General features: G+C 73.8%; 33 protein-coding genes (2 of these 33 running past the window's edge). 14 read left to right on the forward strand and 19 right to left on the reverse strand.

Annotated elements, in window-relative coordinates:
* Nucleotides 1–59: the final stretch of a hypothetical protein gene (locus VA596_RS31535; protein WP_323331844.1), read on the forward strand. The gene continues 199 nt to the left of window position 1, outside the view; 59 of the gene's 258 nt are visible here — the last part of the coding sequence; its start codon lies beyond the left edge, outside the window; the stop codon is at nucleotides 57–59.
* 61 nt (nucleotides 60–120) lie between these two features.
* Nucleotides 121–699 (forward strand): hypothetical protein, encoded by a 579-nt coding sequence (locus tag VA596_RS31540; RefSeq protein WP_323331845.1) that lies wholly within the window; start codon nucleotides 121–123, stop codon nucleotides 697–699.
* Between the two features lie 194 nt (nucleotides 700–893).
* On the opposite strand, the gene VA596_RS31545 is transcribed toward VA596_RS31540, so the two are convergent.
* A complete protein-coding gene (locus VA596_RS31545) occupies nucleotides 894–1427 on the reverse strand; it encodes a hypothetical protein (protein ID WP_323331846.1) in 534 nt (177 codons plus the stop codon).
* A gap of 7 nt (nucleotides 1428–1434) precedes the next feature.
* Complete coding sequence (locus tag VA596_RS31550) at nucleotides 1435–3420, reverse strand: glycoside hydrolase family 3 C-terminal domain-containing protein (protein WP_323331847.1); 1986 nt, start codon at nucleotides 3418–3420, stop codon at nucleotides 1435–1437.
* Between the two features lie 232 nt (nucleotides 3421–3652).
* Between VA596_RS31550 and VA596_RS31555 the strand changes: the two genes are divergently transcribed.
* On the forward strand, nucleotides 3653–4150 hold the full coding sequence (locus VA596_RS31555) for a hypothetical protein (protein ID WP_323331848.1): 498 nt from the start codon (nucleotides 3653–3655) through the stop codon (nucleotides 4148–4150).
* A 59-nt stretch (nucleotides 4151–4209) separates the two neighbouring features.
* Here VA596_RS31555 and VA596_RS31560 read toward each other — a convergent pair whose 3' ends face one another.
* From VA596_RS31560 to VA596_RS31575, 4 genes are read right to left on the reverse strand one after another with little or no spacing between them, the layout of a single operon-like run.
* Nucleotides 4210–5190 carry a hypothetical protein gene (locus VA596_RS31560; protein WP_323331849.1) on the reverse strand — a complete coding sequence of 327 codons (981 nt, stop codon included), beginning with the start codon at nucleotides 5188–5190 and terminating at the stop codon, nucleotides 4210–4212.
* The gene (locus VA596_RS31565; protein WP_323331850.1) at nucleotides 5187–8588 is read right to left on the reverse strand and encodes an SMC family ATPase; all 3402 of its coding nucleotides are present in this window, start codon (nucleotides 8586–8588) and stop codon (nucleotides 5187–5189) included. The genes VA596_RS31560 and VA596_RS31565 overlap by 4 nt, the downstream gene beginning before the upstream one ends.
* A gap of 1 nt (nucleotide 8589) precedes the next feature.
* Nucleotides 8590–9750 carry an exonuclease SbcCD subunit D gene (locus VA596_RS31570; RefSeq protein WP_323331851.1) on the reverse strand — a complete coding sequence of 387 codons (1161 nt, stop codon included), beginning with the start codon at nucleotides 9748–9750 and terminating at the stop codon, nucleotides 8590–8592.
* 37 nt (nucleotides 9751–9787) lie between these two features.
* Nucleotides 9788–11533: an ATP-binding protein gene (locus tag VA596_RS31575; protein ID WP_323331852.1), complete on the reverse strand. Its 1746-nt coding sequence runs from the start codon at nucleotides 11531–11533 to the stop codon at nucleotides 9788–9790.
* A 676-nt stretch (nucleotides 11534–12209) separates the two neighbouring features.
* Between VA596_RS31575 and VA596_RS31580 the strand changes: the two genes are divergently transcribed.
* Nucleotides 12210–12896, forward strand: coding sequence for an HU family DNA-binding protein (locus tag VA596_RS31580; protein WP_323331853.1), 687 nt, complete (start codon nucleotides 12210–12212; stop codon nucleotides 12894–12896).
* A gap of 1353 nt (nucleotides 12897–14249) precedes the next feature.
* Here the strand turns inward: VA596_RS31580 and VA596_RS31585 are convergent.
* Nucleotides 14250–14543 (reverse strand): putative quinol monooxygenase, encoded by a 294-nt coding sequence (locus VA596_RS31585; RefSeq protein WP_323331854.1) that lies wholly within the window; start codon nucleotides 14541–14543, stop codon nucleotides 14250–14252.
* Nucleotides 14544–14625: 82 nt separating this feature from the next.
* Nucleotides 14626–15138, reverse strand: coding sequence for a hypothetical protein (locus tag VA596_RS31590; protein WP_323331855.1), 513 nt, complete (start codon nucleotides 15136–15138; stop codon nucleotides 14626–14628).
* A gap of 209 nt (nucleotides 15139–15347) precedes the next feature.
* Here VA596_RS31590 and VA596_RS31595 point away from each other — a divergent pair, with 209 nt between their 5' ends.
* From VA596_RS31595 to VA596_RS31620, 6 genes are all read left to right on the forward strand, one after another.
* The gene (locus VA596_RS31595; RefSeq protein ID WP_323331856.1) at nucleotides 15348–16298 is read left to right on the forward strand and encodes a heme/hemin ABC transporter substrate-binding protein; all 951 of its coding nucleotides are present in this window, start codon (nucleotides 15348–15350) and stop codon (nucleotides 16296–16298) included.
* On the forward strand, nucleotides 16295–17329 hold the full coding sequence (locus VA596_RS31600; protein ID WP_323331857.1) for a FecCD family ABC transporter permease: 1035 nt from the start codon (nucleotides 16295–16297) through the stop codon (nucleotides 17327–17329). Before VA596_RS31595 ends, VA596_RS31600 begins: the two co-directional genes overlap by 4 nt.
* Nucleotides 17326–18111 carry a heme ABC transporter ATP-binding protein gene (locus VA596_RS31605; protein ID WP_323331858.1) on the forward strand — a complete coding sequence of 262 codons (786 nt, stop codon included), beginning with the start codon at nucleotides 17326–17328 and terminating at the stop codon, nucleotides 18109–18111. Before VA596_RS31600 ends, VA596_RS31605 begins: the two co-directional genes overlap by 4 nt.
* Nucleotides 18111–18932, forward strand: coding sequence for a hypothetical protein (locus VA596_RS31610; RefSeq protein WP_323331859.1), 822 nt, complete (start codon nucleotides 18111–18113; stop codon nucleotides 18930–18932). Before VA596_RS31605 ends, VA596_RS31610 begins: the two co-directional genes overlap by 1 nt.
* Nucleotides 18929–20731, forward strand: coding sequence for an HtaA domain-containing protein (locus VA596_RS31615; protein WP_323331860.1), 1803 nt, complete (start codon nucleotides 18929–18931; stop codon nucleotides 20729–20731). The genes VA596_RS31610 and VA596_RS31615 overlap by 4 nt, the downstream gene beginning before the upstream one ends.
* Nucleotides 20732–20886: 155 nt before the next feature.
* Entirely contained in the window at nucleotides 20887–21939 is a 1053-nt protein-coding gene (locus VA596_RS31620; protein ID WP_323331861.1) for a glycoside hydrolase family 43 protein, read from the forward strand.
* Between the two features lie 62 nt (nucleotides 21940–22001).
* On the opposite strand, the gene VA596_RS31625 is transcribed toward VA596_RS31620, so the two are convergent.
* Complete coding sequence (locus VA596_RS31625) at nucleotides 22002–22742, reverse strand: thioesterase II family protein (protein WP_323331862.1); 741 nt, start codon at nucleotides 22740–22742, stop codon at nucleotides 22002–22004.
* A 217-nt stretch (nucleotides 22743–22959) separates the two neighbouring features.
* Between VA596_RS31625 and VA596_RS31630 the strand changes: the two genes are divergently transcribed.
* From VA596_RS31630 to VA596_RS31640, 3 genes are read left to right on the forward strand one after another with little or no spacing between them, the layout of a single operon-like run.
* Nucleotides 22960–24549 (forward strand): acyl-CoA carboxylase subunit beta, encoded by a 1590-nt coding sequence (locus VA596_RS31630; RefSeq protein WP_323331863.1) that lies wholly within the window; start codon nucleotides 22960–22962, stop codon nucleotides 24547–24549.
* A complete protein-coding gene (locus tag VA596_RS31635) occupies nucleotides 24546–24734 on the forward strand; it encodes an acyl-CoA carboxylase subunit epsilon (RefSeq protein WP_323331864.1) in 189 nt (62 codons plus the stop codon). The genes VA596_RS31630 and VA596_RS31635 overlap by 4 nt, the downstream gene beginning before the upstream one ends.
* A 42-nt stretch (nucleotides 24735–24776) precedes the next feature.
* The gene (locus VA596_RS31640) at nucleotides 24777–25328 is read left to right on the forward strand and encodes a DUF1707 domain-containing protein (RefSeq protein ID WP_323331865.1); all 552 of its coding nucleotides are present in this window, start codon (nucleotides 24777–24779) and stop codon (nucleotides 25326–25328) included.
* A 48-nt stretch (nucleotides 25329–25376) separates the two neighbouring features.
* On the opposite strand, the gene VA596_RS31645 is transcribed toward VA596_RS31640, so the two are convergent.
* Nucleotides 25377–27341, reverse strand: a complete 1965-nt coding sequence (locus VA596_RS31645) for a hypothetical protein (protein ID WP_323331866.1) — start codon at nucleotides 27339–27341, stop codon at nucleotides 25377–25379.
* Nucleotides 27326–28099 carry an ABC transporter ATP-binding protein gene (locus VA596_RS31650; RefSeq protein ID WP_323331867.1) on the reverse strand — a complete coding sequence of 258 codons (774 nt, stop codon included), beginning with the start codon at nucleotides 28097–28099 and terminating at the stop codon, nucleotides 27326–27328. The genes VA596_RS31645 and VA596_RS31650 overlap by 16 nt, the downstream gene beginning before the upstream one ends.
* 249 nt (nucleotides 28100–28348) lie before the next feature.
* On the opposite strand from VA596_RS31650, the gene VA596_RS31655 reads away from it, so the two are divergent.
* Nucleotides 28349–29584 (forward strand): cytochrome P450, encoded by a 1236-nt coding sequence (locus VA596_RS31655; RefSeq protein WP_323331868.1) that lies wholly within the window; start codon nucleotides 28349–28351, stop codon nucleotides 29582–29584.
* 318 nt (nucleotides 29585–29902) lie between these two features.
* On the opposite strand, the gene VA596_RS31660 is transcribed toward VA596_RS31655, so the two are convergent.
* From VA596_RS31660 to VA596_RS31695, 8 genes are all read right to left on the reverse strand, one after another.
* Complete coding sequence (locus VA596_RS31660; protein WP_323331869.1) at nucleotides 29903–33031, reverse strand: non-ribosomal peptide synthetase; 3129 nt, start codon at nucleotides 33029–33031, stop codon at nucleotides 29903–29905.
* Nucleotides 33032–33042: 11 nt separating this feature from the next.
* A complete protein-coding gene (locus VA596_RS31665) occupies nucleotides 33043–33825 on the reverse strand; it encodes a hypothetical protein (RefSeq protein ID WP_323331870.1) in 783 nt (260 codons plus the stop codon).
* A 111-nt stretch (nucleotides 33826–33936) separates the two neighbouring features.
* Nucleotides 33937–48705 carry a type I polyketide synthase gene (locus VA596_RS31670; RefSeq protein WP_323331871.1) on the reverse strand — a complete coding sequence of 4923 codons (14769 nt, stop codon included), beginning with the start codon at nucleotides 48703–48705 and terminating at the stop codon, nucleotides 33937–33939.
* A gap of 73 nt (nucleotides 48706–48778) precedes the next feature.
* Nucleotides 48779–59119, reverse strand: a complete 10341-nt coding sequence (locus tag VA596_RS31675; protein WP_323331979.1) for a type I polyketide synthase — start codon at nucleotides 59117–59119, stop codon at nucleotides 48779–48781.
* Between the two features lie 16 nt (nucleotides 59120–59135).
* Nucleotides 59136–74486 (reverse strand): SDR family NAD(P)-dependent oxidoreductase, encoded by a 15351-nt coding sequence (locus tag VA596_RS31680; protein ID WP_410171943.1) that lies wholly within the window; start codon nucleotides 74484–74486, stop codon nucleotides 59136–59138.
* 63 nt (nucleotides 74487–74549) lie between these two features.
* Entirely contained in the window at nucleotides 74550–97106 is a 22557-nt protein-coding gene (locus VA596_RS31685) for a type I polyketide synthase (protein WP_323331873.1), read from the reverse strand.
* Between the two features lie 48 nt (nucleotides 97107–97154).
* Nucleotides 97155–113168, reverse strand: a complete 16014-nt coding sequence (locus VA596_RS31690) for a type I polyketide synthase (protein ID WP_323331874.1) — start codon at nucleotides 113166–113168, stop codon at nucleotides 97155–97157.
* 247 nt (nucleotides 113169–113415) lie between these two features.
* Nucleotides 113416–115343: the 3' end of a type I polyketide synthase gene (locus VA596_RS31695; RefSeq protein WP_323331875.1), read on the reverse strand. Its footprint extends 45526 nt past the window's final position; only the last 1928 of its 47454 coding nucleotides appear in the window; its start codon lies beyond the right edge, outside the window; its stop codon occupies nucleotides 113416–113418.

Genomic DNA, 115343 nt, shown 5'->3' on the forward strand with positions numbered 1-115343 from the left:
CGCCGGCGGAGCTGACCGACGGCGGCCGGCTCGCCCTGGGTGAACCGCTCGCCGCCTGAGATGCAACCGTTCGGCCCCTTCGCGCGTGTACGCGGCAAAGATCGCCGCGAGGGGGCAATCATGAAGTTCGCCGCAGGCCTGCTGGCCGCCGGCCTGGTCTTGACCGCGTGTACCGGTCCCGGGACGGCCGCGCCGTCACCGGTGACGGTGACCGCGCCCGCTTCGTTCCCGGCGTCCCCGACGGCGGATCCGGCCGTGGTGAGCTGGGTGGACGGGTTCTGCGCCGCGGTCAACGGTTACCGCAAGCGCACCAACGCCGAGGCCGAGCCGGCCCGGACCGAACCGAAGACGGTCGCCGAAGCGCAGAAGGCGCTCAGCGCCGAGCTGGGCGCCCTCGCCGCGCGCACGGGCGAAGTGGTCGACAAGCTGACGGCCCTCCCGGCGGCGCCGGTCCCGCTGGCCGAGACGGTCCGGACGGGGTTCCTCGAGAAGTTCACGACGTCCCGCGACCGCGCGGCCGGCGCCAAGACCGCCCTGGACGGCGCCAAGCCGGGCGACGAGGCCTCCCAGACCCCGGCGGGCGAAGCCGTCGAGCAGGCCCAGCGGGACCTCGACGGCACCTACGACCCGGTGGCCCCACTGGCGGGATCGCAGGACCTGCTCATCGCCAGCGCAACGGCCCCCGGCTGCAAGATGTAGCGCGGCCTCGGTCGTGAGTGTTTGGGAGGGTTAGAACCCTTCTCAACACTCACGACCGGTGCTGCTGTGGCACGTGTGTCTCTTGTTGCGGCGGGCGGGGGACTCTCCGCGGTGCATTCGCTGCGACGCGCCCGGCTGTGAGGGGCGCGCCTGGGGCAGCCGAGCGGAAGCCGGGTAGCCGAGGGGGGAGCGGCTCAGGTTGGCGGCAGTGGGTGGCTTCGGTAGGCGGGGTCCGGGTCGCCGAACTCCAGGGTGTTCTCGTCCAAAGCGTTGGCCACCACGACCGCGCCGCCGTCGAAGGCGAAGCGGACCGCCGTCATTCCATCGCCCAAGTCCGCGCCCTTTCCTGCCCATTCCACCAGCTCCACCGAGCGCAGCTCGCGGCCTCGCAACGCGGCCAGGTCCGGGTCGGCGTCGTCACGCCAGGCGAGGCGGAACGGCGGTTCTCCTTCGGATTCCCAGCTGGGCCGGCCGATCGGGTCGACCGTGTTCCAGGTGATCGAGAAGTCCGTGAACTTCTGGTGGTTCAGCTCGACCTGCTCGCCCTCGAAGTCGAACAGCACCGGGCAGCCCGTGAACCACTCGTCGTCGTCGAGGTCCCAGGCGAGCCACGCGTGGTCGAGCCGTCGGCCCCGCAAGGACGCGAGCCGCGTGCCGTGGGCCGCCGTGATCGCGCGGCGGCCGTCGAGCCAGCGCGGCTCGTGACCTTCGATCCCGAAGTACGTCACCCGGCCATCATCGGCGCAGCGATGCCTGCAGCGGCAGTGATCGTGACGAGTCGCCCACCTGGATCGTGAAGCCGCCGTGCACCGGGGTCCACGCCTTGTCCCAGATCGAGAAGTCGCGCTGGTCCAGGTGGATCGTCACGCGCTGGGCCTGCCCCGGCGCCAGCTGCACCCGCTCGAACCCCTTGAGCTGACGCGGCGGCTCGCCCGCCGCCGCCGGGAAGCCCAGGTACAGCTGCGCGACCTCGGCGCCCGCTCGGCGGCCGGTGTTGCGGACCGTGAACGTCGCCGTCGCGCCGTCACCCGTGTTGCGGACCGACAGGCCCGAGAAGGCGAACGTCGTGTACGACAGACCGTAGCCGAACGGGAACAGCGGGGTCTTGCCCTGCGCGTCGAACCAGCGGTAGCCGATCTGCAGGCCCTCCGAATACGTGGCCACGCCGTTGACCCCCGGGAACTGCTCGGGCGTGTTGGCCGGGGTGTCGGCGTCGGCCGCGGGGAACGTGATCGGCAGCTTCGCCGACGGGTTGCTGTCACCGAACAACACTCCGGCCACGGCCGCGCCGTCCTGCTGGCCGGGGTACCACGCCTGCAGGATCGCGGGCACCGAAGACGCCCACGGCATGAGCACCGGGCCGCCGCTCTTCACGACGACCACCGTGTGCGGGTTGGCCGCGGCGACCGCCGCGACGAGCGCGTCCTGGGTGCCGTCCAGCGCCAGGCTCGTCCGGTCCTTGCCCTCCGCCTCGTTGTCGCCGACCATCACGATCGCGACGTCGGACGCACCGGCCAGCGTGGCCGCCCGTGCGGGGTCACTGCCGTCGTCGAGGGTCACCCGAGCGCCGGGAACCCGCTGCTGGAGCCCGGCCAGCGGGTCCACTGTGGACGTCGGGATGACCGCGGAGCTACCCCCGCCGCCGGTCTTGGCCTGGGTCGCGAACGGCCCCACCAGCGCGATCGAGCGCACCGAAGAGGAGTCGAGCGGCAACTGCGCGTGTTCGTTGCGCAGCAGCACCATGCCGCGCTCGGCGAACTGCTTCGCGGCCGCGTCGTGCTCGGCGGTCGGCAGCGGCGCGAGCACCGGCGGGTGGTCGAACTGGCCGAAGGCGAACATCGTCCGGAACCGCGGCAGCAGCAGCTCATTGACGCGCTGTTCGGTGACCTGCCCGGCGAGCACGGCCTGCTTCAGCTTGTCGCCGTACCAGGTGCCGTCGATCATCTCGAGGTTCATGCCCGCGTTCGCCGAGCCGACGGTGCTGTGCGCGGCACCCCAGTCGGACTGCACGAACCCCTTGAAGCCCCAGTCGTCCCGCAGCTTTCCCTGCAGCAGCGCGGGGTTCTCGCACGTGAACACCCCGTTGATCTTCGGGTAGGCGCACATCACCGACCCGGCCTTGCCTTCGGTGACAGCCTGCTCGAAATGCGGCAGGTAGATCTCGTTGAGCGTGCGCTCGTCGATGCGCTCGTCGACGCTCTGCCGCTGCGTCTCCTGGTTGTTCGCCGCGTAGTGCTTGACCTCGGCGATGGTGCCGTTCTCCTGGATGCCGCGGATGTCGGCGGTGGCGATCGCCCCGGCGAGCACCGGGTCCTCCCCCATGCCCTCGAACGTCCGGCCGTTGCGCGGGACGCGGGCCATGTTGATGTCGGGCGCCTCCGACACGTTGTGCGCCAGCGCGCGGGTCTCGCTGCCGATCAGCCGGCCGTAGCGGCGCGCGACGTCGGTGTCGAACGTCGACGCCAGCGCCATCGTGGCGGGCAGCGCGGTCGCCGGTTTCTGCGGTTTGTCGTCGGCCGGGCCCATGCCGGCCGGGCCGTTGGCGATCCGGAAACCGGGAACGCCGAGACGCGGGATCGGCGGCACGAACCGCTGGTGCTCGGTGTCGGGCTGCAGGTGCAGCTGGGAGATCTTCTCGTCCAGCGTCATCGCCGCGACCAGTTCCGCGGCACGGCGATCGGGCGACTGGCGGCCGTCGCGCCACGGTTGTGCGGCGGCCATCCCGGTGAGCGGGACCGTCAGTGAAATCCCCAGTAGGGAGGCAAGAACCATTCGGCCGTAACGCATCGAGTCTCCCTCGCCACTGAACGGGACCAAAGCCGGGTGAGAAAGTAACCCATACGTGGCACCAAAACATAGACTCGATGGTCGTTCATGTACATGAACATCCCGGGGACTCAACCGTTTCCGCGGCTCAAGCGTGGAGGAGGCGAGGAACGAGGGAGGACGAGGGATGTTCAAGAAAACACTGATCGGCGTAATGGCCGTGGGCGCGGCGATGCTGACCGTGGCGGCCCCGGCGAGCGCGGCCGGCGAAGTCACGTGGGGCATGACGACCGAGGTGGAGCCGGGCGGGCAGATCTACGCGCAGGTGCTCTCCGGGGTGGGCTACGGCTGCACCCCGACCGGCCCGGTCACCTCCAAGGGGTTCGCCGCCCCGCTGAGCTGGAGCGAGGGTGGCAACTGGGGCAAGCACGCCGGCTACACGACGGCGATCAAGACGCCGGGCAGGTACACCGCGTCGTTCCCCTGCACGGATGGCCGGACGGCGACGCAGGGCTTCACCATCCTGGGCACGCCGCCGCCCACCACGACGACCAAGCCGAAGCCGCCGACCACGAAGCCGAAGCCGCCGTCGACCAAGACGTCCAAGCCCGCCAAGCCGGCGAAGCCGCAGGTCGCGGTCAAGCCGGCCGGCGCGCCGCAGACCGGGGACGGGTCACTGAGCTGACCCTCCACAAAGGACACCCCGGGGCGGTGGTTTCCCAGGCCACCGCTCCGGGGCCCGGCTCAGCGTGACGCGGCCAGCCGCAGCGCCCGGTAGACGAACTGCTGGTCGCCCAGCCGGTGCCGCAGGTCGCGCTCCAGCCCGGCGATCGGGTACAGGTTCTGCGGCGCCCGCGAGTCCTTGTACGGGACCGACGCGAACCGCCCGAGCACCGACTGCGTGACGTTCGCCAGGTCCGTCACCTCTTCGCGCGCGAGGTGCGGCGCCGCCTCGACGCGCACCACCCCCGACCACGGCGGGCCGCCGGCCGAGGGCAGGCGCAGGTACCACGAGTGCCGGACCCACGTCGTGCCCATCAGGAACACCGGCGTGCGCTGGTGCGGGCCGAGCTCGCCGACCATCGCGTTGAGCTCGCCCGGCAGGTACGTCGTCTGGTGGCTCTTGATGAACCCGACGGCCCGGGGCAGGTGCGTGCGGCCGCTCAGCGGCCCGTCGACGACGAGCAGGTCGTGGCCGACGTGCCCGGCGATCGCCCGGCGCGCCTCCTCGGCCGTCTCCAGCTCGACGTCGGCCAGCTCGCTCTGCAGCGCCGACGACAGCACCACGGCGAGGGGCTTGTCGTCCTTGGCCGTCGCGCGGAACGCCTCGTACCGCCCGGCCGACGTCTCGATACCGGCGGCTTCCGGGGCCACGGTGAACAGCCCGCGCCGGACGTTGGCGCCGACGACGTGCGCCCGGCCCGCGCAGCAGCACACCACGCCGGCCGCGTAGGACGCGCAGATCCCGATGGACGCGGAGTTCGCGCCCTCCGGGTCGTCGATCCAGACGCGGGCGTCGATGCGGCGGACGCCGTCCACGAACAGCACCGCGTCCGGCGGCGACGGCACCGGCGACGGGTCGATCGGCGCCCACTCCGCGGCCGGGACCTCGACGTCGAGCTCGACCTCGGCCTGCGACCGGGCGAGCTCCTCGGCCTCCATCGAGCTGCCGTAACCGGGGTCCCAGGCGTCGATGTTGAAGCTCATCCCCGCCACCGCGGTCATGCGCCCTCCCTGCTGATGTGCGAGCCGCTGCCGTCCCGGGTGACCAGGAACCGCACCGGCACGCGCTCGGCCAGCGCCGGCACGTGCGTGATCACGCCGACCATCCGGGTGCCGGACGCGGACAGGTTCTCCAATGTGGACGCTACGACGTCGAGGGTGGCCTCGTCGAGCGTCCCGAACCCCTCGTCGAGGAAGATCGACTCCAGCTTGGTCGCGCCGGCCGCGGCCATCGCGCCGAGCTGCGACGACAGCGCGAGCGCCAGGGCCAGCGACGCCTGGAACGTCTCCCCGCCCGACAGGGTCTTCACCGGGCGGCGGGCGTCGGCCTCGTTGTGGTCCACCACCAGGAAGTCGCCCTTGTCGTGGGTCAGCTCGAACTGCCCGCCGGACAGCTCCAGCAGCGACGCGGACGCCTCGGCGACCAGCGTGTCGAGCGCCCCGGCGATCAGCCAGCGCGGGAACTTGTCCGAGCGCAGGAGATCCGCGAGCAGCTTCGCGACCTGCGACTCCGACTCGGCGCCCGCGATGTCGCCGCGCAGGCCTTCGACGTGGGCCACCCGCCGCCGCATCTCCGTGTGGTCGGCTTCGGCGCGGGCGCGCGCGGTGGCCAGCGCCACCGGCACCCGGTCGCGCACCGGACCCGCGGGCAGCGCGACCCCGAGCGCGGTGACGTCGTCGGCGACCTGCTGTTCCGCCTCCCGCAACGCTTCCGCGGCCGCACCCTCGGCGGTCTCCGCCCCCGCCAGCCGGTCCCGGCGATCTTTCGCCTGCCCAGCCGCCCAGTTCGTCAACGACGTCCAGGCGTCCAGCAGGCTCTCGCCGTCGATTGGCGGGGCGCCGAAACCGACGAGGGGATCGCGGGCGCGGGACAGGTTCTGCCGCTCGGCCTCGACTTCCTTGACGACGCTCGCCTGGCCGTCGGCCGCCTGCTTCGCCGCGGCACGCGCCTTGCGCAGGTCCGCGTCGGCGGCGCGCGCGGCTTGTTCGAGGGAAGCGACCTGCGCCAGCTGTGAGGTGACGACGTCGGCGGACGGCGCTTCGGCGAGCGTCACGACCAGTTCGTCCCGCCGCTGAGTGGTCGTTTCCTGCCGGGACCGCGCCGACTGCTCGGCCAGGCCCGCGTCGTTCGCCTGCGTACGGCGGGTTTCCGCGGCTCGCTCGGCCGACGCGAGGTCGTCGGCCGCGACGACGGCCTCTTTACCCGCGGCTTCGGCGGCCGCTTCGAGCGCGCCCAACGCGGTACGCCGGTCCTCGAGCGCCGAAGCCGCCCACGCGGTGAGACGCTGCCAGCCCGCCGCGACGTCGTCGGCGTCGACCGCGGGCACCCCCAGCTCCACCAGGGGATCCCGCGCCGCGCGCAGCGCTTCCCGCGCCGCCACGGCCGACTTCTCCACCACATCGGCGTCGCGCTGCGCCTGCGTGCGCTCGGCGCGGGCCGCCGCCAGTTCCGCGTCGGCGGCGCGCGCGGCCTCGATGACCCGGGCGCGCGCGTCGAGCGTCGCGGACAGCCACTCCCCCCGCTCGCGCACGGCGGTGATGAGATCGGTGAAGTCCTGCTCGGAAAACCCGGCCTCGACCGGGCGTCGCAGCAAAGCTGATTCCGGCGGCCCTTCGACGTCCGCGAGGGCCGCGCGCAGCTCTTCCGCCTGCGCGGCCGCCGAAACGGACTGGTCGGCGTCGCGGTCCACGGCCCGTTCCACCTGGCGGACGGTGGTTTCGGCCGCCGCGCGCCGCTTCTCCGCCTTGTCCTGGCGCTCGCGGGCTTCGGCGAGGTGCGCGTGGCCGTCGTGCGCCGGCACGACCGAAACCTCCTGCTCGCACACCGGGCACGCGTGCCCGACGGCGAGCCCGGCGCGCAGGACCAGCGCCTGCCCGGCGCGTTCGGCGTCGGACACCGCGGTCCGGGCCGCGGCGAGTTCCGCGTCGGCCTCGGTGAAAGCCGCCCGTGCCGCTTCGAGTTCGGTCCGGCGGGCCGCCTGCTCCGGCAGGGCCTTCCGCTGGGTTTCGCACACCGTATAAAGGGTGCGGGCGTCGGTACGGGCCGCGGTGAGCGCGGCGCCGTCCGGCTGGGCGGTGAGCGCGGCGCGCGCGTCGGCGTCGGCGGTCTCGGCCGCGGTCAGCCGGGACGCCGCGTCCGTCACGCGCTTCGCGACGCGCGCGGACTCCGCGGACAGGTCACCGAGGTCCGCCGGCGGCCGCACCCCGGCCAGCCGGTCCCGTTCCCCGCGGACGCGCGCGGCTTCGGCCGCGGCGTTCTCGGCCGCGCGGGCCGTCGTGTCGCGGGTCCGGCGCGCGGTGTCGACGAGGGACACGGCTTCGGCCACGGTGACAGCCGCAGCCTCCTTCGCCTGCAATGCCGTCTTCGCGGCTTTCTCCAGGCCGGGGAGGGCGGCCTCGGCGTCGGCGAGTTCCGTGCGGGCGGCGCGGATCCGCTCCAGCTCACCGCGGTCGGGCGCGGCGGCCAGCGCGGCGCGGGCCGCCTCGTCCGCCGTTTCGGCGGTGTCCAGGGTGGTTCGCGCGGCCGTGGCCGCCTCCGCCGCGGTCCGGCGGCGGGACTCGAGATCCTCGACGCCGCCGGGACGTTCCAGCGCGTCGAGGACGGCCAGTTCCCGTGCCAGCGTGGTGACGAGCTGCCGTGCGTCGTCGTGCGCGCGGGTCGCGTCGGTCAGTCCCGGCAGCGCCGCCTCGACCCGCGCGTCCAGCTCGGCCAGCGCGGTCATGCGCGCGGCCAGTGCTTCGACGGCTTCCTCGGTGGCGTCGGCGTAACTGCCGAGCTGCTCCTCCAGCACCTTCGCGCGCTGGGCCTGCTGCTCCGCGGTCACGTTGGCGCGGCGGCCGATCCGCTCGTAGACCTCCAGGCCCAGCAGCTTGATGAGGATCTTCTGCCGGTCGGCGGCCTTGGCGTGCAGGAACTCCGCGAAGTCGCCCTGCGGCAGCGCCACGCAGGTGCAGAAGTGCTTGAACGTCAACCCGAGCAGGCGTTCGATCGCCGGGGTCACTTCGGAGTCGGCGGCGATCGCGTCGGCCTCGTCGTCCGGGCCGCCGAGCGCGGCGTTGTCCGCGAGCCGTTCCAGGCGGACGTTCTTCACGCTGACCGTGGGTTTCTTGCCGCCGCTGCGCCGGACTTCCCGCACCACGTGGTAGCGGATGCCGCCCGCGTCGAAGACCAGCCGCACGGTGGCGCGGTTCGCCGTCGGGGCCAGCGCCGGGGCGACGAGCCCTTCGTGGTCCCAGCGGGCCACGGAACCGTAGAGGGCGAAGGTGAGCGCGTCGATGACCGTGCTCTTGCCGGCGCCGGTCGGCCCCACGAGCGCGAAGTAGTCCGTGTCCTCGAAACTGACTTCGGTCTTCTCGCGGAACGACGCGAAGCCGGTCATCTCCAGCAGTACCGGTCGCATGTCACACCCCGCTCGTCTCGTCGTCGTGCAGCCGCGCGAAGAGCGCTTGCACCCTCTTGTCGTCCACCGTGCGTTCCTCGCAGTAGGAGGCGAACAGCTCACCCGGTGACCGGTCCGCCACCGCGCGTTCGCTCCCCGACGCCGTGATCGGCGCCGCGAACTCCGGGTCGATGCGGATCTCCAGCGCGTTCGGCAGGGCTTCCTGGATCTCCTCGCGCAGCCCGGCCCTGGTCGCTTCCCGGACGTAGACCCGCAGGTAGTCCTCGCCGAACTCCTCGGCGCGGCCGACGAGTTCGGCCACCGTGCCGTGGACGGTCCGCAGCTTCCGCCCCGACGTCAGCGGGATTTCGGTGATCTTGGCCGGTGTGGTCGGTGTCACTTCCACCGACAGCACAACGCTCGTGTTGTCCTGCTCGCCGAAGTCGACGGGCATCGGCGCGCCGCTGTAGTGCACCGGGCAGGCCGCCGGCAGCGACTGGCGCCGATGCAGGTGGCCGAGGGCGACGTAGTGCGGGTCGGCGCCGAACGCCGTCGCCGGCACGTGGTACTCGAAGATGGACTGCGCCGCGCGTTCCCCGCCGCCCATCGCGCCGCCCGTCACCGTCAGGTGCGCCATGACGAGATGGACGGCGCCGTCGGTGAAACCGGACTTGAGGTGCTCCAGGATGTCGCGCACGCGCTGGTCGTAGTGGCCGACGTTGTCCGCCGGTGTCCCGGTGAGCAGCTCGGCGGCGCGCACCGCGTAGCGCTGGGAAAGGAAGGGCAGCACGGCGACGTCGACGCGCTCACCCGTCGAACGCGCGTCGAACGAGACGACCCCGCCGTCCGCGGCCGGGCGCGGGTCGCCGGAGAGCTGGATGCCCGCCGCGCGCAGCAGCGGCCGGTACGCCTCGAACGTCGCGGCGTGGTCGTGGTTCCCGGCGATCGCCAGGACCTCGGCACCGGTTTCGCGCAGCGCCATCAGGGCCCGCACCACGAGTTCCTGCGCGGCGGCCGACGGCGCCGACGTCTCGTAGAGGTCACCCGCGACCAGGATCGCGTCGAAGGCCTCCTTCCGCGCGATCCGGACGATCTCGCCGAGCACGGCGCGCTGTTCGTCCAGGCGGCTGCGGCCCTTGAGCGTCTTGCCGATGTGCCAGTCGGAGGTGTGCAGGAACTTCACGCGACGTCCTTCCGTTCTTCCGTTCGGCCGGTGGGGCTCAGAAAGGTGGTGGGTCGTCGCCGAACGGATCGTCGCCGCCGCGCGTCGGCAGGCCCGCGAAGGGATCGGCGTTCTTCGACCCGGCCGTCGCCGACGGTATTTTTCCCGCCTCGGAAAGCCGCGTGGCCCAGGCCGGGAACGGGAAGCCGACCGCGATCGGCACCGGGATCTCCGGCTGGCTCACGAACATCGTGCCGGGCGTCGCGAGCGTCGCGCGGACCCGCTGGCTGGCCGGGAGGAAGCCGTACTCGGGGCGCGAAGCCTCCGCGGCGTCGAGGCGCCCGACGATCCGGATCGAGCTGTTGCTGACGATCCGGCGCTCGACCTCGGACGCGGTCTGCTGCGCGCCGATCAGGATCACGCCGAGGGACCGGCCGCGTTCGGCGATGTCCAGCAGGACTTCCTTGATCGGGCTGCTGCCTTCGCGCGGCGCGTACTTGTTGAGCTCGTCCAGCATCGTGAACAGGAGCCCGCCGGGGCCGGCCGCTTCCTTGCGCGCGGTCTCCGCCGCGAGCGTCACGCCGACGACGAACCGCTGCGCGCGCTCGACGAGGTTGTGGATGTCCACCACGGTCACCTGCTGGTTCTCCGTGGACAGCTTGCGGGCGCCGTGATCGGTGAGGTCGCCGCGGATCAGGCCGCTGAGCGCGCGCTGGCTGGAGCGCAGGCGGCGGATGAACGCGTTGACGGTGCCCGCGCCGGTGACCGCACCCGCCCAGCTCGCGCGGGTTTCCTCGTCGGTGACGCGGTCGCAGACGACGTCGATCAGCTCGGCGTAGGTGCGGCACAGCACGCCGTCGACGTTGGCGGCGCCGTCCTTCCCGGCCGGGGTGCTGTCCAGCCGCAACCGGTTCGCGACCTGGTGGATGACCATCGTGTACTGGTTGCGCTCGTCCTCGGCGTCGGCGAAGACGTAGGGCAGCAGGTCGCCGGCGCAGAACTCCGCGATGGTCCACCAGAAGGCGCCGACGCCGGAGGTCCGCCCGGTGACGTAAGGCTTCCCCGTGGTGTCCGACGGCGTCGGCGGCGCGTAGAACCCGACCGAGGCGAAGGGCTCCGCGGGCAGGCCCAGCTTGGCGTACTCCTCCTGGAGCTTCGCGTCGAGGTGGATGTTGGGGGTGTCGAGGAACAGCAGGTCCTCGCCCTTGACCGAGAACACCAGGGCCTTGGCGTTGTGGGCGTTGGAGAGGGCGCCGCCGCGGAAGATCGAGTGCAGCAGGAACAACGCGAACGACGTCTTCGTGGCGACGCCGGAGACACCGCTGATGCTGACGTGCGCACCCCGCGTCCCGTCGAGGAAGTCCAGGTTGAGGTACACGGGTTCGCCGTCACGGCCCAGGCCGACGGGCACCTGCCGCGTCATGTTGTCGAAGTACAGCGCCTGCGCGCGATCCTCCCCCACGGCACGGGAGACCTCGGCGCCGGGCCGCGGCGGCACGTAGCACTCGGGCTCCACGCGGGTGGTGGCGATCTCGGCGATCTCCTGCACCTGCGCGGGCAGGACCCCGTCCGAGATCAGGAAGACGTCGCTGCCGAAGCTGGCGCCTTCGTGCCGCGCGCTCACCTGCGTGACCACGCCGTAGGAGACGACTTCGCCGCGCCCCGGCAGGTCCCGCCGTGTCACGACGACGTCGTCGAGCTGCAGATAGGCATCCGGATCGATGGCCACGCAGAACTGCAGCGGCGTCGAATCCTCGGTGCCCGCCACCCGTCCGACCACGGTGGTGAGAGTCTCCTGGTCCACGGTTCTCCCTGTCCGCCCGGCGCTTCCTCCGGCCGCAGACTAGCCCGCCGGAACTCCGTGGCCACGGCCAACACGGCGTTGCGGCTCCCGCGGTACCGGGACGTCACCGCACGCCACGGCTGGGCCGAACGAGTGAGTTCACCCTTCGGAGAAGATCTTTTAGTCACCACAGGCATTTCGGGCGGTGCCCCGTTCGCCGGGAAGGTCGTCCGGGCGGGGCTCGGTGTTACCGGCTTTCGCCTCGCTCCAGGGCGAAGCGGCGTCCCGAGGGCCGTCGCGGGGGTGCTTCGGGGGCCCACGCGGGGCTGTGCGGAGGCCTCCGGAGGGCCCGCGATCCCCGATCGCAGCGCGGGATCGGGGCCGGCGTGGCATCCGACACACGCCGGACGCGCCCTCTTCGGCGTGTCGGCCAAAAAGTCTTCGAAGACCCCGCCGGTCCTATATGGACGACCACTGTGGACGACACCGGAACCGGGTTTTGCCTGCTCAGGGCCATGGTCGGCATCCCAGGCCCGTTCCGGCCCGGGTCGGGAGCGGGCCTCTCCGGGGGCGGAACCCGCCCCCGTACAAGGAAATATTTCGACCCCCAGTTGGATTTTGTGCGGTATTGGTAATACCGTGTGCAGTGTCGGCCGAGATGGGCCGTGTACGAGTAGTTCCACTATGGAGGACTGGAATGACGAACAAGGCCCAGCTGATCGAGGCGCTGTCGGAGCGTCTGGGCGACAAGAAGGTGGCTTCGCAGGCCGTTGACGGTCTGGTGGACATCATCATCCGGACGGTCAACAAGGGCGAGAAGGTGAACATCACCGGCTTCGGCGTGTTCGAGAAGCGTGCCCGCGCGGCCCGCACCGCTCGCAACCCGCGCACCGGCGAGGCCGTCCGCGTCAAGAAGACCAACGTGCCCGCCTTCCGCGCCGGTACCACCTTCAAGGACGTCATCTCCGGCACGAAGAAGCTGCCCAAGGCCACGCCGGTCAAGCGCGCCACCGCGGCCAGCACGACCACTCGTGCGGCCACCGCCAAGGCGTCGGCCCCGGCCAAGACCACCAGCACGCGGGCCACCACCCCGCGCGCGGCCGCCGCCAAGCCGGCCACCGCCCGCGCGACGGCCACGCGGACCCGCGCCACCGCGGCGAAGCCGGCCGCCAAGGCCACCGCGACCAAGGCGACCGCCACCAAGGCGGCCCCGAAGACCGCGGCCGCCAAGGCCCCGGCCAAGGCCACCGCCGCCAAGGCGACCACCACGCGGGCGAAGGCCGCGGCCAAGCCGGCCGCCGCCGCCACGAAGACCGCCGCCGCCAAGAAGCCGGCCGCTGCCAAGGCCCCGGCCAAGCGCACGTCGGCTGCCAAGAAGAAGTGAAGTAGCTTCTACGCCGGAAGGGCCCCGCACCCAGTGGTGCGGGGCCCTTCCGCATTCCCGGGGCCGGCCCGTTCGACATTCGCACAGGCCCAATAACGGACTCGTTCCAAAACGGACGCAGAACCCGGAATCGGATCGGGCCACACAGCCACCACACGGTCAGCCAACAATTGGCAGCCCGGCAATCCCGGCGGGACCACGTTGCAGGTAGGGCTGGTCCGGGCGCTGTTCCCCTGGCCAGGACCCGAAGCCGGGTCCGTGGCTACAGCAGCTGAGGCGGGACACCAGGCCCAGACACTGCCCCTTCATCCAGAACCCCAAGCCGGTGAGGACTGCTCGCAGCCAGTCGCACCGCGCCGCGCGCAAACCACATCACGTGCGAAGCGGACCCTGGCCCAGCCTGCCTCACGGCCAGAACACGAAGCCGGTGAACGACTGCTCGGCCCCAGCCACGCCGGCCCTGTCGCTACAACCGGAATCACATCGCACGCGAAGCCGACCCCCTGGCCTGAGCCCGTGCACCACGACGAGCCGCACCAGCCACCCCGCCCCAGCCGCGCCGCTTACACAGCCTCACGTACCAGCGGGACGACATCGCGGCGAACCGGACCACCTGGCCCAGACCCTGCACCTCGGGCCAGACCCTGCACCTCGGGCCAGAATACGAGGCTCACCAGCAACTCCGCACTGCCGCTACACCAGCGGAGCCCCATCACCCGCGAAGCGAACCACCTGGCCCACACTCTGCACCTCCGGCCAGAACACGAAGCCGGTGAGCCACTTACCCGGCCGCAAGTCAGTCAGCCAGCCCGCCCCCGCCACCAGCGGAACCACATCGCGCGCGAAGCGGACCCCCTAGCCCAGCCTCTGCCTCCCAGCCAGAACAGGAGCCACACCAGCCAACCCAGCCCAGGCCGCGCCCTACACCGCCGCACGCACCAGCAGAACCACATCGCGGGCGAAGCGGACCCCCTGGCCCAGCCTCTGCCTCCCAGCCAGAACACGAGCCGCACCAGCCAACCCGCGCCGTCTGCACCGGCGGAACCACATTGCGCGCAAAGCGGGCCCCCTGATCCACACTCTGCACGTCCGGCCAGAACACGGAGCTGCTGAACCGCAAGCCCCACCAGCCAGTCCGCCCGCTGTTCCGCCGTTCCTCGCGCCGGGGCCGGGCCGTGGTCGACTCGCAGCTCTCCCACGGTGCCGGTGATCACGCCGACCAGCTGGGCGATACGGCGCCCATCCACAGCTCGGTTGGCACCGGGCCGCGCGCAGGATCGCGAACGACGTTCAACACCCAGGCGGGTTATGGCCCCAGCAACCGCGGGCGTCGGCACTAGCGAGAACCGGAGGTCAGTCCGCGACCTCGTAGGTCTCGACGACCCGGTGCGCGAGCCGCGGGACGATCTCGCCCAGGACCAGCTCCTTGAAGTGGCTGGTCTCCCGGTGGTCGTCGAAGGCTTCGCGTGAGGCATAACGCTCGAGCAGGACGACTTCCCGTTCGTCGTCCAACCGGTGGTAGGCCTCGAAGGCGAGGCAGCCGGGTTCCGTCAGCGCGGCTTCCACCAGCCTCGGGTAGAAGACGCGGATGGCTTCTTCCTGGCCCGGCGCGATCGTGTGCCGGGCGATCACCTGCAGTTCGGTCATGCAGCCGACGGTACTGCCGCGCCACTTCGGCGGACACCGAAGCGGCGCCGAAGCGGCACCGAAGCGGCGCGGCAGCGGTGGATCAGGAGAACGTCACCGGGATGAAGACGTCGGCCGTGCGGTCGCCGGCCGACAGGTGATCACGGCGCGAGACGATCGCGCACGTCACCGACGGGTCGCCGCAGTCCAAGCCGGTTCCGGCCCGCACAACACGGATCTGCGTGGTGAACGTGCCGTTCGCCGCGATCGGCGAGGTGCCGCCCGGTGAGTTCGTCACCCACGCCGACGGGCCGACGCCGGTGCCGCCCTGGCCGTCGCCGCCCGCGCAGGGGCTGGGCTTCGTGCCGTAGCTGTAGTCCTCGGGCACCCCGCACAGCGCGACGTAGTAGCCGTTCAACGCGCTGAAGCCGCTGCCCGTCACCGTGACCGTCTCGCCCGCGGCGGCGAGGCCGGTGGCGTTGGACGCGGTGAGCGTGAAGCCGTTGTGGGTGGCCGAGCCGCCGGCGGCGGACGCGGGTGCGGCGAGCGCGGTGACGGCCGCCGCGGCGGTGGCGGTGACCAGAGCGGCGCGGAGCACGGTGGATCTCTTCGACATGCGGGGATCGTCCCTTCGATCACGACGGGGTAACAGGATTAGGTAAGCCTTACCTATCCCGTTGGTAATATGGTTAGGCTTACCTAATGTTGTCAAGGGGGTTGCTCCTCGCTGCCGTCGTGCTCACCGTGGTGACCGGATGTTCCGTCCTGCCAACGACTTCCGCCCCGGCGGGCGGGCCCGTCGCACCACTCGCCGCACTGACGCCGTTGCCGGATCCGAAGGCGCGGACCGGTCCCGGCACCGCCGTGCTCGCCCAGCCGGACATCACCGCCGCGCCGCCCGCGCAGCACCTGCCGGTCACCGTCACCGATCACCAGGGCACGAAGGTGACCGTCACGGACGCCGGCCGCATCCTCGCCTTCGACATGGCCGGCACGCTCGCCGCGACGGTTTTCGGCCTGGGCCTGGGTGATCACGTCGTCGGCCGCGACGTCTCGACCGGTTTCCCCGCCGCGCGCAAGCTTCCGCTGGTCACGCGCAACGGCCACCAGCTCAACGCCGAAGCGATCCTCGCGCTGCGCCCGTCCGTGGTCCTGACCGACACCACCCTCGGCCCGTGGGACGCGGTGCTGCAGCTGCGCGACTCCGGGATCCCCGTGGTCGTCCTGGATTCCCGGCGCTCCATGGACAACGTCGGCGCGCTCGTCCACGACACCGCCGCCGCGCTCGGCGTCCCCGAAGCCGGGCAACGCCTTGCTGACCGGCTGACCGGCGAAATCACCGCCAAGCGCACCGAGATCACCCGGCTGGCCCCGTCCGACCCGGCGCGAAAGCTACGCACAGTCTTTCTTTACCTGCGCGGCCAGGCCGGCGTGTACTACCTGTTCGGCCGCGGGTCCGGCGCCGACTCGCTGATCACCGCACTCGGCGCGGTCGACGTCGCGAGCGAGGCCGGCGTCGAGGGAATGCGCCCGGTGAACCCGGAAGCGCTCGTCAAAGCCCGGCCGGAAGTGATCCTCGTCATGACCAAGGGCCTCGAATCGGTCGGCGGACCCGAAGGCCTGCTGCAGGTTCCGGGTGTCGCGCAGACGCCCGCCGGGCTGCACCGCCGGTTCGTCGACATGGCCGACAGCCAGATCCTCGGCTTCGGGCCGCAGACGCCGGGGGTGCTCGACGCGCTCGCCCGCGCCCTCTACGCGCCGGGGGCGGCCGGATGAGCCGTCCGGTCCGCGTCACCGCCTTGTTCGCCGGGCTCGGGATCGCCACCGTGGTCGTGGCGTGCGTGTCCGCCGGCGTCGGCCAGTTCGGCATCCCGCTCTCCGACGTCGTCGCGTCGCTGCTGCACCGGATCGGGCTCGGGCCCGGCCTGGCCGACCCGTTCGCCGAAGGGACGCTCTGGCAGGTCCGGTTTCCCCGCGTGGTGCTCGCTTTGCTCGTCGGTGGTGTGCTCGGCGTGTCAGGGGCCCTGATGCAGGGCCTGTTCGGCAACCCGCTGGCCGAGCCCGCGGTCGTCGGTGTTTCGGCCGGGGCCGCGGTCGGCGCCAGTCTGTCCATTGTGGCCGGCTGGGCGTTCCTCGGCGCCTTCACGACCCCCGCTCTGGGGTTCGCCGGCGGGCTGCTGACGACGCTGGCCGTCTACGGCCTTTCACGCTCCCGTGGCCGGTCCGAGGTGGTCACGCTCATCCTCACCGGCGTCGCGGTCAACGCCGTGGCGAGCGCGGTGATCGCCTTCCTGATGTTCTCCGGCGACCAGGCCGCGCGGGAGCAGATCGTGTTCTGGCAGCTGGGTTCGCTGGCCTCGGCGCGCTGGCCGTACGTCTGGTCGGTGCTGCCGCTGATGGCCGTCGGCGTCGTCGTGTCCCTGATGCTCGCGCGGCGGCTCGACCTGCTCGCGCTCGGCGAGCGCCCGGCTCGGCACCTCGGCGTGAACGTCGAAGCGCTGCGCACGACCGGGATCGTCGTGGTGGCGCTGATGGTGTCGGCCGCCGTGTCCTACTCCGGGATCATCGGGTTCGTCGGGCTGATCGTGCCGCACGGCGTGCGGATGGTCACCGGGCCCGGGCACCGGGTGCTGGTCCCGGCGTCACTGCTGGCCGGCGCGTTCCTGCTCGGTGTCGCCGATCTCGCCGCGCGCACCCTGTTCGACTACGCCGACCTGCCGATCGGCATCCTCACCGCGCTGGTCGGCGGGCCGTTCTTCTTCTGGCTCCTGCTGCGCACCCGGCGCCGGTCGGGCGGCTGGGCGTGACCGCCGCGGCCGAACTCGTCGGCGTCACCTACACGATCGACGGCAGACCCCTGGTGCGGGACGTCTCCCTCGACGTCCGGCCGGGCGAGGTCCTGGCGCTGGCCGGGCCGAACGGCGCGGGCAAGTCGACGGCGTTGTCCCTGCTCGCCGGGGACCTGACGCCGGACGCCGGGACCGTCCGGATCGCCGGCGCCGACCTGACGTCCTGGTCGCTCGCGGAACTGGCGCGCCGCCGGGCGGTGCTGCCGCAGCAGCACACCGTGACGTTCCCCTTCACCGTCGCCGAGGTGGTGCGGATGGGCCGGGCGCCGTGGCGGCGCACCCCGGCCGAGGCCGACGACGACACCGCCGTCGACGCCGCGCTCGCGGCGACCGACCTCACCGGCTTCGCCGAACGCCGGTTCACGACGTTGTCCGGCGGTGAGCAGGCGCGCGCGGCGCTTTCCCGCGTCCTCGCGCAGCACGCCGGGCTGCTGCTGCTCGACGAGCCGATCGCGGCCCTCGACCTGCGCCACACCGAACAGGTGCTGACGCTGGCCGCGCGGCGCGCCGGGCAGGGGGACGCCGTGCTCGTCGTGCTGCACGACCTCGGGCTCGCCGCCGCGCACGCCGACCGCGTCGCCCTGCTGCGGGACGGCTCGCTCGCCGCGCTCGGGCCGCCGGCCGACGTGCTCACCGAGACCGTGCTGAGCGACGTCTACGGCCACCCGGTCGAGGTGTTCCCGCACCCCAGGACCGGACGTCCCGTTGTCCTGCCTTACCGATCGGCGAAGGAGAGTTGATGCGCAGATCCGCTGCGAGTGCGCTGGTGGCCGGGCTGCTGCTGGCGAACGCGTCCCCGGCGCAGGCCGCCGGGGCGCGCGTCCAGGTTTCGCCGGCCACCGCCGACCCCGACTACGCGACGACGCTGACCCTGCGCGGCAGCGGGTTCCAGTCCGTCCCGAAGGGGTACGGCGGGATCTACGTGCTGTTCGGCTGGGTCGCCGACGGCCCTTGGCCGCCCAGCAAGGGCGGTGCCGCGGGCGCGACCTACCGGTACGTGCCGGACAAGGAGAGCAAGGACAACCGCGGCTTCCAGCGGTTCGTCGCGTTCCCGGGCAGCGACACGGCGTCGTCGGCCAACGGCGGGCAACTGTCGGCCGACGGCGCGTGGAGCACTCAGCTCGTGGTGCCCGGCGCCCGGTTCCGTTCGACCGACCGCGACGGCAAGGTCGTCGACGTCGACTGCCTCACTGTCCGCTGTGGACTGATCACGGTCGGCGCGCACGGTGTGGTCAACGCGAACAACGAGACGTTCACCCCGGTCGGCTTCGCCGTCCCCACAAAGACTGCGGCACCACCTCCGGCTTCACCCTCCACAAGCGACAGTCCAACACCGACAGTCGCGTCCCCGATGGTCACGACGCCGACGATCGCTTCACAGAGTCCGGTGTCGACCCCGACTCCGCAGCCCGCGGCCGCCGAGGCCCCGGCGTCACGCGGCGCGCTGTGGTGGGTGGTGGCCGCCGTCGCCCTGCTGGTGACGGTGGCCGCGCTCACCGTCCCGCCCCTCCTGCGGCGCCGCCGCCGGAGCTCCCCCGATCAGGAAGGAACCGGCTCGTGAACCTGCGAAGATGGGCCGCCGTGACGTTGGCCACTGCGGTACTGGGCTCTCTCGGCGCACCACCGGCCTCGGCCGCGACCACCCCCGCCGTCACCGTCACGCCCGCCACCGGGCTCGACCCGGCGGGCACGTCGATCACCGTCAAGGGCACCGGGTTCGCCCCGGACGCCAACGACGGCAAGGGGTTCGGCGTCCGCGTCGGCCCGGCCAAGGACGACGTCCGCACCCGCACCGCGACCGGCTTCCAGGTCAGCAAGCTGGTGAAGAGGGACGCCGTCGGCGTCCAGATCCCGCTGAACGCCGACGGCAGCTGGGAACTGACCGTCCCGGTCAAGGCCGAGTACACCTCGGCCGGCACCACTTACAACGCCGCGACGCAGCCGTTCAGCGTGTACGTGTTCGGCTGGGACACCCCGGACCTGACCTGGGACAGCACGACCGCGCTGAAGTTCACCGGCGCCGGTAACCCGCCGCCCGCGTCCACGACCGGCCTGGACTGGGGTCTCAAGCAGACCTGGCGCTCCTACGTCGAGCGGTTCGGCGGCACGGCGACGGCCGACCGGGGCGCCGCGGCCACGCCGTCCCCGTACCGCTGGCCGGCCGGAACGTCCACTTGGGACGGCAAGACCGGCAAGGGTTCGGTCGCCTTCGGCGGCCGGGTCACGTTCACCCTGGAACCGCACCTGATCTGGAACTTCGAGCTGTCCAACCCGAAGGTCACCTTCGCCGGTGACGGCACCGGGAAGCTGAGCGCGACCGTCGGCTACTCCTTCTACGGCACCAAGACCGCGCCCGAGCAGGTGCGCACTCCGTCCGAAGTGGACTTCGCGAGCCTGAAGTTCAAGGGAGCGCCGCGGCAGGACGGCGACAACGTCGTCGCCGACATCGAGACGGCCACGCTCACCGAGGCGGGCGCCGCCGCGTTCGCCGGGTTCTACCCGGCCGCGACGGACCTCGACCCGGGCAAGCTCGTGTTCCCCGGCGAGATCGGCGGCACCGAACCGCCGACGTCGACGACACCCACCACGCCCTCGGCTTGTGTCCTCTCCCCCGGCGCGCTCACGCAGGGAAACCTGGTGTGGGGCTTCAAGAAGAGCTTCCGCGGTTACGTCGGCGGCGGCACCGGCAACACGATCACCGCGTCCGGCGGCGCGGAGGTCACGAACCTGGACGAGGTGGCCGGGAAGCCGATCCCGACCGGCGCGTACCGCTTCCCGCTCGGCAGCGGGCAGTACACGGCGGCGGGCGAGTTCACCGCGCAGTTCGGCGGCCAGGTCGCGTTCAGCTACCCCGCGCACTTCTTCACCCTGGTGCTGGCCAACCCGAAGCTCACCATCGCCCAGGGCAAGGGCACGCTCTCCGCGGACGTCGAGCTGAAGACGACCGCCGGGGCACCGTCGCCGCCGGTGAGCAAACCGGGCGTGGCGCTGGCGAACCTCGACCTGGCCACGGCCACCACGACCCCGGGCGCGGGCACGCTCACGGTGTCGGCGATCAAGGCGGCCCTGACCAGCTCGGACGCCTTCGCGGGCTTCTACCAGGCCGGCGACGCACTCGACGAGCCGACCGTCACGCTCGCCGCGAGCTGCGCGACCCTCCCGCCCGCCGGCAACCCGGGCGGCCCGGGCGCTTCCGGCGGCGCGGGCCCGGACCTGGTCCCGGACGTCGCGTTCCGGCCGGGCGACCTGGCCTCGACCGGCGTGAGCCTGACCGGCGTCTACTGGGGCCTCGCACTCCTGGCCGCGGGCGGTTCCCTGCTGCTGTGGACGCGACGGCGCGCCATCCGCTCCACTCGGTGAAGTGGTCTGCCGCGGCCGGGTCACGACCGGCCGCGGCAGTCACTGGAACAGACCAATTTCGTCCCAGCTGAACCGAGCAAGATCTCCCGGCCCTACCGGCGGGTGCTAGCGGCACGCGATCCTCGGCCTCTCCGTCTTGACCCAGGGATGTGGCCATGAAACGGATCCTCCTCCGCGCCGCCGTCGTCCTCCTCGCGGCCGCCGCGTGCCTGCTCCCGCCGGCCGCCGCCGAAGCCGGGCAGACGAGCCTGCGGGCCGCCGATCCGAGCGTGCTGCGCGTCGGCTCCACCTACTTCGCCGCGCAGTCCACCGGTGGCGGGATCGCCGTCCGGGCCGGCTCCTCCCCCGACGCCGCGGCGAGCGCGGCCGCCCGGCAGGTCTGGTCCGACACCCGCGGCCGCGGCGAGGTGTGGGCGCCGGAGATCGTCGTCGACGGCGGCCGGTACTACATCTACTTCTCGGCCGGGACCGGGAACGCGCACCGGATGTACGTGATCAGCTCCGCCACCGCCGACAGCGGGTACACCGCAGAGACGCAGCTCGCGCTGCCCGACGGCAAGTGGGCCATCGACGGCACGATGTTCACCTTCGGCGGGCAGCGCTGGTTCGTCTGGTCGGGCTGGGCGGGCGACACGAACGTCGAGCAGAACCTCTACATCGCCCGGATGAGCAGCCCGACGACGCCGACCGGCGCGCGGTACGTCATCTCGCAGCCGCGCGAGAGCTGGGAACGGCTGGTGGGCACCCCGTTCATCAACGAGGCGCCCGCGCCGCTCAAGGACCCCAACGGGCAGCTGCACATCACCTACTCGGCCAACGGCAGCTGGAGCGACCAGTACTGCATCTCCGAGATCCGGCTGCGCGCCGGCGGCGACCCGACGTACGTCTGGGACTGGTACAAGGCGAACGGCTGCCTGTTCGGCTCCCACCGCGAGACGATGATGGCCGGCTGGGACCCGACCCTCTACGTCGACGGCCCGGGCAGCCACAGCTTCGTGCTGCTGAACGGCGACATCGCGACGAGCCCGCCGGCCGGGCCGAGGTTCCCGCTGGCGTTCCACGCCGTGCCCAAGGGAACGCCGTACTCGTGGGGGAACCGCTACTGGTACAGCGGCACGTTCTGCTGGTGGGGCTCGACGACCTACCGCCGGGCCAACGTCCCGGGCGCGACCACCGACACCGGCTGGAGCCTCAAGTTCTTCGAATGACCGTCCACGACTGGGGCGAGGGCTGTGAATGGTCCACTTTCCGACGTCCGCCTTGGACCGGTTCAGGCCAGCCGAGCGGCGATCAGGCGGTTGACGGAAGCGTGGTGCTCGTTCAGGTAGAAGTGCGCCCCCGGGTAAGTCCGCAGCTCGAACGCGCCCGACGTGTGGGTCGCCCATTGGCGGGCCTCATCTGACGTCACCTTCGGGTCTTGGTCGCCGATCAGGGCCAGGATCGGGCAGCTGACGTCCGGGCCCGGGCGGTAGCGGTAGGTCTCCGCGGCCTTGTAGTCGTTGCGCAGGGCCGGCAGGACCATGCGGATGATCTCGTCGTCCTCCAGGACCTTGGCGTCCGTGCCGCTCAGGCGCTTGACCTCGGCGAGCAGGCCGTCGTCGCTTTCCAGGTGGTAGCGCTCGTCGCGAAACGCCGAGGGGGCGCGGCGGCCCGAGACGTACAGGCCCAGCAACTGCGTGCCGCGGGCTTCCAGGCGGCGGGCGACCTCGAAGGCGAGGCTGGCGCCCATGCTGTGGCCGAAGAACGCCAGCGGGCCCGGCTCGGCGCCGAGGATCTCGGTCAGCTGGTCGGCGAGCACGAACAGGTCGTCCACCAGCGGGTCGTTACGGCGGTCCTGGCGGCCCGGGTACTGGACGGCGAGCACCTCGACCGACGGCGAAAGCGCCGACGACACCGGGTGGAAGTAGCTCGCCGAGCCCCCGGCGTGCGGGAAGCAGACCAGGCGGGCCTTCGCGGCCGGGGCCGGGTGGAACCGCCGGATCCACAGCTGGCTGTCCAGGGAGAGCGTCATGGCCGGTCCTTCCAGATGTCGGCTTACGAGCCGAATCTGTCAAACGGGCGAGCGTGGGTCGACCCCTAGGTTCCGGATCAGGGGTTCTGGGGGCCGGAAGGGCCAGTCAGGGGGCCGACGTGCTGGTTTGGACGTCGGCCGCCGGTTTGAATGACTTACCGGGAACCGGCATCCGGCCGCGAGGGGAACCCGCCGAAATAACACGATGGGGTGAGTCATGACCGCCACCGAAGATTTCGTTGTCGGTGACCTGCCGTCGCTCGACATCGAGGCGAAGGTCGCCGAGCTGGCCGAGCTGCGGGCGCACGCCGTGTCACCGTCCCAGCGCGCGACCGACCAGCAGCACGCCAAGGGCAAGCTCACCGTGCGGGAACGGATCGGCCTGCTCTTCGACGAGGGCACGTTCCACGAGATCGAGCAGCTGCGGCGCCACCGCGCCACCGGCTTCGGCCTCGAGGACCGGCGGCCCTACTCCGACGGCGTGGTCACCGGGTGGGGCAAGGTCTTCGGACGGCGCGTGTTCGTCTACGCGCACGACTTCCGGATCTTCGGCGGCTCGCTCGGCGAGGCGCACGCGGAGAAGATCCACAAGCTGATGGACCTGGCCGAGTCCGCCGGCGCGCCGCTGGTGTCCCTTTCGGACGGTGCGGGCGCGCGGATCCAGGAGGGCGTAACGGCTCTGGCCGGGTACGGCGGGATCTTCCGCCGCAACGTCAAGGCGTCCGGGGTGATCCCGCAGATCAGCGTGATGCTCGGCCCGTGCGCCGGCGGCGCGACCTACTCCCCCGCGCTGACCGACTTCGTGTTCATGGTCCGCGACATCGCGCAGATGTACATCACCGGGCCGGACGTCGTCCGCTCGGTCACCGGCGAGGACATCACCCACGAGCAGCTCGGCGGCGCCGACGTGCACGCCGGGGTGTCCGGCGCGGCCGGGTTCGTCTACGACACCGAGGAAGAGTGCCTCGAAGAGGTCCGGCACCTGATCTCGATGCTGCCGTCGAACAACCGCGAGCTGCCGCCGTCGCTGCCGCCCGGTGAGCCGGTGGACCGGCCGAACCCGGCGCTGCTGGAGCTGGTGCCGGTCGACGCGAACCGCGTCTACGACATGCGCGAGGTCATCGAGGAGATCGTCGACTACGGGCATTTCTTCGAGGTGCACGCGAGCTGGGCGCCGAACGTGCTGTGCGGGCTCGCGCGGCTCGGCGGCGAGGTCGTCGGGATCGTGGCGAACCAGCCGTCGTCCTTCGCCGGGGTGCTCGACATCCACGCGTCGGAGAAGGCCGCGCGGTTTGTCCAGACGTGTGACGCCTTCAGCATCCCGCTCGTGACGCTCGTGGACGTGCCGGGGTTCCTGCCCGGCCGCGAGCAGGAGCACGGCGGGATCATCCGGCACGGCGCGAAGCTGCTCTACGCCTACTGCAACGCCACCGTGCCGCGGGTGCAGGTCATCCTGCGCAAGGCCTACGGCGGCGCGTACATCGTGATGGACTCCCGCTCGATCGGCTGCGACCTGTCGTTCGCCTGGCCCACCAACGAAATCGCGGTGATGGGTGCCGAGGGCGCCGCGAACGTCGTGTTCCGGCGCGAGATCGCCGCGGCCGACGACCCGGAAGAGGCGCGCCGCCAGCGCATCAAGGAGTACCGGACCGAGCTGATGCACCCCTACTACGCGGCCGAGCGCGGCCTGGTCGACGACGTGATCGACCCCGCGGAGACCCGGCCAGTCCTGATCGAGGCGCTCGCGGTGCTGCGGGCGAAGTACTCGGCGCAGCCCGCACGCAAGCACGGGAACCCGCCGGTATGAGCGACCACTTTCTGAGTGTGTCGAGCGGTTTCCCGGACGACGAAGAGCTGGCCGCGGTGCTCGCCGTGTTCGGCGCGCTGGGCAGCGTGAAACGCCCGAAGCGGGACCTTCCGCCCGCCCCCGCACCGTGGCGCCGCGCCGCGGGGTACACCCCGCCGGGTTCCTGGATGAGCCGTACCCGATAAGTAGGGGTGCCCTCGCTCTTCCCCGCTGGTTAGCGTGGAAACATGAGCGACCAAGACGTACTCCGTGTGTCCAATCTGGACAGAGAACGCGCCGCGCGCCTGCTGCAGGACGCGCTCGGCCAAGGCATGCTGGAACTCGAAGAGTTCGCCCAGCGCTCGGCCGCGGCGGCGGCCGCGCGCACCCGCGGGGACTTGGCTCCCCTACTCGCCGACCTGCCCGCCGCCCACGAAGCACCGCTCGCCGCGATCGAAACGCCGCCGCTGGTGCTCAAGGCGGGCATGGGCGACGTCAAGCGCACCGGCCCGTGGGACGTGCCGAGCCGCATCGACGCCAAGTGCTCCTCCGGCGACGTCCGGATCGACTTCAGCGAAGCGACCTGCCCGCACCGGGAAGTCACGCTGAACCTGGACTGCGGCTGGGGCACCATCCTCGTCATCGTCCCGCGCGGCTGGACCCTGGTGTTCGAAGCCATGGAGACCGGCGCCGGCGACATCACGAACAAGGTCACCGCACCGCCCGAGCCCGGCCTGCCGGTGCTGCGCGCGCACTGCAAGGTGACCGCGGGCAACATCCGGTTCCGCCACCCGCGCTGAACCGCGAAAGGCCCGGCTCACCGAGTGAGCCGGGCCTTTGTCATGCGCTCAACGGGCCGCCGCGTGCTCGCGGCCGTTTTCCTTCTCCTCTTCCGGTTCTTCGGCTTCCTCCTCCGCCGCCAGGGCTTCCGCCTTGCGCTTGGCGACGCGGTGCATCAGCACGACCATGCCGAACGAGCAGGCGCCTAGGACGATCGAGCCGATGGCCACCAGCACCCGCAGCCCGGACGGCACGTGGGCGACCAGGAACCAGCCCGGCAGCGTCGCCCCGAACAGGCTCAGCCCCAGCGACACGAACCCCTGCGGGATCACCAGCAGGACGCCGAGCAGGACGAACAGCGCGACCGCGGCGTTCTGCGGGCCGCTGAGGTCGTCCTTCTTCTCCGGCGCTTCCTGCTCGCCCTCTTCCAGCTCGTCGGCGGAGACCTTGACCTCGGCCCGGACGCCCTTGCGCATCAGGTCGAGGATCTCCGGGCCCGCCTTCTCCAGGCGGCGGTAGGCGAGCCGGCCGAACAGCCAGTAGTAGAACGCGCCGGTGACCAAACCCGCCGCGACCCCCGCCCAGCCGAGCAGCGTGTTGCCCGTGCGGAACCCGATCAGCACGACGACCGCGGCCGGCACGGCCAGCAGGATCTGGCCGAACAGCATGCCGAAGATCTTCAGCCGGACCTGGTCACCGCTTTCGTCGGTGAAGCCGTCCATCGGGTTGCCGCCGGGGCGGTCCTGGAACGGCGCGACGCCGACCAGCGAGACCAGCGGCACCAGGCCCGCCGCCCCGCCGAGCATCGCCGGCAGCACGGCCAGCACCCACGGCCACGCCCAGCCCTGCCCGCTGACCAGGGTCAGCAGCGCGGTCAGCACGAGCACCGGGACGGCGACCAGCAGCAGCCACGCGACCTGCCGGGCGCGGACGTCGACGCGTTCGGACGCCGGAGCGACCAGGGTCAGCCACAGCGCGCCGGCGTCGAGGCCGTAGACGTTCGCCGACAGCGCGCCGGCGAACAGCGCGGTGATCACACCCGCGAAGGGCAGCATCACGGTGTTGCCGTCGAGCAGCGGGAACAGCCCGCTGAACAGGCCCGCCCAGAGCGCGATGCTCAGGAACCGGGCGCGACGCAGGTCACGGACCCACAGCCGCAGTTCCTTGCCCAGCACCCCGCCGAACGGCCCGCCGGGCAGGATCCGCTTACTGGCCAGGCTGTCGCCGCCGGTCTGCGTCGTGCCGCCGTCGGAGAGGCCCCGGACCAGCTGACGCGAAAGCAGCGCCGAGAACACGAAGAACAGCACCGCGCCCAGGACGGCGAGGCCGCCCAGCGAAAGCGCGACCGTGCCCCAGTTCCCCTGGCCCGCGGCGTCCACCGCGACGACCGCCCAGCTGGACGGGAGGATCCGCAGCACGATGCCGCCGCCGTCGGCCCAGCCGCCGCTGAACGTGCGGATCGCCAGGCCGATGTCCATCCAGCCGGTGTTCTGCAGGCCCAGCACGAACCCGACGACCAGCGACGAGAGCTCCCAGCCGAAGCGCGAGCGGACCAGCCGCCCCAGCGCCTGCATGCCGACCTTCGACAGCACGACGACGAACCACAGCTGCAGCAGCACGGCGGGGATCGCGACCAGCGCCGCGACCAGGCCGAGGTGCGCGCCGTAGACGATCAGCACGGCGAACGCGACCAGCGCGACCACCGGCGTGATGCCGACGAACCCGGCGCCGACCATGCCGATGGCCAGGGTGCGCGGGCGGATCGGCAGCAGGGTGAAGTACTCCAGCCGCAGCACCGCGTCGCCGCCGGTGAGCATCGGGCCGAACAGCCAGCCCAGCGTCCACACCATGAGCAGCAGCGACAGCACCGCGACCGCGGTTTCGGGTGAGCCGAAGTGCGAGAACCCGACCACGAGCGTGCCGATCGCGAGGACCAGGCCGATCGACCCGCCCGCGAGCATGCTGGCCGCGCGCTGCCCGCTCATCGAGCGCCGCAGCACCGCCAGCTTCATCCGGATCAGGACGCCAACCACGCCAGCCCCTCCATCCCCCCGGTGCGGGCGCCGACGAGCTCGACGAAGACGTCTTCGAGGCCGCGGCCGGCGCGGACCTCGTCCACCGGGCCGGACGCGGCGACCTGGCCGCGGGCGATCACCGCGACGTGGTCGCAGAGCTGCTCGACCAGCGCCATCACGTGACTGGAGAACACGACCGAGCCGCCGGAGGCGACGAAGCGCTGCAGGATCGTGCGGATGGTGGCCGCGGAGACCGGGTCGACCGCTTCGAACGGCTCGTCCAGCACCAGCAGCTTGGGCGCGTGCAGCAGCGCCGTCGCGAGGCCGATCTTCTTCCGCATGCCGGTGGAGTAGTCGATCACCAGGGTGCGGTTGGCCTCGGTCAGCTCGAGGACCTCCAGCAGCTCGCTCGCGCGTTCGTCGATCTGCGCTTCGGGCAGCCCGCGCAGCAGGCCCTGGTAGGTCAGCAGCTCACGGCCGGTGAGGCGCTCGGGCAGCGACATGCCGTCGGGCAGCACGCCGACGAGGGCCTTGGCGTGCACCGGGTCGGCCCAGACGTCCACACCGAAGATGTGCGACGCACCGGCGTCCGGGCGCAGCAGGCCCACGGCCATCGAGAGCGACGTCGTCTTGCCCGCCCCGTTGGGCCCGACCAGGCCGTAGAACGAACCCTTCGGCACGGCGAGGTCGACCCCGTCCACCGCGACCTTCCGGCCGAATCTCTTGCGCAACCCCGTCAGCCGGAGCGCGGGTGCACTTTCGTCGATCGTAGGCACGTGGATCATCCCCATGGTTCGGGCGGCCCGCCGGCCGCGCTTTACCGGGCACAGCGTAGCGGCCGCGCGGGGAAAAGAGAACGCGGCACAACTGAACAGTTCGTGTCCCCGGATAAGGGTGGGCATAGGGGTTACGAATCGGCGTGTCGCGCAAATAAGGTGGCAGCCAACTGCCAAGTCGACCAAACCGGCCGAATCAGACTAACCACCCCGGGCAGCAAAAGCAATTCCGAGCCGAGGGAAGAGCCGATGACGACATCGACCGACAGCGACCTGGAGGCCCAGCTCCGCACCGCGCGGGCCGGGCTGACCTCGCTCGGCGCGCTGGGCGACCGGATCGCCACGCTGATGCTCGGCCCGGAGGACCCGTACGCGGTGTATGCGCAGATGCGGGCCCGCGGGCCGGTGCAGAAGAGCCGGATCGGGATCTACGCGGTGCTCGGCCGCGACATCGCCGACAGCGTGCTGCGCGACCGCCGGTTCGGCCGCCGCACGCTCGGCGGTTACTGGCCGCAGGGCACGTCGACGTTCGACAATTCCTTCCTCGCGATGGACCCGCCGGAACACACCCGGCTGCGGAAACTCGCGATGCCGGCATTCAGCCCGAAGACCATCGGGGCGCTGCGCCCGGATATCGAACGGGCGTGCCGTGAACTGCTCGACGACGTCGATTCCAGCAAACCGTTCGACCTGATGGAGAAATACGCGAAACGCGTTCCGTGCGCGGTGATCGCGACGTTGTTCGGAATTCCGGAATCGCGCCAGGCGGAGTTCGACGAGCTCGCCGCCGGGCTCAGCCTGGTGCTCGACGGCGTCGTCTCGCTCGAGGAGGCCAAGCGGCTGCAGGACGCCGTCGACGGCATGACGGCGCTGTTCACCGAGCTACTCGCGATGCGCGTCGTCGAGCCGGGAGACGACCTGGTCAGCCGCCTGCTGCGGTCGGTGGACGGCGACAAGCTGACCGCGGGCGAGCTGGTCGCGATGTGCGGGATGCTCTCGCTGGCCGGCACCGAGACCACGGTCAACCTGATCGGCAACGGCACCCTTGCCCTGCTGGAGCACCCCGAGCAGTGGGACCTGCTGCGCGCCGAACCGGACCTCGCGCCGAAGGCCGTCGAGGAGGCGCTGCGCTACGACACGTCGGTGCTGATGCAGGCCCGGTTCGCGCACGAGGAGGTCGAGCTGGGCGGCAAGCGGATCCCGGTCGACAGCCAGGTGACCATCCTGACGGGCGCGTGCAACCGCGACCCGGAGGCCTTCGACCGCCCGGACGTCTTCGACCTGCGACGCGAGTCGGGCCCGGACCACATCTCGTTCTCGAGCGGCATCCACTACTGCGTCGGCGCACCCCTGGCCCGCCTCGAAGGCGACGTCGCGTTCCGCGTGCTGCAGGAGCGTTTCCCGACCTTGCGGCGGGCGGGCGAGCTGACGCGCCGGACATCGCCGTTCATCCGCGGTCTGCACGCTTTCCCGGTCACCGCCTGACCCTGCTTCCCCGAAGTCCGTGAAGGCCACATTGAGGGACTCTGAGTCCCTCGATGTGGCCTTCACGGCTTTCCGGCGTGCGCGGGAGCGTCTGGTGGGGGGGTGCTGGAACGGGCCTGCCCGCCGGTAGCCGGAATGCCCGATGTGGCCTTGGGTGCGCCCGGCGGCACACGCCGCTCCGCGCGGAATCGTTCGGCAGGGGGGGCATGGCCGCGAAGAGTCGATGGAGGCCTCTGCCGGAGCGCCGCGCGGTCCCCCCGGCGGAAAGGGAGGGACCCCGGCGCGGAGGGGCGCGCCGGGGTCCGAGGGGGAGGGTGGTCAGGGGGTGCGGAGCAGGTCCCGGACGTGGTCCGCGAGCTGGCCCGGCGTCGGCATCGAGAAGACGTCCGTGAGCTTCAACCCCACGCCCGTCAGGTCCTCGACGTGCTGCACCAGCTGGACGCCCAGCAGGGAATGCCCGCCGACGACGAAGAAGTTCGTGTCCGCCGCGACGTCCTGGCGGCCCAGCAGCCCGGCCCACAGGCCGATCAGCGTGTCCAGCAGGTCGCCGTCGGCGGCCGGGGAGCCCGGTTCCTGCCCCGCTTCGGTGCGCCGGTCGGCGGCCAGGCGGGTCAGGGCCGGGTAGTCGATCTTCTCCGTCACCGTGGTCGGCAGCCGGTCGATGGTGACGAACTCGTGCGGGACGGCGGCCCGGGGCAGCTCCGCCCGGGCGTGCTGCCACAGCCGATCGGCCAGTCCCGGCGAGTCCGGGCCTTCGACGAACGCCACCAGGATGCCGCCCGCGCTCGGCTCGCCGACCAGGACGACCGCGACGCCGGACACCTCCGGGTGCTCGGCCAGCACGGCCTCGACCTCGCCGAGCTCGATCCGGTTGCCGCGCAGCTTGATCTGCCGGTCGACCCGGCCGACCAGCTCCAGGCTGCCGTCGTGGCGCCAGCGGCCCTGGTCGCCTGTGCGGTAGAAGCGCCCGTGCACCGGGTGCTCGCGGAACTTGTCCGCGGTCAGCTCGGGCCGGTTGTGGTAGCCGATCGCGACCCCGCCGCCGGCGATGCACAGCTCACCGTGCACCCCCGGCGGGAGCTCGCGCCCGGCGTCGTCGGCGATGAACACCGTGGTGTTGCGGATCGGCCTGCCGACGACGACGGCGTCGTCCGGTGACGTCAGCCGCGCCGCGGTGGACCAGACGCACGTCTCGGTCGGGCCGTAGAGGTTGCGCAGCTCGCACCCGGTGGCGACGAGCCGCCGGAACAGCGCGGGCGGCATCGGCTCGCCACCGCAGACCACCTTGACCCCGGCCAGCAGGTCGGCGACGTCGTCCAGGACGAGCCGCCACGTCGTGGGCGTCGCCTGCAGGAAGTCGACGCGGTGCTCGGAAAGCACGGCACGCAGCGACTTGCCGTCGGTGCGGGCCTCGTCCGGCGCGACGACGAGCGTCGCCCCGGCGTACAGCGGCAGGAACAGGTCCATCACCGACATGTCGAACGCGAACGTCGTCATCCACAGCCCGCCGTCGCCCGGGCCCAGCCCGGTCTCGGCCTGGAAGTGCGTGACCAGGTTGGCGAGGTTGCGGTGCGCGAGGACCGTGCCCTTGGGCTTGCCGGTCGAGCCCGAGGTGTAGATCAGGTACGCGGGCGCGTTGTCCGCCTCGTCGCCCTCCACGACGAGGGTGTCCGGAATGGACGGTCCGTCGGCCGTGATGCCCGGCAGCGCCAGCACGGTCCGGCCCGCGAGATCGAGGGAGACGCCCTCGCCGGCCAGCAGCACCCGAGCGCCCGAGTCGGTGAGCTGGTGCTCGACGCGGTGCGCCGGGTGGTCGGGGTCGATCGGCAGGTAGGCCGCGCCGATCAGCCAGCAGCCGAACACCGCCGCGACGAGCTCGGCGCCGCGACGGCCGACGAGCCCGACGACCTCGCCGGGGCCGACGCCCTGACCGCGCAGCCGGTCGGCGGTGGCCTGCGCGGTGAGCCACAGCTCGCGGTAGGTCACCGCGCGGTCGCCGTCGCGCACGGCGACCGCGCCCGGCTGGGTGGCGGCGTGGTCGGCGACCGCCTCGAGGACCGTGCGCGCCCGAGTCGGCCGCCGGGTCTTGTTGGCCGCGTCGACCACGGCCCGGTCGGCGGGGCTGAACAACGGCAGCTCGCCCACCGACCGCCGCGCGTCGGCGCCGGCGGCGACGAGCAGCGCGTCGTAGCGCCGCAGCAACGCTTCGACGTCGGCGCGGGTGTGCGAGCCGGTCGCGTACCGTCCTTTGAGGACGGTCGCGTCGGCGTCTGCCTGCACCACCAGTTCCAGGTCGAACTTGCTGGTGCCGTTCTCGACGCTGACCGGCCGGGTGTGCACCCCGCCGATGCCGAAGCGGGGCAGCCCGCCGCCCGGCTGGTAGTTGAACAGGTGCCGGAAGATCGTGCTGCGCCAGTCGGAGCTCGCCCGCGGCAGCTCCGGGAGCAGCAGGTCGACCGGGACGTCGGCGTGCGCCAGCGCGTCGAAGTACACCGAGCGGGTGCTAGCGACGAGGTCGGCGAAGCCGGCGCCGAACTCGACGCCGACCCGCAGCGGGAGCACGTTCACGTGGTAGCCGATGGCGGACTGGGCGTGCGGCGGCCGGGTGTTGACCGGCGTGCCGACGACCAGGTCCGGCCCGGCGCCGTGCCGGGCCAGCAGCAGGTAGTAGGCGGCCATGTGGACGACCGCGTCGGGGGCTCGCAGCTCGCGCCGCAGGCGGTCGAGCGCGGCGAGGGCGTCGCGGGAGAGCCGGTGCTCGGCGAAGTAACCGTCCAAAACGGACCCGGACGGCTCGGGCGTGCCGACCGAGAGCTCGAGCGCGGTGGCGTCGAACCCGGTGAGGTGTTCGCGCCAGTAGGCGATCCCGGTCTCGGTCGGCACGACGTCGGGAGTGGCGCGGACCTCGCCGGCCAGCACGGCCGGGCACGAGCGCCCGACGGCCAGCGCCTCGTAGGCCTTCGCCAGTTCGGTGAAGAAGACGGCGGCGGAAATGGTGTCGAAGACGAGGTGGTGCGCGGACACGACCACCACGTCGCCGTCCGGGCAGCGGAAGTGCGCCAGCCGGATCGGCGGCGTCCCGCCGATCTCGAGCGGCGCGGCCGCGAACCCGGCGACCTGCGCGTCCACCAGCTCCCGGCTCGTGTCCACAGTGGACACGTCGAGCGTGACCGCGGACGCGGGCAGCACCTCGGCGGTGAGGCGGGTGCCCTCGTCGTGGAAGATCCGGCGCAGCCCGTGGTGCCGCCGCTGGACCAGCCGCGCCGCTTCCGCGAGCACCGCCGGGTCCAGCGCGACCGGCACCTCGAACCGCACCGCGACCGTGTTGACGCCGCTGCCGGGGACCAGGCGGTCCAGCAGCCACAGCGCCTCTTCCTTGGGCGTGACGCCGGCTCTCGCCGGCACTTCGACGTCCTCGCCCGGGCCCTTGCCGGTGAACGTGCGCATCGTGGGTTCTCCTACTTCAGCAGGCCCGACACGGCTTCGGCCACCGCGGAGCGGCGAAGCAGGTCGTGGCGGTCGAGGTCGAAGGAAAGCTCGGCGCCGGCCAGGTGGCGGCCGTCCGCGGGGGCGTCGGAGTTGATCACGGTGCAGGTGCTCAGGTCGGCAGCCGTCTCGACCTGGGTCGCGCCGACGAGGTAGTGCACGTAGGCGTCGAACCAGCTCATCATCTCGTTGCGGCGCGACTCGTTGAGGCCGAGCCGGCCGAGGCCGACGTGGCCGACCTCGCGGTAGAGCTTGATCAGCGAGTCGCCGAGGACCACGAGGTCGTCGGCGCCGTCGGCCTCGGCGTAGCCCTTGGCCTTGGACTCCTCGATCTCCTGCGGGGTCAGCACGCCGACGAGCTTGTCCAGCAGCTTGTGGAACTGCCAGTACAGCACGATCGAGCTGACCGGCTCCGGGTCGAACATGACGACCGCGGGCTGCTTGCCCCGGCGTTCGCCGATCCGGCGGGCCAGCGCCGAGGCGTAGACGCCGCCGACGCAGAACCCGAGCACCCCGCGGATCTCGCCGCCGGGCAGCGCGTCGAGCCACCGGTTCAGGTAGTCGTCACCGGTCATGTTCTCCTCGGTGCCCGGCTCCGGCTGCATCGTCTCCCAGACCGTGCTGGGCACGCTCAGCGCGGGCGCCAGGTCGGAGAACGTCGCTTCGGAGCGGCCGGGGGAATAGAAGTCGACCGCGAGCACGAAGTCGTTCTTCGCGCCGTTCTTCAGGATTCGCCATTCGGTGAAGTCATTCATTGCAGCTCCCCAGTAATCAGGAATTCGCGTCAAGCCTAAGTGGACGACCCCCAGGTCATTAACCCCTACCGGAGACCCTAGGGGTGCGAGATCTCCGGCAGGGCAGGGTGTTCAGGACAGCTGGACCAGCCAGTCGTTGACGTGCTTGGCGACGACCTCGGCGTGCTCTTCCAGCATCGTGTAGTGGTTGCCTTCGGCCTCCGCCTCGGTGGTGACGGAAACCCACTTCGACCGCCAGCCTTCGGCGGGCCATTCCGGCATCGGCTCGGCGGCGGTGACGAGCAGAACGGGAATGGTGACTTCGGGGGCGCGCCATTGTTCGAAAAGCCGGAAATAGGCGCCCATCGCGGTGAGCCGGTCGTCGTCGACCGGGGCGTACCGGCCGTCGCGGTCGGCCATGCCGCCCATCAGCCCGGGCAGCAGTGCGTCGATTCCTTCGCCGCCCGGCGCGTAACCGTCGAGGACGACCAGGGCCGCCGGGCGCAGCCCGCGCTGTTCGAGCCGCGCGGTGACGGCGTGGGCGAGGACCGCCCCCGACGAGTGCCCGGCCAGCACGAACGGACCGTCGCCGGCCCGCTCGGCGACCGCGTCGGCGAGCAGGTCGGCCACGGCGTCCGCCGAGTCTGGAAGGGCTTCCCCGGTCCCGAATCCGGGCACGGTCAGCGCCGACACCCCGCGCACGCCGCGCAGCGCGGCGCCGATCCCGGCGTACTGGTGCGGGCCGGAGATGGCGGTCATCGACGGGACGCAGATCAGGCTCGGCTCGGCGGTCTCCGGCGCCAGCCGCACCAGCGACGCGGCGGGCGCGCCGGTCGGCCGGAACTGCGACGCCGTCATCAGCATGCTGACGAAGTCACCGGCCTGGCCCTGTGCGCAGGCTTGCCGGAACAACGCGCCGAGCGTGCTTTCGACCGGAACGCTCGTGTTCGTGCCCGCGAGCCGCTCCGCCAGGTACCCGGCCAGCGCGGCCGGGGTGCCGAACTCGTAGACCAGCGCCGGCGGCAGGTCGAGGCCGGTCAGCTCGGTGAGCCGGTTGCGCAGCTCGACCGCGGTGAGCGAGGCGAACCCGAGTTCGAGGAACTCGCGGTCGCCCTCGACGGCGTCCGCCGAACGGTGGCCGAGCACGAACGCGGCCTGTTCGCGGACGACGCCGAGCAGGATCCCGGCGCGCTCGGCGGCGGTCGCCGAGCCGAGTCCCTCCAGCGCACCGAGGCGCGCCGGTTCCGGCTTGGCCTCGACGACTGGGGCCAGCACGTCCAGGAACGCGGCCGGCCGGCTGGCGCGCAGCCCGGGAGCCACGGCCACCCAGTCGACGTCGGCCAGCACGAGCCCACGCTCGCCCCGGCCCGCCGCGGCGCGCACCGCGGCCAGCAGGAGCCGCGGGTCGAGCGGAGCGACGCCCGGCGTGGTCGGCGTGCCCTCCCACGGCCCGGTGGCGACGCACAGGGTTCCGGCGCCCCGCTGCTGGGCGAGCGCGGTGAGCCGAGCGCCGGCCGCGGCGTCGACCGCCGCCCCCGCCCCGCCCCAGACGCACGCGCCCGGCACGAGCACCAGGAACGCCTCGACGCCCTCACCGACTTCGAGCGCTTCGGCGACCTGCTCCTGCACGGCCGCTTCGAACGCGCTCGGCGTAAGCGTGTCCAGCGGCGCGGGCGAGGACGGCGTCACGAGGTGGACGACCGTGCGAGCGCCCGCGGTGACGTCCCGGGTCGGCTCGGCGCCCAGGCTGGTGAGCCAGGCTTCGACCGACTCCGACACGGCCCCGGTGAGCAGCACCGGGCCTTCCGGTGTCCACGGAGTACCCGCGTCGCCGATCGGGGCGCGGACCAGCCGCCGGGCAAGCACACCCGCCGGGCGCACCGCTACCTCGTCCTCGCGGCCGCCGCCGGTGAGCACCGCGCCTGCGCGGCGCCAGTCGCCGGCCGTCGGCGCGGCCGGCAGGTCGAGCAGGCCACCCCAGCGGTGCGGGTACTCCTGCGCGGCCACCTGGCCGAGCGCCCAGACCTGGGCCGCACCGGGCGCGGGCACCGCGTCGGACGTCCCGGTCCGGACGCCTCCGCTGGTCAGGCACCACAGCGGTGCCTCGACACCGGCGTCGCCGAGGGCCTGGATCAGCGCGGTGCTCAGCGCGAGCCCGTGGGTCTCGTCGAGCGACAGCAGCGAAAGGACGCCGCCGACCGGGCCGTCGAGCACCGTGCGCAGGCCGCCCGCGAGCAGGTCGCGGTCGGCGTCGGTGTCGTCCAGCGCCACCCCGGCCGCCGTCGCGCCGAGGCTTTCGAGCAGCCGGACGGCCCCGGCGACGCGCTCGTCCTCGGCGTGCGCGGCGGGCGCCACGACGAGCCAGGTGCCGGACGTCATGCCACCGGCCGGTTCGGGGATCGAGTGCCATTCGGTGCGGTACCGCCAGCTGTCCACAGTGGACTCGGTGCGCCGGCGGCGGTGCCACGCGGACAGCGCCGGCAGCACGGTGTCGAGCGCGGCCCGGCCGTCCTCACCGACGTTCAGCGCTTCGGCCAGCGCACCGGCGTCGGCACGTTCGACCGAAGCCCAGAACGCCGAGTCCGGCGCCGCGGTGACGGCGGCGGGCGCCTCCGCCCGCAGCCAGTAGTGCTCCCGCTGGAACGCGTAGGTGGGCAGGTCCGCCCGGCCCGCGCCCCAGCCCGCGGCCCGCGCCGTCCAGTCGAGCCGGACGCCGCGGACGTGCAGCGCGGCCAGCACCGCGGCGAACGCGGCCGGTTCCGGCCGGTCGCCCCGCAGGGCCGGGACGGCCAGCACCGCCGGGTCGTGGTCGAGCGACTCGCGGGTGAGGCCGGACAGCGGCGCGTCCGGTCCCAGCTCGACGAACGTCCGGGCGCCCAGGTCGTGCAGCGCGGCGACGCCGTCGGCGAACCGGACCGCGGCCCGGACGTGCCGGACCCAGTAGCCCGCGTCGACCTCGGTGAGCAGCTCGCCGGTGACGTTCGAGACGATCGGCACCACCGGCGGGCCGTAGGACAGGCGTTCCGCGACCGCGCGGAACTCCTCGAGCATCGGCTGCATCCGCGCGGAGTGGAACGCGTGGCTCACGCTGAGCCGCTTGGTCTTGCGGCCCAGGTCACGGAAGTGCCCGGCCACCGCGAGCACGGCGTCCTCGTCGCCGGAGACCACAGTGGACTCCGGGCCGTTGAGCGCGGCGATCGCGACGCCGTCACCCAGGTGCGGGTGAACCTCGTCTTCCGTGGCCTGCAGCGCGACCATCGCGCCGCCCGCGGGCAGCGCCTCCATCAGCCGGGCGCGCGCGGTGATCAGCTCGGCGGCGTCGGCCAGCGACAGCACCCCGCCGACGTGCGCGGCCGTGATCTCGCCGACCGAGTGCCCGAGCAGGTACGCCGGGCGCAGCCCCGCGTGCTCGGCCAGCCGGTACAGCGCGACCTCGATCGCGAACAGCGCCGGCTGCGTGTAGCCGGTGCGGTCGAGCAGGTCGGGCTCCTCGATGATCGTCTTCAGTGGACGGTCCAGGTGCCGGTCCAGCGCCGCGCAGGCGTCGTCGAACGCGGCGGCGAACACCGGCTCGGTTTCATACAGCTCGCGGCCCATGCCGGCCCGCTGGCTGCCCTGCCCGGAGAACAGCACGGCCACCGCCCCGGCGTGCCCCGCCGTCCCGCGCAGGACGCCCGGGCCGTCGACACCCTCGGCCACGGCGCGGACGCCGTCGAGCAGCTCCTCGCGGCTCGTGCCGAGCACGACGGCCCGGTGCTCCCAGGTCGCGCGGTGCGCGGCCAGGGTGCGGGCCACCGCCGCGGCGGACAGCTCCGGTTCCCCGGCGACGCGGGCGGCCAGCCGGTCCGCCTGCTCGCGCAGCGCCGCCTCGCTCCGCCCGGAGATCAGCCACGGCAGCACCCGGGCGTCCTCAGTGGACTCTTCAGACACCGCAATGGCAGGCGCCTGCTCGATGATCGCGTGGGCGTTGGTACCGCTCACGCCGAACGACGAGACACCGGCCCGGCGCGGACGGCCGGTCTCCGGCCACGCGCGCTCCTCGGTCAGCAGCTCGACCGACCCCGCCGTCCAGTCCACTTGGGACGACGGCGCGTCGACGTGCAGCGTCTTCGGCAGCACGCCGTGACGCAGCGCCTCGACCATCTTGATGATGCCGCCGACGCCCGCCGCGGCCTGGGTGTGGCCGATGTTGGACTTCAGCGACCCCAGCAGCAGCGGCTCGCCGGAGCGGTCCTGGCCGTAGGTCTCCAGCAGTGCCTGGGCCTCGATCGGGTCACCCAGCTTCGTGCCGGTGCCGTGCGCCTCGACCGCGTCGACGTCCGATGTGGACAGACCGGCGGTCTCCAGCGCCTGGCGGATGACCCGCTGCTGCGCCGGGCCGTTCGGCGCGGTGAGGCCGTTGGACGCGCCGTCCTGGTTCACCGCCGTGCCGCGGACGACCGCGAGCACCTCGTGGCCGTTGCGCCGCGCGTCGGAAAGCCGCTCCAGCAGCAGCATGCCGGCGCCCTCGCCCCAACCTGTGCCGTCGGCCGCGTCGGCGAACGACTTGCACCGGCCGTCCGAGGACAGCCCGCGCTGGCGGGAGAACTCGATGAACACGTTCGGCGTGGCCAGCACGGTCACGCCGCCGGCCAGCGCGAGCTCGCACTCGCCGGACCGCAGGGCCTGCGCCGCGAGGTGCAGCGCGACCAGCGAAGACGAGCACGCCGTGTCGACGGTGACCGCCGGGCCCTCGAGCCCGAAGGTGTACGACAGCCGCCCGGACGCGACGCTGCCCGAGGTGCCGGTGCCGAGGTACCCCTCGACGCCCTCCGGCACGGACGCCAGCGAAGTCGCGTAGTCGTGGTACATCACGCCGGCGAAGACGCCGGTCCGGCTGCCGCGCAGCGTGCCCGGGTCGATCCCGGCGCGCTCGAAGGCCTCCCACGACGTCTCCAGCAGCAGCCGCTGCTGCGGGTCCATCGCGATCGCCTCACGCGGCGAGATGCCGAAGAAGGCCGCGTCGAACTCGCCCGCGTCGTACAGGAAAGCGCCTTCACGGGCGTAGGAGGTGCCCTGGTTGTCCGGGTCGTCGTCGAACAGCCCGGCGACGTCCCAGCCGCGGTCGGCCGGGAACACCGAAATCGCGTCGGTGCCTTCGGAAACCAGCCGCCACAGGTCCTGCGGGCCGCGCACGCCGCCCGGGTACCGGCAGCCCATGCCGACGATCACGACCGGGTCGTCGGCCGTGGTCGCCTTCCGGGCCACCGGCCCGGTCCGGACCACCCCGGCCAGCCGGCGGTCGAGCTCGGCGGCCAGCGCCGCGGGCGCCGGGTAGTCGAAGACCATCGTCGCGGGCAGCCGCAGCCCGGTGGCCGCGCCGAGCCGGTTGCGCAGCTCGACCGCGGTCAGCGAGTCGAAGCCCAGCTCGCGGAACGCGCGGTCCGGGTCGACCGCCTCGGCCGAGGCGTGCCCGGCGACCGCGGCGGCCTGGCCGCGGACCAGGTCCAGCAGGAACGCTGCGCGCTCGGCGGCGGGCAGGCCCGCCAGCCGCGCCTCGACCGAGTCGACCGCCGCCGCGCCCGCGAGCGCCGCCGTCCGCCGGCCCGGCGCGCGGACCAGGCCGCGCATGACCGGCGGGATCATCCCGGCCGCGGCCTGCTTGCGCAGCGCCGGGACGTCGAGCCGCATCGGCACGACCAGCGCGTCCGGCGAACCGATCGCCGCGTCGAACAACGCCATGCCCTGCGCCGACGACAGCGGGGCGACCCCGCCGCGGCTCATCCGGCGGACGTCGACGTCGTCGAGTTCGCCGGTCAGCGCGCTGCGTTCCTCCCAGAAGCCCCAGGCCAGCGAGACCGCCGGCTTGCCCTCGGCACGCCGGCGCTGGGCCAGCGCGTCGACCACGGCGTTGGCCGCGGCGTAGTTGGCCTGCCCGGCGCTGCCGAGCAGCCCGGCGGCCGAGGAGAACAGCACGAACGCGCGCAGGTCGCGGTCCGCGGTCAGCTCGTCCAGGTGCAGCGCCGCGTCCGCCTTGGGCCGCAGCACGGTGTCGAGACGCTCTTCGGTCTGCGCCTCGACAACGCCGTCGTCGAGCACCGCCGCCGCGTGGATCACCGCGGTCAGGTCGGGCACTCCGGCGAGCAGCTCGGCCAGCGCGTCGCGGTGGGCGACGTCACAGGCCGCGATGGTCACCTCGGCGCCCAGCTCGGTCAGCTCGGCGGCCAGCTCCGGCGCGCCCGGTGCCGCCCAGCCCTGACGGCCGGTCAGCAGCAGGCGGCGGACGCCGTGCCCGGTCACCAGGTGCCGGGCCAGCAGCGAGCCGATCGTGCCGGTGGCGCCGGTGACCAGCACCGTGCCCTCGTCACCCAGGACGTCCACAGTGGACTCCGCCGGTGCGAGGCGCGGCACCAGGACCTGGCCGCCGCGGAGGGCCCGCTGCGGCTCGTCGCCGGTCAGCGCCCCCTCCGGGAGGCCGCCGGCCGGGTCGAGGTCGAGCAGCAGGAACCGGCCCGGGTGCTCGGACTGCGTCGAGCGGAGCAGGCCCCAGACGGCGGCGGTGGCGACGTCGGGCGACTCGCCGTCGATCGCCACGGCGCCGCGCGTGACCAGCACCAGCCGTCCGGTGAAGCGCTCGTCGGCCAGCCAGCCGCGCACCAGTTTCAGCGCGCGCCCGGCGTTGGCGCGGACGTCGTCCGCCGCGAAGCTGACCAGCACCAGTTCGGGCTGGTCGGCCTCGGCGAGGGCGTTCGGAGTGTCGTGGCAGACCGCGCCGAACGCGCCGGCCAGGCCGAACGGGTCCTCGCCGAGCACCGCGACCGACGGCCTCTCTTCGGTGACCGGGACCTCGGTCCAGGTGACGCAGAAGAGCGAGTCCGCGGCGGACGAGCGGGCCGGGGCCGACATCGGCCGCAGCACCAGCGACTCCACCGTCACCACCGGCCGCCCGGCCGGGTCGGACGCCGACAGCGCGAGGCCGTCGCCGGACGGTGCGAGCCGGACCCGCAGCGAAGCGGCGCCGGAGGCGTGCAGGGTGACGCCGGTCCAGGCGAACGGCAGGTGCCCGCCCTCCACCAGCCCCAGCCCGGCGGCCTGGACGGCGGCGTCGAGCAGGGCCGGGTGCAGGCCGAACGCGGCCGCGTCGGCGCCGTCGGGCAGCGTGACCTCGGCGAACACCTCGCCGTCGCGCCGCCAGGCGGCGGTCAGGCCCTGGAACGCCGGGCCGTAGGCGAACCCGTGGTCGGCCATGACGTCGTAGTAGCCGTCCAGCGACACCGCTTCGGCACCGGCGGGCGGCCACTCGGTGTCCACGTCGAACTCCGTGACGCCGGACCCGAGCAGGCCGGACGCGTGCCGCGTCCACCCCTGCTCGTCCAGCGCGTGCTCATCGCGCGAGTACACCGTGAGCGGGCGCAGGCCGTTTGGGTCCGGCTCGCCGACGACGATCTGGAGCAGCACGTGGCCGGTCTCGGGCAGCACCAGCGGCGCGTGCAGGGTCAGCTCGTCCAGCCGGCCGCAGCCGGACTGGTCGCCGGCCCGGATGGCCAGCTCGACGAACGCGGTCCCGGGCAGCAGCACCGTGTCGCCGACGACGTGGTCGGCCAGCCACGGGTGCGTCTGCCGCGAGATCCGGCCGGTGCAGAGGTACCCGGCGTTCTCGGCGAGCCCGACCGCCGCACCCAGCAGCGGGTGCGCGACGGCGCCCAGCCCGGCCGACGACACGTCCGCGAACGCGGGCGCGGCCGGCTCCGGCCAGTAGTGCTCGTGCTGGAAGGCGTAGGTCGGCAGGTCGGCGCGGCGGGCGCCGGAGCCGTCGAACACCGCGGCCCAGTCGACGGTGACGCCGTGCGCGAACGCCTCGGCCAGCGCGAGCAGCAGCCGGTCGCGGCCACCCTCGTCGCGGCGCAGGGTGCCGCTGACGGTGGCCGTCGAGCCGGCGTCGTCGATGGTCTGCTGGATCCCGACGGTCAGCACCGGGTGGGCGCTGACCTCGACGAACGACTCGTGGCCCAGGGCCAGCAGCGCGCGGGTGACCTCCTCGAACCGGACCTGCTGGCGCAGGTTGCGGTACCAGTACGCGGCGTCCAAAGTGGACGTCTCGACCGGACCGCCGGTGACGGTGGAGTGGAACACCGTTTCGGTGTCCTTCGGCCGGATCGGGGCGAGCAGCCGCAGCAGCTCGTCCTCGATGGCCTCGACGTGCGCGCAGTGCGACGCGTAGTCGACCGCGATCCGGCGGGCGCGAATGTGGTGGCCGCGGCAGTGCTCGACCAGCTCGTCGAGCGCGTCGCCGTCGCCGGACACCACGGTCGCTTCGGGGCCGTTGACCGCGGCGACCGAGATCCGCCCGGTCCAGCCGGTCAGGAGTTCTTCCGCACCGGCGCGGGAAAGCGCGAGCGAGACCATCCCGCCGCGGCCGGACAGCGCCAGGATCGCCTGGCTGCGCAACGCGACGACCCGGGCGGCGTCCGAAAGGGACAGTGCCCCGGCGACGGCGGCCGCCGCGATCTCGCCCTGCGAGTGCCCGATCACCGCGGCCGGGCGGACGCCGTAGGCGCGCCAGACCTCGGCCAGCGAGACGTTGATCGCCCACAGCACCGGCTGCACGACGTCCACCCGCTCGAGCGGCTCGGCCGCGCGGACGACGTCCAGGAGCTGGAAGTCGACGAACGGGGCCAGCGCGGCGGCGCACTCGGCCATCCGCGCGGCGAACGCCGGCTCGGTCTCCAGCAGCTCGACGGCCATGCCCGGCCACTGCGAACCCTGGCCGGGGAACACGAACACCGGCCGCTCGCCGCGGGCGAAGCCCTGTGCGACGCCGTGCCCGGCGATGCCACCGGCCAGCGCGGTGAGCCGCTCCTTCAGCTCACCGGCGTCGCGGCCCACCACGACCGCGCGGTGCTCGAACACCGACCGCGTGGTGGCCAGCGCGTGGCCGACGTCGACCGGGTGGGCGTCCACAGTGGCCAGCCGGGCGGCCTGGGCCCGCAGCGCGCCTTCCGTGCGCGCGGTAAGGACCCAGGGAACAGCGCCCTGATAGGACGGCTCCGCCGTCTCGACGTCCACTTCGGACGGCGCCTCGATGATCGCGTGCGCGTTGGTGCCGCTGACGCCGAACGCCGAGACGGCCGCGCGACGCGGGCGGCCGGTCTCCGGCCAGGCCCGTTCCTCGGCGAGCAGCTCGACCGCGCCCGAGGCCCAGTCGACGTGCGGGGTCGGCTCGTCGATGTGCAGCGAGCGCGGCAGCACACCGTGCTGGATGGCCTGGACCATCTTGATCACACCGCCGACACCGGCCGCGGCCTGGGTGTGCCCGATGTTGGACTTGAGGGAGCCCAGCCAGAGGGGCTCTGAACGGTCGCGGCCGTAGGTGGCCAACAGGGCTTGTGCCTCCACCGGGTCACCGAGCGTGGTGCCGGTCCCGTGCCCTTCGACGACGTCGACGTCCGAAGTGGACAGTCCGGCGTTGGCCAGGGCCTGGCGGATCACCTTCTGCTGCGCGGGCCCGTTCGGCGCGGTGAGGCCGTTGGACGCGCCGTCGGAGTTGATCGCGCTGCCCCGGACGATCGCGAGCACCGGGTGCCCGTTGCGACGCGCGTCGGAAAGCCGTTCCACGACGAGCATCCCGGCGCCCTCACCCCACGAGGTGCCGTCGGCGGCGGACGCGTACGGCTTGCACCGGCCGTCCTTGGCCAGGCCGCGCTGGCGGGAGAACTCGACGAACGGCCCCGGCGTCGGCATCACCTGCACACCACCGGCCAGCGCCATCGAGCACTCGCCGCTGCGCAGCGCCTGCACCGCCCAGTGCAGCGCGACCAGCGACGACGAGCACGCCGTGTCCACCGTGACCGCCGGCCCTTCGAGGCCGAGCGTGTAGGCGATCCGGCCGGACATCACGCTCGACGACGTGCCGGTCAGCATGTAGCCCTCGGCGTTCGCCGTGCTGCCGGCCAGCACCGACGTGTAGTCCTGCGTCGCGCCGCCGACGAACACGCCGGACCGGCTGCCGCGCAGGGTTTCCGGGTCGATCCCGGCACGTTCCAGCGCCTCCCAGGCGATCTCCAGCAGCAGCCGCTGCTGCGGGTCCATGGTGAGCGCCTCGCGCGGGGTGATCCCGAAGAACCCGGCGTCGAACAGGCCCGCTTCGTGCAGGAAAGCGCCTTCACGGGTGTAGCTGGTGCCGGACGACTCGGGGTCGTCGTCGTACAGCGCGTCCAGCGCCCAGCCGCGGTTGTCCGGGAACGTCGAGATCGCGTCCCGGCCCTCGGCGACGAGGTCCCACAGCTGCTCCGGCGTCGAGATCCCGCCCGGGTAGCGGCAGGCCATCGCGACGATCGCGATCGGCTCGTCGGTGGCCCCCACCGCGGTGACCTGGGCGGCGTCGGCCGCGACCCCGAGCACCTCGGCCCGCAGGAACTCCGCGAGCACCCGGGGCGAGGGGTAGTCGAACACCAGCGTCGTCGGCAGGGTCAGGCCGGTGACGGCCGTGAGCCGGTTGCGCAGCTCGACCGCGGTCAGCGAGTCGAAGCCGAGCTCACGGAACGCCTTCTGCGCGCCGAGCCCCTCCGCGCCGGCGAAGCCGAGCACCGCGGCGGCGTGCTGCGAGATCAGGTCGACGAGCAGGTCCTCCTGGTCGGCGCCCGACATCCCGCTCAGCCGCGCGTGCAGCGCGGACGCCTCGGGCGTGCGCTCGGCGGCGGCCTGCTCGGCCGCCGCCCGGAGCGCGCGGACCGCGGGCAGCTCGTCCAGCAGCGGCCGCGGCCGGGCCGCGGTGAACGCCGGGAAGAACCGCTCCCAGACGACGTCGGCGACGGCCAGGAACGTCTCGTCGCGCTCCAGCGCCTGGCGCAGCGCGGCGATCGCGAGCTTCGGGTCCATGGCCGGGACCCCGCGGCGGCGCATCTGCTCCCCCGCCTCGCCTTCGGCCATGCCGCCGTCGGCCCAGGCGCCCCACGCGATGGAGGTGGCCTTGAGCCCGCGGGCGCGGCGCTGCTCGGCGAAGGCATCGAGGTAGGCGTTGGCCGCGGCGTACGCGCCCTGGCCACCGCCGCCCCAGACACCCGCATTGGAGGAGAACAGGACAAACGCGTCCAAATCGGGGAAGACGTCTTCGAGTGCGTGCGCGCCGGTGATCTTGGCGGTGGCGATCCGGGCCAGGTCGTCGAGGACGAGGTCGTCGACGGCCCCGGTTTCGCCGAGGCCGGCCGCGTGGAGGACCGCGGTGACCGGGCCGTCGAGGCTCGCGGCGAGTGCGGTCAGCGCGTCGCGGTCGGTGGCGTCGCAGGCCGCGACGGTGACGCGGGTGCCCAGCTCGGTCAGCTCGGCGGCCAACTCGGCCGCACCCGGGGCGTCCGCGCCGCGACGGCTGGTGAGCACGACGTGTGCCGCGCCGGCGGTGGCGAGCCAGCGCGCGACGTGCGCGCCGATCGCGCCGGTGCCGCCGGTGACCAGGACGGTCGCGCCGTCCGGCCGCCAGCCCTGGCGACGCGAGACGGTACCCGCGGCGGACGCGGGAACCAGGCGTCGGGCCTGCACGCCGTTGTCGCGGATGGCGACCTGGTCCTCGGTGCCGGTCAGCACGGCGGCGAGCCGGGCGGCGGCGCGGTCGGAGACCTCGGCGGGCAGGTCGACCAAGCCGCCCCAGCGCTCGGGCCGTTCCAGGCCGAACACCCGGCCCAGCCCCCAGACCGCGGCCTGGGCCGCGGACGAGACCGGCGCGACCGCGCCGGTGGTGGCGATCCACAAGGGAGTGTCGCCCAGATTACGCATCAGCTCGGCGGTGGCCGCGAGTCCCCTGGGAACGGACGCGGCGTCCGGGTGCGGACGCTCGTCGAGCGCCAGCAGGGAAAGCACGCCGTCGACGGGCTCGGTGTTTTGGTCGATCCCAGTCACGACGCGGACGTCGACACCGGCCGCACGCAGCGCCTCGGGCCACGCGGTCTCGACGCCTTCGGGGACGACGACGAGCCAGGTGCCCTGAGCGGTCCCAGCCGGTTCCGGCAGCGGGTTCCACGCGATCCGGTACCGCCAGCCATCCACGGTGGACTCATCGGCGGCCTGACTGTGCCACGCCGACAGGGCGGGCAGCACCGCGCTCAGCGGGTCGTCGGCGTCGACGGCCAGCGTTGCGACCAGTTCCCCCAGGTCACCGCGGTCGACCGCGGCCCAGAAGGCGGACTCCAGCGCGTTCGTGGCCCCGAAGGCCGCGCCGGCGGGCCGTTCCGGCGCGTCGAGCCAGTAGCGCGCCCGCTGGAACGGGTACGTCGGCAGGTCGACGCGCTTCGGGGTGATCCCGGCGAAGAGCGCCGACCAGTCCGGGGACGCCCCGGCCGCGATGGCCGCCGCGAGCGCGTGCCGCACGGTGGTCTCTTCGTCACGCGCCGCCCGCAGTGCCGGGACAGCGGTGACGACGCTCTTGAGGCACTCCTGCGTCATCGCGCAGAGGATGCCGTCCGGGCCCAGCTCGACGAGCGTCGTGACGCCGCGCTCCTCGAGCGTGCGGACACCGTCGGCGAACCGCACCGCGCGGCGGACGTGGCGCACCCAGTAGTCCGGGTCGGCCAGCTCTTCGGCCGTGGCCAGGCGTCCGGACACATTGGACACGACCGGGATGCGCGGCTCGTGGTAGGTCAGGGTTTCCGCGACGGCGTAGAAGTCCTCCAGCATCGCGTCCATGCGCGGCGAGTGGAAGGCGTGGCTGACCGTGAGCAGCTTGGTCTTGCGGCCCAGCGCGGTGAAGTGGTCGGCGACGGCCAGCACGGCGGCGTCGTCACCGGAGATGACGGTCGAGGACGGGCTGTTGAGCGCGGCGATGCTCACCGCGCCGGTCAGCAGCGGGGTGATCTCGTCTTCGGTGGCCTGGATCGCCACCATCGCGCCACCCTCGGGCAGCGCCTGCATCAGCTCACCCCGCGCGGCGACCAGCGCGACCGCGGACGGCAGGTCCAGCACCCCCGCGACGTGCGCGGCCGCGACCTCGCCGATCGAGTGCCCGATCAGGAAGTCCGGCGTGACGCCGAAGTGCTCGAACAGCCGGAACAGCGCGACCTCGACGGCGAACAGCGCCGCCTGGGTGTAGCGGGTCTTGTCCAGCAGCCGGTCGGGGTCCTCGAACAAGATCGTCTTGAGTGGACTGTCCAACCGGGACCCGAACTCGGTGCACACCGCGTCCAAAGCCTCGGCGAACACGGGCTGGGCGGCGTACAGCTCGCGGCCCATGCCGGCGCGCTGACTGCCCTGGCCGGTGAAGAGGAACGCGGTCTTCGCGCCGGCGACCCCGGTGATCGCGCCGGGCTCCCCCGCGGCGATCGCGTCGAGGGCTTCGAGGACCTCGCCGGGTTCGTCGGCGAGGACGACGGCGCGGTGCTCGTGCAGGGTCCGGGTGGTGGCCAGCGAGTAGGCGACCTCGGTGACGTCGAACTCGCCGAGGTGCTCGCGCAGCCGCGCGGCCTGGGCGCGCAGAGCCGCGTCGGACCGGCCCGAGACGACCAGCGGCACCCGCCGTCCGTCCGTAATGGACTCTTCGGCCTCGGCGGGCTCGGCCTGCTCGACGATCACGTGGGCGTTGGTGCCGCTGAACCCGAACGAGCTGATCCCGGCGCGCCGGGCGCGGTCGACGTCCGGCCACTCGCGCTCTTCGGCGAGCAGTTCGACGGCGCCGGACTCCCAGTCGACGTGCGGGGTCGGCTCGGCCAGGTGCAGGGTCTTGGGCAGGACGCCGTGGCGCATGGCCTCGACCATCTTGATGATCCCGGCGACCCCGGCCGCAGCCTGGGTGTGGCCCAGGTTCGACTTGATCGAACCGAGCAGCAGCGGGTCGCCGGTGCGGTCCTGGCCGTAGGTCGCGAGCAGCGCCTGGGCCTCGATCGGGTCTCCCAGCTGGGTGCCGGTGCCGTGCGCCTCGACGACATCGACGTCCGAAGTGGACAGTCCGGCGTTCGCCAGCGCCTGGTGGATCACGCGCTGCTGCGAGGGCCCGTTGGGCGCGGTCAAGCCGTTGGAAGCGCCGTCCTGATTGACCGCGGACCCGCGGACGACGGCGAGCACGGGGTGACCGTTGCGACGGGCGTCGGAGAGCTTCTCCAGCAGCAGCACGCCGGCGCCTTCACCCCAGCCGGTGCCGTCGGCGTCGGCGGAGAAGGCCTTGCAACGGCCGTCGGAGGCGAGCCCGCGCTGGCGGCTGAACTCGACGAACGCGCCCGGGGAAGCCATCACCGTGACGCCACCGGCCAGGGCGAGGGTGCACTCCCCGTTGCGCAGCGCCTGCGCGGCGAGGTGCACGGCGACCAGCGACGACGAGCACGCCGTGTCCACGGTGACCGCCGGGCCCTCGAGGCCGAGCGCGTAGGAGACGCGGCCGGTGACGACGCTGCCCGCGGTGCCGGTGGACAGGTACCCCTCGACGCCCTCGGGCACGGCCAGCAGCCGGGTCGCGTAGTCGTGGTACATGACGCCGGCGAACACGCCGGTTTTGCTGCCACGCACGGAAGTCGGGTCGATTCCGGCGCGCTCGAAGGCCTCCCACGACGTCTCGAGCAGCAGTCGCTGCTGCGGATCCATCGCGACGGCCTCACGCGGCGAGATCCCGAAGAACTCGGGATCGAACTGCGCGGCATCGTGCAGAAACCCGCCCTCACGGGTGTAGCTCGTACCCGCGGCGTCGGGATCGTCGTCGTAGAGCGCGTCGAGATCCCAGCCACGGTCGGCGGGAAACCCACTGACACCGTCCCGCCCCTCGGCGACCAGGCGCCAAAGATCATCGGGCGTCCGCACCCCACCGGGATACCGGCACCCCATGGCGACGATCGCAATCGGCTCCTGAGCACCGGCCTCGGCCTCACGCAGCCGGCGGCGCGTCTCGTGCAGGTCCGCGGTCACCCGCTTGAGGAAGTACCTGAGCTTGTCATCGTTCTGTTCGGTCATGTCAGCGCGCCCCTCAGCGTCGAACCGTCGAAGTCTGTGTGTCGCCGGGCCCCAGCCCCGGCGTGCAAGGTGGTCATGAGATACCGAACTCCTTGCCGATGAAGTCGAAGATCTCGTCGTCCGAAGCCACTTCCAGGTCTTCGGCGACCGACTTCTCCTCTTCCGGCTCCGGTTCGTCCCAAGCGGAGGCCAGACCACGTAGCCGGCCGGCGATGCGGGCTCGGCCGGATTCGTCCGGCACCACCTGTGTCAGCGCGGCGCCTAGCCGGTCCAGTTCGGCCAGCAGGGCGGTGACCGCAGCCGTGCCGTCCGGGGCCAGGTCCGCCGCGAGACGGGCGGTCAGGTCGACCGGGGTCGGGTGGTCGAACACCAGCGTCGCGGGCATCCGCAGCCCGGTGACCACGGCCAGCCGGTTGCGCAGCTCGACCGCCGTCAGCGAGTCGAACCCCAGCTCCTTGAACGCGCGGTCCGGTTCGACCAGGCCGGCGTCGGCGTGCCCGAGCACCGCGGCGACCTGCCCGCGGACCAGGTCCAGCAGGATCCGCTCGCGATCTTCGGGCGACGCCGTCGACAGCCGTGCGGCCAACGCGCCGGCTCCCGCCGAAACCTCGGCGCCACGCCGCGCCGGGGCCCGGACGAGGCCCCGCAGCAGCGCGGGCACCTCGCCCTGGGCGCGGGCCGCGGCGAGGTCGAGCCGCACCGGCACGAGCGCCGCGGCACCGGTCGCGACCGCGGTGTCGAACAGCGCCAGACCCTCCTCTGTGGACAGTGCCGCGACGCCGCCCCGGTTCATGCGCCGGACGTCGGCGCCGCCGGCCATGCCGTCGTCCCACAAGCCCCAGGCCAGCGACGTCGCCGGGAGCCCCCGGGCGCGCCGGTGTGCGGCCAGCGCGTCCAGGAAGGTGTTGGCGGCGGCGTAGTTCCCCTGGCCCGCGTTGCCGAACACGCCGGCCGCGGACGAGAACAGGACGAACGCGTCGAGATCACCGGTCAGCTCGTGCAGGTTGACCGCGGCGTCGACCTTCGGCCGCAGCACCGTGCCGACCCGCTCGGGGGTCAGCGCCGACAGCACGCCGTCGTCGAGGACGCCGGCCGCGTGTACGACGGCAGTCACCGGGTGCTCCGCCAGCACCGCGGCCAGCGCGTCGCGATCGGCGACGTCGCAGGCCAGCATCCGCACGTCGGCGCCCAATCCCCGCAGCTCCGCCGCCAGTTCCGGATCCTCGCCACGACGGCTGAGCAGCAGCAGGTCCCGGACGTCGTGCGCGGTGACCAGGTGCCGCGCGAGCACCCGGCCGAGCGCGCCGGTCGCGCCGGTGAGCAGCACCCGGCCACCCGGCCGGAACCGCAGCTCGGCCTCCGGCCGCGGCACCCGCGCCAGCCGCGGCGCGAAGACGTCCCCGGCGCGCACGGCCAGCTGCGGTTCGTCGGTGGCCAGGGCCCCGGCCAGGGCTTTCGCGGACTCGACGTCGTCGTCGAGGTCGGCCAGCCGGAACCGGCCGGGCTCTTCGGACTGCGCGGTGCGGAGGAGACCCCAGACCGCGGCGGCGGCCGGGTCCGGCACGGTGTCACCCTCGGCCGCGGCGACCGCGCCCCGGGTGAGCAGCACCAGCTGGGTCGCGGCGAACCGCTCGTCCGCGAGGACCGCCTGGACCACGGCCAGCGCGAACCCGGTGGTCTCGTGCGCGGCCGCGGCGGTGAGCCCGCCGATGACCGGCACGATCAGCGTGTCCGGCGCCGGGCCCTCGTCGTCGAGGACGTCGACGAAGTTCTCGTAGGCCACCGCGCCGATCGCCTCGGCCGCGGCCGGGTCGGCGGTGAGCAGCGCGACCTGCCGGACGCCGTGGGCCACCGGGGCAACCGGCTGCCAGCCGATCCGGAACAGCGACTCGACGTTCCCCCCGGACGGCAGCGCCAGCGGCCGCACCACCAGCGATTCGACCCGGGCGACCGGCGTGCCGGCGTGGTCGGTGACGTCGAGCGCGATCGCGTCGGCGCCGGCCGGGCGCAGCCGGACCCGCAGGGCCGTGGCGCCGGTGGCGTACAGGGAGACGCCGGACCAGGAGAACGGCAGGCGCGGCCCGCCGTCGCCCCCGGTCTTCGTGCTCCCCCGCGACATGGCGTGCAGTGCGGCGTCGAGCAGCGCCGGGTGCAGGCCGAACGCCGTCGCCTCGGCCTCGTCGGGCAGGGCGACCTCGGCGTAGACGTCCTCGCCGTCCCGCCAGATCGCCCGCAGGCCCTGGAACGCCGGCCCGTAGTCGAACCCGGCCAGCGCAAGGTCGTCGTAGATCCCCTCCACCGCAACCGATTCGGCGTCGGCGGGTGGCCACTCGGTGAGCATCTCCGGGACGGCTGCACCACTCGCGAGGGCGCCGGTGGCGTGGACGGTCCACGGCTCGCCGTCCCCGGTGCGCGAGTGCAGCGTGAGTTCTCGGACCCCGGACTCCCCGGGTGCCCCGACAGAAAGCTGCAGCTGAACCGCCCCCTGCTCGGGCAGGACCAGCGGCGCGGCGAGCGTCAGCTCCTCGACGCGATCGCAGCCGACCTGGTCACCGGCCCGCAGCGCGAGTTCGACGAACGCGGTGCCGGGCAGCAGCACAGTGCCACCGACAGCGTGGTCGGCCAGCCACGGATGGGTCCGGCGCGACAGCAACCCGGTGAACACGACGGCGTCGTCACCGGCCAGGTCGACGCTCGCCCCGAGCAGCGGATGCCCGGCGGCGCCGAGGCCCGCGGAAGCGACGTCACCGACCATCGCCGGCGGGTGCAGCCAGAACCATTCCCGCTGGAAGGCGTAGGTCGGCAGGGCAACCCGCCGCGCTCCGGTCCCGGCGAACACCTGAACCCAGCCCGGCGCGCCACCCGCGGCGATCGCGCCACTCGCGGCACCCGGCGTATCGCCCACAGCGAGCGTGGCGCCAGCGGCGATCGCGGCGCCGAGGGCGGTGACCGCCGCGGTGACCTCCGGGCGTCCCTTGCGCAGCGCCGGAACAGCCGTCGCATCGACGGTGTCCTGGGCCATCGCGGACAGCACGCCGTCCGGACCCAGCTCCACGAACGTCGTGACCCCGGCCGCCTCCAGCGTCCGCACGCCGTCCACGAACCGCACGGCCTCATGCACGTGCCGCACCCAGTAGTCCGCGTCGAACTCCGTGATCAGCGAGCCGGTCACGTTCGAGACGATCGGGATAACCGACTTACCGTAAGACAGAGACTCCGCGACACCGCGGAACTCCTCCAGCATCGGATCCATCAAGGGCGAGTGGAACGCGTGACTCACCGTCAGCCGCTTGGTCTTGCGATCCGCGAAGTGGGCGACCACGTCCAGCACCGCGGACTCGTCACCGGAGATGACCGTCGACGACGGGCCGTTCAGCGCAGCGATGGTCACACGGTCCGACAGATATCCCGAAACCTCGTCCTCGCTCGCCTGCAGAGCCACCATCGCCCCACCGGCAGGAAGGGCCTGCATCAGACGGCCCCTAGCCGCGACCAGCGTCACCGCATCAGCCAGCGACAGCACCCCACCGACGTGCGCGGCGACGATCTCACCGATCGAGTGCCCAGCCAGGTGCCCCGGCTTGACACCCCAGCTCTCGAACAGCCGGAACAGCGCCACCTCGAGCGCAAACAATGCGGCCTGGGTGTAGTCGGTCCGATCAAGGAGCGAGTTCTCTTCGAACAGAACCGTCTTAAGAGGAGTGTCCAAAGTGAACTCGGCACACACCGAATCCAGAGCAGCAGCGAACACCGGAAACGCGTCGTACAGCTCACGCCCCATGCCCGACCGCTGGCTGCCCTGCCCCGTGAACAGGAACGCCAGGCCACCCGCGGTCGTACCGGCCGAGACGGCATCCAAAGCGTCCAGCAGCGCCCCGGGCTCCTCGGCAGTCAGCACCACGCGACGCTCGTGCAGCGTCCGCGTCGTGGCCTGCGAAAACGCGACGTCGGCGACCCGGAAGTCCCTGCCCGCCAAGTGGTCGCGCAACCGCCGCGCCTGCGAGCGCAGCGCCGCATCGGTACGGCCGGAAACAACCACCGGCACCGCACGATCCACGCCCGGCACGACGCCCGAAGCCGCAGCAGGCGCCTGCTCGATGATCGTGTGCGCGTTGGTCCCGCTGAAGCCGAACGACGACACCGCCGCCCGCCTCGGCCGGTCGACCGACGGCCACGCCCGCTGCTCGGTCAGCAGCGAGACCGCGCCGGCCGACCAGTCGACGTGCGGGGTCGGCTCGCCGACGTGCAGCGTCCGCGGCACCATGCCGTGCCGCATTGCCTCGACAACCTTGATGATCCCGGCGACCCCGGCCGCGGCCTGTGTGTGCCCGAGGTTCGACTTGACCGAGCCCAGCAGCAGCGGCTCACCGGCGCGCTCGGCGCCGTAGGTGGCCAGCAGCGCCTGGGCTTCGATCGGGTCGCCCAGCGACGTCCCGGTGCCGTGCGCCTCGACGACGTCGACGTCCGAAGTGGACAGACCGGCGTCGGCGAGGGCCTGGCGAATCACGCGTTGCTGCGAGGGGCCGTTTGGCGCGGTCAGGCCGTTGGACGCGCCGTCTTGGTTGATCGCACTACCCCGGACCACCGCGAGCACCTCGTGGCCGTTGCGCCGCGCGTCCGAAAGCCGCTCCAGCAGCAGGACACCGGCGCCCTCGGCCCAGCCCGTGCCGTCCGCGTCGGCGGAGAAAGCCTTGCAGCGGCCGTCGGAGGCGAGCCCGCGCTGACGGCTGAACTCGACGAACGCGCCCGGCGTCGCCATCACCGTCACGCCGCCGGCCAGCGCCATCGTGCACTCGCCGGAGCGCAGGGCCTGCGCGGCCAGATGGACGGCGACCAAAGAGGACGAACACGCCGTGTCGACCGTGACGGCGGGACCTTCCAGACCGAGCACATAGGACACCCGGCCGGACGCGACGCTGCCCGACCCGCCGGTGCCCAGGTAGCCCTCGACGCCCGGCGGAACCGCGGGCAGCCGGGACAGGTAGTCGTGGTACATCACCCCGGCGAACACGCCGGTTTTGCTGCCGCGCAACGAAGTCGGGTCGATCCCGGCCCGCTCGACGGCCTCCCACGACGTCTCCAGCAGCAACCGCTGCTGCGGGTCCATCGCGATGGCCTCACGCGGCGAGATGCCGAAGAACGCCGGGTCGAACTCACCCGCGTCGTAGACGAACCCGCCCTCGGAGGCGTGGCTGCTGCCCTCGCGGTCCGGGTCGCCGCCGAAGAGCCCGGAGACGTCCCAGCCGCGGTCGTCCGGGAACGCCGAGATCGCGTCCCGGCCCTCGCGCACCAGGTCCCAGAGGTCTTCCGGGCTGCGCACGCCGCCGGGGTAGCGGCAGGCGGCCGCGACGATCGCGATCGGCTCGTCGACGCCGGTCTTCGCGGTGACCGCCTCGGCCTCGGCGACCTCGCCGAGCAGGTCGGTCCGCAGCTGCCCGGCCAGCGCGGCCGGGGTCGGGTAGTCGAAGATCAGCGTCGCCGGCAGCCGCAGCCCGGTGGCCGCGCCCAGCCGGTTGCGCAGTTCGACCGCGGTCAGCGAGTCGAACCCCAGGTCACCGAAGGTGCGGCTGACGTCGACGTCCTCGGCGGCCGCGTGCCCGAGCACCGCGGCGATCTGCGTGCGCAGCGTCGCCAGAACCAGCTCGGAACGGTCGGCCTCGGGCGTGGCCGCGAGCTTGCGCGCCAGCGGTGAGCCGGTCTGCCCGGCCGCCGCCGTCCGCCGGGTCGTCGTGCGGATCAGCCCGCGCAGCAGCGGCGGAACGTCCCCGCCGGCCCGGATGCCGGCCAGGTCCAGCCGGATCGGCACGACCAGGGCCCGCCCGGCGTCCGCGTCGAGCAGCGCCAGTCCGTCCTCCGTGGACAGCGCGGCGACCCCGCCGCGGCCCAGCCGTCCGACGTCGGCGCCGTCGATCATGCCGTCGTCCCACAGGCCCCAGGCCAGCGACGTCGCCGCCAGCCCCTGGGCGCGCCGGTGGGCCGCGAGGGCGTCGAGGAAAGCGTTTGCGGCGGCGTAGTTGCCCTGGCCGGCGTTGCCGAACACCCCGGCGGCCGAGGAGAACAGCACGAACGCGTCGAGGTCCTCGGTCAGCTCGTGCAGGTTGAGGGCCGCGTCGGCCTTCGGGCGCAGCACGGCGTCGAGGCGGTCGGCCGTCAGCGTCGACAGCACGCCGTCGTCGAGGACCCCGGCGGCGTGCACGACCGCGGTCACCGGGTGCTCGGCCAGCAACGTGGCCAGTGCGGCACGGTCGGCGACGTCGCAGGCCGCCACGGTCACCTCGGCGCCCAGCTCACGCAGCTCAGCCACCAGTTCGGACGCGCCGGGCGCGTCCGGTCCGCGACGGCTGGTCAGCAGCAGCCGCCCGACCCCGTGGGTCGTGACGAGGTGCCGCGCGACCGCGCTGCCGAGCGCGCCGGTGGCCCCGGTGACCAGCACCGTCCCGTCGGGCCGGAGCCCGGCGAACGTCCCGCCGGACGCGCTCACGCGGGTCAGCCGCGGCGCGAGCACGCGGCCGTCGCGCACCGCGACATACGGCTCACCAGCGGAAACGGCGATGTTCAGCGCGACCGAGCCGTCGGTGTCGACGAGCGCGACGCGGCCCGGGTGCTCGGCCTGCGCCGACCGGACGAGCCCGCCGGCGGCTGCCCCGGCGAGGTCGGTGACGTCCTCGCCGGGCAGCACCGCGGCGCCGCGGGTGAGCACGACCAGCGACGTCTCGTCGAAGCGCGCGTCGGTGAGCAGGGTCTGCAGCAGCGCCAGCGCGAGGTGCCCGCGCTCGTGAACGTCGCCGGTGAGGTTCAGCACCAGGACGTCCGGCGCCGCCTCGAGATCTTCGTCCAGCTCCAGGAAGTCGTCGTAGCGCTCGACGTCCAGCCCGGCGTCCGGGCCCAGCAGCGCCCAGCGGCCGTCGACGGTCGTCTCGGCGGGCACCGGCACCCAGTCGACACCGAACAGCGCGTCGGTGCCGCGTTCGACACTCGCCAGCGGGCGCAGGGCCAGGGACGACACGGTCGCCACCGGCGCACCCGCGCCGTCGGCGACGGTCAGCGAGACACCATCCACAGTGGACGACAGCCGGACGCGCAGCTCGGTCGCGCCGGTGGCGTGCAGCGCGACGCCGGACCAGGCGAACGGCAGGTGCGCGCGGCCCGGCTCGACGAAGGAACCGAGCCCGATGGCGTGCAGCGCGGCGTCGAGCAGCGCGGGGTGCAGGGCGAACCCGGCGGCCGCGCGCTCGTCGGGCAGCGCGACCTCGGCGTAGACGTCCTCGCCGCGGCGCCAGGCCGCGCGCAGGCCCTGGAACAACGGCCCGTAACCGAATCCGGCCTCGGCCAGCGCCGCGTAGTGACCGGACAGGTCGATCGCGTCACCGGCCGGGGGCCACTCCCCCAGCGGCTCGGCCGGGATCTCCGCCGCGGACAGGGTTCCCTCGGCGTGCTGGGTCCACGGCTCGTCGGCGAGCGCGCTCTCGAGTCGCGAGTGGACGGTCAGCGGGTACCGGCCCTGCTCGTCCGCGGCACCGACCCAGACCTGCACGTGGACGGCGTCGCGCTCGGGCAGCACCAGCGGCGCGTGCAGCGTCAGCTCCTCGACGCTCCGCGCGCCGACCTGGTCACCGGCCCGCACCGCGAGCTCGACGAACGCGGTCCCGGGCAGCAGCACGGTGCCGCCGACGGCGTGCTCGGCCAGCCACGGGTGGCTGTCCAGCGCGAGCCGGCCGGTGAGCAGCAGGCCACCGGCGGCCCCGGCGACGCCGACCGCGGCGCCGAGCAGCGGGTGGTCGGCCGGGCCGAGGCCGAACCCGCTCGCCGAGCCGGTGAAGGTCCGCGCCGGGTACAGCCAGAAGTGCTCCTTCTGGAAGCGGTAGGTGGGCAGGTCGACCCGCGCGTGGTCGCCGGGCAGCAGCCGCGTCCAGCCGACGGGTGCGCCGTTCGCCCAGGCCAGGCCGAGTGCGGCCACGGCGGTCTCGGGCTCGGGACGTCCGGCGCGCAAGACGGGCAGCGCCTGAACGCCTTCGACGGACTGGGAAGTGAGCGCGGACAGGACGCCGTCCGGGCCCAGCTCGACGAACGTGCGGGCGCCGGCCTCGTGCGCGGCGGTCACGGCGTCGGCGAACCGGACGGTTTCGCGGACGTTCCGCACCCAGTAGCCGGGGTCGGCCAGCTGTGCACCAAGTTCCACTGTGGACACCACGGGAATCCGCGGTTCGCTGTAAGTCAGCGACTCCGCGATCGCGCGGAACTCCGCCAGCATCGGGTCCATCAGCGGCGAGTGGAACGCGTGGCTCACGGTGAGCCGCTTGGTCTTGCGCTCGGTGAAGTGCGCGACGACCGCGAGCACCGCGTCCTCGTCACCCGAGAGCACCGTCGACGTCGGACCGTTCACAGCGGCGATCGCCACCCGATCCGTCAGGTGCGGGAGAACCTCGGCCTCGGACGCCTGGACGGCCACCATCGCGCCGCCCTCGGGCAGCGCCTGCATCAGCCGACCGCGCGCCGCGACGAGCTTGGCGGCGTCGTCGAGCGAGAGCACCCCGGCGACGTGCGCGGCGGCGATCTCCCCGATCGAATGCCCGATCACGACGTCGGGTCGCAGGCCCCAGTGCTCGACCAGCCGGAACAGCGCCACCTCGACGGCGAACAGCGCGGCCTGGGTGTACCGGGTCTGGTCCAGTCGGCCGTCGTCGCCGAACACCACGTCGTGATCCAGCTCGAGGCGCTCGCAGACAGTGTCGAACGCGGCCGCGAACTCCGGGTACGCGGCGTACAGCTCGCGCCCCATGCCGATCCGCTGGCTGCCCTGCCCGGTGAACAGGAAGGCCAGTTTCCCTTCTCCGGCACCACCCGTGACGGTGGTGTCGCCGACCAGCACCGCGCGCTGCTCGTGCGCGGCCCGTCCGGTCGCCAGCGCGTGGGCGACGTCGGCGGGGTCGGCCGTCAGCTCGCGGATCGCCTCGACCTGCGCGTCCAGGGCTTCCGGGGAACGCGCCGAGACGATCCGCGGCACCGCCGGGACGTCCACTCGCGACAGTGCGGCGGGCTCTTCCGCCGGGGCCTGCTCGATGATGGTGTGCGCGTTGGTGCCGCTGAACCCGAACGACGACACCGCCGCCCGCCGCGGCCGGTCGACCGACGGCCACGCGCGCCGCTTGGTGAGCAGCTCGACCTCCCCGGCCGACCAGTCGATGTGCGGCGACGGCTCACCGACGTGCAGCGTCTGGGGCAGCACCCCGTGGCGGATGGCCTGGACCATTTTGATCACGCCGCCGACACCGGCCGCGGCCTGCGCGTGCCCGATGTTGGACTTGAACGACCCCAGCCACAGCGGCTCGCCGGTGCGCTCGGCGCCGTAGGTCGCCAGCAGCGCCTGGGCCTCGATCGGGTCACCGAGCTTGGTGCCGGTGCCGTGCGCTTCGACGGCGTCGATGTCCGTCGTGGACAGTCGCGCGTCCGCCAGCGCCTGGCGGATCACGCGCTGCTGCGACGGGCCGTTGGGCGCGGTCAGGCCACTGCTGGCGCCGTCGGAGTTGACCGCGCTGCCCCGGATCACCGCGAGCACCGGGTGCCCGTTGCGGCGGGCGTCGGAAAGCCGTTCCAGCAGCAGCATCCCGGCGCCCTCGGCCCAGCCGGTGCCGTCCGCGTCGGCGGAGAACGCCTTGCAGCGGCCGTCGGCGGCCAGGCCGCGCTGGCGGCTGAAGTCGATGAACGCGGCCGGCGTGGACATCACCGTCACGCCGCCGGCGAGCGCCATCGTGCACTCCTCACGGCGCAGCGCCTGGCACGCCCAGTGCATCGCGACCAAAGAGGACGAACACGCCGTGTCGACGGTGACCGCCGGGCCCTCCAGCCCGAAGGTGAACGACACGCGGCCCGAGGCGACACTGCCCGAGCTGCCGGTGCCGAGGTACCCCTCGACACCCTCGGGCACCGCCGGCAGCCGCGACGCGTAGTCGTGGTACATCACGCCCGCGAACACGCCGGTTCGGCTGCCGCGCAACGAAACCGGGTCGATTCCGGCCCTCTCGAACGCCTCCCACGACGTCTCCAGCAGCAACCGCTGCTGCGGATCCATGGCCAGCGCTTCACGCGGGCTGATCCCGAAGAACGCCGGGTCGAACTCGGCCGCGTCGTGCAGGAACCCGCCCTCGGCCGAGTACGACGTGCCGGGGTGGTCGGGGTCCGGGTGGTACAGCTTCTCGACGTCCCAGCCGCGGTCGCGCGGGAACGGCGTCACACCGTCCACACCGGACTCGACGAGCCGCCAGAGGTCTTCCGGGCTCGTGATCCCGCCCGGGTACCGGCAGCTCATCGCGACGATCGCGATCGGCTCGGCCTCGACCTCCTGCAGCCGCTGCCGGGTCTGGGCCAGGTCGGCGGTCACCCGCTTGAGGTAATCGCGGAGCTTCTCTTCGTTCACCATGGCTGTGTCCCGTTCAGATGCCGAGTTGGTTGTCGATGAAGTCGAAGATCTCGTCGTCGCTGGCCGAACCGAGCCTCGAGACCGATTCGTCCACTCCGGACGCCGCCGGGGCGCACCGGCCGAGCAGTGCTTGCAGCCGGGCGGTGAGCCCGGCCCGGTCGCCGTCGTCCAGTCCGGCCAGTGCGTCCCCGAGTGCCGTCTCCAGACGGCCCAGCTCGGCGAACACCGGCGCCGGGCCGGCCGAGTCCGCAGCGCCCAGCTCCCCGGCCAGGTGCGCGGCGAGGACGTCCGGGCTCGGGTGGTCGAACAGCAGCGTCGCGGGCAGGCGCAGGCCGGTCGCGGTGCCGATCCGGTTGCGCAGTTCCAGCGCGGTCAGCGAGTCGAACCCCTGCTCGAGGAACCCGCGGCCGGGGACGATCGCCTCCGGTCCGCTGTGCCCGAGCACGGCCGCGGCCTGCGAACGCACCAGATCCAGCAACAGCGTGACGCGCTCCGCACCGTCCACTCCGGACAGTGCGGCGAGCACCGCGGCCGCCGGGTCCGCCTCGGCCGCCGCGCGGCGGGCCGGCGCCCGGACCAGGCCGCGCAGGACCGCGGGCACCCCGTGCGTCGCCGCGCGGGCCTGGACCAGCCCGGTGTCGAGCCGCATCGGCACGAACGCCGGTTCCCCGGACGCCAGCGCGGCGTCGAACAGCGCCAGGCCTTCGTCCTCGGTCAGCGCGGCCACGCCGCCGCGGGACATGCGCTTGACGTCGGCGTCGGCGCCCATGCCGCCGCCTTCGGTCGCCCACAGGCCCCAGGCCAGCGACGTCGCCGGAAGGCCGTGGGCCCGCCGGTGGGCGGCCAGCGCGTCGAGGAAAGCGTTTGCCGCCGCGTAGTTCGCCTGGCCGGCGTTGCCCATCGTGCCCGCCGCGGAGGAGAACAGGACGAACGCGTCGACGTCCCCGGCCAGTTCGTGCAGGTTCAGCGCCGCGTCGACCTTCGGCCGCAGCACGACGTCGAGGCGATCGGGGTCGAGCCCGGCGAACGTGCAGTCGTCGAGGACACCGGCGGTGTGCACGACCGCGGTCAGCTCGACCCCGGTGAGCAGGGCCGCCACGGCGTCGCGGTCGGCGACGTCGCAGGCCGCGAACCGCACCTCGGCACCCAGCTCCCGCAGCTCGTCGCCGAGCCCGGTGTCGGTGCCGCGGCGGCTGACCAGCAGAAGGTTCCGCACGCCGTACGCGGTGACCAGGTGCCGGGCGAACAGCCCGCCCAGCGCGCCGGTGGCCCCGGTGACCAGCACCGTCTTGGCCGGGTCGAGGGACGCGAGACCTTCGGTCGGCTCGGCACGCGCCAGCCGCGGCGCGCTCGCAACGCCCCGGCGGAACATCAGCTGCGGCTCGCCGGTGGCCAGCGCGGCGGGCAGGGCGCGCAGCGACGCGTCCTGGTCGTCGGCGTCCACCAGCACCAGGCGGTCCGGGTACTCCGACTGCGCGGACCGCAGCAGGCCCCAGACCGCGGCGTTCGCGAGATCCTCGACGTCCGGGCCGGCCGCGTGCCGGGTCCGGAACACGATCTTGGTGTCCAGCAACCGGTCGTCGGCCAGGGCGGCCTGGGCCTGGGCCAGCGCGCGGAAGACGGCCAGCCGCACCGCGCCGGCGTCGGCCGGGCCCGCCTCGCACGGCAGGAGCAGGACGTCCGGAGCGACCTCGTCGTCGGTGAAGGAGAGGAAGTCCTCGTACTCGCGGACTTCGACGCCGGTGGCCCGCAGGGCGTCCGCCAGCGCCGGGTCTTCGCCGGCGATCGCCCAGGTGCCGGGCTGCTGCGCGGCCAGCGGGACGCCGGACCAGCCGAGCTGGAACAGCGAACCCGAGCGGGCCGGGGCGAGCCGTCCGGCCGGGCGGAGCACCAGGGCGTCGATCGTGGCGACCGGGGCGCCGGTGGCGTCCGCGATGTCCAGCCGGACCGCGTCCTGGCCCGCGCCGCTCAGCCGCACGCGCAGCCGGGACGCCCCGGTGGCGTGCAGCCCGACCCCGGTGAAGGAGAACGGCAGGCGGCCGGTGCCGGTGTCCTCGACCAGCGTGCCGAGCCCGACCGCATGGAGCGCGGCGTCGAGCAGCGCCGGGTGCAGCCCGAACCCGGTGGTCTCCTCGGCGAGTTCGACTTCGGCGTACACCTCGCCGTCGCGCCGCCACGCGGCCCGCAGGCCCTGGAACGCCGGGCCGTACCCGAATCCGGCGCCGGCCAGTGCCTCGTACCAGCCGTCGAGGGGCACCTGTTCGGCCTCCGGCGGCCAGGACACGAGGTCCGCGGCGGCCGGTCCCGGCTCGGGGGTGAGGGTCCCGGCCGCGTGTCGCGTCCAGGGGTCCTCGGTGTTCTCCGGTCGCGAGTGGACGGTCACCGGGCGTCGGCCGGACGCGTCCGGCGCGCCGACGCCGACCTGCACCGCGACCCCGCCCTGCTCGGGCAGGACCAGCGGCGTCTCCAGGGTCAGCTCCTCGATCCGCGGGCAGCCGGCCTGGTCGCCGGCCCGCAGCGCGAGCTCGACGAAGGCAGTGCCCGGCAGCAGGATCACGCCCTGGACGGCGTGGTCCGCGAGCCACGGGTGGGTCCGCGTGGACAGCACGCCGGTCGCGACGAGGCCTTCGCCCCCGGCCAGCCCGACGGTCGCGCCGAGCAGCGGGTGGCCGCCCGGGGCGAGACCGAACGCACTCGCGTCCCCCGGCCTCGGCGCACCCGCCGACGGCCAGAAGCTCTGCCGCTGGAAGGCGTACGTCGGCAGCGGGACCGGCCGGGTCGTCGCCGGGCCGAACGGCCGGGTGACGTGCCCGCGCACCTGGAGGGTGCCCAGCGCGGTGACCGCGGCGAGCGGCTCCGGACGTCCCGAGCGCAGCGCGCTCACGAAGGTGCCGGTGGCGCTCTCCTGGGCCAGCGCGGTCAGGACGGCGTCCGGTCCCAGCTCGAGGAACGTCGTGACGCCCTGAGCAGTCAGCTCGCGCACCCCGTCGGTGAACCGGACGGCCGCGCGGACGTGGGTGACCCAGTGCTCCGCGTCGAACCCGGTCACCAGCTCACCGGTCACGTTCGAGACGATCGGGACAACCGGCTGACCGTAGGACAGAGATTCCGCTACACCGCGGAACTCGTCGAGCATCGGGGCCATCAGCGGCGAGTGGAAGGCATGGCTCACGACCAGCCGCTTGGTCTTGCGGTCCGCGAACTTCTCGGCCACGGCCAGCACGGCGTCCTCGTCGCCCGAGATGACCGTGGAGGCCGGGCCGTTCAGCGCGGCGATGGTCACCCGGTCCGACAGGTATCCCGAAACCTCGTCCTCGGTCGCCTGGATCGCCACCATCGCGCCGCCTTCGGGCAGCGCCTGCATCAGGCGTCCGCGGGCGGCCACCAGCTTCACCGCGTCCGCCAGCGAGAGCACCCCCGCCACGTGGGCGGCCGCGATCTCGCCGACGGAGTGGCCGAGCAGATGGCCCGGTCGCAGGCCCCACGACTCGAACAGCCGGTACAGCGCGACTTCCAGCGCGAACAGCGCGGGCTGAGTGTACTCGGTGCGGTCGAGCGCTTCCGCGTCCTCGAAGACGACCGTCCGCAGTGGACCGTCGAACTCCGCGCACACGGCGTCCAGCGCGGCCGCGAACACCGGGTAGGTCTCGTACAGCTCGCGGCCCATCTCGGCCCGCTGGCTGCCCTGCCCGGTGAAGAGCACGGCCAGTCCGCCGGTCGTCACCTCACCCTCCACAACGGACGGTGCGTGCTCCCCGCGGGCCAGCACGCCCAGCCCGGCGCGGAAGCCGTCGCGGTCGTCGGCGACGACGGCCGCGCGGTGGTCGAACGACGCCCGCGTGTCCGCCAGGGCTCGGCCGATCTCGGCGAGGCTTAGCTCCGGGTGGGCGTCGAGGTGGGCGCGCAGTCGCTGCGCCTGGTCACGCAGGGCCTGCGGCTCGCGGGCCGAGAGCACCCACGGGTGCGGCCCGGCGGCGTCCGCGACCGGCGGTTCCGCCGCGGCCGGGACCTGCTCGATGATCGTGTGGGCGTTGGTGCCGCTGAACCCGAACGACGACACCGCCGCTCGCCGCGGCCGGTCCACCGACGGCCACGCGCGTTGCTCGGTGAGCAGCTCGACGGCGCCGGCCGACCAGTCGATGTGCGGCGACGGCTCGTCGACGTGCAGGGTCTTCGGCAGCACGCCGTGGCGGATGGCCTGGACCATCTTGATCACGCCGCCCACCCCGGCCGCCGACTGGCTGTGCCCGATGTTGGACTTCAACGAGCCCAGCCACAGCGGCTCACCGGTGCGCTCGGCGCCGTAGGTCGCGAGCAGGGCCTGCGCCTCGATCGGGTCGCCGAGCACCGTGCCGGTGCCGTGCCCCTCGACGGCGTCCACATCGGACGGTGTGAGCCGCGCGTTGGCCAGTGCCTGCCGGATGACCCGCTGCTGCGAGGGACCGTTCGGCGCGGTCAGGCCGTTGGACGCGCCGTCGGAGTTGACCGCGGTGCCGCGGACGACCGCGAGCACCGGGTGGCCGTTGCGCCGCGCGTCGGAAAGCCTTTCCAGCAACAGCATTCCGGCGCCTTCGGACCAGCCGGTGCCGTCCGCCGCGGCGGCGAACGCCTTGCAGCGGCCGTCCTCGGCCAGGCCCTGCTGGCGGCTGAAGTCGATGAACGCGGCCGGGGTCGACATCACCGCGACCCCGCCGGCCAGCGCCAGCTCGCACTCACCCTGCCGCAGCGCCTGCGCCGCGAGGTGCAGCGCCACCAGCGAAGACGAGCAGGCCGTGTCCACGGTGACCGCCGGTCCCTCAAGCCCGAGGGTGTAAGCGACGCGACCGGACGCGACACTGCCGGACGTCCCGGTGCCCAGGTACCCCTCGGCCCCGGCCGGAACGGTGTGCAGCAGCGCGGAATAGTCGTTGTACATCACGCCGGCGAACACGCCGGTGCGGCTGCCGCGGGCCGCGTGCGGGTTGATGCCCGCCCGCTCGAACGCCTCCCAGGACGTCTCGAGCAGCAGCCGCTGCTGCGGGTCCATGGTCAGCGCCTCGCGCGGGCTGATCCCGAAGAACCCCGGGTCGAACTGGTCGGCGTCGTGCAGGAACCCGCCGTGGCGGGTGTAGCTCGTGCCGGCCTGGCCGCGGTCCTCGGCGTAGAGCGAGGCGAGGTCCCAGCCGCGGTTGGCGGGGAACTCCGAGACGGCGTCGCCGCCGGTCTCGACCAGGCGCCACAGCTCCTCCGGCGACCGGACGCCGCCGGGGTACCGGCAGGCCATGGCCACGATCGCGATCGGTTCGTTCACATGGGACGCCGCGGCGACGACCGTCTCCCGCTCCTGCGTGCCGAGCAGCTCGGCGGCGAGGAAGCCGGCCAGGACCTCCGGGGTCGGGTAGTCGAAGACGAGCGTCGCGGGCAGCCGCAGCCCGGTGGCCGCGTTGAGCCGGTTGCGCAGCTCGATCGCGGTCAGCGAGTCGAACCCGAGTTCGGTGAACGCGGTGCGCGCGCCGATCGCGTCCGGCGTCGTGTGGCCGAGCACCCCGGCGACCTCCGCGCGGACGACGTCGAGCACCAGCGCGTCGCGGTCCTCGGCCGCGGCCAGCCGCGCCGCGAGCGAACCGGGCTCGGCCACGGCGGCGGCACGACGGGCGGGGGCCCGCATGAGGCCGCGCAGCAGGGGTTGCACCGTCCCGCTCGCCGCGGCCTGCGTCCGGAGCACGTCCAGCACCAGCCGGACGGGCACCAGCTGGGCCTGGTCGGCCGCCAGACCGGCGTCGAACAGGCGCAGACCGTCCTCGGTGGACAGTGCGGCGACCCCGGACGACTCCATCCGGCGCAGGTCGGCCTCGTCGAGGGTGCCGCCCATGCCGCCGGTCTCGGCCCACAGGCCCCAGGCCAGCGACGTCGCGGGTTCGCCCAGCTCACGGCGGTGCGCGGCGAGGGCGTCGAGGTAGCTGTTGGCCGCGGCGTAGGCCGCTTGGCCCGCGCCGCCGAACACCCCGGCGGCCGAGGAGAACAGCACGAACGCGTCGAGGTCTTCGGTCAGCTCGTGCAGGTTGAGGGCCGCGTCCGCCTTCGGGCGCAGCACCGCGGCGAGCCGCTCGGGGGTGAGCGAGCCGAGGACGCCGTCGTCGAGAACACCGGCGGTGTGCACGACGGCGGTCACCGGGTGCTCGGCCAGCAGCGCCGCGAGGGCGTCGCGGTCGGCGACGTCGCAGGCCGCGAAGGTGACCTCGGCGCCCAGCTCCCGCAGTTCGGCGCCCAGTCCGGTGTCGGCACCGCGGCGGCTGACGAGCAGCAGGTTCCGCACGCCGTGCGCGGTGACCAGGTGCCGGGCGCACAGCGAACCGAGCGCGCCGGTGCCGCCGGTGACCAGGACGGTCCCGTCGGGCCGGAACGTCACCGGCGTCCCCGTGGTCTCCACGGCCAAGCGCGGCGCGAGCACCTTGCCCGCGCGGATCGCCGTCTGCGGCTCGCCGCTGCCGGCGGCCGCGAGGATCCGGGTGACGTCGGCGTCACCGGCGTCGACCAGGGTGAACCGGCCCGGGTTCTCGGTCTGGGCGGTGCGGATCAGTCCGATCGACGCGGCCGCGCCGAGGTCGGTGATCCGGTCGTCCGGCCCGGCGGCGACCGCGCCGCGGGTGACCACGACGAGCGCGGACTCCGCGAACCGGTCGTCGGCCAGCCATTGCTGGGCGAGTTCCAGGGTTCGGTCCACTTCGGACACCTCAACCACGACGGCCGGGGGCACCTCGCTCAGCTCGGCGAGGTCGGTCACCACGGCGTAAGCCGCCGGGTCCGGCTCGGCACCGGGAGCGACGGCCGTCCAGTCCACTTTGTACAGCGGCAGCCGGTCCCCGGCGAGCTGCGCGGCCTGGACTGGGCGCAGCACCAGGGAGTCCACGCTCAGCACCGGCTGCCCGGCGGGGTCGGTCGCCTCGATCGAGACGGCGCCGGTGCCCGCTGCGGCCAGCCGCACCCGCAGCGCGGACGCACCGGTGGCGTGCAGCGAGACCCCGGACCAGGAGAACGGCAGCCTCGCACCACCATCGGCGTCGAGCGCACCAAGACCGATGCCGTGCAGGGCAGCGTCGAGAAGGGCCGGGTGCGCCCCGAAGCGCGACGACTCGACGTCGGCGTCGAGCGCGACCTCGGCGAACACCTCACCGCCGCGCCGCCAGGCGGCCCGCAGGCCCTGGAACACCGGGCCGTAACCGAGACCGGTGGCGTAGAGCGCGTCGTAAAGCCCGGTGACGTCGAGGGGCTCGGCACCAGCGGGCGGCCACGCCGCATCGGACACTCGCGCCGCGGTCTCCGGAACCAAGGTGCCGCTCGCGTTGCGGACCCACGGCTCGCCGCCGATGCGCGAGTGGACGGCCAGCGACCGGCGGTCACCGAGGGTGGCGCCGAGGGTCAGCTGCACCGTGACCTCGCCGTCCGCGGGCAGGACGATCGGCTGCTGCAGGGTCAGCTCTTCGATCCGGGCGCAGCCGAGGTCGGCGCCGGCCCGCAACGCCAGCTCGACCAGCGCGGTGCCCGGCAGCACGATCGCGCCGTGCACCTGGTGCTCGGCCAGCCACGGCTGGGCGGCCACGGACAGCCGTCCGGTGAACAGCACACTGTCCACTTCGGCCAGTTCGACGGCCGCGCCGAGCAGCGGGTGCCCGGTCGCAACCAGGCCGGCGGCCGCGACATCGGCCGCGCTGACCGGGGCGTGCAGCCAGAACCAGCTGCGCTCGAAGGCGTAGGTGGGCAGGTCGACACGACGAGCACCGCCGAACAGCGCGGCCCAGTCGACGGGGGCGCCGGTCGCGTGGGCCACGCCGAGCGCGGCCACCGCGGTGTGCGCCTCGGGACGGCCCTTGCGCAGCGCCGGAACGAACGTCGCGTCGGGAACGATCTCCTGTCCCAGCGCCGACAACACGCCGTCCGGACCCAGCTCGACGAACGTCGTGACACCCCGGGCCGCGGCCGCGCGGACGCCGTCGAGGAACCGCACGGCCTCACGCACGTGCCGCACCCAGTAGTCCGCGTCGAACTCGGTGACCAGCTGCCCGGAGACATTCGAGACGATCGGGATGACCGACTTACCGTAAGACAGGGACTCCGCTACACCGCGGAACTCCTCGAGCATCGGGTCCATCAACGGTGAGTGGAACGCGTGGCTCACGACCAGCCGCTTCGTCTTGCGATCCGAGAACTTCGCCGCGACGGCCAGCACCGCGTCTTCGTCACCGGAGATGACCGTCGATGACGGGCCGTTGAGCGCGGCAATGGTCACACGGTCGGACAGATATCCCGAAACCTCGTCTTCAGTCGCCTGCAGAGCCGCCATCGCCCCACCCGACGGCAGCGCCTGCATCAGCCGTCCCCGCGCCGACACCAGCTTCACCGCGTCCGCCAGCGACAGCACACCCGCGACGTGCGCAGCGGCCAGCTCGCCGATCGAGTGACCGACCAAGACGTCCGGCCGCAGGCCCCACGACTCGTACAGCCGGAACAGCGCCACTTCCAGCGCGAACAGCGCCGCCTGCGTGTACTGGGTCTGGTCGACGTCGCCGTCGAGATCCAGACCGGCGGCGATCTCGTCGAACGCCGCCGCGAACACCGGATAGGCCGCGTACAGCTCCCGGCCCATCCCGGCCCGCTGGCTGCCCTGCCCGGTGAACAGGAACCCCAGCCCACCACCGGCCACGGCACCGGACTCGCCGCGTGCGACGGCTTCCAGCCCGGCACGCAGCTCGGCGACGTCCGCGCCGGTCACGACCGCGCGGTGCGCGAAGCGGACCCGCCCGGTCGCCAGCGAGAACCCGACGTCAGTGGGGTTCTCCTCGCCCAGGAAGTCCACAAGCGACTCGGCCTGCCCGCGCAGGGCCTCCGGCGTCTTGGCCGAAAGCACCCACGGCACCACGGGCATCGACACCGGCGGGGCGAGCGCCGGCTCCGGGTACTGCTCGATGATCGTGTGCGCGTTGGTCCCGCTGACCCCGAACGACGACACCGCCGCGCGCCGCGGCCGGCCCGTCTCGGGCCACGGCCGCTGCTCGGTGAGCAGCTCCACCGCGCCGGACGCCCAGTCCACGTGCGGCGTCGGCTCGTCGACGTGCAGCGTGCGCGGCAGGATGCCGTGGCGCATCGCCATGACGACCTTGATGATCCCGCCGACCCCCGCCGCGGCCTGCGTGTGCCCGACGTTCGACTTGAACGACCCGAGCCACAGCGGCTCGCCGGTGCGCTCGGCGCCGTAGGTCGCGAGCAGCGCCTGCGCCTCGATCGGGTCACCCAATGTGGTGCCCGTGCCGTGCGCCTCGACGACGTCCACATCGGACGGTGCGAGCCGCGCTTCGGCCAGCGCCTGCCGGATCACGGTCTGCTGCGCGGGCCCGCTCGGCGCGGTGAGGCCGTTGGACGCGCCGTCGGAGTTCAGCGCCGAGCCGCGGACCACGGCGAGCACCGGGTGCCCGTTGCGGCGCGCGTCGGACAGCTTCTCCAGCAGCAGCATGCCCGCGCCCTCGGACCAGCCGGTGCCGTCCGCCGCGGCGGCGAACGACTTGCACCGGCCGTCGAACGAGAGCCCGCGCTGCTTGCTGAACTCGACGAACGCCCCCGGCGTCGACATCACCGTGACGCCGCCGGCCAGCGCCAGCTCGCACTCACCCGAGCGCAAAGCCTTGGCCGCCCAGTGCAACGCGACCAGCGAGGACGAGCAAGCAGTGTCCACAGTGACCGCCGGACCTTCGAGCCCGAAGGTGTAGGCGACGCGGCCGGACGCGATGCTGCTGGACCCGCCGGTGCCGAGGTAACCCTCGACGCCGGGCGGGATCGAGTGCAGCCGCGAGGCGTAGTCGTGGTACATCACGCCGGCGAACACGCCGGTCCGCGTGCCGCGCACGGATTCCGCCGGGATCCCGGCGCGCTCGAACGCCTCCCAGGAAGTCTCCAGCAGCAGCCGCTGCTGCGGGTCCATCGCCAGGGCCTCACGCGGGCTGATCCCGAAGAACGCCGGGTCGAACTCCCCCGCGTTGTGGAGGAAACCGCCTTCCCGGACGTAGGACGTGCCGGCGGAATCCGGGTCGACGTCGTGCAGCGCGTCGAGGTTCCAGCCGCGGTCGGCGGGGAACGGCGAGATGCCGTCGCCGCCGTCGAGCACCAGCCGCCACAGGTCTTCCGGGCTCGCGATGCCGCCGGGGTACCGGCAGCTCATCGCGACGATCGCGATCGGCTCGTCGCTGCCGGACGTCGTCACCGCGACGCGGGCGCGGCTCGGGCCGCCGGACAGTTCGGTGCCGAGGTAGCCGGCGACCTTGGCCGGGTTCGGGTGGTCGAACACGAGGGTGGCGGGCAGCCGCAGGCCGGTCGCGGCGGCGATGCGGTTGCGCAGGTCGACGGCGGTGAGCGAGTCGAACCCGAGGTCCTTGAACGCCCGGCCCGGCTCGATCTCGCCCGCGTCGGCGTGCCCGAGGGCCAGTGCGACCTGCGTCCGGACCAGGTCCAGCAGCGCGGTTTCCCGGTCGGCCGGGGACAGCTCGGCGATCCGCGAACCCAGCATCGAGGCGGCCGCGGCGGTGTCCACCACGCGGCGGACGGGCACCCCGGCCAGCCCGCGCATGATCGGCGCGAGCGCACCGGTGGACGCCTCGGCCCGCAGCGCGGCGGGATCGATCCGCATCGGCACGAGGACGGCGTCTGATGTGGACAGAGCCGTGTCGAACAGTTCGGTGCCCTGCTCGGCGGAAAGCGCCAGCACGCCGGCGCGGTTCATCCGGGCGCGGTCGGCGTCGTCCAGCGACGCGGCCATGCTGCCGCCCGCCGCCCACAGGCCCCAGGCCAGCGACGTCGCGGGGAGGCCCTGGGCGCGGCGGTGCGCGGCGAGGGCGTCGAGGAAGGTGTTGGCGGCCGCGTAGTTGGCCTGTCCGGCGCTGCCGGTGATGCCGGAGGCGGACGAGAACAGGACGAACGCGCGCAGGTCGGCGTCCGCGGTCAGCTCGTGCAGGTTCAGCGCGGCGGCGGCCTTCGGGCGGGCCACCGTCGCGAGCCGCTCCGGGGTGAGCGCGGAGATGACGCCGTCGTCGAGCACTCCGGCGGTGTGCACGACCGCGGTCAGCGGGTGCGCGGCCGGGATCTCGGCCAGCACCGCGGCGAGGGCGTCGCGGTCGGCGACGTCGCAGGCGGCGAAGGTGACGCGGTCCCCCAGCTCGGCGGCCAGCTCGGCCGCGCCGTCGGCGTCGGCGCCGCGGCGGCTGACCAGCAGCAGGTGCCGGGCGCCGTGGCGCTCGGCGAGGTGCCGGGCGAACAGCTTGCCCAGCGCGCCGGTGCCGCCGGTGATCAGGACCGTGCCGTCCGGGTCCACTGTGGACGCCGGGTTCTCGTCGCGAGCGACTCGCGCCAGACGCGGGGCGAGCACGCCGCCGTCGCGGACCGCGGTCTGCGGCTCGCCGGTGGCGGCCGCCGCGACCAGGTCGCCGATGCCCGCGGCCGCGTCCAGGTCGACCAGGAAGAACCGGCCGGGGTTCTCCGACTGGGCGGACCGCACCAGGCCCCAGACCGGTGCCGCGGCCAGGTCGGTCACGCCCGCGTTGCCAACCGGCACCGCGCCTCGCGTGGCCACGACCAGCGCGGACTCGTCGAACCGCGCGTCGGTGAGGAACTCCTGGAGCACGGATAGGGCCCGCTCCGCCGCGCCGTCCCCGGCGAACCCGGCGACGACCACCTCCGGCACGTCGTCACCCAGCTCGACAGCGCCGCCGAGCCCCAGCTCGTCCGGGCCCATGAGGACGTACTCGTGCCGGGCCGGGGTGGCGGGGACGGCGGTCCAGTCGACGCGGAACAGGCTGTCGTGCCCCCGGGTCCGGGCGGCGGCGATCTGCTCGGCCGACACCGGCCGCAGCACCAGGGACCCGATCGAAGCGACCGGGCGCCCGTCGGCGTCGGCCAGGGTGAGTGTGATGGCGTCGGTCCCGGCCCGGCTCAGTCGGACCCGCAGCGCGGACGCGCCGGTGGCGTGCAGCCGGACACCGGTCCACGCGAACGGGAGACTGCCGCCGCCGGTCTCGGTGAGGAAGCGGCCCAGCCCGACCGCGTGCAGGGCGCTGTCGAGCAACGCCGGGTGCAGCCCGAACGGCGCGGCGGCCGTGCCGGCAGGCAGCGCGACCTCGGCGAACACGTCGTCGCCGCGCCGCCAAGCCGTCTTCAGGCCGCGAAAGACTGGCCCGTACCCGAAGCCGCGCTCGGCGGTGCGGTCGTAGAAACCGGTCAGGTCGACCGGCTCCGCGTCGGCCGGAGGCCACTCGACGAGTCCGTCCTGAGTGGACTCCGACGCAGTCGCCAGAGTGCCGGAAGCGTGGAGGGTCCAGGGCTCGTCGTCGAGTCGTGAGTGGACGGTCAGGCTGCGGCGCCCGTCGTGATCCGGCGCGCCGAGCGCGAGCTGGACGGCGACGCCGCCGGTCTCGGGCAGCACCAGCGGGGCCTGCAGGGTCAGCTCTTCGAGGTGGTCGCAGCCGGCCTGGTCCCCGGCGCGGACGGCCAGCTCGACGAACGCGGTCCCGGGCAGCACGGCCGAACCGGACACCCGGTGCTCGGCCAGCCACGGGTGCGAACGCAGGGAAAGCCGTCCGGTGAAGAGGAATCCGTCACCATCGGCCAGCCCGACGGCGGCCCCGAGCAGCGGGTGCTCGACAGCGTTCAGTCCGGCGGAGGTGAGGTCGCCGGGGCCGGAGGTGGCGAGTTCGGGCCAGTAGACGGACCGCTGGAACGGGTAGGTGGGCAGCTCGACGCGGCGGCCCTCGGGCAGCAGCGCGGCCCAGTCCGGCACCGGCCCGCGTACGTGGACCTCGGCGAGCGCGGTCAGCAGGGTGCGCTCCTCCGGCCGGTCCGCGCGCAGCACGGCGCTGAAGGAGCCGTCGGCACAGTCCGCGCCCATCGCCGACAGCACGGCGTCCGGCCCCAGCTCGAGGAACGTGTCGACCTCGTTCGCGCGCAGGGTGCGGATGCCGTCGAGGAACCGGACGGCCTCGCGGACGTGGCGGACCCAGTAGTTCGCGTCGAACGACGTGACCAGCTCACCGGTGACGTTCGAGACGATCGGGACAACCGGCGGACCGTAGGACAGCGACTCGGCGACCCCGCGGAACTCGTCGAGCATCGGGTCCATCAGCGGCGAGTGGAACGCGTGGCTCACGGTGAGCCGTTTGGTCTTGCGGTCGGCGAACTGCGCCGCGACCGCCAGCACCGCGTCCTCGTCACCCGAGACGACGGTCGAGTTCGGGCCGTTCAGCGCGGCGACGGCCACCCGGTCCGAGAGGTGGGGCGTGATCTCGTCCTCGGTCGCCTGGATCGCCACCATCGCGCCGCCGGTCGGCAGCGCCTGCATGAGACGGCCCCGCGCGACCACCAGCTCGGCGGCGTCGGCCAGGGACAGCACCCCGGCCACGTGCGCGGCCGCCAGCTCGCCGACCGAGTGGCCGAGCAGGAACCGCGGCTGCAACCCCAGGTAGGTGACGAGACGGAAGAGTGCGACCTCGACGGCGAACAGCGCCGGCTGGGTGTAGCGCGTCTGGTCCAGCAGCTCGGGGTCGTCCAGGACGGTCGCCAGCGGACGGTCGAGGTGGACGTCCAGCGCGGCGCTGACCTCGTCGAACGCGGCCGCGTACACCGGCTGGGTCCGGTACAGCTCGGCACCCGCCCCGACGCGCTGGCTGCCCTGGCCGGTGAACAGGAAGGCCAGCTTGCCGTCGGACGCCGTGCCGCGGACCTGGCCGGGACGCTCGGTGCCCGACGCCAGCGCGGACAGTGCGTCGGCGAACCCGGCGCGGTCCGCCTCGACGAGCACGGCCCGGTGCTCGTGCACGGTCCGCGTGACGGCCAGCGAGTGGCCGAGATCGTCGAGGCGGACGCCGGTGTCGAGCTGTCCGCGCAGGGACGCGGCGAGTTCGCGCAGAGCCGCGGCACTGCGCGCGGACAGCACCCACGGGCGCAGCGTCGGTTCTTCCTCAAGCCGTGCATCCGGCAAAGGAACCGGAGGCGCCTGCTCCAGCACGACGTGCGCGTTGGTCCCGCTCATCCCGAACGACGAGACCGCCGCCCGGCGCGGCGCCCCGGTCTCCGGCCACGGCCGCGCCTCGGTGAGCAGCTCGACCTCACCCGCCGTCCAGTCCACTTTGGACGAAGGCGCGTCGACGTGCAGCGTCTTCGGCAGCAGGCCGTGTTGCATCGCCTGCACCATCTTGATCACGCCGGCGATACCCGACGCGGACTGCGTGTGCCCGATGTTGGCCTTGAGCGAGCCGAGCCACAGCGGCCGTCCCGCGGGCCGGTTCCGGCCGTAGGTGGCCAGCAGCGCCTGCGCCTCGATCGGGTCACCCAGCGCGGTGCCGGTGCCGTGCGCCTCGACGGCGTCCACATCGGACAACGCGAGCCCGGCGGACGTCACGGCCTGCCGGATCACGCGCTGCTGCGCGGGGCCGTTGGGCGCGGTCAGGCCGTTGGACGCGCCGTCGGAGTTGACGGCCGAGCCGCGGACGACCGCGAGCACCGGGTGCCCGTTGCGCTGGGCGTCGGACAGCCTTTCCAGCAGCAGAACACCGACGCCCTCACCCCAGTTGGTGCCGTCGGCGGCCTCGGCGAACGCCTTGCAGCGGCCGTCGACGGCCAGCCCGCGCTGGCGGGAGAACTCGACGAACGCGCCCGGCGTCGACATCACCGCGACACCGCTCGCCATCGCCAGGCCGCACTCGCCGTTGCGCAGGGCCTGCACGGCCAGGTGCAGCGAGACGAGACCGGACGAACAGGCGGTGTCCACCGTGACCGCCGGCCCTTCCAGGCCGAGGGTGTAGGCGATCCGGCCGGAGACGACGCTGGCCGCGTTGCCGGTGCCGAGGTGGCCTTCCATGCCGTCGCGGGCGAGCAGCAGGAGGGTGGCGTAGTCCTGCATGTTGGTGCCCGCGAACACGCCGGTCTTGCTGCCGCGCAACGACTTCGGGTCGATCCCGGCGCGTTCGAGGACCTCCCAGGACGTCTCCAGCAGCAGCCGCTGCTGCGGGTCCATGGCGAGGGCCTCACGCGGGCTGATGCCGAAGAACGCCGGGTCGAACTCGGTGGCGCGGTCCAGGAAACCGCCCTCGCGGACGTAGCTGGTGCCCTGGTGGTCGGGGTCCTCGTCGTAGATCGCGTCGAGGTCCCAGCCGCGGTCGGCGGGGAACGACGTGATCGCGTCGGCCTCGTCGACGGCGAGCTGCCACAACGCCTCGGGTGTGTCGGCGCCGCCGGCGTACCGGCAGCTCATCGCGACGACGGCGATCGGCTCGGTGTCGGTCGATTCGGCCGCGGCCAGGCGCTGCCGGGTCTCGTGGAGATCCGCGGTGACCTTCTTGAGGTAGGTCACCAGTTTTTCTTCGGTCGCCATGTCAGGCCTGCCCCTCATTCCCCAGTGGACGGTTCGTGCCCGTCATGACATCCCCAGCTCGTTGTCGATGAATTCGAGGAGTTCGTCCGCGCTCGCGTCGCTCAGCTGCTGCGCGGCGGTCACCTTCGGCTCGGCGGCGCGGCGGTCGTTCCAGCGCGCCAGCACCGCCTGCAGCCGGGCGGCGACCGCGCCGTGCAGATCGTCCACACCAGACGGGACGTCGGCCGTGGCCAGCGCCGTCTCCAGCCGTTCCAGCTCGTCCAGCAGCGACGAGCCCGCGTCCGGAGCCAGTCCGTCCAGCAGGTGCGCGGCCAGCGCCGCCGGTGTCGGGTAGTCGAAGACCAGCGTGGCCGGCAGCCGCAGCCCGGAGGCCGTGGCGAGCCGGTCGCGCAGCTCGACCGCGGTCAGCGAGTCGAAGCCGAGCTCGCGGAACGCCCGGTTCGGGCCGACCTGCTCGACGCCGTCGGTGTGGCCGAGCACAGCCGCGGCTTCCCGCCGGATCGCGCCGGTGAGCGCGTCCTGCCGCTCGGACGCCGGGGCGTCGGCCAGCAAGCGACTGAAAGCGGTTTCGCCGGCCGCGACCGGTTCTTCGGCCGGCGCCATGGCTTTCGCCGCCTCCGGCACGCCGGTCAGCAGCGGGCGCGCCCGGCTCACCGAGAACGCCGGGGCGAACCGCGCCCAGTCGACGTCGGCCACGGTGAGCTGCGCGTCGCCGTCCGCGAGGGCCTGGCCGAGCGCGGTGATCGCCGCGTCCGGCGCGATCGCGGGCAGGCCGCGACGGCGGAGGTGCTCCTCCGGCGCGCCCTGCGCCATACCGCCGTCGGCCCACGGGCCCCACGAGACCGCGGTGGCCGCCAGGCCCCGGGCGTGCCGCGACACGGCGAGCGCGTCGAGGCTCGCGTTGGCCGCCGCGTAGGCCGGCTGGCCGCCGCTGCCCCAGATCCCGGAGATCGAGGAGAACAGCACGAACGCGTCGAGCGGGGTGTCGCCGAGCAGCTCGTCCAGGTGCCGCGCGCCGGCCACCTTCCCGGCCAGGACCTGCGCGAACAGCGCGGGCGTGACCTCGGGCAACGGCACCGGGACGTCCAGCCCGGCGGCGTGCACGACGGCGTTAGGCGGGTACTCGGCGACCAGCCTCGCCACGGCGTCGCGGTCGGCGACGTCGCAGGCGACCACGCTCACCCGGGCGCCCAGCTCGGTGAGCCCGGCGGTCAGTTCGGCCGCGCCGGGGGCGTCCGCACCCCGGCGGCTGGTCAGGACCAGGTGCTCCGCGCCGCTCTTCGCCAGCCACAGCGCGACCCGGGCGCCGAGCGCGCCGGTGCCGCCGGTGACGAGCACCGTGCCGCGCGGGGTCCAGGTGCCGGTGCCGGTGCGCGGCCGCCGTTCCAGCCGGCGGGCCAGCGTCCCGGACGGCCGGATCACGACCTGGTCCTCGCCGTCGCGGTCACCCGCGAGCACCGCGGCCAGGCGGGTCGCGGCGCGCTCGTCGAACCGCTCCGGCAGGTCGACCAGGCCACCCCAGCGCTGCGGGTACTCCAGCGCGACGACCCGGCCGAGGCCCCAGACCTGCGCCGGTTCCGGCCGGTCGACGCCGTCGCGGGTGACGATCCACAAGGGAGCGTCGAGCCCGATTTCGGCCAGGGCCTGGACCAGCGTGACCGTGCCGGCCACCGCCGTGGGCAGCACCGGGTGGTCCGGGTGCGCGCCCTCGGCGGTGCCGAGCAGCGAGAGCACCCCGGCGAAGTCGTGCCCGGCGGTGGCGAGCAGCAGCTGGTCGGCGAACGCCGCGTTCGGGTCGACGTCGACGCTGACGACCTTCGCGCCGTGCTTCTCCAGCGCGTCGGCGACCGAGGTGGTGCCCTCGCCGACGACCAGCCACGTCCCCTTCAGGACCGGCGAGGCGGTGGTCTCGAAGGGAACCCAGCGGACACCGTAGCGCCAGGAGTCCACCTTGGACTGTTCCTGACGGCCCTCGTGCCATTCCGACAACGCGGGCAGCGCCTCTTCCAGCGCGTGCGCGGGGAAGCCCGGCAGCGTCGACAGGTCACCCTGCCGCACGGCCGTCCAGAACTCGTCGTCGCCGGTGGACGCCTTCTCCGGAACGGGCGCGGCCGTCGGCCAGAAACGGGCGTGCTGGAACGGGTAGGTCGGCAGGTCGACGCGGCGCGGCGTGGTGCCGGCGAAGACGACGTCCCAGTCCGGGGCGAACCCGCGGACGTAGAGCCGGGCCAGGGCCGCGGCGAACGCGTCGGCCTCGGGCCGGTCGCCGCGCAGGGCCGGGGTCACGACCGGGTCCTCGGTCACGCCGGTGAACGACTCGGCGGCCATCGCGCTGAGCACGCCGTCCGGGCCGATCTCGGCGAACGTCGTCGCGCCGGCCGTCTCCAGGGTGCGGACGGCGTCCGCGAAGCGCACGGCCTCGCGGACCTGGCCGACCCAGTAGTCGGCGCCGAGTTCGGTCGCCGGTTCGCCGGTCACCGTGGACACCAGCGGGATCCGCGGCGGCGCGTAGGTGACGCGTTCGGCGACGGCCCGGAACTCCGCCAGCATCGGGTCCATCCGCGGCGAGTGGAAGGCGTGGCTGACGGTGAGCCGCCGGGTCTTGCGCCCGGTGGCCCCGAACCCGGCGGCCAGGTCCAGCACCGCCTGCTCGTCGCCGGACACGACCGTCGCTTGTGGACCATTGACCGCGGCGATCGCGACGCCGTCGGTGAGCAGCGGGACGACTTCGTCCTCGGACGCCTGGATCGCGACCATCGCGCCGCCGGTGGGCAGGGCCTGCATCAGGCGGCCCCGGGCCGCCACCATCGCCGCCGCGTCGGCGAGGTCGAACACCCCGGCGACGTGCGCGGCGGCCAGTTCGCCGATGGAGTGCCCGGCGACGAAGCCCGGCGTCACGCCGAAGCTCTCGAGGAGCCGGTACAGCGCGACTTCGAGGGCGAACACCGCGGGCTGGGTGTAGCCGGTGTTGTCGAGCAGCGCGGCTTCGTCCGAACCGGGCGCGGCGAACACGATCGTCCGCAGTGGATGGTCCAGGTGCTGGTCGAGGTGAGCGCAGACGGCGTCGAACGCGGTCGCGAACGCGGGGTGCGCCGCGTACAGCTCGCGGCCCATCCCGGCGCGCTGCGCGCCCTGCCCGGTGAACAGGAACGCCAGCGAACCGTGGCCGACCGTGCCCTCGACCAGGCCGGGCGCGGACGCACCGGCGGCGAGCGCGGTCAGCGCGGCGAGCCGCGCCTCCTGGTCGGCCGCGACGATCATCGCGCGGTGCTCGTGCGCGCCGCGCCGGGTGGCGAGGGCGTGCGCGAGGTCCAGCGGATCGACGTCGGCGACCAGTTCGGCAGCCCTGGCTCGCAGCGCGGGGGCACTGCGAGCGGACAGCACCCAGGGCATGAGCGCCGGCCGCGTCTCCGAGGCAGTGGCCGCGGGGGTTTCGGGGGCCTGTTCGAGGATGACGTGGGCGTTGGTGCCGCTCATGCCGAACGACGAGATGCCGGCGCGCCGCGGGCGGTCCACCGACGGCCACTCGCGTGCCTCGGTCAGCAGCTCGACCGCGCCCTCGGTCCAGTCCACCTTCGACGACGGCTCGTCAACGTGCAGCGTCTTCGGCAGAAGACCGTGCTGCATCGCCTGGACCATCTTGATGATCCCGCCGACACCCGCAGCCGCCTGAGTGTGCCCGATGTTGGACTTGAGCGAGCCCAGCAGCAGAGGCGTCTCACGGTCCTGGCCGTAGGTCGCCAGCAATGCCTGTGCCTCGATCGGGTCGCCCAGCGTCGTGCCGGTGCCGTGGCCCTCGACCGCGTCGACATCCGAAGTGGACAGACCGGCACTGGTCAACGCCTGCCGGATCACCCGCTGCTGCGCAGGACCGTTCGGCGCGGTCAGGCCGTTGGACGCGCCGTCCTGGTTGATCGCACTCCCCCGGACGATCGCCAGCACCGGATGACCGTTGCGCTGCGCGTCCGACAACCGCTCCAGGAGCAGCATGCCGACGCCCTCACCCCAGCCGGTGCCGTCGGCGGCCTCGGCGAACGCCTTGCAACGGCCGTCCGAGGACAGCGCGCGCTGGCGGGAGAACTCGATGAACGTGCCCGGGGTCGCCATGACCAGGACACCACCGGCGAGCGCGAGTTCGCACTCGCCCTGCCGCAGCGCCTGGGCCGCGAGGTGCACCGCGACCAGCGACGACGAGCACGCCGTGTCGACCGTCAGCGCCGGGCCTTCCAGGCCGAACGTGTAGGACAGCCGGCCGGAGACGACGCTCGCCGCGTTGCTGGTGGCGACGTACCCCTCGGTGTTCTCCGCCGCGCCGAACAGCAGCGCCGCGTAGTCCTGGCTGTTGGTGCCGGCGAACACGCCGGTCCGGCTGCCGCGGAAGGCCTCCGGCGGGATGCCCGCGCGCTCGAACGCCTCCCACGACGTCTCCAGCAGCAGCCGCTGCTGCGGGTCCATGGCGAGCGCTTCCCGCGGGCTGATCCCGAAGAACGCCGGGTCGAAGTCCGCCGCGCCGTTCAGGAAGCCGCCTTCCTTGGCGTAGCTCGTGCCGGGCGCCTCCTGGCTCGGGTCGTACAGCGCGCCCAGGTCCCAGCCGCGGTCGGCGGGGAACTCGCTCACCGCGTCGACCCCGTCGGCGACCAGGTGCCAGAGGTCTTCCGGCGACCGCACGCCACCCGGGTAACGGCAGCTCATCGCCACGATGGCGATCGGGTCGTCGTCCACGGTGGACACGGTCTCGACCGCGGCGGCCACCGTTTCCCCGACCAGTTCCGCCCGCAGGCTCGCGGCCAGCGCGGTGGTGTTCGGGTGGTCGAAGACGAGGGTCGCGGGCAGCCGGACGCCGGTCGCGGCGGTGAGCCGGTTGCGCAGTTCGACGGCGGTCAGCGAGTCGAAGCCGAGGTCCTTGAACGCCCGGCCGGGCTCGATCGCCGCGGCGCCGTCGTGTCCGAGCACCGCGGCCGCTTCAGCCCGGACCAGCGCGACGAGCGTCCGGTCCTGTTCGGCGCGGCCCATCCCGGCCAGCCGGGTGCGAAAGGTGTCGTCGCCGGTCACCGGCCCGGCCTCGGCCGCGACGAGAGCGGCCCGGGCCTCGGGCACGCCGTCGAGCAGCGGACGCGGGCGGACCGAGGCGAACGACGGCGCGAACCGCGTCCAGTCCACATCGGCCACGACGACGGCCGGCTCCTGGTTCACCGCCTGGGCGAGCGCGGCGATCGCCGCCTCCGGCCGCATCGGCGTGACACCACGGCGACGCAGGTGCGAGGTCGCGTCACCGCGTGAGGCCATGCCCCCACCGGCCCACGGCCCCCAGGCGACGGCCGTGGCCGGCACCCCACGGTCGCGGCGCGACTGGGCGAGCGCGTCCAGGTAGGCGTTGGCGGCCGAGTAGGCGGCCTGCCCACCCGCACCCCAGACGCCGGAGATGGAGGAGAAGAGGACGAACGCGTCGACGTCCCCGGCGAGGCTGTCCAGGTGGGCCGCCCCGAGCACCTTCGCCGACAGCACGCCGGCGAACGCCTCGGTGTCCACAGTGGTCAGGTCGGTCGGCAGGTCGACCCCCGCGGTGTGCACCACGGCGTCCACCGGGTACTCGGCGAGCAGCGCGGTGACGGCGTCGCGATCGGCGACATCACAAGCGGCGATAACGACGTCCACACCGGACTCGGCGAGTTCGTCACGCAGCTGTCCGGCGCCCGGCGCGTCGAGGCCCCGGCGGCTGGTGAGGACCAGCCGCTCGGCGCCGCTTTGAGCCGCCCAGCGGGCGACCTCCGCGCCCAGGGCGCCGGTGCCGCCGGTGACCAGGACGGTGCCGCGCGGGGTCCACGACGTGGTGACCGGACGCGGGGCCCGGACGAGGCGGCGCACGTAGACGCCGGAGCCGCGGACGGCGACCTGGTCCTCGCTGCCGCCGGTGAGGATCGCGGTGAGGCGGGCGCCGGTGCGCTCGTCGAAGTCCTCGGGCAGGTCGATCAGGCCACCCCAGCGCTGGGGCAGTTCGAGCGCGGCGACGCGGCCGAGGCCCCAGACCATCGCCTGGGTGGCGTTGCGCAGCCGGTCGGCCCGGCCGGTCGACACAGCGCCGCTGGTCAGCACCCACAGCGGGGCGTCGACGCCGGCCTGGATCGCGGTCAGCGCGGCTTTCACACTGCCCGGCATCGCGAGGTCGCCGTCGTCCTCGGTGAGCCCGGCCAGGACACCCGCCACCTCGCCGACGTCGGTGAGTTGCGCGGCGAGGGTGTCGTCCAGGGTGATCCGGACGACGTCCGCGCCGGCCCTGGTCACGGCGTCGGCCACGGCCGGGTCGCCGTCGGACACCAGCCAGGTGCCGGACAGCGTGGGCTCGCCGAGGTCGGTCCAGGGCTGCCAGGTCGTCCGGTAGCGCCAGCCGTCCACTGTGGACTCGGTGTGCTGCTGCCGCCGCCAGGCCGACAGCGCGGGCAGGACCTCGCTGAACGGCTCGTCGCCGGTGAGCGCGAGGGTTCCGGTGAGGCGGCCGAGGTCGGCGTTCTCGACCGCGGTCCAGAACGCGCGCTCGGCTTCGGTCCCGGCCACCGGCGCGGCCGGGGCCGCGGCCTCGGGCCAGAAGCGGCGGCGCTGGAACGCGTAGGTCGGCAGGTCGACGTGGGCACCACGGCCACCGGCCACGGCCGTCCAGTCCGGCGAAACGCCGTGGACGTGCGCGGTGGCGACGGCCGCGACGAGCGTGTCCTCCTCGGGACGGTCACCCCGCAGCACCGGGGCGAACACCCCGCCGGCCACGCAGTCCTGGGCGAGCGCGGTGAGGACGCCGTCCGGGCCCAGCTCGAGGAACGTCGTGACCCCGGCCGCTTCGAGGGTCCGCATGCCGTCGACGAACCGGACGGCCTCGCGGACGTGCCGGACCCAGTACTCCGGGTCGGTCACCTCGCCGGCCACGATCGGGATCCGCGGCGGGGCGAACGTCAGGGACCGGGCGACCGCGCGGAACTCGTCCAGCATCGGGTCCATCAGGGGCGAGTGGAACGCGTGGCTCACGGTCAGCCGCTTGGTCTTGCGGTCCGCGAACCGCGCGGCCACGGCCAGCACTTCGGCCTCGTCACCCGAGATCACGGTCGAGGCCGGGCCGTTCAGCGCGGCGATCGCCACCCGGTCCGACAGGCAGGGCGTGACCTCGTCCTCGGTCGCCTGGATCGCGACCATCGCCCCGCCGGACGGCAGGGCCTGCATCAGGCGACCCCGCGCGGCGACCAGCGTGACGGCGTCGGCCAGCGAGAGGACCCCGGCGACGTGCGCCGCGGCCAGCTCGCCGATCGAGTGGCCGGCCAGGAAGTCCGGCCGCAGGCCCCAGTGCTCCAGCAACCGGAACAGGGCGACCTCGACCGCGAACAGCGCGGCCTGGGTGTAGGCGGTCTGGTCGAGCAGAGCGGAGTCCTCGAAGACAACCGTCCGGAGTGGACGGTCCAAGTGGGAGTCGAATTCCGCGCACACCGCGTCCAGCGCGTCGGCGAAAACGGGGAACGCCGTGTACAGCTCGCGGCCCATCCCGGCGCGCTGACTGCCCTGGCCGGTGAACAGGAATGCCAGCCGGCCGCCGGACGCCGTGCCGGTCACCGTCGAGAGCCCGGCCTCACCGCGGCCGAGGGCGCCGAGCGCGGCGTGCAGCTCGTCCCTGCCCGTGGCCAGGAGCGCGGCCCGGGCGGGCAGCGCGGCCCGGCTGGTCGCCGACGCGACGGCCAGCTCGGCCGGTGTGACCTGCGGAGCAGCATCCCAGTGTGCGAGCAGCCGGCGAGCCTGAGCCCGGACGGCCTCGGCGTCGGTCCCCGACACCAGCAGCGGCACCCGGCCGACCGGCTGAGCGTCCGCCGTGAAGTCCGGGGCCTGCTCGATCACCGCGTGCGCATTGGTCCCGCTCATCCCGAACGACGACACCGCCGCGCGCCGCGGCCGGTCCACCACAGGCCAGTCGTGTGCCTCGGTCAGCAGCGAAACCGCGCCCGCGGTCCAGTCGACGTGCGGGGACGGCTCGTCGACGTGCAGGGTCTTCGGCAGCACGCCGTGCTGCATCGCCTGGACCATCTTGATGATCCCGCCGACCCCCGCCGCGGCCTGCGTGTGGCCGATGTTGGACTTCAGCGAGCCCAGGAACAGCGGCTCGACGCGGTCCTGCCCGTAGGTCGCGAGCACCGCCTGGGCCTCGATCGGGTCGCCCAGCACCGTGCCGGTGCCGTGCGCCTCCACCGCGTCGACGTCCGAAGTGGACAGGCCGGCGTTGGCCAGTGCCTGCCGGATGACGCGCTGCTGGGCCGGGCCGCTGGGGGCGGTGAGGCCGTTGGACGCGCCGTCCTGGTTGATCGCCGTGCCGCGGACCAGGGCGAGCACCGGGTGGCCGTGGCGGCGTGCGTCGGACAGCCGCTCCAGCAGCAGCATCCCGGCGCCCTCGCCCCAGCCCGTGCCGTCGGCGGCCGCGGCGAACGCCTTGCAACGGCCGTCCGGCGCGAGGCCGCGCTGGCGCGAGAACTCGACGAACGTGCCCGGCGTGGCCATCACCAGGGCGCCGCCGGCAAGGGCCAGCGAGCACTCGCCGTTGCGCAGGGCCTGCGCCGCGAGGTGCAGCGCCACCAGCGAAGACGAGCACGCGGTGTCCACGGTGACGGCCGGGCCTTCGAGCCCGAAGGTGTAGGCGAGCCGGCCGGAGACGACGCTGGCGGAGTTGCCGGTCGCGACGTGCCCCTCGGCGCCCTGCGGCGCGGTCATCAGCAGCGCCGCGTAGTCCTGGCTGTTGGTGCCGGCGAACACGCCGACCTCGGTGCCGCGCACGGACTTCGGGTCGATCCCGGCACGTTCGAACGCCTCCCAGGTGATCTCCAGCAGCAGCCGCTGCTGCGGGTCCATGCCGAGCGCTTCCCGCGGCGAAATGCCGAAGAAACCGGCGTCGAACTCGGCCGCGTCGTGCAGGAAGCCGCCTTCGCGGGCGTAGGACGTGCCCTCGCTCTCGGGGTCCGGGTCGTACAGCGCGTCGAGGTCCCAGCCGCGGTCGGCGGGCATCTCGGACACGGCGTCACGGCCCTCGGCCACCAGCCGCCAGAGGTCCTCCGGCGAGCGGACGCCCCCGGGGTACCGGCAGCTCATGGCCACGATCGCGATCGGGTCGTCGGCGTCGCGCACGGTGCTGACCGCGGCCCGCGCGACGACCTCGCCGCCGAGCAGCTGCGTCGCGAGGTGCGTGGCGAGCACGGACGGCGTCGGGTGGTCGAACACGAGCGTCGCGGGCAGGCGCAGGCCGGTCGCGGTGCCCAGGGCGTTGCGCAGCTCGACCGCGGTGAGCGAATCGAAGCCCAGCTCGCGGAACGCCTTTCCCGGTTCGACCTCGCTGACACCCGAGTGGCCGAGCACCGCCGCCGCGTGCGTGCGCACCAGGTCCAGCAGCACCCGCTCGCGCTCGGCGCCGGCCAGCCCGGCCAGCTGCCGGGCGAACTCGGACGTCTCGGCGGTCTCCTCGTCACCGGCCAGCGCGGCGGCGACCTCGGGGATCGTGTCGAGCAGCGGACGCGGGCGGGCCGCGGCGAACGATGGCGCGAACCGCGCCCAGTCCACGTCGGCCACGACCAGCGCGGTTTCACCGGCGCCGACGGCGCTGGCCAGCGCGCGGACCGCGAGCGTCGCGGACATCGGCTCGAGACCGCGGCGGCGGAGCTGGTCGGCGGCGTCGCCGCGCGAGGCCATGCCCCCGCCGTCCCACGGGCCCCACGCGACGGCGGTCGCCGTCAGGCCGCGGTCACGGCGGGTCTGCGCCAGCGCGTCGAGGTAGGCGTTGGCGGCCGAGTACGCGCCCTGACCACCGGAACCCCAGGTCCCGGAGATCGAGGCGAACAGGACGAACGCGTCGAGAGCGGTCTCGCCGAGTACGGCGTCGAGGTTCGCCGCGCCGGCGACCTTGGCGGCCAGGACGTCGGCGAACTCGCCCGCGTCGCCGTCGGCCAGAGGCGTCGGGCGGTCGACGCCGGCGGCGTGCACCACGGCGTCGACCGGGTACTCAGCGATCAGGGCGGCGACGGCGTCGCGGTCGGTGACGTCGCAGGCGGCGATCACGACGTCGACGCCGAGTTCGTCACGCAGGGCTTCGGCGCCCGGCGCGGCGAGCCCGGAACGGCTGGTCAGGACGAGCCGTTCCGCGCCGTTTTCCGCAGCCCAGCGGGCCACCTGCGCACCCAGCGCGCCGGTGCCGCCGGTGACGAGCACGGTGCCCCGCGGCGTCCAGACGTCCTTTGTGGACCTTTCGGCGCGAACCAGCCGTCGTACGTGGACACCCGAGCCGCGGACCGCGACCTGGTCCTCGGGGCCGGCCAGCACCCCGGCGAGCCGGGCACCGGCCCGCTCGTCGAGCACCTCCGGCAGGTCGACGAGCCCGCCCCAGCGCTGCGGCAGCTCGAGGCCGGCCACGCGGCCCAGGCCCCACGCGGCGGCCTGGCCGGCGGCGCGGACCCGGTCGGCGCGCCCGGTGGAGACGGCGCCTTCGGTCGCCACCCACAGGGGTGCGGCGACGTCGGCGTCACCCAGCGCCCGCAGCACGTCGAGCAGCTGCGCGGACGCGGTGGCCGGGTCGTCGGCCGTGACCAGCGAAAGCACCCCGGTGATCTCACGTTCCCAGACGGCACCGGCGATCTCGACGGCCAGCGCCTCGCGGGCCGCGGGCTCGACGACGACGGTGTCCGCGCCGTAACGGGTCAGCACCCCGGCCAGCGGGTGTCCGGCGGGAGCCAGCAGCAGCCAGGTGCCGGACAGCACCGGCGCGGGCAGGTCGGTCAGCGGCTGCCAGGTGATCCGGTAGCGCCAGGAGTCCACAGTGGACGTCTCCTGGCCGGACCGGCGCCAGTTCGCCAGCGCGGGCAGCAGCGTCTCGGCGTCGTGCTCGGTGATGGCCAGGGTCTCGGCGAGCGAGGCGACGTCGTCGGCTTCGACGACGCTCCAGAACTCGGCATCGCCCGAGGTGGCTTCGAAACCGTTGGGCAGCTCGACTTCCGGCCAGTAGCGGCGGTTCTGGAAGGCGTAGGTGGGCAGGTCGATCCGGCGGGCGCCGGCCAGGACGGTGCCCCAGTCCGGGACGTGCCCGCGGACGTGCGCCTGGCCGAGGGCGTGGGCGAACGCCTGCTCCTCGGACCGGCCGCTCCGCAGGACGGGGGCGAAGACGGCGTCGGCGACGCAGTCCTGGCCCAACGCGGACAGCACGCCGTCCGGCCCCAGCTCGAGGTACGTCGTGACGCCGGCCGCCTCCAGGGCGCGCATGGCGTCGGCGAACCGGACGGCCTCGCGGACGTGCCGCACCCAGTACCCGGGATCGGTGACGTCGCCGGCGAGGATCGGGATCTTCGGCTCGGTGTAGGTCAGGGTTTCGGCGACCGCGCGGAACTCGTCCAGCATCGGGTCCATCAGCGGTGAGTGGAACGCGTGGCTCACCGTGAGCCGCTTGGTCTTGCGGTCCGCGAACTGCGCCACGACCGCCAGCACCGCGTCTTCGTCACCCGAGAGCACGGTCGACGCCGGGCCGTTCAGGGCGGCGATGCTCACGCGCCCGGTCAGGTGCGGGGTGACCTCGTCCTCGGTCGCCTGGATCGCGACCATCGCGCCACCCTCGGGCAGCGCCTGCATGAGACGCGCCCGCGCGGCGACCAGCGTCACCGCGTCCGCCAGCGACAGAACCCCGGCGACGTGCGCTGCCGCCAGCTCGCCGACCGAGTGGCCCGCGAGGAAGTCGGGCCGGAGACCGTAGTGCTCCACCAGCCGGAACAGGGCGACCTCGAGCGCGAACAGCGCGGCCTGGGTGTAGGCCGTTTGGTCCAGCAGCGCGGAGTCTTCGAAGAGGACGGTCCGCAGTGGACGGTCCAAGTGGGTGTCGAATTCGGCGCAGACCGCGTCCAGCGCGTCGGCGAAGACCGGGTGCGCCGAGTACAGCTCACGGCCCATCCCGGCCCGCTGGCTGCCCTGGCCGGTGAACAGGAACGCCAGCCGGCCTTCCCCGGCGACGCCGGTCAGGGCCGACGGTTCGCCCGCGGCCAGAGCGGCGAGCCCGGCCAGCAGCGTCTCGCGGTCGGTGCCGAGCACGGCCGCGCGGTGCGGCTGCCGGGACCGGGTCGTGGCCAGCGAATACGCGACGTCCGCCGGTTCCCAGCCGTCGGTGTCCAGGTGCGTCAGCAGCCGGGTGGCCTGCTCGCGCAGGGCCTCGGCGGTGTGCGCGGACAGCGTCCACGGCGCCATCGGCACGGGGACGGCGAGTGCCTGGTCGGCGGGCGGCGCCTCCTCCAGGACCACGTGCGCGTTGGTGCCACTCATGCCGAACGACGACACGGCGGCGCGGCGCGCGCGTCCCACCTCGGGCCACGGGCGGGCCTCGGTGACCAGCTCGACCGCCCCGGCCGTCCAGTCCACCTGGGACGACGGCGCGTCGACGTGCAGCGTCTTCGGCACGGTGCCGTGCCGCATCGCCAGGATCATCTTCATCATCCCGGCGACACCGGCGGCGGCCTGGGTGTGCCCGATGTTGGACTTCAGGGAGCCCAGCAGCAGCGGCTCGCCGTCGCGGTCACGGCCGTAGGTGGCCAGCACGGCCTGCGCTTCGATCGGGTCGCCCAGCGTGGTGCCGGTGCCGTGCGCCTCGACGACGTCGACGTCCGAAGTGGACAGTCCGGCGGCCGCGAGGGCCTGGCGGATCACGCGTTGCTGGGCCGGACCATTGGGCGCGGTCAGGCCGTTGGACGCGCCATCGGAGTTGATCGCCGAGCCGCGCAGCACCGCGAGGACGGGGTGCCCGTTGCGACGGGCGTCGGAAAGCCTTTCCAGCAGCAGCATTCCGGCGCCTTCACCCCAGCCGGTGCCGTCGGCCGCGTCGGCGAACGCCTTGCAGCGGCCGTCCGCGGCCAGGCCGCGCTGGCGCGAGAACTCGATGAACGTGCCGGGGGTGGCCATCACCAGCGCGCCGCCGGCCAGCGCGAGCGAGCACTCGCCGGCTCGCAGCGCCTGCGCGGCCCAGTGCACCGCGACCAGCGAAGACGAGCACGCGGTGTCGATCGTCGCGGCCGGGCCCTCCAGCCCGAAGGTGTAGGCGAGCCGGCCGGACACGACGCTCGCGGCGTTGCCGGTGGCGACGTAGCCCTCGGCGTCCTGCCGCGCGACCATCAGCAGGGTCGCGTAGTCCTGGCTGTTCGAGCCGACGAACACGCCGGTCCGGCTGCCCCGCACGGACTCCGCCGGGATGCCGGCCCGTTCGAACGCCTCCCACGACGTCTCCAGCAGCAGCCGCTGCTGCGGGTCCATCGAAAGCGCTTCACGCGGGCTGATGCCGAAGAACGCCGGATCGAAGTCACCCGCGTCGTGCAGGAACCCGCCGGTGCGGGCGTAGGACGTGCCCGGGTGGGCGGGGTCCGGGTGGTAGAGCGCACCGAGGTCCCAGCCGCGGTCGGCGGGGAACTCGGTCACCGCGTCACCGCCGGAGACGACCAGGTCCCAGAGGTCCTCCGGACTGCGCACGCCGCCGGGCAGTCGGCAGCTCATCGCGACGACGACGATCGGGTCGTCGTCGGCGGACGTCGTGGCACCCGGCGGCTCGACTCCGCTGTGGACGGTGCCGAACAGCTCGGTGTCGAGCATCCGGGCCAGTGCCTCGGAGTTCGGGTGGTCGAAGGCCAGCGACGCGGGCAGCCGCAGGCCGGTCGCGGTGGCCAGCCGGGTGCGCAGGTCGACCGCGGTGAGCGAGTCGAAGCCGAGGTCGCGGAACGCGCGGGCGGGCGGCACGGCGGCCGGGGCGTCCGGGCCGGTGTGGCCGAGCGCGAGCGCGGCCTCGGCGCGGACGACGTCCAGCAGCGCACGCTGCCGTTCGGCGGCGGCCAGGGGCGCCAGCCGGGCGACCAGCGCCGGCCGGTCCCCCGCAGCCGGGGCCGTGTCCAGGGCGCGGACCTCGGGCAGGTCGCCGATCAGCGGCCGCGGCCGGGCCAGCTGGTAACCCGGCGCGAACCGCGCCCAATCGACGTCGGCGACCACGACGGCGGTGTCGCCGCAGGTCAGGGCGGTGACGGCGAGGTCGGGGGCGAGCGCCGGGAGGCCGCGGCGGCGCAGGTCGGCCTCGGCTTCGGCGCCGACCATGCCACCCTCGGCCCACGGGCCCCAGGCGATCGCCGTCGCGGTGACGCCACGGGCGCGACGCTGCTCGGCGAGCGCGTCGAGGTAGGCGTTGGCGGCGGCGTAGGCGGCCTGGCCGCCACTCCCCCACACGCCCGCGATGGACGAGAACAGCACGAACGCATCGAGTTCGGTGTCCCACAGCAGCTCGTCGAGGTTCGCCGCACCGGCGACCTTGGCCTCGACGACGGCCTCGAGCCCGTCCCGCGTCAGGTCCGCGAGCCGGGCCGGGTCGCCCGCGCCGGCCGCGTGCACCACGGCGTTGACCGGGTGCTCGGCCAGCAGCGCGGCGAGGGCGTCGCGGTCGGCGACGTCGCAGGCCGCGACGACCACGTCCACACCGGACTCGGCGAGTTCGTCACGCAGCTCGGCCGCGCCCGGCGCGTCCAGACCGCGACGGCTGGTCAGCACCAGCCGCTCGGCGCCCTCGGCGGCAAGGTGGCGGGCGACGTGCGCGCCGAGCGCGCCGGTGCCGCCGGTGACCAGCACGGTCCCGCGCGGGGTCCAGGCGGTGGTGGCGGGGGCGGCGTGCGCGAGGCGGCGGCCGAAGACACCGGTGGCGCGGATCGCGACCTGGTCCTCGGTCCCGTCGGCCAGCACCCGGGCGAACCGGGTGGCGGCGCGCTCGTCGAGCGTGGTGTCCAGGTCGATCAGGCCACCGCCGTGCTGCGGGTACTCCAGGCCGACGACGCGACCGAAACCCCAGGTCATCGCCTGGGTAGCGCTGCGCGGCCGGTCGGCGCGGCCGGTGCCGACGGCGCCCGAGGTGACCAGCCACAGCGGGGCGGCAACCTCGTGGGCGGCCAGGGTCTGGACCAGGTCGAGCGTCGCGGCGAGGCCGTCCCGCTCGTCCAGCGAGAGCAGGGAGACGACTCCGGCGACCGGGCCGTCGAGCGCTTCCGGGGTCAGCGGTTCGACCTCGGCGCCGTGCGCGGTGAGGGCGGCGGTGACGCCGAGAGCGTCGGGCCCGGCCAGCAACCAGCGGCCGGACAGCTCCGGGGTCGTGTCCGACGGCACCGGCAGCCAGTCGATCCGGTAGCGCCAGGAGTCCACAGTGGACTTCTCCTGGCCGCGACGGCGGTAGCCGGCGAGCGCGGGCAGGACGTCGGCGAGCGAGCCGGCGGGCAGGTCGAGGGTCGCGGCGAGCGCGTCCGCGTCCCCGGTTTCGACGGCCTGCCAGAACCCGGCGTCTTCGGTGCCCTCGACTTGAGCGATGGCCGGCTCGGGCCAGAACGTCGTGTGCTCGAAGGGGTAGGTGGGCAGGTCGATGCGGCGGACGTCGGCGCCCGCGAACAGGGCCGTCCAGTCGATCTTCGCGCCGTGTGCGTACGCCGTGGCCAGCGCGGTCGCGACGGTGTCGCGCTCCGGGCGGCCGGACCGCAGCAGCGGCGCGAAGGTGCCGTCGGCGACGCAGTCCTGGCCCATCGCGGACAGCACGCCGTCCGGACCCAGCTCCAGGAACGTCGTGACACCGCTGGCTTCGAGGGTCCGCATGCCGTCCGCGAACCGGACGGCGTCGCGGACGTGCCGCACCCAGTGCTCCGGGTCGGTGACGTCACCGGCGACGATCGGGATCCGCGGCGGGGCGAACGTCAGGGACCGGGCGACCGCGCGGAACTCGTCCAGCATCGGGTCCATCAGCGGCGAGTGGAACGCGTGGCTCACGGTCAGGCGCTTGGTCTTGCGGTCCGCGAAGTGCGCGGCGACGGCCAGCACGGCGTCCTCGTCACCGGAGACGACTGTCGCGTTAGGACCGTTGAGCGCGGCGATGCTCACGCGCTCGGTGAGGTGCGGCACGACTTCGTCTTCGGTCGCCTGGATCGCGACCATCGCGCCACCTTCCGGCAGCGCCTGCATCAGGCGTCCCCGCGCGGCGACCAGCGTCACCGCGTCGGCCAGCGACAGCACCCCGGCGACGTGCGCCGCGGCCAGCTCGCCGATCGAGTGGCCGGCCAGGAAGTCCGGCCGCAGGCCCCAGGATTCGACCAGGCGGAACAAAGCCACCTCGACCGCGAACAGCGCAGCCTGGGTGTACGCGGTCTGGTCCAGCAGTTCGGAGTCCTCGAACAAGATCGTCCGCAGTGGACGGTCGAGGTGGGTGTCGAACTCCGCACACACCGCGTCGAGCGCGTCGGCGAAGACCGGGTGGGCGTCGTACAGCTCCCGGCCCATCCCCGCTCGCTGACTGCCCTGGCCGGTGAACAGGAACGCCAGCCCGCCGCCCGCTTCGCCGCGGACGAGCGCGGCGTCGGATCGGTCCTCGGCCAGCGCGCGCAGGCCACGCTCGACGTCTTCGACGGTCTCGCCCGTGACGACCGCGCGGTGTTCGAGCGCCGCCCGTGACGTTGCCAGGGAGAACGCGAGGTCGCCCAGATCGGCGTCGACGGTCAGTGCCGCGGCCTGCGCACGCAGCGCTTCCGGGGTGCGTGCGGACAGCACGATCGGCGCCAGCGAGGGCTGCGCACCGCGGTCCAGAGCCGGCTCGGTGGCCGGGGCCTGCTCGATGATCGTGTGCGCGTTCGTCCCGCCGACGCCGAACGACGAGACGCCGGCGCGGCGCGGACGTCCGGTCTCGGGCCAGGCCCGAGCCTCGGTGAGCAGCTCGACCGCGCCGGACGTCCAGTCCACGTGCGGCGACGGCGCGTCGACGTGCAGCGTGCGCGGCAGGACACCGTGCCGCATCGCGAGGACGGCCTTGATCACGCCGCCGACGCCGGCGGCGGCCTGGGTGTGCCCGATGTTCGACTTCAGCGAGCCCAGCCACAGCGGCTCGCCGTCGCGGTCGCGGCCGTAGGTGGCCAGCAGGGCCTGCGCCTCGATCGGGTCGCCGAGCACCGTGCCGGTGCCGTGCGCCTCCACGGTGTCCACATCGGACGTCGTGAGGCCGGCCGCGCCGAGCGCCTGGCGGATCACGTTCTGCTGAGCCGGGCCGTTGGGTGCGGTGAGGCCGTTGGACGTGCCGTCGGAGTTGACCGCGCTGCCCGCGACGAGCGCGAGCACCGGATGGCCGTTGCGCTGCGCGTCGGAAAGCCGTTCCAGCAGGAGAAGTCCGGCGCCCTCGCCCCAGCCGGTGCCGTCGGCCGCGGCGGCGAAGGACTTGCAGCGGCCGTCGGCGGCGAGGCCGCGCTGGCGGGAGAACTCGGCGAACGCGGTCGGCGTCGTCATCACCGTGACGCCGCCGGCCAGGGCCAGCTCGCACTCGCCGTTACGCAGGGCCTGGGCGGCCAGGTGGAGCGCGACCAGCGACGACGAGCACGCCGTGTCGACGGTCAGCGCGGGCCCTTCGAGGCCGAACGTGTAGGCCAGCCGGCCGGACACGACGGCGGCGGCGTTGCCGGTGGCGAGGTAGCCCTCGCCGGCGTCGCCGGAGCGCATCAGCAGGGCCGCGTAGTCCTGGCCGTTCGAGCCGACGAACACGCCGGACCGGCTGCCGCGCACCGAACGCGGGTTGATGCCCGCGCGCTCGAACGCCTCCCACGCGGTCTCCAGCAGCACGCGCTGCTGCGGGTCCATGGCCAGCGCTTCACGCGGCGAGATGCCGAAGAAGGCCGCGTCGAACCCGCCGACCGCGGGCAGGAACCCGCCTTCGCGGGTGTAGCTGGTGCCCGGGTTGTCCGGGTCGGGGTCGTAAAGCGCGTCGAGGTCCCAGCCGCGGTCGGCCGGGAACGGGCCGATGCCGTCGACGCCGCCCTCGACCAGGCGCCAGAGGTCCTCGGGCGAGGTGACACCGCCGGGGTACCGGCAGCTCATCGCCACGATCGCGATCGGGTCGTCCACAGTGGACGTGCTGACGACGGTGGCGACCGGCGCGTCGCCGATCAGCTCGGCGTGCAGGTGCGCGGCGAGCAGCTCCGGGGTCGGGCAGTCGAACACCAGCGACGCGGGCAGGTTCAGGCCGGTCTCGGTGGCCAGGAGGTCACGCAGCTCGACCGCGGTGAGCGAGTCGAACCCGAGGTCGGCCAGCGGCCGGTCGTCACGGACGTCGGCCACGGAGGTGAACCCGAGCACGGCGGCGATCCCGGCGCGGACGATGCCGACGAGCACGCCGAGAGCGTCCTTTTCGGACGGTTGCGCGGCGAGCCGGGCGCGGAGTTCCACACCGGCGCCGGATTCCGTGCGGGCAGGGCCGCCGGTCAGGGCGGCGACCGCTTCGGGCAGCTCGGCGAGCAGCGGACGCGGGCGGGCCGCGGCGAACCCGGGCGCGAAGGACGCCCAGGTCACGTCGGCGACGGTCACCGTGGTCTCGTCCCCGTCGAGCGCCCCGGCCAGCGCGGCGAGCGCCGGCTCGGCAGCCATCGGCGGCAGGCCGCGGCGGCGCAGCTGCTGCTCGCCGTCACCCTCGACCATGCCGCCCCCGGCCCACGGGCCCCAGGAGATCGCGGTCGCGGCCAGCCCGCGCGAACGACGTTGCTCGGCCAGGGCGTCCAGGTGGGCGTTCGCCGCGGCGTACGCGGCCTGCCCGCCGCTGCCCCAGACCCCGGCGATCGAGGAGAACAGGACGAACGCGTCGACGTCGCCGGCCAGCTCGTCGAGATTGGCTGCGCCGACGACCTTGGCGCGCACCAGCTCTGCGAACCCGGCGAGGGACGTCTCGTGCAGCGGCGCCGATCCGGTCGCGCCGGCGGCGTGGAACACCGACGTCACTGGGTGTTCGGCGAGCAGCGCGGCCAGGGCGTCACGGTCGGCGACGTCGCACGCCGCGACGACGACGTCCACGCCGAGCGCGGTCAGTTCGTCACGCAGCTCGGCCGCGCCCGGGGCGTCCAGGCCACGACGGCCGGTCAGCACCAGGCGTTCCGCACCGGTGGCGGCGAGGCGGCGGGCGACCTGCGCGCCCAGCGCGCCGGTGCCGCCGGTGATCAGCACGGTGCCGCGCGGGGTCCAGGACCGCACCGGCGTCGCCGGGACTCGGACCAGACGGCGGGCGAACACGCCGCTGGCACGCACGGCGACCTGGTCCTCACCGGCGTCGGCGAGCACCGCGGCCAGCCGGGCACCGGCGCGGGCGTCCAGCTCGGCCGGGAGGTCGACGAGCCCGCCCCAGCGGCCGGGCTCCTCCAGCCCGAGCACCCGGCCCAGGCCCCAGACCTGCGCCTGCACCGGCGAGACGGCCCGATCGGCGCGGCCGGTGGCGACCGCCCCGGAGGTGGCGAGCCAGAGGGGCGCGGTGATGCCGAGGGCCTGGATCAGTTCGATCGTGCTGGTCAGGCCCGTGGTAAGGCCAGGGTGGGCGGGGTCGGGGGTTTCGTCGAGGGCGAGGAGGGAGAGGACTCCGGTGAACGATTCGCCGGACAGGTCGGTCGGGTCGGCGAGGCCAGCGGACAGTTCGGTCGGGTCGGCGGGGTCGCCAGCCAGCCCGCTCACACCAGCGAGGCCACTCCCGCCAGTGCGGTTGCCGCGGAGTTCGGTCGGGTCGGCGATCCAGCGGACTCGCGCGCCGTGGGCGGTCAGGGCCTCGACGACGGCGTCACCGAACATCTCCGGCGCCCCGACCACCAGCCAGGTGCCGGACAGTTCGGCGGCCGCGGTCGGCTGGGGTGTCCAGGAGATCCGGTACCGCCAGCCATCCACAGTGGATTCTTCACGGCGGCGGTCGCGCCAGGAGGCCAGGGCGGGCAGGACGTCACCCAGGGACGACGCCAGGTCCGTGTTGCCCGGGTCGAGGGTGGCGGCGAGCGCGGCCGGGTCGCCGGTTTCGACGGCCTGCCAGAACCCGGCGTCCTCGGCGGTGGTGGCCGGCGCGGAACCGCTCGGCTCGATCCAGTAGTGCTCCCGCTGGAACGGGTAGGTCGGCAGCTCGACGCGCCGGGTGCCCTCGAACAGCACCGGCCAGTTCACGGCGACGCCGTGCACGTGGACGGCGGCGAGCGCGGCCAGCGCCGAGCCGGACTCGGGACGGCCGGCCCGCAGCACGGCGGCGAACACCGCATCCGGGCCGGCGGACTCGCGCCCGAGCGCGGACAGCACGCCGTCCGGGCCCAGCTCCAGAAACGTAGTGACGCCCTTCGCGGTGAGCGCGCGCATGCCGTCGGCGAACCGGACGGCCTGGCGGACGTGCCGCACCCAGTACTCCGGGTCGGCCAGCTCGGCCGCGGTGGCCGGGGCGCCGGTGACGTTCGAGACGATCGGGATGACCGGCGCGCTGTACGTCAAGCTCGCCGCGACGGCGCGGAACTCGTCGAGCATGCCGTCCATGCGGGGCGAGTGGAACGCGTGACTCACGGTCAGGCGCTTGGTCTTGCGGCCGGCGAACTGCTCCACGACCGCGAGGACAGCGTCTTCGTCACCGGAGACGACGATCGCCTCGGGACCGTTGACCGCCGCGATGCTCACCCGGTCGGACAGATATTCCGCAACCTCGTCCTCGGTCGCCTGGATCGCGACCATCGCGCCACCCGACGGCAGCGCCTGCATGAGACGGCCGCGCGCGGCGACCAGGGTCACCGCGTCCGCCAGGGACCAGACCCCGGCGACGTGCGCGGCGGCCAGCTCGCCGATCGAGTGGCCGATCAGGAAGTCGGGCGTGACGCCGAGGTGCGCCAGCAGCCGGAACAGCGCCACCTCGAGGGTGAACAGCGCGGCCTGCGTGTACTCGGTCCGGTCGAGCAGACCGGTCTCGTCGAACAGGACCGTCTTGAGTGGACGGTCCAAGTGGGACTCGAAGGCGGCGCAGATCTCGTCCACCGCGGCCGCGAACTCCGGGAACGCGTCGTACAGCTCACGCCCGGCGCCGGCCCGCTGGCTGCCCTGGCCGGTGAACAGGAACGCCAGCCGGCCGCGCACGGCCGTGACCCCGCGGACCAGCCCGGGCGCGGGGGTGTCGCCCGCCAGCGCGGTGAGGCCGGTGAGCAGCGCGTCACGGTCGTCGGCGAGCAGGACGGCGCGGTGCTCCAGCGAGGAGCGGCCCGCGGCGGTCGAGAACGCGACGTCCGCGAGCCGCAGCTCGGGACGGGCGGTCAGGTGGGTGACGAAGTCCCCGGCGAGCGCGCGCAGGGCCTCCGCGCTGCGGGCGGACACCAGCACCGGCAGCGGCGACGGCAGCGGGCGCGGCGGGAGGACGACGACGTCTTCGGTGTCTTCGGAGACCGGTTCAGGTGCCTCCTCCAGGATCGCGTGCGCGTTGGTGCCGCTGATCCCGAACCCGGACACGGCAGCGCGCCGGGGACGTCCGGTCTCCGGCCAGTCACGCTCCGAGGTGAGCAGCTCGACCTCGCCCGAGGCCCAGTCCACGTGCGGGGTCGGCTCGTCGACGTGCAGGGTGCGCGGCATCTTCGCGTGCCGCAACGCTTCGACCAGCTTGATCACGCCGCCGACGCCGGCCGCGGCCTGGGCGTGGCCCAGGTTCGACTTCAGCGAGCCGAGCCACAGCGGCAGCCCCGGCTCGCGCTCCTGGCCGTAGGTGGCGAGCAGCGCCTGCGCCTCGATCGGGTCACCCAGCTTCGTACCGGTGCCGTGCGCCTCGAGCAGGTCGACGTGCGCGGCGGACAGCCGCGCGTTGGCCAGCGCCTGGCGGATGACCCGGCGCTGGGACGGGCCGTGCGGGGCGGTCAGGCCGTTGGACGCACCGTCGGAGTTGACCGCGGTGCCGCGCACGACGGCGAGGACGTCGTGACCGTTGCGGCGAGCGTCGGAAAGCCGTTCCAGCAGCAGGATTCCGGCGCCCTCGGCCCAGCCGGTGCCGTCGGCCGCGCCGGCGAACGCCTTGCAGCGCCCGTCCGGGGAAAGCCCTTGCTGGCTGTCGAAGGCGACGAACGTGCCCTGGTGCGCCATCACGGTCACCCCGCCGGCCAGCGCCATCGAGCACTCGCCGGTGCGCAGCGCGTGCACCGCCAAGTGAAGTGAAACCAACGAAGACGAGCACGCAGTGTCCACAGTGACCGCCGGGCCCTCGAGCCCGAAGGTGTAGGCCAGGCGCCCGGAGACGACGCTGGTCGCGTTGCCGGTGAGCAGGTGTCCCGCGAGCCCGGCCAGCTCCGCGCCGCTGCCCGCGCCGTACTGCGAGGACGCGGCACCGATGAAGACACCGGTGTCCGAGCCGCGGAAGGCGTCCGCCGGGATGCCCGCCCGCTCGAACACCTCCCACGCCACTTCGAGCAGAACCCGCTGCTGCGGGTCGACGGCCAGCGCCTCGCGCGGGCTGATGCCGAAGAACCCGGCGTCGAACTTCGGTGCGTCGTAGAGGAACCCGCCCTGCGGCACCCGCCCGCCGGGGCCGGGCTCGAGCTGCCAGCCGCGGTCGCCGGGGAAGTCCGAGATCGCGTCGCCGCCGGTCGTGACCAGCTCCCACAGGTCCTCCGGGCTGCGCACGCCGCCCGGGAAGCGGCAGCTCATCGCGACGACGGCGATCGGCTCGGTGTCCCGCTCCTCGACGTCGCGCAGCTGCCGGCGGGCGGTGCGCAGGTCGGCCGTGAGCCGCTTCAAGTACTCGAGGTACTTGCTTTCGTCAGGCATTCGAAGTCACCTCGGGGACGCGGGGGGAACGGGGGCTCGGGCGGGGGTTCACGACATGCCCAGTTCTTTGTCGAGCAGCTCGAAGATGTCGTCGCCGGTGGCCGACTCGAGCTCGGCGTCGGCGTTGTCCGCGCTCCGGTGCGCGTCGCTCCACCTCGCCAGCAAGCTCTGCAGGCGCAACGTGATCCTGGGGTGCTCGGCCTGGTCGTGGCCGGGCGCCAGCAGCAGCGCTTCGAGCCGGTCCAGCTCGCCGAGCACGGCCGGGCGGGCCGCGGCGACGGGCTCGTCCAGCAGTGCCTCGCGCAGGTACCGGGCCAGCTCCAGCGGGGTCGGCTGGTCGAACACCAGCGTCGCGGGCAGCCGCAGGCCGGTGCCGGCGTTGAGCCGGTTGCGCAGCTCGACCGAGGTCAGGGAGTCGAACCCGAGCTCCTTGAACGGCCGGGCCGGATCGACCTCGGCCGCCGAGAGGTGGCCGAGCACCGCGGCGACCTCGCCGCAGACCGTCTCGGTCAGCAGCTGCTCACGCTCTACTTCGGACATCGCGGCCAGCCGCGTCTTCAGTGCGATCCCACCGCCGGCGGAGTTCTCGGCGGTCCGGCGGGCGCGGTGGCGGATCAGTCCGTTGAGGACGGTCGGCACCCCGCCACCGGCGGCGCGGGCCCGCAGCGCGGCCAGGTCCAGCCGCACCGGCAGCAGCGCCGGTTCGGCCGAGACCAGGCCCGCGTCGAACAGCGCCAGGCCTTCGGCGGCGGTCAGCGGCGGAATCCCGCCGCGGGTCATCCGGCGCACGTCGGCCTCGGTCAGGCTGCCGAGCATGCCGCCACCCGCCCACGGGCCCCAGGCCAGCGACGTCGCGGGCAGGCCGGCCGCCACCCGCCGCTGGGCGAGGGCGTCCAGGAACACGTTGGCCGCGGCGTAGTTGGCCTGCCCGGCGTTGCCGAACGTGCCGGCGACCGAGGAGAACAGCACGAACGCGGCCAGGTCGGCGTCCGCGGTCAGCTCGTGCAGCCGTTGGGCCGCAACGGCTTTCGGTTCCCACACGGTGTCGAGCCGCTCGGGGGTGAGGGACTCGACGGTGCCGTCGTCGAGGACGCCGGCGGTGTGCACGACGGCGGTGAGCGGGTGCTCGGCGGGGATGGTGCCGAGCACCGCGCCCAGCGCCGCGCCGTCGGTGACGTCGCACGCCGTGACGGTGACTTCGGCGCCCAGCCCGGCCAGTTCTTCGACGAGGTCTCCGGCGCCACCGCTGCGGCTGAGCAGCAGCAGGTGCTTGACGCCGTGCGTGGTGACCAGGTGCCGAGCCACCAGCCGGCCGAGCGCGCCGGTACCGCCGGTGATCAATGCGGTGCCCGCCGGGTCGAGCTGCCGCGGGATCCGCAGCACGACCTTGCCGACGTGCTTGGCCTGGCTGAGGTGGCGGAACGCCTCCGGCGCGTGCCGGACGTCCCAAGTGGACAGTGGCAGCGGCTCGAGCGCGCCGCTCGCGAACAGCGCGAGGACGTCGGCGAACAGCTCGGCGATCCGGTCCGGCCCGGCGTCGATCAGGTCGAACGCCTGGTAGCGGACGTCGTGCGCGGCGGCCACCTGCTCCGGGTCGCGGACGTCGGTCTTGCCCATCTCCAGGAACCGCCCGCCGGGCGCGGTGCTGCGCAGCGACGCGTCGACGAACTCGCCGGCCAGCGCGTCCAGCACGACGTGCATCCCGCCGCCGAACGACTGCTCGAACTCGAGCGTGCGGGAGCTGGCGAGGTGCGCGTCGTCCAGGCCCATGCCGCGCAGGACGTCCCACTTGCCGGGGCTCGCGGTGCCGAAGACCTCGGCGCCGAGGTGCCGGGCGAGCTGGACGGCGGCCATGCCGACGCCACCCGCGGCGGAGTGGATGAGCACCCGCTCCCCCGCTTGCAGCGCACCGAGCTGGCTCAGCGCGTAGTACGCGGTCAGGAACACGATCGGCGCGGACGCAGCCTGTTCGAAGCTCCAGCCGTCCGGAATCGGGACCAGGTAACGGTTGTCGGAAACCGAGACCGGGCCGAACCCGCCCGCGAGCAGGCCCATCACGCGGTCGCCCGGCGCCAGCCGGGTCACCCCAGAACCGACCTCCAGCACGACCCCGGCGCCCTCGATGCCGAGCAAGCCGGCCTCGCCGGGGTACATGCCCAGCGCGTTCAGCACGTCGCGGAAGTTGAGCCCGGCGGCGCGGACACCGACCCGGACCTCGTGGCCGGCCAGCGGCGCGACGGCCTCCGCGCTGGGCACCAAGACGAGGTTGTCCAGCGTGCCCTTGGCCCGGGTGTCGAGCCGCCAGGTGCGGTCACCGGACGGCGGCTGAAGCGCCCCGCCACCCCGCGTGACCCGCGGGACGAACAGGTCCCCGCCCCGGACCGCGACCTGCGGTTCACCGGTGGCCAGGGCCGCGTCGAGCGTCTCGCCATCAGGCGCGTCGACGAGGACGAACCGGCCGGGGTGCTCGCCCTGCGCGGACCGGACCAGGCCCCAGACGGCGGCCACGGCCGGATCCGGCGTCTCCGTGTACACCGCGCCGGGGGTCCGCAACACCAGCTTGGCGTCGGCGAAGCGTTCTTCGGAAATCCAGCTCTGGACCAGTTCCAGGACGTCGGTGACGCTCTTCGCCTCGGCCACGACCAGCTCGGGCACCTCGTCGGCGACCTCGCTCAGCGGGACCGCGACGGCGACCGCGTCCGGCTTCGGGAACGGCGTCCAGGCGAGCCGGTACAGCGACTCGGGGGCCGCGGGACCGGGGTCCGCCACGGCCGAAACCGGGCGCAGCACCAGGGAGTCGACGGTGGCGACCGGTGCCCCGGACGCGTCCGCGACCAGCAGCGACACCGCGTCGTCGCCGGACGGGGTCAGCCGGACGCGCAGTTTCGCGGCGCCGGCGGCGTGCAGCGTGACGCCGGTCCACGCGAACGGCAGCCTGCCGGCGCGTTCTCCGGGCCGGGCGACCTGGTCGCCGGTGCCGAGGGCGAGCGCGTGCAGGGCCGAGTCGAGCAGCCCGGGGTGCAGGCCGAACTCCGCGGTGCCGGACGGCAGCGCGACCTCGGCGTAGATCTCGCCGGCCGTCCGCCAGGCCGCGGACAGGCCGCGGAAGCTCGGGCCGTAGCCGAACCCGGCTTCGGTCATCCCGTCGTACAGACCGCTGACGTCGATGGGTTCTGCGCCGGTGGGCGGCCACACGGCCAGGCCGTCGGACGGCGCGGCCGCGGCCGTCCCGAGCGCGCCTTCGGCGTGCAGGGTCCATTCGCCGCCGCCGGCCACGCGGGCGTGGACGGTCAGCGGGCGGAGTCCCCGCTCGTCGGTCTCGCCCACGCGGACCTGGACGTCGACCGCCTCGTCCTCGGGCAGCACCAGCGGGGCGTGCAGGGTCAGGTCTTCGATCCGGTCGTGGCCGGCCTCGTCCCCGGCCCGCACGGCGAGCTCGACGAACGCGGTGCCGGGCACCAGGATCGTGCCGCGCACGCGGTGCTCGGCGAGCCACGGGTGGGTCCGGACGGAGAGCCGTCCGGTGAGCAGGAACCCGTCGTCGCCGGCGGTCGCGACGGCCGCGCCGAGCAGCGGGTGCCCGGCCGCGGCGACGCCGAGGGCCGATGGGTCGCCGGTGACGGCCGCCCGCAGCGTCGGCCAGTAGCGCCGGCGCTGGAAGGCGTAGGTCGGCAGGGCGACCCGCGCCACCTTGCCGGGGAAGGCGGCGGACCAGGTGACCGGGGTACCGTGGACGAACGCCGTGGCCAGGCCGCTGAGCAGCGCGGACTCCTCGGGACGCCCGGCGCGCTGGGTGGGTGCGAACACGGCGTCGCCGGTTACGCAGTCCTGGCCCATCGCGGACAGGACGCCGTCCGGACCCAGCTCGAGGAAGCGGGTGACGCCGGCGGCTTCCAGCGTGCGGACGCCGTCGAGGAACCGGACGGCGTCGCGGGCGTGCCGGACCCAGTAGCCGGCGTCGAACTCCAGCACCGGTGCGCCGGTGACGGTCGAGACGATCGGGATGACCGGCCGACCGTAGGACAGGCTCTCCGCGATACCGCGGAACTCAGCCAGCATCGGGTCCATCAGGGGTGAGTGGAACGCGTGGCTCACGGTCAGCCGCTTGGTCTTGCGGTCCTTGAACTGCTCCGCCACGGCATTGACGGCGGCCTCGTCGCCGGAGATGACGGTCGAGTCCGGGCCGTTGAGCGCGGCGATGCTCACCGCGTCCGAAAGGTGTGGCGTGATCTCGGCCTCGGTGGCCTGGATCGCCACCATCGCGCCACCGGCCGGCAGCGCCTGCATGAGACGGCCGCGGGCGGCGACCAGCGTCACCGCGTCGGCCAGCGAGAGGACCCCGGCGACGTGCGCCGCGGCCAGCTCGCCGATCGAGTGCCCGGCCAGGAAGTCGGGCCGGACGCCGAAGTGCTCCAGCTGCCGGAACAGTGCCACCTCCAGCGCGAACAGCGCGGGCTGCGTGTACTCGGTCCGGTCGAGCAGCTCGGGTTCGCCGAACATGACCGTCTGCAGTGGACGGTCGAGGTGGGTGTCGAACTCCGCGCACACCGCGTCCAGCGCGGAGGCGAACACCGGGTGCGCCTCGTACAGCTCGCGGCCCATGCCGACGCGCTGGCTGCCCTGGCCGGTGAAGAGGAACGCGGTCCGGCCGGTCGCCGGCGCCGTCCCCTCGATCAGGCCGGCGAACGACTCGCCGCGGGCCAGCGCACCGAGCCCGTCGAGCAGGGCGGCGCGGTCACCGGCGAGCACGACGGCGCGGTGTTCGTGGACGGCCCGGGTGCCCGTCAGCGCGGCACCGAGACCGGTCAAGCCGAGTTCCGGCTGGTCGTCGAGCTGGGCGCGGAGGCGCTGGGCCTGGTCACGCAGGGCGTCGGCGTTGCGGGCGGACAGCACGAACGGGGCCGTCGACAGCTCGTCCACGGTCTCGGCGGGTGCCTCCGGCGGGGCCTGCTCGAAGACCGCGTGGGCGTTGGTGCCGCTCATGCCGAACGACGAGAGCCCGAACCGGCGGGGCGCACCGGTCTCCGGCCACGGCGTCGGCTCGGTCACCAGCGCGACCGACCCCGCCGACCAGTCCACATGGGACGACGGCGCGTCCACGTGCAGGGTCTGCGGCAGCACGCCGTGCTCGACCGCGAGCACCATCTTGATCAGCCCGGCCACCCCGGCCGCGGCCTGCGTGTGCCCGATGTTGGACTTGACCGAACCGAGCCACAGTGGACGCTCACGGTCGCGTCCGTAGGTCGCGAGCAGTGCCTGCGCCTCGATCGGGTCGCCCAGCTGGGTGCCGGTGCCGTGCGCCTCGACGACGTCGACATCCGAAGTGGACAGTCCGGCGGCCGCGAGGGCCTGGCGGATCACGCGTTGCTGCGACGGGCCGTTCGGCGCGGTCAGGCCGTTGGACGCGCCGTCGGAGTTGACGGCGGATCCGCGGAGCACGGCGAGCACCGGGTGGCCGTTGCGACGGGCGTCGGAAAGGCGCTCCAGCAGCACCATACCGGCGCCCTCGCCCCAGCCGGTGCCGTCGGCCGCGTCGGCGAACGCCTTGCAGCGGCCGTCGACGGCGAGGCCGCGCTGGCGGGAGAACTCGATGAACGCCGCCGGGGTCGCCATCACCGTCGCGCCGCCGGCCAGGGCCAGCGAGCACTCGCCCGAGCGCAGGGCCTGGGCGGCGAGGTGCACCGCGACCAGCGAAGACGAGCACGCGGTGTCGACGGTGACCGCCGGGCCCTCGAGCCCGAAGTTGTAGGCCAGCCGCCCGGACACGACGCTCGCCGCGTTGCCGGTGGCGACGTGGCCCTCCATCGCCTCGACCGAGGCCATCAGCAGGTTGACGTAGTCCTGGCCGTTGGTGCCGGTGAAGACGCCGGTCCGGCTGCCCCGCACCGTGCGCGGGTCGACGCCCGCCCGTTCGAAGACCTCCCAGGAGGTCTCCAGCAGCAGCCGCTGCTGCGGGTCCATGGCGAGCGCCTCGCGCGGGCTGACCCCGAAGAACGCCGCGTCGAACTCCTCGGCGCCGTCGAGGAAACCGCCCGAGCGCGAGTAGCTCGTGCCCTGGTTGTCCGGGTCGGGGTCGTAGATCGCGTCGGTGTCCCAGCCGCGGTCGGCGGGGAAGTCCGAGACGGCGTCGCCGCCGGCGCGCAGCAGCTCCCAGAACTGCTCGGGGGTGCGGACACCACCGGGGAAGCGGCAGCTCATGGCGACGATCGCGATCGGCTCGGTACCGTCCACAGCGGACTCGACGACGTCGTCCACAGCGGACTCGTCGAACAGCTCGGCGGCCAGCAGGTCGGCGAGCGCCAGCGGGCTCGGGTGGTCGAAAACCAGCGTCGCGGGCAGCCGCAGGCCGGTCGCGGACTCGACCAGATCACGCAGCTCGACGGCCATCACCGAGTCGAAGCCGATCTCGCGGAAGGCCCGGCCGGGCTCGACGGCGTCGGTCCCGGCATACCCGAGCACCCCGGCGACCTGGTGGCGCACGAGGTCCAGCAGGACGGCCGAACGCTCGGAAGCGGACGCGCCGGCGAGCCGGCGCCGCAAGGCCGAAAGCTCCTCGGGCTCGGCGGCGGGACGGCTGTCCAAGGCCGCCCGGACCTCGGGCAGCTCACCCAGCAGCGGGCTGGGCCGGGCCGCGGTGAAACCGGGCGCGAAGCGGGCCCAATCGACGTCGGCGACCGTGACCACCGGGTCGTCGCCGGCGACCGCACGGGCCAGCGCGGCGACCGCGAACCGCGGCGCCATCGGCGTGACACCGCGGCGGCGCAGGTGCTCGGCGGCGTCGCCGGTCGCCATCCCGGCCTCGGCCCACGGGCCCCACGCGACCGAGGTCGCGGGCAGTCCGGCGGCCTGACGGGCCTGGGCCAGCGCGTCGAGGAAGGCGTTGCCGGCGGCGTAGGCCGACTGGCCGGCGCCACCCCAGGTGCCGGCGATGGAGGAGAACAGGACGAAGGCGTCCAGCTCACCCAGCATTTCGTCGAGGTGGGTGGCCCCGGCGACCTTCGCGGTGACGACGTCGGCCAGGTCGGCCGGCGACATCTCCTCGAAGGCCTGGGCCTGGGCGACCCCGGCCGCGTGCACGACGGCGTCGAACTCGAAGCGGGCGACCAGCGCGGCGGCCTCGTCGCGGTCCGCGATGTCACAGGCGACGATCTCGACGTCCACATCGGACAGTTCCGCGCGCAGGTCCGCGGCGCCCGGGGCGTCCGGGCCGCGGCGGCTGGTGAGCACCAGCTTGCTCGCGCCGTTCGCGGCGAGCCAGCGGGCGACCTCGGCGCCGAGCGCGCCGGTACCGCCGGTGACCAGGATGGTCCCGCGCGGCGTCCAGACACCGTCGCGGCCGGTGGCGCGGGTCAGGCGGCGAGCGAAGAGACCGTTGGCGCGCACGGCGATCTGGTCTTCGGCCCCGAGCCCGGCCAGCACGCCGGGCAGCCGCAGCAGGGCGCGAGCGTCGAGGTCCTGCGGGAGGTCGACGCTCCCGGCGATCCGATCGGGGTGTTCGAGCGCAACCGCACGGCCGAGCCCGGCGACGGCGGCCTGGGCGGCGAACTGCCGCCTGTCCCCAGCCGGGCGGTCGGCCCGGCCGACGGCCACCGCACCCCGGGTGACCAGCCACAACCGGGCCGCACCGCCGAGCGCCGGGGTCGGCACGATGCTGTCCGGGACCCCGGCGTTCTCGCCGGCCGTGGCCGCCACGTCACCGAGCGCCTGGGCCAGGGCCGCGGTGGCCGCGACGCCGTCCGGAACCCCGGGGTTCGCGCCCGGCTCGGCCGTAGCGAGCAGCGACAAAACACCCGAGACCGGCACCTCAGCGAACACCTCGGCCAGCAACTCGGCGAAGATCGAGCGGTCGGCCGCCACCGGGACACGCAGGATCCGCGTCTCGGCGCCCGCCTCGGTCAGGGTGTCGACGACCGCGGCGAGGATCTCCTCCTCACCGTCCGGGGCGACGAGCAGCCAGGTGCCGGCGACCCGGTTCGCGGCCGCGGGCAGCGGCTGCCAGGTGACGCGGTAGCGCCACGCGTCCGCAGTGGACAGTTCGGTGCGGGCCCGGCGCCACGCCGACAGCGCGGAGACGACCGGGCCGACCTCGCCCTCGGCCAGGGTGAGCGTGCCGGCCAGCGTCTCGACGTCCTCGCGCTCGACGGCGTCCCAGAACCGCGCCTCGCCTTCGTCGACCGGGCCAGTCGAGGAGACGGCCGGGACGTCGAGCCAGTAGCGCTGCTCCTGGAAGGCGTAAGTCGGCAAGTCGACACGGGCGGCGGGGCCGAAGACGGCGGACCAGTCCACCCGGGCGCCGCCGGTGTGGGCGGCGGCGAGCGCGGTCAGCGTCGTCCGGGCGGCGGGCCGCCCTTCGCTCAGGGCGGCGGCGAAGGTGCCGGTGCCCTCCAGGCAGTCCGGGCCCATCGCGGCGAGCACGGCGTCCGGGCCCAGCTCGACGAACGTCGTGACCCCGCGCGACTCCAGCGTCCGCATGCCGTCGGCGAACCGCACGGCCTCGCGCACGTGCCGCACCCAGTAGTCCGCGTCGAACTCGGTGATCAGCGAGCCGGTCACGTTCGAGACGATCGGGACAACCGTCCGACCGTAGGACAGAGACTCCGCTACACCGCGGAACTCCTCGAGCATCGGCTCCATGAGCGGGGAGTGGAACGCGTGGCTGACGACCAGGCGCTTGGTCTTGCGGCCCAACTCGGCGAACTGCGCGGCCACGGCCAGCACCTCGGACTCGTCACCCGAAATCACCGTCGACGAAGGGCCGTTCAGCGCGGCAATGGCCACACCGTCCGACAGACGTCCCGAGACTTCGGCCTCGGTCGCCTGCAGAGCCACCATCGCCCCACCGGACGGCAGCGCGTCCATCAGCCGGCCACGCGCGGCGACCAGCTTCACCGCGTCGGCCAGCGAAAACACCTCGGCGACGTGCGCCGCGGCGATCTCCCCGACGGAGTGGCCGAGCAGGTGGCTCGGCCGCGCACCCCAGTGCTCGAAGAGCCGGTACAGCGCGACTTCCAGCGCGAACAGCGCCGGCTGCGCGTAGGCGGTGCGGTCGAGGAGCGCGGCGTCGGACGAGCCCGCCTCGGCGAACATGACCATCCGCAGCGGCCGGTCCAGGTAGGCGTCGAACTCCGCGCACACCGCGTCGAGCGCGGCGGCGAACTCGGGGTGGACGTCGTAGAGGTCACGGCCCATGCCGGGCCGCTGGCTGCCCTGGCCGGTGCACAGGAACGCGGGCGCGACGCCGGTCGCCGAGCCGCGGACGACGTTCGCGGCCGCCGCTCCCCCGGCCAGCGCCGTCAGGCCGCGGACCAGTTCGTCGGTGTCCTCGCCGACGACCGCGGCACGGACGTCGAACGCGGTGCGCGCAGTTGCCAGCGCGCGGCCGATGTCGTGCGGGTGCCCGGCGCCGGCGTGCTCCAGCAGCCGGGATGCCTGCGCTCGCAGCGCGTCCGCGGTCCGTCCGGAAAGGACCCAGGCCACCGGGCCGTCAGCGGGGTCAGACGTCTCGGGAGCCGGGTCACCCTGCTCCAGCACGGCGTGCGCGTTGGTGCCGCTGATGCCGAACGACGACACCCCGACGCGGCGCGGACGGCCGGTCTCGGGCCAGTCGCGCGTGTCGCGCAGCACCTCGACGGCGCCGTCCGCCCAGTCGATCCGGGTCGACGGCCGCTCGGCGTGCAGCGTCTTCGGCAGCGTGCCGTGCCGCATCGCCATGACCATCTTGATGATCCCGGCGACGCCGGCCGCGGCCTGGGTGTGGCCGAAGTTGGACTTGATCGAGCCGAGCCACAGGGGTTCCCCGGCGCGGTCGCGGCCGTAGGTGGCCAGCAGGGCCTGTGCCTCGATCGGGTCGCCGAGCGACGTGCCGGTGCCGTGCGCTTCAACGGCGTCCACATCGGACAGTTCGAGACCGGCCGCGGCGACCGCCTGGCGGATCACCCGCTGCTGGGCCGGGCCGTTCGGCGCGGTCATGCCGTTGGACGCGCCGTCCTGGTTGACCGCGCTGCCGCGGACCACCGCGAGCACCGGGTGCCCGTTGCGGCGCGCGTCGGAAAGCCGTTCCAGCAAGAGCATGCCGACGCCCTCGCCCCAGCCGGTGCCGTCGGCGCCGTCGGCGAAAGACTTGCACCGCGCGTTCTCGGCGAGACCGCGCTGGCGCAGGAACTCCATGAAGATCGTCGGGGTGTTCATCACGGACACGCCGCCGGCCAGCGCCATCGAGCACTCGCCGGTGCGCAGGGCCTGCGCGGCGAGGTGCAGCGCGACCAGCGAGGACGAGCACGCCGTGTCGATGGTGACGGCCGGGCCTTCGAGCCCGAAGGTGTAGGCGATCCGGCCGGACGTGATGCTGCCCGCGCCGCCGTTGCCGAGGTGGGCGCTGTACTCGTCGAGGCCGTCCGAGGCGTAGAGCCGCGAGCCGTAGTCGTGGTACATCACGCCGGCGAACACGCCGGTCCGGGAGCCGCGCGCGGCCGCCGGGTCGATCCCGGCGCGCTCGAAGGCCTCCCACGTCGTGGTCAGCAGGAGCCGCTGCTGCGGGTCCATCGCCATCGCCTCGCGCGGGCTGATGCCGAAGAACTCCGGGTCGAAATCGGCGGCGTCGTAAAGGAAACCGCCCTCGCGGGCGAAGCGGGAGCCGTCGCCGTCCGGGTCCTGGCCGTAGAGCAGCTCGGGGTCCCAGCCGCGGTCGGCGGGCAGCGCGCCGATGGCGTCGGTGCCCGAGGAGACCAGCTGCCACAGGTCTTCCGGCGTCCGGACGCCGCCGGGGTAACGGCAGCTCATCGCGACGATGGCGATCCGGTCGTCCGCGTCGTCCACAGTGGACTTGACGCGCCGGGTCGGCACGATCTCACCGGTGCCGAACAGCTCCCCGCGCACGTGCTTGGCCAGCGCCAGCGGCGTCGGGTGGTCGAACACCAGGGTCGCGGGCAGCCGCAGGCCGGTCGCGAGGTTGAGGCGGTTGCGGAGGTCGACCGCGGTCAGCGAGTCGAACCCGAGGTCCTTGAACGGCTTGGCGTCGCGCACGTCGTCGGCGGACGCGTGACCCAGCGCGGCGGCCGCGGTGGTCCGGACCAGGTCGAGCAGCTGCTGCTCGACCTCGGCCTCGCCGAGGCCGCTCAGCCGTTCGCGCAACAGGGACTCGTCCTCGGCGGCACCGGCCGCGGCGCGGCGCGCCGGAGCGCGGACGAGCCCGCGCAGCAGTGCCGGCACCGAGCCGGGCTTCGTGGTCGAGGCGGCCAGCCGGACCGGCACGAGCAGGGCGTCGCCGCTGCCGGTGGCCAGGTCGAACAGGGTGAGCGCGTCTTCGGTGGGCAGCGGCTCGATGCCGCCGCGGCTCATCCGGCCGAGGTCGCCGTCGTCGAGGTGACCGGTCATGCCGGACGCCTGGGCCCACAGGCCCCAGGCCAGCGACGTCGCGGCCAGCCCGGCGGCGCGCCGGTGCGCGGCCAGCGCGTCGAGGAAGACGTTGGCGGCGGCGTAGTTGGCCTGCCCCAGGCCACCGAAGGTCCCGGCGGCGCCGGAGAACAGCACGAACGCGCGCAGCGGCAGGCCGGCGGTCAGTTCGTGCAGGTTCGCGGCGGCGTCGACCTTCGGACGCAGCACGGCGGCCAGACGTTCGGGCGTCAAGGACTCCACAGTCCCGTCGTCGAGCACACCCGCGGTGTGCACGACCGCGGTGAGGTCTGACGTCCGCGCCAGCAGCGCTTCGACGGCGTCGCGGTCAGCGACGTCACACGCCGCGATCTCGACGTCGGCGCCCAGCGCGGTCAACTCTTCGGCCAGGTCAGCAGCGCCGTCGGCGGCGAGGCCACGGCGTCCGACGAGCAGCAGGCGCCGGACACCACGCTCGGCGACGAGGTGGCGGGCCACCAGCCCGCCGAGGGTGCCGGTGCCCCCGGTGATCAGGACCGTCCCGTCCGGACCGAACACCGTGTCGTCCACATCGGACACGGCGTGACGCGCCAAACGCGGGACGTACGCGATGCCGTCTCGCACGGCCAGCTCGGCCTCGTCGGCGGCGAGCGCGGCCGGCAGCAGGTCGAGCACGCTGTCGGGCGTGACGGCGTCGAGGTCGACGACGGCGAAGCGGCCCGGGTGCTCCGACCGTGCCACGCGCAGCAGGCCCCAGACGGTCGCCGCGGCGGGGTCGCCGCTGCCGTCCGGGCCGAGCGCGCCGCGGGTGACGAAGACCAGGCGTGAGCGGTCGAACTTCGGCTCCGCGAGCCAGGCCTGGACCAGGGCGAGGGTGTCCTGCGCGGCTCGGTGCGCGGCGGCCGCGAGACCGTCGCCCCCACCTGGGGAGACCACGACGAAGTCCGATGCGCCGCCATCGCTCGAGGCGGCGAGCGCGGCGAGGTCGGCCCAGGAGGCGACCGAGCTGCCCAGCGGCGTGCCGAGCTGCGCCCAGGTCGCTGAACCGTCCACAACGGACAGCGGCAGTTCCGTCCAGTCCACCCGGTACAGCGCGTCCCGGACCCGGCCGGCGTCACCGATGGCCGCGGCGTCGACCGGGCGGAGGACCAGCGACTCGACCGCGGCGACCGGGCGGCCGCTCTGGTCGGCGACGTCGAGCGAGACGGTGTCCGGCCCGGCCGGGCTCAGCTTGACGCGGATCGCGTCGGCGCCGGCCGCGAACAGCGTCACCCCGTTCCAGGAGAACGGCAGCAGCCCGCGCGCGGACCCGGTCAGGCCGACGCCGTGCAGCGCGGCGTCGAGCAGGGCCGGGTGCAGGCCGAACCGCCCGGCGGCCGGCTTGACGGCATCGGGCAGGCGGACGTCGAGATAGAAGTCGTCACCGGACCGCCAGGCCGCGTGCAGGCCGCGAAACGCCGGCCCGTACTGGAAACCCGCGGCGGCGAAGGCGTCGTAGAGGCCGTCGACCGGGACCACCTGCGCACCTTCCGGCGGCCAGGTCACGGTGTCGGCGGGCGCCGGGGTGCCGGACGTCGTGAGGGTGCCGGTGGCGTGCCGCGTCCACGGCTCGTCGAAGGCGGCGTCGGCGGGCCGGGAGTAGAACTCGATGGCCCGCGGGTCGCCGGCACCGACCGTCACCTGCAGCGTGACGCCGCCGCGTGCGGGCAGCACCAGCGGTGCTTCGAGGGTCAGCTCGGCCAGCCGGTCGCAGCCGGCCTGGTCCCCCGCCCGCACGGCCAGCTCGACGAAAGCCGTGCCGGGGAACAGGATCGTGCCGCCGACGGCGTGGTCGGCCAGCCACGGCTGGGTGTGCGCGGACAGCCGGCCGGTGAACAGGAAGCCCTCGCCGTCGGCCAGCGCGACGGTGGCGCCGAGCAGCGGGTGCGCGGCCGCGCCGAGCCCGGCCGAGCCGAGGTCGCCGGTGCGGACCGCGGAGACGTCCGGCCAGAACCGGCTCGGCTCGAAGGCGTAGGTCGGCAGGTCGGCGCGCTCGCCGGTGCCGTACAGCACGGCCCAGTCGGGCACGACCCCGCCGGCCAGCGCCTCGGCCAGCGACAGGTGGAACCGCGCGAGGCCGCCTTCACCGCGGCGCAGGGTCCGCAGGGCGACCGCTTCGACGCCTTCGTCCTCGAAAATCTCCTGCAGCCCCACGGTGAGCACCGCGTGCGGCGCGACCTCGACGAACGCGCTCAGCTCTTCGGCGAGCATGACGCGGACGGTGCCGTCGAACCGCACGGTCTCGCGCAGGTTGCGGAACCAGTAGTGGACGTCGAGGGTCGTGGTGTCGATCCGCTCACCGGTGACGGTCGAGTAGAACGGCCGGTCGGTGGCGCGCGGGCGGACCGGCGCGACGGCGCGTTCGAACTCCTCGCGCAGCTCCTCCAGCTGGGCCGAGTGCGCGGCGTAGTCGACGGCAACGCGCTTGGCGCGGACTCCGTCGCGCTCGCACCGGGCGAGCAGCTCGTCGAGCGCGCCGACGTCACCAGAGACAACGGTGCTGGTGGGGCCGTTGACCGCGCCGATCGACAGCGGGCCGTCCGCGATCAGGGCTTCGACGTCGGCCTGCGACAGCGCCACGGAGAGCATCCCGCCGCGGCCGGCCAGGTCCAAGACCAGGCGGCTGCGCGTCACGACGACCAGCGCGCCGTCCTCGAGGGACAGCGCGCCCGCGACGACGGCGGCGGCGATCTCACCCTGGGAGTGCCCGACGAACGCGTCGGCGGTCACGCCGTGCGCGCGCCAGACCTCGGCGAGCGAAACCATCACCGCCCACAGCACGACCTGCTGCACGTCCACCCGGTCCACTTCGGACGGTGCGCCCTCGGCACCGGCGACCACGCCCAGCAGCGACCAGTCGACGTGCGGCGCCAAGGCCGTCGCGCACTCCCGCATCCGGGCAGCGAAGACCGGGGACGCCGTCATCAGCTCGCGGGCCATGCCCTCCCACTGCGCACCGGCGCCCGGGAAGACGAAGGCGGTCCGGCCGGACGACGTGACCGCGGCGCGGGTGGCCGTCGTCAGGTCGTCCAAAGAGGACAAAAGTGCGTCCCGGTCGGAAGCTTCCACGACGGCACGGTGTTCGAAGGCCGCCCGTGTGGTGGCGAGGGTGCGGGCGACGTCCACCAGGGACAGCTCGGGGTGCGCGGCGAGGTGGTCGCGCAGGACTTCGGCCTGCCGGGTCAGCGCGGCCTCGGTGCGGCCGGACAGCAGCAGCGGCAGGGTGCCGCCGACGGGCGCCCGGTGCGGTTCGGGGGTTTCCTCCGGCTCGGGGGCCTGCTCGATGATGGCGTGCGCGTTGGTGCCGCTCATGCCGAACGACGAGACGGCCGCGCGGCGCGGTTCGCCGGTCTCCGGCCAGGTCCGCGCCTCGGTGAGCAGCTCGACGGCACCGGCCGCCCAGTCGACGTGCGGGGTCGGCTCGGTGACGTGCAGCGTCTGGGGCAGGACGCCGTGCCGGATGGCCTGGACCATCTTGATGATGCCGCCGACGCCGGCCGCGGCCTGCGAGTGCCCGATGTTGGTCTTCATCGAGCCGAGCAGCAGCGGGCGTCCGTCCGGACGGTCCTGGCCGTAGGTGGCGAGCAGCGCCTGGGCCTCGATCGGGTCGCCGAGCGAGGTGCCGGTGCCGTGCGCCTCGACCGCGTCGACCTGCCCGGCCGACAACCGCGCGTTGGCCAGCGCCTGCAGGATGACCTTCTGCTGGGCCGGACCGTTGGGGGCGGTGAGGCCGTTGGACGCGCCGTCGGAGTTGATCGCCGTGCCGCGCACCACCGCGAGCACGGGGTAACCGAGGCGGCGAGCGTCGGAAAGCCGGGCCAGCAACAGCATGCCTACGCCCTCGGCCCAGCCGGTGCCGTCGGCGGCGGCGTCGAACGCCTTGCAGCGGCCGTCCGGCGCGAGGCCGCGCTGGCGGCTGAACTCGACGAAGGCGCCCGGCGTCGACATCACGGTGACGCCGCCGGCCAGCGCGAGCGAGCACTCGTCCCGGCGCAGGGCCTGCGCGGCGAGGTGCAGCGAGACCAGGCTCGAAGAGCACGCGGTGTCGACGGTGACGGCGGGGCCTTCGAGCCCGAAGCTGTAGGCCACCCGGCCGGAGAAGACGCTCGCCGCGCTTCCGGTCGCGACGTGCCCTTCGACGCCTTCGGGCGCGTCGGCGAGAAGCGTCGCGTAGTCGTGGCTGGTGGTGCCGACGAAGACACCGCACTGGGTGCCCTTCAGCGAAGCGGGGACGATCCCGGCGCGCTCGAAGGCCTCCCAGGACGTCTCGAGCAGCAGCCGCTGCTGCGGGTCCATGGCGAGCGCTTCGCGCGGCGAGATGCCGAAGAACGCGGCGTCGAACCGGCCGGCTTCGCTGAGGAAGCCGCCTTCGTTCGCGTAGGTGGTGCCGCTGTGGTCGGGATCCGGGTCGAAGACGGCGTCGGTGTCCCAGCCGCGGTCCTCGGGGAACGGGCCGATGACGTCGCGGCCCTCCGAGACCAGCTCCCAGAGCTGCTCGGGGGTCCGCACGCCGCCGGGGTACCGGCAGCTCATCGCGACGACGGCGATCGGTTCCTGCGTCCGGTCCTCGAGGCTGCGCAGTTTCTGCCGGGTCTGGTGCAGGTCGGCGGTGACCCACTTCAGATAGTCACGGAGCGTCGCCTCATCGGCCATCGCCGCACACCTCACTTGTCGCCGTGTCTGCGTCCCCCCGGCTTCCCTCGGTGCGCGCGTTCCCCTGTTTCCCATGGTCACAGCGCCGCGCCGACGAACCGGTGCCAGGGAAACCTATGAATCCGCAGACTCCCGCGACAACCCTTAGCGACCCCCTAGGCCCCTAGTCGAACCCGCCTCCGACCTGCGGAAAAGCCCCGGGACGCCGCGCTTGCGCGAGGCGTCCCGGGGCCGGGTGCGACGAGGGTCAGGAGCGGCCCAGGTCCTTGTTGATGAACTCGAACAGTTCCTCGTCGGACGCGCCGTCGAAGACGCTCGCCGGGCTGTCCACCGCCTCCTCGTTCTCCCACTTGGCCAGCAGGGCCTGGACGCGGACCTTGACCTTGGCGCGGGTCAGCTCGTCCGTGGCGGCCGCCGACAGCACGGCCTCCAGCCGGTCCAGCTCGCCGAACACCGACGCGACGCCGTCCTCGCCGCCCAGCTCCCGGCCCAGGTGCGCGGCCAGGTCCTGCGGGGTCGGGTAGTCGAACACCAGCGACGCGGCCAGCTTCAGCCCGGTCCCGGCGGTCAGCCGGTTGCGGAGCTCGACCGCGGTCAGCGAGTCGAAGCCCAGCTCGGTGAACGCCTTGTCCGGCCCCACCGCGGCCGTGCCGCGGTGCCCGAGCACCAGCGCGACGTCGGTGCGGACCAGCTCCAGCAGCGTCCGCCGCCGTCCGGCCTCGTCCAGCTCCGCGAGCTTGCCGCGCAGCTCGGCGCCCGTGTCGGCCTCTTCGGCGACCTCCGCCTCGAGGACCGCCCGCACCTCCGGCAGGTCCGCGATGAAACTGTTCGGCCGCAGCGCGGTGAAGCCGGGCGCGAACTTCGCCCAGTCGACGTCGGCCACCGTGACCGCCGCCTCGCCGTGGTCGATCGCCTGGGTCAGCGCCGCGACGGCCAGGTTCGGGTCGAGCGCGGGGAGGCCGCGGCGACGCAGCTGCTCCTCGTGCTCCCCCTCGGCCGCCATGCCGCCGCCACCCCACGGGCCCCACGCGATCGACGTCGCGGCCAGGCCGCCCGCCCGCCGCCGCTGGGCCAGGGCGTCGAGGGCCGCGTTCGCCGCCGCGTACCCGGACTGGCCGCTGCCACCCCAGGTCGCCGCGACCGACGAGAACAGCACGAACGCGTCCAGCTCGCCGAACAACTCGTCCAGCGCGAGCGCGCCGGTCACCTTCGCGTCCACCACGGAGGCGAACTCCGCGACGCTGCTCGCCGCGATCGGCGTGCCCTGGCTGACGCCCGCGGCGTGCACGACCGCGCGCACCGGCTCGTCCAGCCCGCTGACCAGCGCGGCCAGCGCGTCCCGGTCCCCGACGTCGCACGCGGCGACGGTGACCTCGACGCCGGTCGCGACCAGCTCGGCCCGCAGCTCCTCGGCTCCCGGCGCGGCCGGGCCGCGCCGGCTGACCAGCACCAGGTGCTCGGCGCCGTGCTCGGCCAGCCACCGCGCCATCCGGGCGCCGAGACCGCCGGTACCGCCGGTGACCAGCACCGTGCCGCGTGGCTGCCACGGCTCGGACGCCGTCGTGGGCAACGGTGCCCGCGCCAGCCGCCGGGCGAAGACCCCCTCGGCCCGCACCGCGAGCTGGTCCTCCGCGCCGTCCCCGGCGAGCACGCCCGCCAGCAGTTCGGCGACGCGGTCGTCCAGCACCGCGGGCAGGTCGATCAGGCCACCCCAGCGGTCCGGGTGCTCCAGGGCCGCGACCCGGCCCAGGCCCCAGACCTCGGCACCGGCGATGTCGACGCCGTCGCCGTACACGGCGTCCCGGGTGACCGTCCACAAGGGAGCGTTGATCCCCGCCGCGCCGAGCGCCTGGATCAGCTCCAGGGTGCCCGCGACGCCGGTGGCGACCATGCCGTGCTCCGCGTGCGGCCGCGTGTCCACGGCCAGCAGCGAGAGCACCCCGGCCAGCGGGAGGCCGTCCTCGGTGAGGTTCGCGGTGCCGCGGACCGTGCGCACCTCGGCGCCGTGGGCCCGCAGCGCGTCGACGACCTGGCCGCACCACGCGGCCTCCGTCTCCGGCAGCACGACCAGCCAGCCGCCGGTGAACAACGGCGTCTCCGGCTCGGCCACCGCGGTCCAGGACACCCGGTACCGCCAGTCGTCCAGTGTGGACAGCTCACGACGTTGCCGCCGCC

The sequence above is a fragment of the Amycolatopsis heterodermiae genome (genome assembly GCF_034929455.1).
Lineage (GTDB): Bacteria > Actinomycetota > Actinomycetes > Mycobacteriales > Pseudonocardiaceae > Amycolatopsis > Amycolatopsis heterodermiae.

Bases quoted from the DNA above. Each gene is read 5' to 3' on its own strand.
- VA596_RS31590 (WP_323331855.1), bottom strand. From the start codon at position 15,138: ATGTCGAAGAGATCCACCGTGCTCCGCGCCGCTCTGGTCACCGCCACC.
- VA596_RS31690 (WP_323331874.1), bottom strand. From the start codon at position 113,168: ATGGCCGATGAGGCGACGCTCCGTGACTATCTGAAGTGGGTCACCGCC.
- VA596_RS31635 (WP_323331864.1), top strand. From the start codon at position 24,546: ATGAGCGACCACTTTCTGAGTGTGTCGAGCGGTTTCCCGGACGACGAA.
- VA596_RS31665 (WP_323331870.1), bottom strand. From the start codon at position 33,825: ATGAATGACTTCACCGAATGGCGAATCCTGAAGAACGGCGCGAAGAAC.
- VA596_RS31580 (WP_323331853.1), top strand. From the start codon at position 12,210: ATGACGAACAAGGCCCAGCTGATCGAGGCGCTGTCGGAGCGTCTGGGC.
- VA596_RS31555 (WP_323331848.1), top strand. From the start codon at position 3,653: ATGTTCAAGAAAACACTGATCGGCGTAATGGCCGTGGGCGCGGCGATG.
- VA596_RS31630 (WP_323331863.1), top strand. From the start codon at position 22,960: ATGACCGCCACCGAAGATTTCGTTGTCGGTGACCTGCCGTCGCTCGAC.
- VA596_RS31560 (WP_323331849.1), bottom strand. From the start codon at position 5,190: ATGACCGCGGTGGCGGGGATGAGCTTCAACATCGACGCCTGGGACCCC.
- VA596_RS31685 (WP_323331873.1), bottom strand. From the start codon at position 97,106: ATGCCTGACGAAAGCAAGTACCTCGAGTACTTGAAGCGGCTCACGGCC.
- VA596_RS31620 (WP_323331861.1), top strand. From the start codon at position 20,887: ATGAAACGGATCCTCCTCCGCGCCGCCGTCGTCCTCCTCGCGGCCGCC.
- VA596_RS31625 (WP_323331862.1), bottom strand. From the start codon at position 22,742: ATGACGCTCTCCCTGGACAGCCAGCTGTGGATCCGGCGGTTCCACCCG.
- VA596_RS31550 (WP_323331847.1), bottom strand. From the start codon at position 3,420: ATGGCCGCCGCACAACCGTGGCGCGACGGCCGCCAGTCGCCCGATCGC.
- VA596_RS31660 (WP_323331869.1), bottom strand. From the start codon at position 33,031: ATGCGCACGTTCACCGGCAAGGGCCCGGGCGAGGACGTCGAAGTGCCG.
- VA596_RS31600 (WP_323331857.1), top strand. From the start codon at position 16,295: ATGAGCCGTCCGGTCCGCGTCACCGCCTTGTTCGCCGGGCTCGGGATC.
- VA596_RS31540 (WP_323331845.1), top strand. From the start codon at position 121: ATGAAGTTCGCCGCAGGCCTGCTGGCCGCCGGCCTGGTCTTGACCGCG.
- VA596_RS31640 (WP_323331865.1), top strand. From the start codon at position 24,777: ATGAGCGACCAAGACGTACTCCGTGTGTCCAATCTGGACAGAGAACGC.
- VA596_RS31670 (WP_323331871.1), bottom strand. From the start codon at position 48,705: ATGACCGAACAGAACGATGACAAGCTCAGGTACTTCCTCAAGCGGGTG.
- VA596_RS31655 (WP_323331868.1), top strand. From the start codon at position 28,349: ATGACGACATCGACCGACAGCGACCTGGAGGCCCAGCTCCGCACCGCG.
- VA596_RS31585 (WP_323331854.1), bottom strand. From the start codon at position 14,543: ATGACCGAACTGCAGGTGATCGCCCGGCACACGATCGCGCCGGGCCAG.
- VA596_RS31565 (WP_323331850.1), bottom strand. From the start codon at position 8,588: ATGCGACCGGTACTGCTGGAGATGACCGGCTTCGCGTCGTTCCGCGAG.
- VA596_RS31610 (WP_323331859.1), top strand. From the start codon at position 18,111: ATGCGCAGATCCGCTGCGAGTGCGCTGGTGGCCGGGCTGCTGCTGGCG.